Below are 109,205 nucleotides of genomic sequence, written 5' to 3'. Positions count from 1 at the left end.
ACGCGGAGAGTGGTGTCACGCTGACCTACCCCGACGACTTCAGCACCCATGTCACCACGCCCTCCGGCGCCAAGGTGTATCCGGCCGTCCCGCTGGCCAAAGACCCCGGCAACTGGACCGTGTTGGTCCTCCATGTCCGTGGGGAGAAGGAGTACGCGAGCATCTACTGCACCGGATTCCAGGCCCAGTAGGCGCACCGGGAACACAGGCCGGCGAATGGGCTGTCAGCATCCATGCCATAGGGCAGTGTTGAAGCATGCGTAAGTTCTGGATGGCGGGCGGGATCGCGGCTGGGCTGTGCGTCGGCTTCGTCGTGCTGCTCGTCGTCGGCACGTACTCGGCCGCCGCCAACATCGTCGGCGCGACAGGAGGCGGTCGTCCGGTCGCGCTCGCCAAGGGAGCGGTACCGGCCATCTACCAGCCCCTGGTGCAGAAGTGGGGCAATCTCTGCCCCGCGCTCAACCCGGCGCTGCTGGCGGCCCAGCTGTACCAGGAGAGCGGCTGGAAGCCGGATGCGAAGAGCCATGCCGATGCCCGTGGCATCGCGCAGTTCATCCCGGGCACCTGGGCCATCTACGGTGTGGACGGGGACGGTGACGGGGACCGGGACATCTGGGACCCGAACGACGCGATCCCGTCCGCCGCGACGTACGACTGCGCCCTCGCCAAGGACGTGAAGAACGTGCCCGGCGACCTCGTCAGCAATATGCTCGCCGCCTACAACGCCGGCCCCTACCGGGTCATCAAGGCGGGCGGGGTGCCCCCCATCAGCGAGACCCAGAACTACGTCAAGATCATCCGCAGCCTGGAGAAGAGCTTCGCCGCGCCCGTCGGCCGCGTGGCCCCCTCTCAGCAGGCCGCCGGGGCCATCTACTTCGCGCAGAAGCAGCTTGGCAAGCCCTACCTCTGGGGTGGTGAGGGCGGGGCCGAGGACGGTGGGCGGTTCGACTGCTCCGGGCTGACGCAGGCCGCGTACGAGACCGTCGGGATCACCCTGCCGCGGGTCGCCAACGACCAGTACAACGCCGGGCCGCACCCGAAGCGGGACGAACTGCTGCCCGGGGACCTGGTGTTCTTCTCCGACGATCTGAACAACTCGCGCGCCATCCGGCATGTCGGGCTCTATGTCGGTGGCGGATACATGATCAACGCGCCCTACACCGGAGCGGTGATCCGCTTCGACAAGATCGACACGCCCGACTACTTCGGTGCCACCCGCGTGACGAAGGACGGCGCGGAGGCACTGCCGAGCAACCAGAAGCCCGGCAACGCTCCGTAAGGCAAAGGCCCTGAGCTGCGACGATGAGTCACTCTTGGATAACGTTGGAGTGATCATTCGGTGGAGAGTGGAACGTACGCGCCAGAACGGGCGTTCCATGGGCGGGGGGTAGATCATCCGGCTGGTCGCCGGCTGATCGCCTGGGGGGTCTAAGGGGCGCACGCGGCGGCGCGTTCGCCCGGGGACCAAGCAAAGGGCAAGGGGCCGCATCAGCATGGCTGGACTCACGGCCGGTGGGCCGAACGTGGATGTAAGCCTGCTGTACGAAGTCAACGGATGGTCCCTGCGCGCCCCCGGCTGGGTCGACCGGACCGTCGGCTTCGTCGGTGAGTACGGCCTCCTGCTGGCCATAGTGCTGCTGATGCTGTGGTGCTGGCGAGGTGTCAGGCGGAGCGGCGGTGCGGTGGCGGTCGAAGGGTTCGCCGCACTCGTCTGGGCCCCGCTCGCGGCGGGCATCGCCCTCCTGGTCAACATCCCCCTGCGCGAGTTCGTCGGCCGGCCGAGGCCCTTCCGGTCGCACGACGGCCTGGAGGTGCTCGCGAGCGGGAAGACCGACTACTCCTTCGTGAGCGACCACGCGACGCTCGCCATGGCCCTCGGGGTCGGTCTGTTCATGGCCAACCGCAAGCTCGGTTTCTTCGGCATCGGCCTGGCCCTCCTGGAGGCCTTCCTCCGGGTCTACATGGGAGTGCACTACCCGACCGACGTGGTCGGCGGGCTCGCTCTCGGCACCGCCGTGGCACTGCTCTTCGCGCCGCTCGCCATGGCCCTGCTGACCCCGGTGGCGCGGGCGGTCGCCGGATCCCGCCGGGTGGGATGGCTCGTCCGGGCCAAGGGCGCGTGCGAGCCGGCCCGGCCGGTGGACCTGCCCCGGGCGTCGGCCAACCGGGAGAACGACCTCGCCGCCTGAGGCTCCGCCAGGGAAGCCGTCCGACCGCCCTGCTCTGCCCCAAAAAGTGCGTCAGGTGTCGTCCTGACTCCGGTCGTCCGAAGACGGCCCTCGGCGGTATCGGGCGCGCAGCCACAGAGCCGTGGCCGCGGCGGCCGCCGTCGTGGCGCCGATGGCCAGGGCGACGTCGGCCGGCCCGTCGGCGGTGCCTACGGGCTTCGCCCTGGCCGTGCCGGGGGCGACGGCCAGCACGAGGGCCAGCACGAGGGCGGCGACGAGAGCGAGGGCTGAGGCGGAGGGCGTCGTACGGCCTCCGCTTCGGGGCGGTAGCCGTCGGGGCGGGTGTCTTCGGGCCGGCATGCGTACAGCGGATCGGGTCCCGGACGCCCCGGCCAGCCGGGTGGGCCGAACCGGTGAAAGGAGAACGCGCCCCGCCCGGGAGCCCCGCCGTCAGGGGGCCCGCCGTCAGGAGTCCGGCGCCGACCCGGCCGCTGCGGCCGCGTGGTCGGCCGCGTCGGTACGGGCCTTGTCGCGGGAGCGGCGGGCCGGGCCGCGCCAGCCGCAGCTGCACTCGGCGAGGGCGAACGCGCCGCGTTCGTGGGTGTCCGTCAGATGGGATGGCTGCCGGTGGTGTACGGCGTCGGCAAGCGGAGTGGTCCGGTGCGCTCGGCTCTGCGATTCCACGCTCCCACGGTACGGCAATCGGGTGGCCTCCGGCCGTGACGGGTGCCCCGGGATCTCGTTAAGCGGAACGGGTGGGGGCCCGGGCGAACAGCGGTCATGCGTTGGGGGTTGGCAGGCGATGGTGGTGCACCGGCACAGGCGTGGTCCCCTCCTGACGACAGCGGCAGGGGTGGCCGTGGCGGCCCTGGCGGCGACCGGGTGCGGGGCGGAGACGAAGGCGGAGGCGTCCGTCCAGGCCGACGGTACGGCGGCGGTGCGCGGAGCCGCGGACGTCCTGGCGCGCGAGGGCAGTGCGCGGGCGCGTACGGCGATGGAGATGGCCACCGGCGGGACCCGGGTCACGATCCGCGGCGAGGGCGGGGTCGACTTCCGGAAGCAGACGGTACAGCTGCTGGTGATGCTGCCGGCGGACGTCACGGGGAAGCCGGGGCACCGGCCGATCACCGAACTGCTGACCCCGGGGGCCCTCTACATGAAGAACCGCGGCGCCGGGGTGCCGGACGACAAGTGGGTCCGGGTGGACACCACCACCCTCGCCGACGGGAACCTGGTCACCGGCGGCGCCACGGACCCCCTCGCCGCGGCCGAGCTGCTGCGCGCGGCGGACCAGGTGACGTACGTGGGGGAGACCGACCTGTCGGGCACCAGGGTGCGGCACTACCGCGGCGTCACGGACATCGGCCGGGCGGCGCGCAGCGCCTCCCCCCACGTACGGGGTGCGCTGGAGGCGGCGGCGAAAGGGTTCAGCAAGGACGCCGTTCCGTTCGACGCCTACCTGGACGAGGAGGGGCGGCTGCGCAAGGTCCGGCACCGGTTCAGCTACGTGAACGACGGGTTGAACAGCGGCACGATCGACGTGTCCTCGACGACGCTGCTGTACGGGTTCGGGACCCCGGTGACCGTGGTTCTGCCGGACAGCGCGGACATCTACGCGGGGAAGATCGCGGAGTAGCCGAAGGCGGGCCCGGCGGCCAGACGGGTTCTAGCCACGGGTGGTACCTGAAATGGTCCATCCGTGTCATGCGCGCCGGGTCGGGCCCTCCCTACGCTGAGAAGTCGATTCCGGCAGAGAGAGGTGACACGAGTGACTCCCGCGGGCGGTATGACGGTGCAGGACCACGTGGCGCTCGCCGAGATCGAGCTGTGCGGTGAGCTGATCATCGCGGCGTCGGCTGCACTGGAGGACCGGCTCAGTCAGGACCGGATCGACGAGGTGCTGCTCGGCCTGGGCGCCGCGTAGCGCGGCGCCGCCAGGGCCGACGGGTGGGGGTCGGAGTGTGTCGGGACCGGGCGGGCCGGGAAGACCGGGCAGGCCGGGAGGGTCGAGGCCGGGAGGGTCGGGCAGACCGGGTCGGCCTGGATCGGAACCGGGTGCCTCGGCGCCGGTATCAGGTGCGGAGGAGCCGGGCGATGGCCTTGGTGGCCTCCTCGACCTTGGCGTCGATCTCGTCGCCGCCCTTCACCGCGGCGTCCGCGACGCAGTGCCGCAGGTGCTCCTCCAGGAGCTGCAGCGCGAAGGACTGCAGGGCCTTCGTACTGGCCGACACCTGCGTGAGTATGTCGATGCAGTACACGTCCTCGTCCACGAGCCGCTGCAGGCCGCGGATCTGCCCCTCGATCCGGCGGAGCCGCTTGAGGTGCTCGTCCTTCTGGTGGTGGTAGCCGTGGTGGACGCCGGTGCCGGCGGGCCCGGCCGGGGCGTGGGCCGGGGACCCGTCCGTGGTCTGGGACGTGGTGTCGGCCGTGGTCTCGGCCGTGGTCGCGGTCTCGGTGGTCGTCATGCGTCCTCCCGTGTTCCGGAGCTCGGGGGGCATGCCGCGGGGGCATACCCCTCATGGGTATATGGTACCGGGCTTCTCCCGGCACGGCAGGGGCCCGTCGCCCCACTCTGCCTGATGGAGGAGACTGGGAAACCGCCAGAACCGCCGGTTAGCCGTGGCCCGACGATGCGCCTAGCATCAGCCTGACCGAATCCGATGCACCCCGAGGACCCCACGTGCGATTTCGTCTGACCCCCAGGGAGACGAGCTTCTACGACATGTTCGCCGCATCCGCGGACAACATCGTCACCGGCTCCAAGCTCCTGATGGAACTGCTCGGAGCGGACGCGTCCGCCCGGGCCGAGATCGCAGAACGGATGCGCGCGGCGGAGCACGCGGGAGACGACGCCACCCACGCGATCTTCCACCAGCTGAACTCCTCCTTCATCACGCCGTTCGACCGTGAGGACATCTACTCCCTCGCGTCCTCGCTCGACGACATCATGGACTTCATGGAGGAGGCCGTCGACCTGGTCGTCCTCTACAACATCGAAGAGCTCCCCAAGGGCGTCGAGCAGCAGATCGAGGTGCTGGCGCGGGCGGCCGAGCTGACCGCCGAGGCGATGCCGCACCTGCGGACGATGGACAACCTCACCGAGTACTGGATCGAGGTCAACCGTCTGGAGAACCAGGCCGACCAGATCCACCGCAAGCTGCTCGCGCACCTCTTCAACGGCAAGTACGACGCCATCGAGGTCCTCAAGCTCAAGCAGATCGTGGATGTGCTGGAGGAGGCGGCCGACGCGTTCGAGCACGTGGCCAACACGGTGGAGACCATCGCGGTCAAGGAGTCCTGACCACCGTGGACACCTTTGCACTGGTCGTGACCATCGGTGTCGCGCTCGGCTTCACCTATACCAACGGCTTCCACGACTCGGCGAACGCCATCGCCACCTCGGTCTCCACCCGGGCGCTGACCCCGCGGGCGGCCCTGGCCATGGCCGCCGTCATGAACCTCGCCGGAGCCTTCCTGGGCAGCGGGGTCGCCAAGACCGTCAGCGAGGGCCTGATCGAGACCCCGTCGGGCGACTCGGGCATGTGGATCCTGTTCGCCGCGCTGGTCGGCGCGATCGTCTGGAACATGATCACCTGGTACTTCGGGCTGCCGTCCTCCTCCTCGCACGCGCTGTTCGGCGGCATGGTGGGCGCGGCCCTGGCCGGCGGCACGGAGGTGCTGTGGGGCGGGGTGCTCGACAAGGTCATCATCCCGATGTTCGTCTCGCCGGTGGTCGGCCTGGTGGCCGGCTACCTGGTGATGGTCGTCATCATGTGGATGTTCCGCCGCAGCAACCCGCACAAGGCCAAGCGGGGCTTCCGGATCGCCCAGACGGTGTCGGCGGCGGGCATGGCCCTCGGACACGGCCTCCAGGACGCGCAGAAGACCATGGGCATCGTGGTGATGGCCCTGGTCATCGCCGACGTCCAGCAGGAGGGCGACCCGATCCCGGTCTGGGTCAAGATCGTCTGCGCGGTGATGCTCTCGCTCGGTACGTACGCGGGCGGCTGGCGCATCATGCGGACCCTCGGACGGAAGATCATCGAGCTGGACCCGCCGCAGGGGTTCGCGGCCGAGACCACCGGCGCCTCGATCATGTTCGGCTCGGCGTTCCTGTTCCACGCGCCGATCTCGACCACGCACGTGATCACCTCGGCGATCATGGGTGTCGGCGCGACGAAGCGGATCAATGCGGTCCGCTGGGGCGTGGCCAAGAACATCGTCCTTGGCTGGTTCATCACGATGCCGGCCGCGGCGCTGGTGGCCGCGCTGAGCTACTGGGTGGTCCACCTGGCGTTCGGCTGATCCCGGGCGACCCCGGCTGCCCCTGGGGCAGCCGGAGCCCCTGGTATGCGGGCGGAGCCCCGCCGGATCGAGGTGAGATCCGGCGGGGCTCCGTCGTGTCCGGGGGCCTTGCGCGGCTCAGCCCTGCATCGGCGGGTTGCCGCCGGCGCCGAAGCCCCAGCCGAGGTGGGCGCGGCCGGCCGGGCCGCCGAGGTCGGTCAGGCTGTGACTGGTGGAGCCGGTGCCGGTGACCCCGCCGGTGCCGGTGGGCAGCCTCCACACGCGGCCCTTGTAGGCGTCCTCGCCGTAGCCGCCGATGTAGACCTCGGCCTTGCCGTCCTTGTCGGTGTCGAGGACGGCGACGGCGGAGCCGAAGTGGTCGTCCTTCTCCGAGTTGCTCGGCACGCCGGCCGAGTCCTGGGTGATCAGCTTGGACCCGGCCGTGGTGACCCCGGCCGCGCTGCCGCGCAGCACGGTCACCGAGCCCGACCAGGTGGCCGCGGCGTCGGAGCCGGTCTCGTAGGTGGCGCCGATGACGATGTCCTCGTAGCCGTCCTGGTCGGTGTCGCCGACGGACAGGGCGGAGCCGAACCGGTCGCCCGTCTCGTTGACGCCCGGCACGCCCGGGCTGTCCTGGGTGTAGGTGGCCGGCTTCAGGGTCTTGCTGATCCCGGTGGCGCTGCCGTAGTAGACCCGGATCCGGCCGCCCTCCGTGTCGTTGTACGCGCCGCCGTCGCCGGTGACGAAGTCCTGGTAGCCGTCCTTGTTCAGGTCGCCGAAGGCGCTCGCCCCGCCGACCGAGACCTCGCCGGCCGGGGTGAGGCCGGAGGCCGAGCCCTTGAGGAGGAGGCCCTTGCCCCACTGGGCGACGATGACGTCGGCGATGCCGTCGCCGGTCATGTCCGACACCTGGATCAAGGACGAGGAATAGACGCCCAGCGCCCTGGTGTCGTGGAACTGCACGGCCGCGGGCTCGTTCGTGGCCGGGCTGAACGGCCCCTTGAGGACGGCGATGCCGTCGTACGCCACGGTGCGCCCGGCCGGGGCGACGATGTCGGCGATCCCGTCACCCGTGACGTCCCCGACGGCCAGCGGCTTGGGGAGGACGCGCACGCCGCCGGTGGTGAACGGTCCGTCGGTCAGCAGGCCGGTGTAGCGGCCGGTGAGGCCGTCCTTGCTGCCGCGCAGCACCAGCGTGCCGGAGGCGTGCAGGGCCTCGGGCCTGCCCTCCAGGCCGCCGTCGACCAGCAGGTCGTCGAACCCGTCGCCGTCCACGTCGCCCTGCCCGACCAGCACGCCGAACCGGCCGTTGGCGGTCGGCAGCCCGGGCACGCCGGGTGTGTCCTTGGTGAGGAGGAGGGGCTTCTGCAGGCCCGTCGGAGAGCCGTACTGTACGGCGACCAGGCCGGCCCGCTCCTTGCCCGCCACGGCGGCGGTCGGGGCGGCGGTGGCCAGGTCCGGGTAGCCGTCCCCGTTGAAGTCGGCGGTCCGGCCGGTCTCGGCAGCCTGTGCGGTCGTCGCGGTCGTCGCGGACGGGGTGGCCTTGGTGGCCGGCGTGGCCTTGGCGGGTGCCGCGGCGACCGGCACCGTGCCGATCACGGCGAGGGCCGCGGCGGTGCAGGCGGCGGTGGTCAGGCGTCGGGCGGTGCGCAACAGGGTCCCCCTCGGGATGTGGATGCGGTGATCCATGCGCACGGATGACCAGCGGCCCGGGTGCGGGGTTGTGCGGACGGCGCAGTGACGCGGGCCACGCGGGCCACGCGGACCCGCGCCCCCGACGGGCCGGACGGGCCGGACGGGTCCGGCCGGGGCGCGGGAAAAGGAGCGGGCCGGCTCCCCCCACCCAGGGGGAGCCGGCCCTTTTTCTTCCGCCTTGCGGTGGCACCGCCATGCAGCACCGCAGGACGAGCAGGGAGCCCGGTAGGGCTTATCCGAAGCGGCCCGAGATGTAGTCCTCGGTGGCCTGCATGGACGGGTTGGAGAAGATCCGCTCGGTGTCGTCGATCTCGATCAGCTTGCCGGGCTGGCCGACGGCCGCGAGGTTGAAGAACGCCGTGCGGTCCGAGACGCGGGCGGCCTGCTGCATGTTGTGCGTCACGATGACGATCGTGAAGCGCTCCTTCAGCTCGCCGATCAGGTCCTCGATCGCGAGGGTCGAGATCGGGTCCAGCGCCGAGCAGGGCTCGTCCATCAGCAGGACCTGCGGCTCGACCGCGATGGCGCGGGCGATGCACAGACGCTGCTGCTGGCCGCCGGAGAGGCCGGAACCGGGCTTGCCCAGGCGGTCCTTGACCTCGTTCCAGAGGTTCGCGCCCTTGAGGGAGCGCTCGACGACCTCTTCCAGCTGGGACTTCTTGTACTTGCCGTTGAGCCGGAGGCCCGCCGCCACGTTGTCGAAGATCGACATGGTGGGGAAGGGGTTCGGGCGCTGGAAGACCATGCCGACCGTGCGGCGGACCGCGACCGGGTCGACGCCGGCGCCGTACAGGTTCTCGTCGTCCAGGAGGACCTTGCCCTCGACGCGGCCGCCCGGGGTGACCTCGTGCATGCGGTTGAGGGTGCGGAGGAAGGTGGACTTGCCGCAGCCGGACGGGCCGATGAAGGCGGTCACGGAGCGGGGCTCGACGGTCATCGAGATGTCGTCGATGGCCTTGTGGCTGCCGTAGAAGGCGGAGAGACCGGAGACGTCGATGCGCTTGGCCATGGGGATCACTACTTCTTTCGTCGGCGCGGTCAGCGGCCGGTCTTCGGGGCCTTCCAGCGGGCGATGCCGCGGGCCACCAGGTTGAGGATCATGACGAAGGCGATCAGGACGAGCGCCGCGGCCCAGGCACGGTCGTAGGAGGCTTCACTACCGACCTTGTACTGCTCCCAGATGTAGAGGGGGAGCGACGACTGGGCGCCTTCGAAGGGGTTGCCGTTGATCAGCTGGGCACCGAAGACCAGCAGCATGATCGGCGCGGTCTCACCGGCGATACGGGCGACGGCCAGCATGACGCCGGTCGAGATGCCGCCGATCGCGGTGGGCAGGACCACCTTGAGGATCGTGCGCCACTTCGGCACACCGAGGGCGAGGGAGGCCTCGCGCAGCTCGTTCGGGACGAGCTTGAGCATCTCCTCGGTGGAGCGGACGACGACGGGCATCATCAGGATCGCCAGGGCCATCGCGCCGGCGAAGCCGGAGGGGCCGAAGCCGAGCATCAGGTTCCAGGTCGACAGGATGAACAGACCCGCGACGATGGAGGGGATGCCGGTCATGACGTCGACGAAGAAGGTCACGGCCTTGGCCAGCGTGCCCTTGCCGTACTCGACCAGGTAGACGGCGGTCAGCAGGCCGATCGGGGCGGCGATCAGGGTCGCCAGGGCGACCTGCTCGATGGTGCCGAGCAGCGCGTGGTAGACGCCGCCGCCCTCGTCGAAGGCGGTGATGCCGGCCATCGAGTGGCTGAGGAAGTAGCCGTCGAGGAGCTTGATGCCGCGGCTGATCGTGGTCCAGATCAGCGAGAGCAGCGGGATGACCGCGAGGACGAAGCAGACCCAGACGACCGAGGTCGCGACGCGGTCCGTGGCCTGGCGGCGGTTCTCGACCACCGCACTCAGCGTGTACGTGATCGCCACGAACAGGAGGGCGGCGATCAGGCCCCACTGGACCTTGCTGCTGAGACCGGCGACGACGCCGATGCCGACGCCCAGGGCGACCGAACCGGCGGCGATGCCGGCCGGGGCCCAGCGGGGCAGGCCGCCGCGGGTGAGGCTGTCGGAGGACTTGCGGGCCCGGGTGGGACGCGGGTCCTGAAGTGCGTGGCTCATCAGGCGTTCGCCCCCGAGAACTCCTTGCGGCGCGCGATGATGAAGCGGGCCGCGCCGTTGACCAGCAGGGTGAGCAGGAAGAGGACCAGACCGGACGCGATCAGCGCGTCCCGGCCGAACTCGTTGGCCTCGTCGAACTTCGCGGCGATGTTCTGCGCGAAGGTGCCGCCGCCCGGGTCGAGCACGTGCAGCGAGATCAGGAAGCTCGGGGAGAGGACGGTGGCCACGGCCATGGTCTCGCCGAGGGCGCGGCCGAGGCCGAGCATCGAGGCGGAGATGATGCCGGAGCGGCCGAAGGGCAGCACCGAGAGGCGGATGACCTCCCAGCGGGTCGCGCCGAGGGCCAGGGCGGCCTCCTCGTTCATGCGCGGGACCTGCAGGAAGACCTCGCGGCTGACGCTGGTCACGATCGGCAGGATCATGATCGCGAGCAGGATGCCGACGGTGAAGAGCGAGCGGGCGACGCCGACCTGGGTCTTGTCGAAGACGTAGGTCCAGCCGAAGAACTCGTCCAGCCAGAGGTTCAGGCCGTTCAGCTGCGGCACCAGGAAGAGCGCGCCCCAGATGCCGTAGATGATCGACGGCACGGCGGCCAGCAGGTCGACCACGTAGGCGAGGGGCGAGGCCAGCTTGCGCGGCGCGTAGTGCGAGATGAAGAGCGCGATGCCGACGGCGATCGGGACCGCGATGACCATCGCGATGATCGAGCTGACGACCGTGCCGAAGAGCAGGACGGCGATGCCGAAGACGGGGGGAGTCGCCGACGCGTTCCAGTCGAAGGTGGTGAGGAAGTTGCCCTCGTTCTTCGACAGCGCGATCGACGCTCGGTAGGTGAGGAAGACGGCGATCGACGCCATGATCGCCAGCAGCAGGATGCCGGAGCCCTTGGAGAGCCCCGAGAAGATCTTGTCACCGGCCTTGCCGGTGGACCTCGACTGCTTGCTGACAGATGGCGGAGCCGGGTCTATCTGGGTGGGTGTGGTGGAAGCCATGTTCTTTCCGGTCTGTGTGGGGGGCGAGCCCCCTGGCGGCGGTGCACCGGATCCCCTGGGTGGAGGGGAGGGCCCGGATGCCGGCCCGCTCAGGACGGTGAGCGGACCGGCAGCTGGGTCGTGTCGATTAGCCGAGCGAGGCGACGACCTCGCGGACCTTGGCGTTGATCTCGGCCGGGATCGGCGCGTAGCCCTTCTCGGAGAGGACCTTCTGGCCCGCCTCGGAGGAGGTGTAGGTGAGGAAGGACTTCACGGTCGGCAGGGTCGCCGCCTTGTTGCCCTTGTCGCAGACGATCTCGTAGGTCACCAGGACGATCGGGTAGGCACCCTCGGCCTTGGTGGCGTAGTCGAGCTTCAGCGCCAGGTCGGAGCCGGTGCCGGCGATCTTGGCGGCGGCGATGGCCTTGGAGGCGTTGTCGGCGGTCGCGGCGACCGGGGCGGCGGCACCGGTGTTCACGTCGACGGTCTTGATGCCCTGCGCCGAGGCGTAGGAGAGCTCGAAGTAGCCGATCGCGCCCGAGTTCTGCTTGACCTGGGCGGCGACGCCGGAGGAGCCGGAGGCGGCCTGGCCACCCGGGGCCGGCCACTTCTTCGCGGCCTCGTACGGCCAGGCGTCGGCGGCGGTGGCCTTCAGGTACTTGCCGAGGTTCTCGGTGGTGCCGGAGTCCTCGGAGCGGTGGAAGGCCTGGATGGCGAGGTCGGGGAGCTCAACGCCGGGGTTGAGCTTCTTGATGGCCTCGTCGTTCCACTTCTTGATCTTGTCGTTGAAGATGTTCGCGATGGTGGCCGCGTCCAGGTTCAGCTTCTCCACGCCCGGGACGTTGAAGCCGAGCGCGATCGGGCCGCCGACCATCGGCAGGTTGATGCCCTGACCGCCGGTGCAGATCTTCTTGGACTCCTCGACGGCTTCCGGCTTCAGCGCGGAGTCGGAGCCGGCGAAGCCGACGGTGCCCTGGTTGAAGGCCACGATGCCCTCACCGGAGGAAGAGGACTTGTAGTTGACCTCGACGCCCTTGCAGGCCGCCATGTAGTTCTTGATCCAGATGTCCACGGCGTTCTTCTGGGCCGAGGAGCCCGAGGCGAGGAGCTTGCCGGTGGCGCCGTCGCACTTGATGTCGCCGGTGGCGGCCGGGGCGGAGCTGCCCGAGCCGTTCGTCTTGGTGTTGTCGTCCGAGCCGCACGCCGTGAGGACCAGGGCGCCCGACACGACCAGCGCCCCGAGGGCAGAGGCACGAAGCATGTTCTTGCGCTGAAGCTTCACTTTTTTGGGGTGTTCCTTCCAGGAGCCGCCGGCCGCTTTCTGTATCGGGGCGGCGTGCGAGAGGAGTACATCGGTTGGCGCCCGGGGAGGTCCGCACTTCGCGGCCGGCTCTCACCGTGCACAGCCGAAATTAGGCAGGACAGGTGAAGCGGCCGACGGTCGTAAATGAACGAACGGTGAACCATGGCGAACGGCATGGTGCGTATCGGCGCTGGTATGCGTGGACGTCGGCGCCCGTTTCCCTGGCCGTTACCTTTTCGTGATGCGGCCTGGGCGGGCCGGGGCACGGGGCGGCACGGGGCCGCCGCACAGCCCGCACATGGCCGGATTTCGCCGGTCGGGACCCCCGTGCCCCCTGCGACCGGGCACACCGGAACCGCCACGAACCCGGCCGCCACGCGGGCGGACAGGTCTCGGGGACGGCTCCTCACCGGACCGGCCCCGACTCAACCGTCCCACCGCACAGGCCACTTGGCCACCGGTCCGGCCGGCCCTGCCGGCACGGCCGGCATGGCCGCCCCGGCCGGGAAGGGCCCGCACGGCCCCGGGGCGGCTCCCGGCCCGGGCCCGGCCCGGGAGCCGCTGGGCGTTTGCCCGGAGCGAGCCGGCCCGAAACCCGGGCCGGCCGCTCACACGCCCGCCGGTCTCGCCGCGTGCGCCCATATCTGCTGGAAGTCGAAGCGGGCCGCTTCCACCTCGTGCCGCTGGTCGGCGTGCAGCACACCCAGCACGTACGCCGTCGCCGGAGCGATCCGCGGCGTCCGGGCCGCCGTCGCCGAGGCCGCGGCCGCCTCCGCCGCGTCCCGGTGCCGGTCCAGCGCCCCGCCGGCCGCCGCCAGCCTGGTCACGTCCGCGCCCAGCGCCTCCTGCGCGTACCGGTGCGTGCGCAGCAGCCGGCGTACGTCGTGCCAGGGCGAGTCCTGATGGCCGTCGTCGATCAGGGCGTCCGCGTTGTACGGGCGGGCCGCCCGGATCAGGGGCAGCGCGGACACGGCGGTGTCCAGCCGGGACTCCGCCAGCGCCGCCAGCGGCACCAGTACGTCTCCCGTGCGGCCCGCCGCGGCGACCGTGTCCAGCGGCACCTCCGAGGCCAGCACCGCCACGGCGTCGGCCACCGCGTGGAACCGGGACGAGCCCAGCGCCTGCAGCGTCGCCGAGTGCGCCCGGGTCCGGGCCAGGGTCAGCTGGCGTTCCAGCAGGGCGCCGGCCCTCGCCGAGCCCACCGTGAGCGAGCCCGCCGTGCCCCCGAACGCCCCCGGACCCGCCTGCCCGCGCCCGGCGGCCGCCGCACCGCGCGGCGCCGGCAGGCCGCCCTGGGCCTGGCCGGCACCCGGCGCCCCCGACAGCCGGTGCAGCGCACCGAGCAGCCGGGCCAGCCGGTCCGCGTACGCGTGCTCGTCCGCCAGCGTGGACGAAAGCCAGACCAGCTCCGTACGCAGGCCGTCCGCCCACGCGGACTCGCAGACCGTCCGGAACGTGCCCAGCGACCCGCTGATCCGGCGCGCCGCACCCCGCAGGGTGCGGGCTGCTTCCGTCCCGTCCGTGGCGTCCGCCGTCCGCTCCTCGTGCAGGCGCAGGCCGCGCAGGAACGCGGTGGCCTGGGAGCGGAGGTACGCGCCGAGCACCTCCCCGGCGGTCGTCGCGGTCAGGTCATGGTTTTGCTGAGCCACGCCGGCGCCTCCGGGCGTCTATGAGCATCTCCTGTACGTGCCGCAGCGGCTGGCCCTCCGGGTCGGTGCTGTGCCGGGTCCATTCGCCGTCCGGCCCCAGGTGCCAGGAGGAGGTGGCGTCGGACATCCCGGTCTCCAGCATCCGGTCCAGGGCAGCCCGGTGGGCCGGGTCGGCGACCCGGACCAGCGCCTCGATGCGGCGGTCGAGGTTGCGGTGCATCATGTCGGCGCTGCCGATCCACACCTCGGGTTCGCCGCCGTTGCCGAAGGCGAAGATCCGGGAGTGCTCCAGGAAGCGGCCGAGCACGGACCGGACCCGGATGTTCTCCGAGAGGCCGGTGACCCCGGGGCGGATGGCACAGATGCCGCGCACCCAGACCTCCACCGGCACCCCGGCCTGGGAGGCCCGGTACAGCGAGTCGATCAGTGCCTCGTCGACGATCGAGTTGACCTTGATGCGGACGTAGGCGGGGCGGCCGGCCCGGTGGTGGGCCACTTCCTTGTCGATCCGGGAGATCAGCCCGTCGCGCAGCGAGCGCGGGGCGACCAGCAGCCGCCGGTAGGTCTCGCGGCGCGAGTATCCCGACAGCCGGTTGAACAGGTCCGACAGATCCGCACCCACCTGCGGATCGGCGGTCAGCAGCCCGAGGTCCTCGTAGAGCCGGGCGGTCTTCGGGTGGTAGTTGCCCGTGCCCACGTGGCTGTAACGCCGCAGCGTCTCGCCCTCCTGCCGCACCACCAGCGACAGCTTGCAGTGCGTCTTCAGCCCTACGAGTCCGTACACCACGTGGCAGCCGGACTCCTCCAGCTTCCGCGCCCACTTGATGTTGGCCTGCTCGTCGAACCGGGCCTTGATCTCGACCAGCACCAGCACCTGCTTGCCGGACTCGGCGGCGTCGATCAGCGCGTCGACGATCGGCGAGTCACCGGAGGTCCGGTACAGGGTCTGCTTGATGGCGAGCACGTCCGGGTCGGCCGCGGCCTGCTCCAGGAACGCCTGCACCGACGTGGAGAAACTGTCGTACGGGTGGTGCAGCAGCACGTCCCGCTCACGCAGCGCGGCGAAGATGTCGGGCGCCGAGGCGGACTCGACCTCGGCGAGGTCCCGGTGCGTCCCCGCGATGTACTTCGGGTACTTCAGCTCCGGCCGGTCCAGCGAGGCGATCCCGAAGAGCCCCGTGAGATCCAGCGGCCCGGGCAGCGGGTACACCTCGGAGGCGGAGATCTTCAGCTCCTGCACCAGCAGGTCCAGCACACCGGGGTCGATGGACTCCTCGACCTCCAGCCGCACCGGCGGCCCGAACCGGCGCCGCATGAGCTCCTTCTCCAGCGCCTGCAGGAGGTTCTCGGCGTCGTCCTCCTCGACCTCCAGGTCCTCGTTCCGGGTCACCCGGAACATGTGGTGCGCCAGCACCTCCATGCCCGGGAAGAGCTCCTCCAGGTGCGCGGCGATGACGTCCTCCAGCGGGACGTAGCGCTGCGGGGACGCCTCGAGGAAGCGGGACAGGAGCGGCGGGACCTTGACCCGGGCGAAGTGCCGGTGCCCGCTGACCGGGTTCCGGACGACCACCGCGAGGTTCAGCGACAGTCCGGAGATGTACGGGAACGGGTGCGCGGGGTCGACCGCCAGCGGGGTCAGGACCGGGAAGATCTGGTTCCGGAACAGCGTGAACAGCCGCGCCTGCTCCTTCTCCGTCAGGTCGGGCCACCGGATCAGGTGGACGCCCTCGTCGGCCAGCGCCGGGGAGACGTCGTGCTGGAAGCACGCCGCGTGCCGGGCCATGAGCTCACGGGAGCGGGTCCAGATCAGATCCAGCACCTCGCGGGGCTGCAGACCGGAGGCCGAACGGGTGGCCACACCCGTGGCGATACGGCGCTTGAGCCCGGCCACCCGGACCATGAAGAACTCGTCCAGGTTGCTGGCGAAAATCGCGAGGAAGTTAGCCCGTTCGAGGAGCGGGGTGGCCGGATCCTCGGCGAGTTCGAGCACCCGCTCGTTGAAGGCGAGCCAGCTGCGCTCCCGGTCGAGGAACCGGTTGGCGGGCAGCTCGCCCCCGTCCTTGTCCTCGTAGGCGTCGAGATCGGCATCGAGCTCGTGCTCGATGTCGGAGCGATCGACGTCGGGCCGGTGCGCGGATATCGAGCCCAGGCGTGCGAGGCGGGCGGCGGTGTCCAGTGGGTGCGGGTGGGCTTGCTCCGGGGCCTGGTCCCGGCCCTGGGACTTGTCCTGCTTCTGCTTCTTCTGCTGCCGCTGGGTGGCACGCTCCGGCTCGGCGTCGGCGAGCCCGGCGCTGAGCTCGGTCTGGGGGAGCTGTGCGGGAACCTCGGTGGGGCGGGCGCTGGGCTGGTGGCTCATGACTCCATTCTTCCGCGCACGCGGGAGGACAGGCGCGTCGGAGGCATCGGCGATCAGTCGAAGGTCCGGCTGCATAAGGGGGAGCGTCGCAAGCGCGTCTTAATGCCCGGTTAATAACTAATGGCTTCCTGGATGCCAGCCCATAGCGCCGACGCTGTACGTTCCTCCGGGCCCGGCCGGCTGCGTCCGGCAGGCGCGGGCTCCGCGCTCGCCGTGCTCCTCCGCTGGGCTGCCACCCTCCTACCCGTCCACGGCATCGGCATGCCGACCCGCCTGCGGCGGTTCGGGCCGGAGCCGTGGCGATCGTGGGCGCCCCATGCCCCGGCCCCCGGCGGCCCGCATTCGCTGAGAGACAGGAGCGCGTAGCGATCTGGTGCGCGTGGGCCGAGCCGGCTTGCGTAGATCTGATCGACTTCACCGCTGCCTCCGCCCGGATGGGCGGCTGGCCGAGCGGCAGCCGCTGCTCGTGCCCGCCGAAGCCGGTGACGACTGGCCCTTGGGTCCCTCCATGCCATTCCCCCGGGGGCCGCCCGACAGTCCTTGTCGTTCCGGGACGGACGTCGGGGTCAAGGGTGGCCCGAAGGGCCATCGCCGGAGGCGACGCGACCGAAGGGAGCGCCCTTGAGGCCGGCGGCCGGCACGGAATGACACTGGGACTGACGGGCAGCCCCCGGGCGCCTCGCTCCCGCCCAGCCGAAGTGGGCTGCGAGCCCAGCGGGGCGTTTCCCCACCCCGCCCTCCCCCAGACTCCGTCCGGGGGGACCCCCATCCCGAAACCGGGGCTCCGCCCCGGACCCCGCCGGGGCTGTGCCCCGCCCCGTTTGGGGCGCTGCCCCCGTGTGTCGGCCTGCGGGTCGGCGGTGGCTGGTCGCGCAGTTCCCCGCGCCCCTGATGGGGCGCTCCAGTCCGGCACCCGCCACCCGCCACCCACCACCCGCCACCCACCACCCAGAACCCGTCAGCTCTCCGTCCGGTACATCAGGTCGACCTCGTGCGTGGAGAAGCCCAGTCCCTCGTAGACCGCCAGGGCCGCAGGGTTGTCCGCGTCCACGTAGAGCATCGCCGTCGGGAGGCCCGCGGCGGCGAGGTGGCGGAGGCCGACGGCGGTCAGGGCCTTGCCGAGGCCGCCGCCCTGGGCGCTGGGGAGGACGCCGAGCACGTACACCTCGCCCAGCTGCTCCGCCTCGTGGATCTTCGTCCAGTGGAAGCCGACCAGGGCGCCCTCGCGCTCCGCCAGGAAGAACCCCTTCGGGTCGAACCACGGCTGGGCCATGCGGTCGTCCAGGTCGCGCTGGGTCAGGGAGCCCTGCTCCGGGTGGTGGGCGAAGGCCGCCGCGTTGGCCGCGAGCCAGGCCTCGTCGTCCGAGCCCGGGACGAAGGTGCGGATCGTCACACCCTCCGGCAGCGCGGGGGAGGGGAGCTCCGGCGCGTCCGGGCCGAGCGGGCGGCGCAGTTGGCGGAGTTCGCGGAAGAGGGTGAGTCCGAGCACCTGGGCGAGGTGGCGGGCGGCGGACTTGCCGCCGTGTGCCCACACCCGGATCCGCTTGCCGGTCTCGGCCAGCAGGGCCGAGCCGAGGGCCCGGCCGTGGCCGCGGCCGCGCAGCGCGGGGTGCACGACGAGTTCCGCCGCGGGCGCCTCCACCGGGTCGGTGTCCTCGAGTTGGGCGTAACCGGCCAGGCGCCCGCTCTCGGTCAACAGGAGGTGCTTGATGCCGGGGCGCGGGCCGCCGCGGAGCTGGAGCCGGCCCTGTTCCGAGACTGCGGACGTGCCGTCCGTCCGGGCCGCCTCCTCCAGCAGGCCGAGTACCGCTTCGACCTGCTCCTCCGTCAGTTCCTCGCACGTCAGAATCTGCCGTCCCGGCTCAACGGCCGCTGCTGCGTCAGTCATGCGACGAGCCTACGGCCGTGACCTCGTGCCCGGGTGCCGTCACCGGCGAGGGTCGCTCGTCATCGGGTGGGCCGGATCGGGTTGGCCGGCCGGGCCCCCGCCCCATCCCGCCCCATCGCGCCTCACTCCCCCGCACCCCCCGCACCCCCCCCGCACCCCCCGCACCCCCCCCGCACCCCGCCCAACCCACCCCAGGCCGAAAAGAATGCGCCGAATTGGCCTGGAATGAGGTGGACGTGAGGATCGATCTACTCACGCGTAACCACCTCGCAACCCGCTACCCCCTGTCGCGCTACGCGCGTTGACCATAGTCTTCGGGCACCTCCATACCGTTCGCTGTCCGCAAAGGGGAACTGATGTCAGCGACACCACAACGGCACCGCCGAGCCCGCCGGTTGACCCTCGCCGCTCTCGCCGCCACGGCGGGTGCCGGCGCGCTGGTCGCCGCCGCCCTGCCGGCCGGCGCCGCCAGTGGTGGCGGTCAGGGCACCAGCGACCGCACCGTCGACGTGCAGCTGCTGTCCTTCAACGACCTCCACGGCACCCTGGAGCCGCCTCAGGGCTCCTCCGGCACCGTGACCGAGCTCCAGGCCGACGGAACCACCAAGGCGATACCCGCCGGTGGCGTCGAGTACCTGGCCACCAGCCTGCGCGAGGCGCGCAAGGACAAGCCGTACAGCATCACCGCCGCCGCCGGTGACATGATCGGCGGCAGCCCGATGCTGTCCGGTCTGTTCCACGACGAGCCGGCCATCGAGGCCATGAACAAGATGGGGCTCGACGTCACCAGCGTCGGCAACCACGAGTTCGACGAGGGCCGCACCGAGCTGCGCCGCATGCAGTACGGCGGCTGCCACCCCACCGAGGGCTGCTTCGAGTACGGCAAGACCTTCGAGGGCGCCGACTTCCCGTACCTCGCCGCCAACGTGACGGACGAGAAGACCAAGCGTCCGATGCTCTCGCCCACCTTCGTGTGGAAGAAGGACGGCGTCAAGATCGGCTTCATCGGCGTGACCCTGGAGGGCACTCCGGACGTCGTCACCGCCGAGGGCGTCAAGGGCCTGAAGTTCGGCGACGAGGTCGAGACGATCAACAAGTACGCCGCCGAGCTGAACAAGCAGGGCGTGAAGTCGATCGTCGCGCTCATCCACGAGGGCGGCCTGCCCGCCTCCGGCGCCTACAACTACGACTGCAACGTGCCGGGCGCCGGTGCCGGAATCTCCGGTGCCATCGTCGACATCGCGAAGAACGTCGACCCGAAGGTCGACGCCCTCGTGACCGGTCACACGCACCAGGCCTACGCCTGCAACATCCCGGACCCGGCCGGCAACCCGCGGACCGTGACCTCGGCGGCCTCCCTCGGCCGGCTGTTCACCGAGACCACGCTGACCTACGACCGCGCGACCAAGGACATCGTCCGGACCGCCGTGAAGTCGCCGGCCGCGGCCAACCACGTGGTGCACCGCAACCAGCCCAAGGCCGCGGACATGACCGACCTGATCGCGCGCTGGAACGCGCTGGCCGCGCCGATCGCCAACCGCCCGCAGGGCCACATCTCGGCCGACATCCAGGGCCGCGGTTCCTCGGCGCACGAGAAGCCGCTCGGTGACCTGATCGCCGACGCGCAGCTCGAGGCGCTGGCCCCGGCCGACAAGGGCGGCGCGCAGCTCGCCATCATGAACCCGGGCGGCATCCGCGCGGACCTGGCCTACAAGGCGGCCGGGGACGAGGGCGACGGCGTGGTGACCTACGGCGAGGCCTTCACGGTGCAGCCGTTCACCAACATGATGAACGTGGTGGACCTGACCGGTGCCCAGCTGATCACGGCGCTGCAGCAGCAGGTGACCGGTCCGGTGAACGGCCCGAACCCGAAGATCCTGCAGGTTTCGAAGGGCTTCACCTACACCCTCGACCTGACCAAGACCGGTGCCGACCGCATCGTCGTGGACTCGGTCAGGCTGAACGGCCAGGCGATCGACCCGGCGAAGACCTACCGCGTCGCGATGAACGAGTTCCTCGCGGGTGGCGGTGACGGCTTCACCGTCCTGAAGGAGCACAAGAACAAGCTGGTGGGCGTGTCCGACCTGGACGTCTTCAACGCCTACCTGGGCAAGCACTCCTCGCCGACGACCCCGATCGCGCCGCCGGCGGCCGACCGGATCACCGTCATCAAGTAGTACCGGTTCCCTGGAGGGGGCGGTGGGCCGTTTCGACGGCCTGCCGCCCCCTCCTGCATGCCCGCGGACCGGACCGTCCCCCGTCCGCTCCGGCCCGCGGCCCCTCAGAGGCGGCCGAGGAAGTCCGACACCGCCGAGGCCAGGCCCGCCGGGTCCTCGACCGGCACGACGTGGCCGGTGTCCAGGCCGGCGTACGAGGTGTGGGGGCGCGCAGCCACCATCGCGTCGGCGAGCTCCTGAGGAAGCACCTCGCTCTTGCGGCCGTGCACGAGCAGGGCCGGGCAGGTGCTCGCGAGCCAGACCGGGAGGCTGTCGCCGCGTGCGGCCTCCACCGTGGTCACGGTGTCCTGCGGGTGGAACGGCAGCCGCCAGCCGGCTCCCCCGGGCAGCGGGCGGAGCGCCGGGGCGACCACGGGCCCCAGCGGGCCGCAGGCGGCGATGAGCTCCTCGCGGGTGGGCGCGGTGTAGGGGAACGCGCCGACGAAGGCGTACGGGTTGGGCACGTCGTGCGGGAACACCACGCCGGCGTCGACGTTCACCAGCGCGCTCACCAGTCCGGGGTGCTCGGCTGCCAGGTACACGGCGTTGAGGCCGCCCAGGGAGTGGCCGACCACCGGGAGCGGGCCCAGGCCGAGGTGCCCGAGCAGGGCCACCAGGTCGGAGACGTAGTCCGCACGGTCGTACGAGGCGGCGCGGTCGGACTCGCCGTGGCCGCGCTGGTCGGGGGCGATGACCCGCCACTCGCTGCCGAGCCGGGCCGCCAGGTCGGCCCAGATCAGGGCCTCGGAGAGGCCCCCGTGGACGGCGAGCAGCGGGCGCCCGGGCCCGCCGAAGTCCAGGTAGGACAGGGTCCGGTCGCCGATGGTGAACGAGTGGCGGAGGGCCTCGTCCATGGCTGCGGCGATGGCGGCGTCGGCGACGGACGAATCGGTGCTGGTCATGGTGGTCTCCCCTCGTTGTCCCGGCGGGCCTTGCGTCCCGGCCGGGGCGGTCGTGATCACCGTAAGGCGAATTTGCTCGCTTGCGCAAGACTTTCGTATAGCTCATTCGATCTATACGAGCGTATACTCCTGTCGGGCTTCGGCATACGATCCGGGACATGGGAAATCGTGAGGACCTCCTCTCCGGCGCGCGCCGCTGCCTGGAGGAGAAGGGCTATCTGCGCACCACCGTCCGCGACATCGCCGCCGCGGCCGGAGTGAGCAGTGCGGCCATCGGCTACCACTTCGGGTCCCGCGAGGTGCTGCTGAACCAGGCCCTGTTCGCCGCGCTCGACGAGTGGGGTGCCGAGATCGGCAGCCTGTCCGGTGCCGGGGAGACGGCCGAGGAGCGGTACGTCGACGTCTGGACCCGGAAGGTCCGCTCCTTCTCGGAGCAGCGGTGGCTGTGGACGGCTTCGGTGGAGGCGTTCGTCCACGCGCAGACCTCGCCGGAGCTGCTGGCGATCCTCGCGGCCGGGCAGCGGGCCAGCCGTCGGCAGATCGCCGCGCAGCTGCGGAAAGTGCCGGAGGCGGAGGTGGCCGAGGGGGATCTGCGGGGCCTGGCGTCGGTGCAGATGGCGGTCATGACCGGGGTCATGACCCAGTGGCTGACCGATCCCGGCGAGGCCCCGGACGGGCGGGACATCGTGGCCGGACTGCGCGCCCTGGCCGACCTGCTGGAGGCGCCGGACAAGTGACTGCCGATGGGTGGTCAGATCTGACCTGTACACGTCATACTCCGGCTGACGTGATGCGACGCGGCGCGACGTGCGTGCCACGACGTGCCGGCGCGCGCCGCCACGCCGTGCGACGCGCTGCCGTGCGCTGCGACGCGTGGCAGCCGGCGAAGGGGCGGGCAGGGGCATGGCACTGGACAGGCGCACGTTTCTGGTCGGCGCGACGGCGGCGGGAGCCGCCGCGGGGCTCGGGGTCGCGGCGGCCGCCCCCACCGCAGCGAGGACCCTCGGCACCCAGGACTGGATGGCCGGGCTGGCCGACTCCACCGCCCTCCAGCGGATGACCATTCCCGGTACGCACGACTCCGGCGCCCGCTACGGCGGGCTCTACGTCGCCTGCCAGAACATCACGGTCGCGCAGCAGCTGGACGCCGGGATCCGCTTCCTGGACGTGCGCTGCCGGGTCACCGGCGGATCCTTCGCGATCCACCACGCGTCCTTCTACCAGAACCTCATGTTCGGCGACGTGCTCGTCGCCTGCCGGAACTTCCTCGCCGCACACCCCTCCGAGACCGTCCTCATGCGGGTCAAGCAGGAGTACTCGGGCGAGAGCGACGCCACCTTCCGCGCGGTCTTCGACGACTACCTGGACAACCGCGGCTGGCGCCCGCTGTTCCGCATCGACTCCGTGCTGCCGGCCCTCGGGCAGGCCCGCGGCAGGGTGGTCCTGCTCGCCGACAACGGCGGCCTGCCCGGCATCCGCTACGGCGACACCACCCACTTCGACATCCAGGACGACTGGAACGCGGAGCCCTTCGCCAAGCGCGGCAAGATCGAGGACCACTTCCGCAAGGCCGTTTCCCAGCCGGGCAAGCTGTTCGTCAACCACGTCTCCACGGCCGCCTACATGCCCCCGCGGTGGAACGCCGACCGCCTCAACCCGCAGATCCACTCCTTCGTCACGGGCGCCGAGATGGCCGGCCGTACGGGCCTCGGGGTCGTTCCCATGGACTTCCCCAACACCCGCGGCGGCTTCATCGAGTCACTGATCGCCCACAACTGACGGGGTCCCCGGCGGCGGCGTCGGCGCGCCCGGCACCCGGAGCACGGCCTCCGTGCCCGGGCCGCCGTCGGCCGGGGCCCGCAGTTCCGCCGTACCGCCCGCCCGCTGCACCGTACGGGCGACGATCGACAGGCCCAGGCCGCTGCCGGGCAGCGCGCGGGCCGACGGCGACCGCCAGAACCGGTCGAACACGTGCGGAAGTTCTTCGGCGGGCACGCCCGGCCCGTGGTCCCGTACGGTCAGCTCGCCGGCCCGCAGCGCCACCTCGACGGAGCCGCCCGACGGGCTGAACTTCACCGCGTTGTCCAGCACGTTCATCACGGCCCGCTCCAGCGCCGCCGCCTCGCCGCGTACGTACCAGGGCCGGATGTCGGAGCCGAAGGACAGCTCCGGGCCGCGCAGCCGGGCCCGGGACAGCGCCGTCCCGGCGATCTCGTGCAGCGGCACCACCTGCAGCGGGCCGGGCATGGCCGCGTCCGGCCGGGACAGCTCCTGCAGATCACCGATCAGCGAGGCCAGCTCGGTCATCTGTGCCTTGACCGAATCCAGCAGCTCCCTGCGGTCCTCGGCCGGAATGGCCCGGCCGGTCCGCTCGCTCCGCACCAGCAGCTCGATGTTCGTCCGGAGCGAGGTCAGCGGGGTGCGCAGCTCGTGCCCGGCGTCCGCGATGAGCTGCGCCTGCCGGTCCCTGGACGAGGCGAGGGCGGCGGTCATCGAGTTGAAGGAGCGCGACAGCCGGGCGATCTCGTCCTCGCCCTCGTCGGGGATGCGGACGGTCAGGTCCTCGGTCCGGGCGATGTGCTCGACGGCCTCGGCCAGCCGGTCCACCGGGGCCAGCCCGGCCCGCGCGACGACCAGGCCGGCCGCCCCCGCCCCGACCACGCCGATCCCGCCGACCAGCAGCAGCACCCAGGCCAGGGTGGAGAGCGGCCGGTCTATGTCGGCCAGCGGCTTGGCGATGGAGATCGCGAAGTGCGGATTGGTGCCCGACGGGATCGTGTACACGCGCATCGCGGTGCCGTCACTCGTCGTCGCGTCGTGCAGGACGGCCGCCCCGCCGGCCGCGACCACCCGGTCGGCGGTGCTGACCGGGAGGGTGGTCAGGCCGGCCACCCAGCAGTGGTCGCCGTCGGCGGTGACGATCTGCACCGTCGCGTTCAGGCTCCCGGCGAGCTGCTGGTTGGGCTGAGGCCGGGGCTGCGCCCGCGGGGTGGCGCAGCCGTCGCGCAGCGCGCGGACCACCTGGGAGTTGGGGTTGGTCTCCTGGAGTGAGGTGTCGAGCTGGTCGCGCAGCTGGGCCCGGACCATGAACCAGCAGACGGCGGCCACCGCTGCGACGGCTGCGGCCACGGCCACGGCCACCAGCAGGGCGAGCCGGGAGCGGAGCGGAAGGGCGCGGAACCGGGCGACGGGGCTCGCCGACTGCCTTGCCGACTGCCTCGCCGACGGGCTCGCCGAGGGGCTCGCCGACGGGTGAGCCGAGGTCACTCGGGCCCGCCGTTCTCGCCCGCGCGCAGGACGTAGCCGACGCCGCGCACGGTGTGCACCAGGCGGGGCTCCCCGGCGGCCTCGGTCTTCCGGCGCAGGTACATCACGTACACGTCGAGGGAGTTGGAACTGGGCTCGAAGTCGAAGCCCCAGACGGTCTTGAGGATCTGCTCGCGGGTGAGGACCTGGCGCGGGTGCGCGAGGAACATCTCCAGCAGGGTGAACTCGGTGCGGGTCAGCTCCACCGGGCGGCCGGCCCGGGTGACCTCGCGGGTGGTCAGGTCCATCCGGAGGTCGCCGAAGGTGAGTACGTCCTCGGGGGCGCGGTCCGGTCCGGCGATCGCGGCGGCGTAGGCGCTGCGGCGCAGCAGGGCGCGGACCCGGGCGAACAGCTCGTCCAGCTCGAAGGGCTTGACCAGGTAGTCGTCGGCACCGGCGTCGAGGCCGGTGACGCGGTCGCCGACGGTGTCGCGGGCGGTGAGCATCAGGATCGGGGTGAGGGAGCCGGCCGCGCGCAGGCGGCGGGCCGCGGTCAGGCCGTCCATGCGGGGCATCTGGATGTCGAGCACGATCAGGCCCGGCTCGTACGCGGCGACCTTGTCGAGGGCGTCGAGGCCGTCGACGGCGGTCTCGGTGCCGTAGCCCTCGAAGGCGAGGCTGCGGCGGAGGGCCTCGCGGACGGCGGGCTCGTCGTCGACGATGAGGACGCGGTCGCCTGCGGCGGTCATGACTGGGCCCCCCTGGGGTGCGGATCGGTCTTCGTGCGGCTGCGGCCGGTCGGTGCCGCCGCCATCCAGCGTGCCATGAGCTGCGGCGTGGCTCGGCCGGTCGGGTGCGGCCGCCCCCCTCGGCGGGGCTTCGCCCCGGCCCTGCCCGGGGCGCTGAGCGGAGCTGGGCTCCGGGCACCCTGCGGGGCTACGGCGGAGCAGCGCTCCTCGGCAGGGCCCCGCCCGTGGGAGCGGGCTCCGGTGGGGCGGGGGTGTGGCCGCTGAGCGGGGTGTTCCGGTGTGCCCACCCGTTCCGCCCTGCGGAACGCCTGCCCACACCGCGGGCGGAGCGCCTGCCCACACCGGGGCGGAAGGCCTGCCCACACCGGGGCGGGGTTCAGAAGGTGGTGCCGAAGGCGTCGGTGTCGGAATCCGAGTTGTCGGAGGTTTCGTTGGTGCCCTTGCGGAGGGATGCGAGGTCGGCCTTGATCGTGTTGACCGGGATGGCGAAGCCGAGGCCCACGCTGCCGGCCTTGGAGCTGTCGCTCGCCGGCGAGTAGATCGCCGACGGCATGCCCACGATCTCCCCGTTCATGTTGACCAGCGCGCCGCCCGAGTTGCCGGGGTTGAGGGACGCGTCCGTCTGGATCGCCTTGTACGAGGTCGTGTTCGCCCCCGTGTCGCCGTTGAACTGCTGACCGTCGAAGGAGAACGGCCAGCCGTCATCGCCCCGCGGCCGCTGCCGCTGCTGCGGGGTCTCCGACTTCGGCACGTTCACCTCGCGGTTGAGCGCCGAGACGATCCCGCTGGTCACGGTGCCGGTGAGCCGGTCCGGGGAGCCGATCGCGACGACCTGCTCGCCGACCTTCAGGCCGTCCGAGTTGCCGAGCTTCGCCGGCCGGAGCCCCTTGGCGCCCTGCAGCTTGATCAGCGCGAGGTCCTTGTCGGGGTCGGTGCCGACGATCTTCGCCGGGTACTTCTTCCCGTCGCTCATCGTGACCTGGATCTCGCTCGCGCCGCTGATCACGTGGTTGTTGGTGACGATCTCGCCGTCCTCCGTGATCACCACGCCGGAGCCGGTGCCCTGCCCGCCGCCGCTGCGGGTGTCGATCCGTACGACCGACGGGCTGACCGCCTCCGCGACCCCCGCGACCGTGCCCACCGAGGACTGGGCGATCGGGCTGCCGGAGAAGACCCCGCCCGAGCCGGGCGAGCCGCCCAGCAGGTGCTGTACGGCGGTGGCGGTGCCGCCGCCCACCACCGCCGCGGCCAGCGCGACCGCGACGAGCAGCGCGACCGGCCGCTTGGCGCGGGCGGCGTGGCCCGCCTGGGCGGGAGCCGCGGTGTGCGGGGCGGCCGGGACGGTCTCGCCCGGGATGACCGGAGGGAAGGGAGCGGCCGGAGGCCGGTGCGCCTCGTACCAGCCGGGCGCGGCCGGCGGCGGCTGGTACGGATCGTGGGCGGGCGGGGGCGGGTACGCCCCGGCCTGTGCCTCCGCCGCGTCGGCGAAGTACCTGCCGCCGAACGGCGCGGCCTGGGACGGGCTGTTCTCCTGCGGATACTCGCCTTCGCGGCGGTGGCTCTCGGTCATGGTGACGACTCTGTCCGCCGTTCATGAGAGGTTCCTGAGTGCGGGCTGAGAAGCCCGACAGAAGGTTGTGGCCCCGTATGAGTGCGCTGCTCAGCGGAACGCGGCCGCGTTGTGTGCCGCCCACAGGGCGAACGGCCGGGCCGGACGCCCCAGCACCCGCTCGACGTCGGCGCTCACCCGCCGTTCCGCCGCCGAGGGCTCGCCCAGGACGTCGAGCGTGCCGTCGGCCACCGGCGCCGGCATGAACGCCAGCAGGTGCTCCCGGGCCTGCTCCCGGCTCAGCTCGGTGAAGCGCACCTCCTCGCCGATCGCCGCGCCGATGGCCCGGGCCTGCTCCCGCGGGGTGATCGTTTCCGGGCCGGTGAGTTCGTACGTACGGCCGGCATGGCGTGCCCGGTCGCGCAGTACGGCGGCCGCGACCTCGGCGATGTCCTGCGGGTCGACGACCGGGAGGCCGGTGTCGCCGAACGGTGCGGCGACCGTACGCCCCGTCCGTACCGGCTCCGCCCACGCGTGGGCGTTGGACGCGAAGCCTCCGGGGCGCAGCACGGTCCAGTCGAGCCCGGACCCCCGTACGGCGGCCTCGAAGGCCCGCAGATGGGCGTGCGAGGGCGCGCCCGGCCGGGTGCCGGTGACCTGGGAGGACTGCAGGACGACGTGCCGTACGCCGGCGGCCCCGGCGGTGTCGAGGAGGGCCTGCGGGTCGAGTCCCTCACCGCCGCCGGCGATCAGCAGGTAGAGGGCGTCGGCGCCCTGCAGCACCGGCCGCAGGCTGTCGGGCGAGGCGAGGTCGGCGGCCCGGTGGCGTACGTCGTCGGCGGCGTGCCGGGACACGCCGACCACCTCCTCGCCGCCGGCGGCGAGCGCCTCGACCAGCGGGCGTCCGACGTTCCCGGTGGCACCGGTGATCACGATCATGACTGTCTCCGTTCGACTCGGTCGGTCTGACGTGATCAACACTCGACGGTGAACTGGCCATCTTCTGGCCACTTTTCCGGGAGGATCGTTCGCATGCGAGCGGATCGGCTGATGGCGGCCCTGTTGTTCCTGCAGACGCGCGGACGCGTGACGGTGGCCGAGGTGGCGGCGGAGCTGGAGGTCTCCGAGCGGACCGCCCGCCGCGACCTGGAGGCCCTGGCCGCGGCGGGCGTGCCGGTCTACGCGACCCGGGGGCGGGGCGGCGGCTGGGCCCTCGTCGGGGGCGCCCGCACCGACCTGACCGGCCTGACCGAACCCGAGATCCGGGCGTTGTTCCTGGTCACCGGCCCCTGGTCGGACTCGCCCGAGCTGCGTACGGCATTGCGCAAGCTGGTCCGGGCGCTGCCGGCGCCGCTGCGGTCGGGCGCGGAGGCGGCGTCCCGGGCCCGGGCGGGCGACAGCACGGACTGGTCGGGAGCCGACGCGGTCCCGGCGGCCGGACCCGCTCCGGCCGCGGCGGAGGCGCTGGAGCGTGCGGTGGTGGACGGCGTGCGGGTCCGGCTCGGTTACGCGAGCCCCGGCCGGCCGGTCCGGGTCCGTACGGTGCACCCGCTGGGCCTGGTCACCAAGGCGGGCGCCCGCTACCTGGTGGCGAAGGACTCCAACGGTCCGGACCTGCGCATGTACCGGCTGGACCGGGTCGCCTCGGCGGAGCCGACCGGGGAACCGGTGGACCGCCCCGACGGCTTCGACCTCACCGCGGCCTGGCGGGAGCTGGCGGGCCGGATGGAGGAGCGGCTGGCCGCGGCCACGATCCGCATACGCGCGGACCCTGACGCGGAGGGCCTGCTGCGGCGCCTCTTCGGCAACCGCCTGCGGGTCCTGGGGACCGGCCCGGAAGGCCTGTCCGCCGAGCTGGACGGCCCGTCGCCGGAGGTGGTGGCCGCGCAGCTCGCCGGCCTGGGCTCCCGGGTCGAAGTCCTGGCTCCACAGTCGGCCCGTGCCCACCTGGCCCGCCTCGCGTCAGAGCTGACCCGTCTGTACGGGCCTTCCGAACCGGACCCCGGACGGTCCGAGGCGGAGCACGAGCGGAGGGGGACGGGGGTGGAGGCTGGGGGTGTCCGGGACACTCAAGCGTGATTTGTGGCGCGCCCCCCGCTCGGCAGCCGGACCCGGCTCAGCGCGCCGTAAATCATGCCGTCCCGGACACCCCCAGCCGGAGCCCCCGGCCCCCGGCCGACCGGTCCGCCGGGTCCGATGGGTCCGCCGGGGCAAAGCGGGGCAGCGTGCGCTCGGCTGAGCAGGGGAGCGGTGCTCGGGCTGGGCCGGGCAGGGAGCGGGGCTTCGGCGGGGCGGGGGTACGGCCGCTGAGCTGGGCGTTCCGGTGTGCCCACCCGTTCCGCCCTGCGGAACGCCTGCCCGCACCGGGGGCGGAGCGCCTGCCCACACCGGGGGCCGAGCGTGTGCCCGCACCGGGGGCGGAGCGCCTGCCCACACCGGGCGCCGAGCGCCTGCCCGCACCGGGGGCGGAGCGTGTGCCCACGTCTGGGCGGACTTGCCCGTTGCGGGCCCCGAGGGCGGAGCCCGCAGGGGCAACGCGGAGCCCGCAGGGGCTATGCGCAGCCGCAGCTGCGGCGGATGACCAGGGCCGAAGGGAACTGCTTCAGGCGCTCGCGGCGGGAGCCGGCCACCCGGAGGGCGTCGTCCAGCACCAGGTCCACCGCCGCCCGGGCCATCGCCGGCCGGTCCGAGGCGATCGTGGTCAGCGGCGGATCGGTGAGCGCCGCCTCCTTCACGTCGTCGAAGCCGGCCACCGCGAGTTCGCCCGGCACGTCGATCCGCAGCTCGCGCGCGGCCCGCAGCACGCCGATCGCCTGGTCGTCCGTGGCGCAGAAGATCGCCGTCGGGCGGTCGGGCCGGGCCAGCACCTCCAGGGCGACCCGGTAGGCGTCGTACCGGTTGTACGGGGCCTCGATCAGCCGGCCCTCGACCGACCGCCCGGACTCCACCATGGCCCGCCGCCAGCCCTCGACGTGGTCGGCGACCGGGTCGCCGACCGAGGGAGTGTTCTCGATGCCGCCTATGCAGGCCACGTACTCGTGCCCGTGTTCCAGCAGGTGGCGCGTGGCGAGCTGGGCGCCCCCGATGTCGTCGGTGACGACCGCGACGTCGTCGATCGCCTCGGGGCGCTCGTGCAGCAGCACGACCCGCGCGTCCCACGCCTCGATCTCGCTGGCGGCCTGCTCGCTCATGCCCTGGCTGACCAGGATCAGGCCGGAGACCCTCATCCCGAGGAAGGCCCGCAGGTAGTGGACCTCGCGCTCGGTCCGGTAGTCGGAGTTGCCGACCAGCACCATCTTTCCGCGCTCGGCGGCGGCCTGCTCGACCGCGTGCGCCATCTCCGCGAAGAAGGGCTGCCGGGCGTCCGGGACGATCATGCCTATGAGGTCGGTGCGCCGCGAGGCCATCGCCTGGGCTACCCGGTCCGGCCGGTACCCCAGTTCCTTGATCGCAGCGAGGACACGCTCGCGCGTGGCCGGGGCGACCGGCCTGGGTCCGTTGTTGATGACGTACGAAACGACGGCGGTCGAAGTACCCGCCAGTCGTGCTACGTCATCCCGCGTCACCTTGGCCACGCGCGAAGTCTACGCGGGGTGACCTACCTCTGGGCAGGCCGTCCTGCGGACTGGACCCCCACCGGGGCGTCCAGATCGTCGTCCGCCATCCGGGGGACGGCGCTCGAAGCCTTCGCCGAGGCGGACTTCCGCGCTTCCTCGGCCGCGCGTTCGACCTTCTCGGGCGACGAGACGAAACGGTAGCCGACGTTCCGCACGGTGCCGATCAGGGACTCGTGCTCGGGGCCGAGCTTCGCGCGCAGCCGCCGTACGTGGACGTCCACCGTCCGGGTGCCGCCGAAGTAGTCGTAGCCCCAGACCTCCTGCAGCAGCTGGGCCCGCGTGAACACCCGGCCGGGGTGCTGCGCGAGGTACTTCAGCAGCTCGAACTCCTTGAAGGTCAGGTCCAGCACCCGGCCCTTCAGCTTCGCCGAGTACGTGGCCTCGTCGACCGACAGGTCGCCGTTGCGGATCTCCATCGGGGAGTCGTCCGAGCCGAGCTGCTGCCGGCCCGTGGCCAGCCGCAGCCGCGCCTCCACCTCGGCGGGGCCCGCGGTGTCGAGGAGCACGTCGTCGATGCCCCAGTCGGCGGTGACGGCCGCCAGGCCGCCCTCGGTCACGACCAGGATCAGCGGGCACCCGGGGCCGGTGGAGCGGAGGAGCTGGCAGAGGGAGCGGACCTGCGGCAGGTCACGCCGGCCGTCGATGAGGATCACGTCGGCGCCCGGGGTGTCGACCAGGGCCGGCCCCTCGGCGGGCGCCACCCGGACGCTGTGCAGCAGCAGGCCGAGGGCGGGCAGCACCTCGGTGGACGGCTGCAGTGCGTTCGTCAGCAGCAGAAGGGAGCTCATCGCGCCGACCCCCTCGCCCGGGTGATCGCACGTTCGTGCAGGAATGGCTGGCCCATCACGTCGGTTCCTCCTCGGTCCCGTCGAGGACGTGCTCTTGCTCTTGCTCTGTACGGCTGCGGTCCCCGCGCCCTGAGGCCCGCATGGATTCCACTGTTCGCACTGTGTTCAACGTGCAGAAAGCACAAAAGGACCCGGGGGGCTACGTTGCCCGGATCCTCTTCCTGCCCAGAATAGCCCGCCGGGCCTTCTCCGGCCGAGGGCGTTGGGGCCACCAGTTCTGTGGTCCGCACCACCCCGAGGGGCCCCGCCGGGGGCTTCCGGCGCTGCTCGCGACCGGTTTCACCGGTTCGGCGGCCCCCCGCCCGGGAGTGCCGGAGCGCGTCGGCGCACGGGGGGCGCGTGGAGGCACAGCCTGGCCGACGGCGCGAGGCGTCATCATGGAGCCGACGGCACGGGGCCGACGAGAGGAGTCGCAGTGGCAGCGGGAACCATCCGCTACTGGGCGGCGGCGAAGGCCGCGGCCGGGACGGCGGAGGAGCCGTACGCGGCACGGACACTGGCCGAGGCGCTCGACGCCGTGCGCGCCGCGCACCCAGGGGAGCTGTCCCAGGTGCTGCGGCGCTGCTCGTTCCTGGTGGACGGGCACCAGGTGGGCAAGCGCGGCCATGACGAGGTCCTGCTGACCGAGGGCGGCACCGTCGAGGTCCTCCCGCCGTTCGCGGGCGGGTGACCGGCCCGCCATGAGCAGTCCCGATCAGCAGCACCCCGAGCAGTACGGCCACCCGCAGCAGCCGGGGCACCCTCAGCACCCGCAGCAGCCGGGGCACCCTCAGCACCCGCAGCAGCCGCAGGAGCCGGGGCACCAGCCGCCGCAGGAGCAGCAGTACCCGCAGGAGCAGCCCTACCCGCAGGGTCAGCAGTACCCGCAGGAACAGCACCCGCTGCCGCAGGACCCGTACGCCACCCAGACCTGGCAGAGCCAGACCTGGGACACCATGTACCAGCCGGCGCTGGGCGCCCTGCCCGGCCAGGGCCAGGCCCCGGCCCCCGAGCAGGCACAGCCGCTGGCGGCCCCGGACAGCTGGTTCCGGGACGAGCCGGCGGGCGGTCAGCCCGCCGGTCAGCCCGTCGGCGGGCCGGTACCGCAGCCCGACCCGTGGTCCGCCCAGCCGTACCGGTCGCAGGCCGCCGGACCGGGCGAGACCCCGCCACAGCAGGCCCCGCAGCAGTCCGTGGCCCCCGAGAGCTGGTTCCGGGACCCGGCGCCAGGTGACGCACCGGCCCAGGTGCCGCAGCAGTCCCAGGCTCCCGGCGGCGACCCGGCCGCGTACGCCGACCCGTACCAGGGCGCGGGGACGGCGCCCGCCCCGGGCCAGGCGCCGTACGGAGCGCCCTACGAGGACCCCTACGCGGTGCCGGGCGGGACGCAGGGTGCGGCCGCCGCGGAGACCGCCTACCTGCCGCCCTACCGGGAGGAGCAGGCCGATCCGGCGCAGCAGTCCGCGGCCCCCGTGGCCCCGGAGGGCTGGTTCCGGGATCCGGCGCCCGCCGCCCAGGCCGCCGATCCCGCCGCGGCCCAGACCGCGTACCTGCCTCCGGTGCAGGCCGACCCCGCAGCCGTGCCGCCGCAGGCCGCGACCCCGGCCGCGGCGGAGACCGCGTACCTGCCGCCGTACCTGGGGGCACCTCCCGGGCCGCAAGGCCCAGGGGGAGAGCCGCAGGGCGGGCCCCTGCAGGAGACCGGGCACACGGCCCGCGACGCCGCGGAGACGGCGTACCTCCCGCCGTACCCGGGCACCGGCACCGCCACGGGCGCGGACCAGGGCACGGGTGCGGGCGCGGCCATGGGTGCCGAGGCAGCCGCCCAGACGGCGTACCTGCCGCCCTACCCGACGTACGACACCCCCGATCCGGTCGCCGAGCCGGGCGCAGCGGCAGCGGCAGCGGCCGCGAGCACTGCCGGCACTGGCACGGGCGGAATCGGCATGGCAGCCGGAGCGGGCGCCGCGGCCGTTGCCGGGCACGCCGCCGATCCGGTCGCCGAGCCGGCCGCCGCCGAGGCCTACTCCACGCCCACCCTCGCCGGCACCACGCGCCCCACCCGGGACCCGAGCCAGGCGCGTGCCGAGGGCCGGTCGCCGATCATCGACCCCGGACCGCAGTCCGCGCTGCTCACCGCCGTGCTCGGGGTGTTGCTCGCAGCCGCCGCCGTGATCGGGGACCTGGCGCTGGTGGTGCCGCTGGTGCTGCTGCAGGGCCTCACGGCCGCGGGCTGGTTCCGGCTCAACGGCATGTGGCCCGCCCGGCAGGGCATCGCCCTCGCCTTCGCCGGCGCGGTCGCCGCCGACATCGCGGTGCTCGCCGTGGACGGGTCCCACGGCCCCGGTGCCGTCATCGGCACCCTGGGCGCCTGGGTGCTGCTCACGCTGGTGCTTCAGCTGCGCAGCCACGCCGACCCGGACGAGCGGATGTACGGCCTGATGGCTTCGGTGGCCTCCGCCGCCCTGGCGATCGTCTGCGCCGGCTTCCTGGCGGCGGACTCCGCCGCGGTGACCACCGGCGCGGCGGCGGTCGCGGTGACCGTGTTCACCCGCGCCCTGCCGCTGCCGCCCGCCCCGTCGGTCGGGGTCTCGCTGGCCGCCGCGGCCGGTGCGGGCCTGGCCGTGGGTGGTCTGACCTCGATCGGTGCCGGCGGCGCCCTGGTCGGTCTGGCCGCCGGGGTGTGCGCGCTGATCGGTTTGCGGGTGGCTGCATACGACTACCCCTCGAAGTTCGTCCACATGACTGCGGGGGTTGCCCTGCCGCTGGCCGCTGCCGCCCCTGCGGTGTACCTGATGGGGCGCGTGGTCAACTAGCCACCCGTACGTAAATGATCACGAGGGGGAACGGATGGACACGGCGACACCGGCAGGAAAGGCTCCGGGATCGGGCTCGGGATCGGCGTCGGGATCGGGTACGGGCGCTGCCCCGGGACCGATACCCGGGACCGGCCACGGGTTCGGTGCCGACGGCGGTGTCGGAAGCGTCGGCGGCAGCGGGGCGGGGAAGCCGGGGCGTGGCCTGCGGGTCGCGCGCGCCCTGGTGATCGCCGGGCTGGTGCTCGGCGGCCTGTTCGTGGCGGCCGACCGGCTGGCCGTGGGGTACGCGGAGGACCGGATCGCCGAGAAGATCCGCTCCTCCGGCCACGGCGGGGCCGACGGCACCGAGGTGGAGATCGACGGCTTCCCGTTCCTGACCCAGGCGATGAGCCACCGGCTGGACCGGGTCGAGGTCCGCCTCAAGGGCGTGCAGACCACCACCTCCGACGGCCACCGGATGCGCATCTCGCAGCTCGACACCCGCTTCCACGACGTGAAGCTGTCCGGCGACTACTCCGGCGGCACCGCGAACCGTGCCGACGGCACGGCGCGCGTGACGTACGAGGACCTGACCAAGGCGTCGAAGAGCGGGGCCACGGTCGCCTACGGCGGGTCGCCGGGCAAGGTGAAGGTGACCGCGGGGGTGAGCCTGCTGGGCCGGACGATCACGCGTAGCGTGATCTCCACCATCACCCTGGTCGACGGGGACACGGTCCGGGTGCGTGCCGATGAGGTGCCGGGGGAGGGGATTCCCGGGATCGAGGAGATGATCCGGGAGAAGACCGACTTCGACCGTGAGCTGGAGGGGCTCCCGGCCGGCCTGACCCTCTCGTCCCTGACCTCGGACAAGGACGGCCTGGCCCTCACCCTGACCGGCTCCCGGGTCTCCCTCACCTCCTCCTGACCTGCGTCTGCGCGGCCGCGCCGCAGTGTGGGCAGGCGTGCCGCGTCGCCACCTGCCCACACCTCGGTGGAGGCGCCGCCCACACCTTTCGCGGAGCCGCGCCCAGACCTTCGGCGGAGGCGCGCCCGCGCCTCGGCGGAGTCGCGCCCGCCCGGGACGGGTAGGGCTGCGGGAGGGGTCGGTTTCGGCCGCCGCAGGCGATCGTGGCCGCATAGTGAGACGCCCCGGTCCGATCCGTAGAAGCCCGGCCCCCGCGACCCGCTCCGGACCCCGCCCCCGCCTGCCGCGACCCGCTTCCGATCCCGACATGCGGACAATCCTGTCTCGACATATGACACGCCGGTGACAGTGCGGGCGGTTCGTCCCTACGATCCATGCCCATGAAGCGAATGCAGGCGGACCTCACGAAGCGGCGGGCAGTAGACCTGTGTCGCGTCGCCGCCATGCTCTGTCGCTGACCGAGCGCGACGCACACCGTCGCTCCCGACGCCGTACGACGGCCCCTTTCCCGCGTGCCCGCCGCCGCCTCCCCTCCCTACGCCTCCCCGCGCAGGAGCACCCGAGCGCACCCGGAGCCACGCACCACACGCAGCACCCGCAGTACCCGCAGGACACTGCACAGCCCCGCCGAACACTGCCCCGGAGGAGAACACCATGAGCCGCAGCGACGTCCTCGTCGACGCCGACTGGGTCGAGGCCCACCTGGACGACCCGAAGGTCGTCATCGTGGAGGTGGACGAGGACACGTCCGCCTACGACAAGAACCACATCCGCAACGCCGTCCGGATCGACTGGAAGCAGGACCTCCAGGACCCGGTGCGCCGCGACTTCGTGGACCAGGAGGGCTTCGAGAAGCTCCTCTCCGCCAAGGGCATCTCCAACGACGACACCGTCGTCCTCTACGGCGGCAACAACAACTGGTTCGCCTCCTACGCGTACTGGTACTTCAAGCTCTACGGCCACCAGGACGTCAAGCTCCTCGACGGCGGCCGCAAGAAGTGGGAGCTGGACTCCCGCGACCTGGTCGACGGCGCGGACGTCCCGCAGCGCGCGGCCACCGAGTACAAGGCCCAGGCCCAGGACACCTCCATCCGCGCCTTCCGCGACGACGTCGTGGCCGCGATCGGTGCCCAGAACCTGGTCGACGTCCGTTCCCCCGACGAGTTCAGCGGCAAGCTGCTCGCCCCGGCCCACCTCCCGCAGGAGCAGTCGCAGCGCCCCGGCCACGTGCCGAGCGCCCGCAACATCCCGTGGTCGAAGAACGCCAACGACGACGGCACCTTCAAGTCGGACGAGGAGCTCACCGCCCTCTACGAGCAGGAGCAGGTCGACCTCTCGAAGGACACCATCGCCTACTGCCGCATCGGTGAGCGCTCCGCGCTGACCTGGTTCGTGCTGCACGAGCTGCTGGGCCAGGAGAACGTCAAGAACTACGACGGCTCGTGGACCGAGTACGGCTCCCTCGTCGGCGTGCCGATCGAGCTCGGCGCCAACAAGTAATCACCGGGCAAGCGCGACCCGACGTAATACCTCTCCAGGACAGGACAGAGAACATGTGTGGAGCTCAGATCGGCGGACCCGACCTCTCGACGCTCAAGCCGGGCGAGACGGCCATCCAGGGCCAGGTCACCAAGAACGGCGAGCCGGTGACCGGCTACGTCCGACTGCTGGACTCGACCGGTGAGTTCACCGCTGAGGTCCCGACCTCGGCCACCGGCCAGTTCCGCTTCTACGCCGCGACGGGCAGCTGGACCCTCCGGGCGCTGGTCCCGGGCGGCCAGGCGGACCGCGCCGTGGTCGTCGCCGAGGCCGGCGGCGTGACGGACGTCGCGATCGCCGTCTGACCGGCGGCGCCGTCTGACGGACGGCACACAGAACGGCCGGAGGGCCGCACCCCAGGGGGTTGGACGCCACTGGACCGGGGTGCGGCCCTTCGCGCCGTCTTCTGAGCCCCTGCCCCTCCCTGCCGCTCTACGCTGGACACATGTACGCCCGACGCCGACGCGTGTACTTCCTGCTCATGGGCGGATGCCTCTTCCTCTTCGTCTCCGCCTGGGCCTTCGTGCGGCTGTGGTCGGTGGAGGCGGCCGTGGCCCTGTGCGTGGTGGCGATGGTCATCCCGCCGGTCGCGGCGGTCGTCGCGAACCGGCGCGGGCCGGACGACCGCTGGTGGGACGACCCCTCGGGCGATCCGCAGTCCGACGAGTGGTGGGACGAGCTGGACGGGAAACCGCGGCGCCGCGGGGATGCCGAACCGTGACCCGGGCGGATACAACCGCCTCCCCCCGGCAGAGGTCATGGGTGTGCACGGGTGAGGACACCCGTGGCTCACCGCCCCAGGGGGGATTCTTTGGAACAGCAGCACCCGGTCGACCTCGAACACCCGCCGGAACCGGATATTCCGGAGGCCGCCGCCGAGGCCGACGCCGACGCCGAGGCTCGGGCTGCCGAGGCCCAGGCTGCCGAGGCGGCTCCGGCGCGGCCCCGCCGCCGGGTCGCGCGTACGGCCGCCCTGATCGCGGCGGCAGCCGTCCTCGGCGTCGTGGCGGGCACGGTCACCGGGTACGCCGTCCAGATCGACCGCGAGCCGACCCCGCTGCCCCCGCTGGCCCAGCAGACCCTCGCCACCCCGAAGCCGGCCGCGGCCGAGGACTCGACCACCGCCGGAACGATCAACGCCAACCGGGGGCGCATCGGCAGCGACGACCTGAAGGCGGCCCTCCTGCCGGCCCCGGCCGACGCCGGGGACAAGTGGTCCGGCTGGGAATCCGTCGACATGTACGCGTCCGACGTCTTCGCGGACCCGGCCCACATGGTCGGGGAGCTGACGGAAGGCGGCCTCCGCCGGATCGCGACGAGCACCTGGAGCGGCGGCGACAAGGCCGTTGAGGTCCGGCTGCTCCAGTTCTCCGACCGGGAGGGCGCCGAGGACTTCCGGCGCGAGCAGTCCGGCTACATGTCCGACGACACCTACGCCGGCAACGAGGGCGTGGAGCTGCCGGGGATCCCCGGCGAGATCGGCCGGGTGTGGGTCTACGAGTCCGGCGGTGAGGCGCGGGCGGTCGTCCGGCGCGGAGACGTCGTCCTCGACCTCTCCTCCTACGTCCGGGACGGCAAGCCCTCCCGGACCACCGTCATCGACCTGGCCCGTCGACAGCTGGAGCGGCTGTGAACAACAAGACCATCGTGCGGCTCTCCGGCGGCGCCGCCGCGGTCGCCGTGCTCGTGTGCACGGGCGTCGTCGCGGCCGACGCGGTCGCCGACGCCGACCGTACGAGCCCCACCCGCTACTGGACGCCGGCGGACAGCCCCGAAGCGGTGGGCTCCGACACGCCCGAACCGCCGGACGCGGTGCCGCCGCACCCGCTGGCCGCCAAGCTGCTCCCGTTCACCGCCGCCTGGCGTCCCGGGCCCGACCTCGACGGCAAGGGCAACGACTTCTTCCAGACGGGGGACCAGGCGGTCGAACAGCTCAAGGAGAAGCGGAAGGGGCTGTCCACCACCCGCCGGGAGGAACGCGACCGGCAGCTGGCCGAGCTCAAGCTCAAGGGCGTCGCCAGCCGCACCTACACCGACGGGCAGGGGCTGGGATCGGTCGTCGAGACCCATGTCACCCAGGCCGACCCGAAGGCCCTCGCCCGGCTCGCCGAGATCGTCAGGGAGCGGCTGGAAGCCACCGGCGAGAAGGGCCGCACGGCGCCGACGGTCGAGGGCTGGCCGGAGGCCAAGTGCGCCGTGAGCAGCCTGCCGTCGGAGAACGACACGAAGATCGACGTCGTGGAGTGCGTGGCCGTCGAGAGCGAGCACCTGGTCTACCTCCGGGCCTTCGGGGGCACCTACTGGCATCCCGCGCGGTCCGTCCCGCTCTTCAAGGACCAGCTGAACCACCTGAAGTCCCCAGGGGAGTCCGCGTGACCGAGCCGACCACGCCACCACCCGCCGACCCCGCGGCCGCCGGGCCGACGCCCGAGCCGGCCCCCGGCGAGGCCCCCGCGCCGTCGGTTGCACCGGTCGCCGACCTGGCGGTCGGGCCGTCGGCTGCGCCCGTGCCCGATTCCGCCGCCGAGTCGACTCCCGAGCCCGCGGCCGCGCCCGCGCCCGTGCCCGCGCCCGAGCCCGAGCCCGCATCGGCGTCCGAGCCCGCGTCTGCCGCCGGGCCGGCAGGCCCGTACACGGCCGGCCCGCGGCCCCGCCGCCGTCTGCTCGCCGCAGGCCTCCGCTGGGCCGCGGCCGTGCTCGTGTTCGCCGCCGTCGGCACCGCCGTCGCGTACGGGATCACCGAACGCGAGCGGACCGACCTCCCCGGCCTGCGCACCGAGGCCGACGGCCGCTGGACGTACCCGGAGATCCGCCGTCCCGAGCTCCCGAAGGGCGCACCGCTGCCGTTCGCCAAGGACAACCTGGACGGCATCCACTACGCGGCCCTCCAGCAGCTGCTGCTGCCCGCCCCCGCGGGATCGGCGCCCGACCCGGCGCTGAAGACGGAGAAGGACGGCACCGTCTCCCAGGACGCCTTCCTCCGCGAGTACGCCGCCGACCACCGCGAACTGCTGAAGCAGGGCTTCCGGGACGAGGGGCTGCGGCAGATCGCCGGCCGCGGCTGGACCATGCCCGACGGCACCCGTACCCGCGTCTACCTGCTGCGCTTCCAGTCCTCCTCGTTCGTGGACACCTTCCGCGGCTGCACCACCTACGGTCTCGTCCCGGACGGCAAGCCGCTCCTCCTCGGCGACGAGCAGTGGACGGTCACCAAGGCCGGGGAGGGCAAGCGGAAGGGGTACGCGGTGGCGGCCGGGGACGGCCGTACGACGCTCAAGGTGTTCCAGGAGAAGCAGCCGTACGGCGAGGAGGCCATGCGGGCCGGCTGCATCCAGTCCGGCGACATCCAGGCCGTGCTCCTCCAGACCCGCAAGGGTGCCGAGCCCGCCGCCGTCCCGTTCCACCAGACGGTGATCCTCCAGAACCAGCTGCTGGGCTGACCGCCACACGGCGTACGGCCTACCTCACAGAGTGGGCCGGTCCCCGGGCCAGTAGGCTTGTGGACCGGCCCACCGCGCCACCCGAACCGAACCCCTCATCGAGGAGCACCCCGTGCTTGAGGCAGTCTTCACCTCCCTGCTGGTCCTGGTCTGCGTCGGCGTCCTCGCCTTCACCGTGCTGGCCGTCGCGAAGCTCTACCAGGGCCAGCGCTGACCCCTCGGTCCACCCATCCCTCCCACAGATCGCCTGAGCTGAGCAGCCACCCATGATCCAGATCCCGTCCGACCTGAACCCGGGCCTCGTCCCCCTCGCCTTCCTCCTCGGTACCTGGGAGGGCGCGGGCGTCTTCGACTTCCCCGGTGAGGAGAAGTGCAACTTCGGCCAGGAAGTCGTCTTCAGCCACGACGGCCGGGACTTCCTGGAGTTCACCTCGCACACCTGGGTGCTCGACACCGAGGGCAACAAGGTCCGCCCGCTGGAGTCGGAGTCCGGCTACTGGCGCATCGACAAGGACCGCAAGATCGAGATCGTCATGGTCCGCGACGCCGGTGTCGTCGAGGTCTGGTACGGCGAGCTCGCCGAGGGCAAGCCGCAGATCGACATCATCACCGACGCGGTCGCCCGTACCGCCGCCTCCGGCCCGTACAGCGGCGGCAAGCGCCTCTACGGCTACGTGAAGAGCGACCTCATGTGGGTCGGCGAGAAGGCCACGCCCGAGGTCGAGCTCCGCCCCTACATGTCCGCGCAGCTGAAGAAGGTCGTCACCCCCGAGGAGGTCGCGGAGATGGCGCGCAACCTTCCGGACATGCCGGACGACGGCATCGCCTTCTTCCGCTGATCCCCGGCGACCGGGACCGGCCAAGGGGATCGCGGGCCCTCCGCGATCCCCGCCCCGCCCTTACACTGGGCGGGTGGCGAGCACCGACTGGAAGAGTGACCTGCGGCAGCGCGGCTACCGGCTGACCCCTCAGCGCCAGCTTGTGCTGGAAGCCGTCGACACGCTGGAGCACGCCACCCCGGACGAGATCCTCGCTGAGGTGCGCAAGACCGCCTCCGGCGTCAACATCTCCACCGTCTACCGGACGCTGGAGCTCCTGGAGGAGCTCAAGCTGGTCTCGCACGCCCATCTGGGCCACGGTGCGCCGACCTACCACCTCGCCGACCGGCACCACCACATCCACCTGGTGTGCCGCGACTGCGGTGACGTCATCGAGGCCGACCAGCACGTCGCCGACGAGTTCATCGCCAAGCTCCGCACCACCTTCGGCTTCGAGACCGACATGAAGCACTTCGCGATCTTCGGCCGCTGCCGGAAGGACGCCGCCGCGCACCGCGAGGACTCCGCCGCGCACCGCGAGGACTCCGCCGCGCACCGCGAGGACTCCGCCGCGCACCGCGAGGACTCCGCCGGGCACCGCGAGGAACCTGCTCCGTAGACCAGTCGTAGGCTTGCCCTATGACCAGCCCTTTGCTTGATCTGCCCGGCGCCGTGGCGGCCGAAGGCCGTGACGAAGGAGTCGCCGCCCACTACGGCGAGCTGTACGGCGAGCAGCGTGCCCTCGCCGACGGCCGCGGCTTCGTCGACCTCTCGCACCGCGGTGTCATCGCCGTCACCGGACCGGAACGGCTGAGCTGGCTGCACCTGCTGCTCACCCAGCACGTCACCGAACTGCCGCCCGGGCAGGCCACCGAGGCGCTGATCCTCTCCGCGAACGGGCACATCGAGCACGCCCTCTACCTCGTCGACGACGGGGAGACGGTCTGGGCGCACGTGGAGCCCGGCACCCAGGAGGAGCTGATCGCCTACCTGGAGTCGATGAAGTTCTTCTACCGGGTGGACGTCGCCGACCGCACCGCCGACTTCGCCGTGGTGCACCTGCCGGCCGGGTCCATCGCCGAGGTCGACAAGGAGCTCGTCGTCCGGGAGACCCCGGCCGGCCGGGACGTCTTCCTGCCGCGCGAGCGGCTGGAGGAGTTCGCCGCCGCGCACGGTCCCGCCGCCGGACTCCTCGCCTACGAGGCACTGCGCGTGGAGGCGCACCGGCCGCGGCTCGGCCTGGAGACCGACCACCGGACCATCCCGCACGAGCTCGGCTGGATCGGAACCGCCGTGCACCTGCAGAAGGGCTGCTACCGGGGTCAGGAGACGGTCGCCCGCGTCCACAACCTGGGGAAGCCGCCGCGCCGTCTGGTGTTCCTGCACCTGGACGGCTCCGAGGTGCTGCTGCCGGCGCACGGTACGCCCGTACGGCTGGCCGCCGACGGGCCCGAGGGCCGCCAGCTGGGCTTCGTCACCACCTCGGCACGGCACCACGAGCTCGGGCCGATCGCGCTCGCGCTGGTCAAGCGGAACGTGCCGGTGGACGCCGAGCTGCTCGCCGGCACCACGGCCGCCGCGCAGGAGGTGATCGTGGCCCCGTAGGGCCACGCCTCAGCTCTCCGGCCTCGGATCTCCGGCCTCAGATCTCCAGGAGCACCGTGAACGGGCCGTGGTTCGTCAGCGAGACCCGCATGTCCGCGCCGAACCTGCCCGTCTCCACGGTCGCGCCCAGCTCGCGCAGCCGCGCGACCACCTCGTCGACCAGCGGCTCCGCCACCGGGCCCGGCGCGGCCGCGTTCCAGGTGGGCCGTCGGCCCTTGCGGGCGTCCCCGTAGAGCGTGAACTGGGAGATCACCAGCAGTGGCGCGCCGTTGTCACTGCAGGACTTCTCGCCCTCCAGGATCCGCAGCGACCACAGCTTCCGCGCCAGCTGAGCGGCCTTCTCCGGGGTGTCCTCGTGGGTCACCCCGACCAGCACGCACAAACCCTCGCCGACGATCTCGCCCACGGTCTCACCGGCGACCACGACGCTCGCGCCGTCCACCCTCTGCACCACTGCTCGCATACCACCTGTGTATCAGGCGTGCACCCGTCCGGGGCCGATCGGGTGGACTGAGCCTGCACCGGCACCTCCCTCAGTGGCACGATGCACGAAGGCGGTGCGCCATGCACCGGTCGAGGGGACGGACACGTTCGTATGAATACTTCTGGTACCTCTGCAGCCGCGGCTTCCGTGTCGGCGGTACGCCCGCCCGCGCAGCGCAACGCGGACCCACAGCCCCCCGCGCAGGGACCCGGCGTGCACGGGCTGGGCCTGCCCGAGCTGCGCGCGCTGCGCCGGGACTCCCAGCGGGACGAGGCCGACCTCAGCTACATCCGCAGGCTCCTGCAGGGCCGCATCGACATCCTCCGGGCCGAACTGGCCCGGCGCACCGACCCGGAGGCCCCGGTGGTCGTCGTCGACCGGCTCTCCGAGATCCTCGCCGACGCCCCCTCCAGCCGCAGTGCCTCCGCCCGCCACGTCACCCTGGGCACCCCGCACAGCGAGGAGTTCCGGCTGCTGGCGGCGGAGATGCTGGCCGACGTGGAGCTGTCCGACCTGGGTGCGCGGACCGACGGCGAACTGCACGACGCGATGGGCCGGCTGGTCGGGTACGAGCAGCAGGTCTCGCGGCGCCGGCAGCAGCTGCAGCGCACGGCGGACGACTGCAGTGCGGAGATCACCCGGCGCTACCGGGAGGGTGAGGCGCAGGTCGACGACCTGCTGACGTGACCGTCCCCGGCGGCCGGCCCCGAGGCCTCCGGCGGCCGGCGCCGAGGTCCCCGGCCGTACGGATCCGAGGTCCTCGGCCGTACGGATCCGGCCACGCATAATTGGCGCGACCCGTCGGGCGGTCGGCGTCTAGCGTGGGCCGAATGACCGCTGACATCCGTCCTGTCGCAGAATCAGAATTCGCCGAGTGGCTGCGCACGGTGCAGACCGCTTTCCTGGAATCGCCCGTCGTGACGGACGGGGACCTCGCCCAGCGCCTCAAGTACACCGATCTCGGCCGCACCGTCGGAGCCTTCGACCCGGACGGCGGCCGCTGCGTCGGTACCTTCCGGACCTTCGCGCAGAACCTGTCGGTGCCGGGCGGCGAGGTGCTCCCGTCCGCCGCCGTCACCAACGTGACCGTGCTGCCCACGCACCGCCGCCGGGGCCTGCTGACCCGGATGATGGCCGCCGGGCTGGCCGAGGCCAAGGAACGCGGAGACGCCTTCGCGACCCTGATCGCCGCCGAGTACCCGATCTACGGCCGCTACGGGTTCGGCCCCGCCACCTCCCTGGTGGAGTGGGAGATCGACGTCCCGCGCACCGGCCTCGACCCGCGCTGGTCGACACCCGGGGACGGCGGCCGGATCGACCTGGTGGACACGGCCGAGGCCGCGCGGGTGGGCCCGGAACTGCACGAGCGGCTCCGGCGGACGACGGCCGGAACGGTCAGCCGCGACGAGCGCTTCTGGAACCTGGCCCTCGGTGTGGAGGACCTGGACCTCCGGCCCTACAAGCAGCAGTACTTCGTCGTGTACCGGTCGGCGGAGGGCGAGGTCCAGGGCATGGCCCGGTACCGCTCGGACGGCCAGTGGACGGACGCGAAGATCCCGCTGAACACGGTCCAGGTGGGCGACCTGCTCGCGGTCACCCCGGCCGCCGAGCGGGCCCTGTGGCACTACCTGTGCTCGATCGACTGGGTGATGAAGGTCCGCACCGGCTACCGGGCCCCGGACGACCTCCTCCCGCTGCTGCTGCCCGACCCGCGGTCCGCCCGCACGGTGACCGCCGCCGACCAGCTGTGGCTGCGCGTGCTGGACGTCGTACGGTGCCTGGAGGCGCGGACGTACGCGGCGCCGGGGGAGCTCGTGCTGGAGGTGCGGGACCCGGGCGGCCTGGCGGGCGGCCGGTACCTGCTGGACGCAGAGGCACGCAGCTGCGTCCGTACGGACGGCGTTCCCGACCTGCTCCTCGGCGTCGACGCACTCGGCAGCCTGTACCTGGGCGACGAGTCGGCGACGCGGCTGGCGGCGCTCGGCCGGGTGACGGAGGTGTGGCCGGGGGCCGCCGCCCTCGCCGACGCGATGTTCCGGACACCGCGCCGCCCGTGGTGCCCGGACATCTTCTGAGCGTGCGGGACGGAACGAGGAGAGTGGGGAAAGACGGAGTGGACGACGCCTGGGTGGTGGACGCCCTGCGGACGGCGGGCTGTGTGTTCGCCGAGGAGGAGGCCGGACTGCTGCACGCGGCGGCCGCGGAGGGCGGCGACCTGCGGGCGCTGGTGGCCCGCAGGGCCGGGGGCGAACCGCTGGAACACGTGGTGGGCTGGGCGGAGTTCCGCGGGCTGCGGATGGCCGTCGGCGAAGGCGCGTTCGTGCCGCGCCGCCGCACCGAGTTCCTGGTCGAGGAGGCGGCCGCGCTGGCCCGGAAGGGCGCGGTGGTGGTCGACCTGTGCTGCGGGGTCGGCGCGGTGGGCGCGGCGGTGGCGGACGCCGTGCCGGGCGTGGACCTGCACGTCGCGGACATCGACCCGCTCGCGCTCGGCTACGCCCGCCGGAACGTCGCCCCGTACGGCGGCCACGTCCACGAGGGCGACCTGTACGCGGCCCTGCCGGCGGAGCTGCACGGCCGGATCGGGCTGCTGGTGGTCAACGCCCCGTACGTGCCGACGGGTTCCATCCCGCTCCTCCCGCCGGAGGCCCGGGACCACGAGCCGGTGACCGCCCTGGACGGCGGCCCGGACGGGCTGTCGGTGCAGCACCGCGTCGCCGCGGAGGCAGCGGCCTGGCTGGCACCCGGCGGCCACCTGCTGATCGAGACCAGCGCCCGCCAGTCCCCGGACACCGCCTCGGCGATGACCACGGCGGGTCTGTCGGTGCGCGCGTCGTCGTCGGAGGAATGGTCGGCGACGGTGGTGATCGGCACGGCCCCGCGCTAGGCGGAGACGGCGGGGCCGGCTGGGAGGGCCGGGATCCCGGGGATGCCCAGCACCGAGAGGAAGGCCGTCGCCGCGGGCGGGCGGCCGGCGAGGCTCCAGATGACGTGCTCGACGCGGGTCGGGGCGTCGGTGACCTCGATGCCGGTCACGCCGCCGAGCCGGGGCACGCAGGCGGCGGGGAGCAGCGCGACGGCGAGGCCCTCACCGACGATCCGCGCCATCAGGGAGTCCGCGGTGTTCACCTCGAAGGCCACGTCGCGGGTGAGGCCGGCGGCGGCGAAGGCCTGTTCGGACTGGAGCCGTCCGGCGGTTCCGGCCGGCAGGTCCACGAACACCTCGGCGGACAGCCTGCGCAGGTCGACCGCCGGCTCGGCGGTGAGCGGATGGTCCGGTGCGACCACCGCGACGAGGCGGTCCCGGGCGAGCTCGCGGCCGGCCACGCCGTGGGGCCGAGAGGTGGTGGGCAGCCCGAGGAACGCCACGTCCACGGCCCCCTGCCGGACCTGCTCGGCCAGTTCATCGCTCGCGCCCACCCGCAGGCCGACGCGCACCTGCGGGTGGCGCCGGCGGAACTCGCGCAGCGCCCCCGGCACGTCGGCCGCGGTGACGGTGGGGATCAGGCCCACGGACAGCCGCCCGCGGACCTCGCCGACCGCTGCGGCGACCTCGGCGGCCGCCCGTTCCGCTGCCTCCACGGCCTGGCGGGCGGCGGGCAGGAAGGCCGCGCCGGCCGGGGTCAGCCGCACCCGGCGGCTGGTGCGTTCGAAGAGCTTCGCCCCGAGTTCCCGCTCCAGACGGGCGATCTGGTGGCTGAGGGCGGACTGGACGACCAGGCAGCGTTCGGCGGCCCGGGTGAAGCTGTTCGTCTCGGCGACGGCGAGGACGTAGCGCATCTGCTGGAGCTCCATCGGTCCATCTTCCATCTTCGATCGCGATCGATGCGCTGACAAACATGTGTTGGACTCATCGATCGCGTCCGACCGAGACTCCGGACATGCCTCCGAACGCACCTCCGAACACGCCTGCGCAGACAACGAGTCCCGCGGCGCGGCAGACGCGCGGCACGTCCGTCGCGGCGCTGACGGCGCTGACGGCACTCGCCCCCCTGTCCTGGGGCACGTTCTACGTCGTCACCACCGAGCTCCTCCCGCCCGGACACCCGCTGTTCGCCGGACTGCTGCGGGCGCTGCCCGCCGGACTGATCGCGCTGGCGGTCGGCCGGACGCTGCCGCGCGGAGCGTGGTGGGGCAGGGCCGCGGTACTGGGGGTCCTCAACATCGGCCTCACCTTCCCGCTGCTGGCCGTCGCGGCCGAACGCCTGCCGGGCGGCGTCGCCGCCACCCTCGCGGCCTCCCAGCCGCTCGTCGTCGCCGTCCTCGCCGTGGCGGTCCTCCGCGAGCGCCGGTCCGCGTGGCGGCTGGGCTGGGGCGCGGCGGGCATGGCCGGCGTCGGCCTGGTCGTGATCGGCCCGGACGCCGCGCTCGACGCCGTCGGGGTCGTGGCGGGCCTGGGGAGCGCGGCCTCGATGGCGCTCGGCGTGACGCTGACCAAACGCTGGGGGCGCCCCGCCGGAGCCGGTCCCACCGCCTTCGCCGGCTGGCAACTCACCGCTGGGGGCCTGTTCCTGACACCGCTCACCCTGCTCGCCGAGGGCCCGCCCCCCTCCGTCGACGGGCCCGCCGCCCTCGGCTACCTCTGGCTGGGCCTGGTCGGCGGTCTGCTCGCCTTCGTCCTGTGGTTCCGCGGCGTCACCGCCCTGCCCGTCACCGGCGCCGCGGTGCTCGTCCTGCTCTCGCCGCTGGTCGCGGCGGCCCTCGGCGCCGCCCTCCTCGGCCAGACCCTCGGCCCGCTCCAACTCGCCGGCTTCGCCCTGGCCCTGGCCGCCATCGCCGCCGGCCAACTCCCCGCCCCGGCCCGCTCCCGGGACTGAGCCGCGGCACGGGTCGGAGTCGTCCCTACGCGTACTCGGCGCGGGGCCCGGCCAGCTGCTCGGCCACGACGGTCAGCCAGGCACTCGCCGTGTACGGGGCCGGAGGGTCGACCTCCATGCCCAGCTCGGCCACGCCGAGCGCGTAGTCGACCTCCTCCAGCCCGAGGGCGAGCAGCTCGCGCAGCTCGCCGACGAGCCGGGCGACGAGGGTCGGGTGTGCCGTCCCGGCGTAGTCGCGAACGGCCGCGTCATGGTCCTCGAACTCGTCGGGCATGTCCTGCGAGAACCAGCCCCCGAGGAACTGTCCGAGCTCGGGGAAGCGCGCGTGCCACTCCCAGTGCGTCTCCGGCAGCGCGGCGGGCGGCGGGACCCGCCCCTCCTCGATGCTGAGCTTGATGTGATCGGCGAGCAGGACCAGCCAGTCCTGGATCTCCGCCTCGGGCAGGCCGATGTCCGGCACCGGGTAGTACTCGCCGAGCCGCAGCCGGAGCCGGCCGGGCGGGTTCTGGGCGTACGTGCGGAGCTGCTGCTCGGCGACGGAGAGGGCCCAGGGGCGGGTGTGCCAGGTGTGGCGGAGGTAGGCGGTCAGGGCGGGGCCCGGCCGCTCGTCGGTGTCCTCGGCGGCGGACTGTCCGGCGTACGCGCTGATCACCTGGTCGAGCTCGCCGTAGCGCCGGTCGAACTCCAGGGGCTTCATGGACATGAGGAGTCGTCTCGCCTCTACACGTAGATGGGGAAGGTGCCGTGCACGACGAACCCGAGCGGGCTGGCCGGCTCGCGCCGCAGCACCACCCGCGCGGCCCGCACGTCCACGGCCCCGCGCCCGGCGAGCGCCATGGCCTGGATCAGCACGCGCCCGACCGGCTCCTCCCGGGAGGGCCAGGAGGCCTCGATGGTGAGCCGGGGCCGGGTGCCCTGGGCGAGCCAGCGGTGGATGGCCTGCTCATTGCGGGTGACGACCTGCTGGGCGGCCCACTGGGCGGTCTCCCGGTCGGGGTAGGTGGCGGATCTGGTGAGCACGTGGGGTTCCTCGGTCGGGCTGGTCGGCGGGTCGGATCAGGTGTTCTGGAAGTTCCAGAGGAGGGCGACTTCCCCGTCGTTCACGGCGATCAGCCCGGCGTCCCAGTCGGACCGGCTGAAGGAGTCGTAGGCCACGGAGGACCACTTGTAGAAGTCCGGAGGGTCGCCATTCGGGTCGATGTTGGTGTAGAAGCGGGTGCCCTCCGGGAAGCGCGAGAGGATCACGTCCGCCCGCCGCTCCTTCTCGGGCAGGTGCTCCTCCCAGCCCGGCCACCGGGTGAGGTCCGAGGCCGCTGCCGATCCGAGCCGCACGAGCAGCGACCGCACCGAGTGCCGGGGCACCTCCCGCACCCGCTCCCGGAAGCGTTCCGCGTCCGCGGGCGTGGCGGGGGTCTCCAGCCACGGGAACAGCGGATCGTCCCGGCGCTCCTCCTCGCCCTCGTAGGGGTCGATGGACTCCCAGCCCCGCGGGTCCCGGGTTTCCAGGCGCATGATCGCCCCGACGTCGAGCCACCACTCCTCGTGCTCGCGCGGAGCGACGGCGACGAAGGTGCAGATCCACTCGTACAGCTTGAGCGCGTCAGACCAGGTCTTGTCGGCCAGTTCGGTCAAAGTCGTTCCTCCTGTTCACAGAGACTCGAACGTCCAGAACAGGGCGACCTCGGTGTCGTTGACGGCGATCAGGCCGGCGTCCCAGAGGTCCTGGCTGAACTGGTGCATGCCGGCGACCGGCTGCTCGTAGAAGTCGGGGTGGTCGCCCGTCCAGCCGATGTTGGAGTAGAAGCGTGTGCCGTCCGGGAAGCGCCGCAGGATGTCCGCGGCCCGCCGTTCCATCCCCGGCCGACGCTCCTCCCAACGCCAGGTCTTCGAGACGTCCATGCCGACGATGCCGAGCAGCACGAGCAGGGAGGACACCGAGGGCCTCGGGAGCTCCCGGACCATGCCGCGGAAGCGTTCCACGTCCGCCGCCGAGGCGGGCGGCTCGATCCACGGGTACGGGGGCGCGGGACGCTCCAGTCCGATCTCGTCCTCGTACGGGTCGAGCGCACGCCAGCCCCGCGGGTCCCGGGCCGTGCCGCGGAGGAGCGCGGCCGCGTCGAGCCACCACTCGGTGTGCGAGCGGGCCGTGACCCCGACGAACGCGTTGCGGGCATCGAACAGTTCGAGCGCGTTCGCCCAGGAATCCGCGTTGAGGCGGGCCTCTTCCATCATTCGCTCCATTATTCAGGCGACGAGGTCAGGATGACGAAGGGCGGATTGAGGTTCGGGTCGTACTTGAGCCTGGTGGTCACGCCGTACACATCGTGCACCGGGCCCGCGTTGTAGTCGTCCACCGCCTTCGAGCTCCGGCCGGTCACCGTCTGGTGCCCGAGCGGACCCTCGTTCGGTACGGAGGGCACGCTGAAGGGCTTCGACGGCGGCTGCGGCGGCGGGTTCTTCAGCCAGTCCTGGATCTCCTGGGTGTTTGCGCGGATGCAGTACTGGGTGTACTTCTGGGCCGACTCCAAGTCGGCGAAGGTCGACGTGGCGAGCAGCTTCAGCTTGCCCGACCCCTTCGTTTCGTCGTAATGCCGCTGGAGCAGCTGCTCGTCCGTCTTGCCCACGTGCTTGTCGAGCGTGTGCCCCTCCAGGAGCCCCTCGTTCGTCGCCAGGTCGAGCGAGTACATGTAGGGGAAGGGGCTCTCCCCGCCCCGCTGCCAGCTGTGCTCCTTCTTGAACTCGTTGAGCGAGCGTGCGCCGAAGCCCTGGGCGCGGGCGCTTTCCGCCTGGTAGGTCGGCGCGCTCTTGATCGCGAGGTCCAGCTCGTCGCCGAGGGCTTTGAGCTTCTTCGCGGCCTCGGTGAACTCCGTGTGGTAGGTCTCGACGACCGCGTCCACACCTTCCTTGTCCATGTGAGTCCGGAAGGAGAGCACGATCCGGCCGACGATCCCGCCGACGGCCATCTTGGTCAGGTTCTTGAAACTCAGGTCGCCGAGTTCCCTGGCCGTGGCCTTCGCGGCGTTGATGCCGGCCTGTTCGGTGAACTTGGTCGTTTTCTCGCCGATGTCGGAGACGTGCTCCAGGATGGTCGCGACCTCGTCTGCCGTCTTCTTCAGGACCTCGATGATGGGGCGTCGGCGGTCGGGAGAGAGGTCCTTGGAGGTCCGCCATTCACGGCCGCCGGTCTGGGTCTTCTCGCCGTCCGGCCCGCGCTGCTTTCCCCACGCCGTGGTGCCCCAGATCGTCTGGCCGAAGGCGCGCATGGCGGCCTGCCACTCGCCCTTGTCGCTCGGGTCGGTGATGCCGGCGATGGCGGCGTTGAACTCGTCCGAGGACTTCACGGCCTCGGTGCCCGCCTTCCGCCAGGCCTTGGCCATGTCCCGGGTCTCGTCCTCCTTGATGCCCGGGGTGATCTCGTGGACCTTGCCGAGACGAAGGCCGTGCTCGATGGCGGGGCGGATGATGTCCGCGAGGAAGTCGGGGAACTCACCGATCACGCCGGATATCCACCAGGAGTCGACGTCCTCGCCAGTGCCCGACCACTTGATCGGGTTCACGGGGCCGTACGGCGGCTGCTTGTTGATGACCACCGGCTCCGGCTGCCGCTTCGGCTCCGGACCTTTGCGGCCGCTTGCCTCCCAGTCGGCGAGGACGTAGTGGTTGGCGGTGAGGGTCAGCCCGACGGCGGCGCCGCCGATGCTCACCACGCCGCGGCCCCAGCACTCCAGGAACTTCGCCGCGATCTTCTGGTACTCGTCGGCGAAGGCGTCGGCGCCCCGGCCGGTTCCGGCGGACTGGTTGTACTTGTTCAGTACGTCGACCAGGGCGACGGCCCGCTCGTCGTGCTTGAACTGGCCTTCCTTGACCAGGCCCGAGGCGTGGTAGACGTGCACCGGCTGGACGTCGAAGCCCCCGTTCGCCGAGGGAGGCGGTGGCGTACCCATCAGGCGGCCCCCCAGCCCCGCAGCACCGTCCGGTGCGTGGACGCGTAGGTCATGTGGCCGTTCACCACGATGTCGTGCAGCCACGCCTGGGTGGCCTGGAGGTCCTGCGCGGACCGGTCCCACTTGTCCAGCTGGTCGACGAAGGCCTGGCGGGCCTCGCCGTCCCAGGTCAGGACGACCTTCTCGACGCGCCCGTAGAGCAGGTCCAGCTGCTCGTTGAGCGTCTTGAGGATCGCTTCGAGGTCTCCGGCCATGCCCTGCAGGGTCGCGAAGTCGACTGATATGTGGTCGTCACCGGACGACATGAATCCCCCTCGTGCGGTCGTGCGGTCGTTCAGAGATCGGCGATGCGGCTGCGTGCTGCCGGCTGCGCGGTGTTCCCGGTGTTCGGTGTGGACAGGGCGTCGGTCTCCGCCTGGATGTCCGTGTAGGACTGGACGCGCCGGAACTGCTCCAGGGTTTCGAGGTCCTGCGCCGAGAACCCGTCCTTGCTCAGCCGGATCGCCTTGGCCAGCAGCTTCATCGTTTCCCGGATGTGGACGGCGTCCTCCGCCGCCGCGCGGTGCCTGGCCCGGTACGCCTGGGAGGCGGGGCCCTGCCAGCGGGCTTCGATGCGGTCGACGATCTCGTCCATGCGCAGGAGCTGCTTCTTCAGGACTTCCTGCATCGTGTCCAGGTCGCCGGCGAGCGTCTTGAGCTTGTCGCCGTCGACCGTGAGGTCCGCCGCGGCCGCTCCGTTCGTACCGCCTGAACTCGCAGCCTCAGGACCGGCGTTCATGTGTTCCCTCCCCGCAGCGGGCCATCGTCCGGTGATCGCCGTGCCGACGCTAGCAAACGTGTACGACAGGACGCGTGGGAGATGGTGCAAGCAGTGCGCTTGCAAAAGTTAGCGGGGTGGGGGAGGATTCGGGATATGGCATCCCTCAATGTCGGGAATCTCGGCGAGTACCTGCGCGAGCAGCGCAGGCAGGCGCAGCTTTCGCTGCGTCAGCTCGCCGACGCGGCCGGGGTGTCGAATCCGTATCTCAGCCAGATCGAGCGCGGACTGCGGAAGCCGAGCGCGGAGATCCTGCAGCAGCTGGCCAAGGCCCTGAGGATCTCGGCGGAAACGCTGTACGTACAGGCCGGGATCCTCGACGAGCGGGACCGGGACGAGGTCGAGACGCGTGCCGTGATCCTGGCGGATCCGTCCATCAACGAGCGGCAGAAGCAGGTACTGCTGCAGATCTACGAGTCGTTCCGCAAGGAGAACGCGGCCGACGAGAGCGAGCGGCACGAAGAGATGCCGCCCACGAACTGAATCGCGATCCCGGAGGATCAGAAGCATGGCCATCGTCGATGACCTGAAGAAGACCCTGACCGACCCGACGCCCCTCTACTTCGCCGCCGGTACGGCCGACCTGGCCGTGCAGCAGGCCAGGAAGGTGCCGGGACTGATCGAACAGCTGCGGGTCGAGGCCCCGGCCCGCATCGACGCGGTGCGGAACACCGACCCCAAGGCCGTGCAGGAGCGGGCCAAGGAGGACCTGGAGGCGGTCGCCGCCAAGGTCGTCGAGGTGGTCGGCGTGCTCGGGTCGATCGACCCGGCGAAGCTCGACGCCAAGAAGCTCGGCGAGACCGCCCAGGACCTGGCGCTGCGCGGGGTCGGGGTGGCCGCCGAGTACGCGGTGCGCGCGAAGGAGACGTACGACCGGGTCGCCGAGCACGGCGAGCAGGCCGTCCGTACCTGGCGGGGCGAGGTGGCCGAGGAGATCGTCGTGGTCGCCGCGGCCGTGGAGCCCGAGCCCGCCGCCGAGGCCGCCGAGCCCGCCGCGGCCGAGTCGGACGGGGAGAAGACGGCGAAGAAGGGCGCGGCGCGCAAGCCCGCCGCTAAGAAGACGGCCGCGGCCGCCGAGGGCGCCGAGGCCTGAGCGGCCGGGGGAGCCGGCGGGGCCGGGAGGCCCCGCCCGGCGCGCGAGGGGCGGGCACCTTTCCGGGTGGCCCGCCCGTTCCCTCTGTAGCGTGGAGGGGAAAGAGGTCAGAGCCGGGATCGTCCGATGTGGTGAGGCGGTAGAGGGGCATGTTGATTCAGGGGTTCAATTCCTTCGTCGGGCTGCTCGGGCTCGCCATGCTGGTGCTGGCCGTCGTCGCCTTCGTGTTCGCGCTGCTGGCCCGGGAGGACGCCTACCGCGCGGCCGACAAGCAGACGAAGACGTTCTGGCTCGTGATCCTCGGCATCACGATCCTGGTGGACTGGTTCCTGGCGAGCATGCTCTTCCTGCAGATCGCGGGGCTCATCGCGTCGATCGTGTTCATGGTCGACGTGAAGCCGGCGCTCAAGAAGGTGTCCGGCGGCGGCCGGCGCGGCAGCAGCAGCGACGGGCCGTACGGGCCCTACAACGGCAACCGGTAGGCGGGCCGGAGCGCGCCGGGCGGGTCGGTCGCGCCGGCCGGGGCGCGCCCGGCGGGTCGCGCCGGCTCAGCCGGCCGTGCGGCCCAGCATGACCACCGCGACGTCGTCCGTCAGCTCGCCGCCGTTCAGCCGGCGGGCCTCGGTGACGGCCGCCTCCAGCAGCCCCTCGCCGTGCAGGCCGCGCTCCAGGTGCCGGTTGATCATCTCGACCATCCCGTCCTGTCCGAGCCGCTCCCGGCCGGTGCCGATGCGGCCCTCGATCAGCCCGTCGGTGTAGAGCATCAGGCTCCAGGCACCGCCCAGCTCCACCTGCCGGCGGGGCCAGCGGGCGCCCGGCAGCAGGCCCAGGGCCGGGCCGCTGTTCTCGTACGGGAGCAGCCGCGCGGGCCGGTCCTGCCCGGCGATCAGCAGCGGTGCGGGGTGGCCCGCCAGACAGAGACCGGCGCGGCGGCCGTCCGGGGAGATGTCGACGGTGCAGAGCGTCGCGAAGATCTCCTCGCAGGGCCGCTCGACCTCCAGCACCTCCTGGAGGGTGGACAGCAGCTCGTCCCCGCACAGGCCGGCCAGGGTCAGGGCGCGCCAGGCGATGCGCAGCTCCACGCCGAGGGCGGCCTCGTCCGGGCCGTGACCGCAGACGTCGCCGATCATCGCGTGGACCGTGCCGTCCGGGGTGCGTACGGCGTCGTAGAAGTCCCCGCCCAGCAGGGCCCGGCTGCGGCCGGGCCGGTACCGGGCGGCGAACCGCAGCGAAGAGCCCTCCAGCAGCGGGGTGGGGAGCAGACCGCGTTCCAGGCGGGCGTTCTCCTGGGCGCGCAGCCGGGACTCGGCGAGCTTGTACTGGGCGATGTCGGCCCGTTTGCGCTCCACCGCGTAGCGGATGGCGCGGCTCAGCAGGCGGCCGTCCAGCTCGTCGCGGAAGAGGAAGTCCTGGGCGCCGACCCGGACCGCCTCGGCGGCCCGTTCGGCGTCCGCCTCGGCGGTCAGCACGAGCACGGCGTGGCGCGGGGCGAGGCGGAGCACCTCGCGGAGCGCGGCCAGCTCGTCGGTGTCGGCCTCCACGACGGTGCCGGTGGCGCCGCCGGTGCCGGAGCCCGGGCCGGACCCGTTGCCCGCCGCGCTGCCCGTTCCGTTCCCCGTACCGGCCGCCGCGGGTATGGCGCCCAGGCCGGGCACGCCGGGCACGCCGGCTGAGGTGCGCGCCGCGTGGCCGGCCGCACCGCCGTGGCCGCCGTGTACGGCGCGGCCGCTGCCCGGCAGGCTGAGGTCGAGCAGGATGCAGTGCACGTCGTGGGTGAGCAGCCGGGCCGCCTCGGTGAGGTTGCGGGCGGTACGGATCCGGATGCGCTGGCCGTCGGTGTCGAGGATCTCCGGGACGGTGAGCCCGTCCGACGGGTCGTCCTGGATCACCAGGAGGGTCATCGTCTGAGGCTGGATCTGCGGAGGCGGGCCGGGCCGACCGCTCTCCGCGGCCGGGATGTCCCTCTGCCGCGGGACGGGTACGGTCATTTTTTCGGTCCTTCCGTCCCCCCTGCGCTGGCTGCGTGCCGACCCTAGCGGCAGGGGGCGCACGGACGGAATGGCAGCGGCGGCGCACGCCCCCGGCATATGCCCTCATCGCGTGCGAAGTCCCAGGTCAGGGGATGAGATACATCACCCGGTCAGGGCGCCCTCGTCTCGGCCTTCGGAACGTCCGGCGCCCCCCTTCCGGAGCACTGGGTGTCCGCCCGGCCACCGCTGCGTCACCGACGGCCCCGCGGCCGGTCCCGGATGCCCGTCGCCCGGATGCCCGTCGCCCGGCCGCCCGTCGCCCGGACACCCGTCTCCCGGCCGCGCTACGCCTCCGGGCGGACCACCGCCTTGATCGGCATCGAGCCCGCGCCCGCCATGGTGACCTTCCGGCCCGGTCGCGGGGCGTGCACCATCGCGCCGTCCCCCACGTACATCGCCACATGGCTCGCGTCGTCGAAGTAGATGATCAGGTCGCCCGGCCGCATCTCCTTGAGCGGCACCTTCTTCAGCAGCCGCAGCTGCTCCTGCGAGGTCCGGGGGATGCCCTTGCCGGCCGCCAGCCACGCCTGGGAGGTCAGTCCCGAGCAGTCGAACCCGTTCGGCCCCTCGGCGCCCCACACGTACGGCTTGCCGATCTGCGCGGTGGCGAACTGGACGGCCTTCTTGCCCGCCTCGGTGGCCGTGCCCTTGACGTCCTTCAGCGCGCCCGAGTTCAGCCACGCCTTCTGCGCCTCGTACTGGGCCTCCTGCTCCAGCTGCAGCAGCCGGGCCTTCTCCTCGGCCTCCAGCTTGCTCTCCAGCTCCTCCGCGGCCTTGATCTTCTTCTCGACCTCGTTCTTCGCGGCCTCCTGCTTGAGGCGGTTGGCCTCCAGCTCCTGCCAGTGCGCCGTCGCGTCCTTGGCGTACTGCTCCAAGTCGGCCTGCGTCTTGTTCAGTTCGGTGAGGGTGTCGGCCGTGGCCTTCTCGCCCTGGCGCAGCCGGTCGGCACCGTCCAGGAAGCGGGTGGGGTCCTCGCTCATCGCCAGCTGCGCGGCGGGCGGCAGCCCGCCCGACCGGTACTGGGCGCGGGCGGCCGCGCCCGCCCGGTTCTTCAGGACGGTGATCCGGTCCTGGCCGGCGGCGATCTGCTTGGCGAGCGCCACGATCTGGTCGGACTGCCGCTTGGAGTCGGCGACCGCCTGGTTGTACGCGTCCGTGGCCGTCCCGGCCTGGCGGTAGAGGTCCTCGATCTCCTTGCGGACCTGCTCCAGGCTCTTCTCGGGCCGGTTCTGGGCGGACGGCGGTTCCGGCGCGGCGTACGCGGTGCCCGCGAGCCCGGGTGCGCCGAGTACGGCCATGGCGCACAACAGTGTGAGCGTCACTCCACCGCGTCGTCGGTTCATGGTCGCGTCCCCCCGGAACACCGGCAGATCCTGGGCGCGTGTGGGCGCATCAGATCTGACTATCCATCAGTAACTTTGCACTTTCCACGGGATGGTGCCACGGCTGGGGAAATTCCGACACCCCTGTGCACGGCGCTCCGATCATGCTCACATGACCCCGCGGATCCGCCCGCGGCGGGGCAGCCCCTGGCCGCAATCGGCCCACCGATGACCCGATTTCACCCCGCCGGGCGCAACGCGTCCCACCGCACGGTCAGTTCCCCCTGCCGCCACCGCCGCGGCCCGTCCACCACCGGCCAGTCCCCGGCCAGCGCCCGCGCCGTACGGATCCAGCGCTGCCGGGCACCGTACGAGGCGTAGGGCGCGGCCGCCGCCCACGCCCGGTCGAAGTCCCGCAGGAAGGCGTGCACCGGCTCACCCGGCACATTGCGGTGGATCAGCGCCTTCGGCAGCCGCTCCGCCAGATCCGAGGGGCGCTCCAGGGAGCCCAGCCGGGTCGCGAAGGTCACCGTGCGCGCCCCCTCGGGCCCCAACGCCACCCACACGTGACGCCGCCCGATCTCGTCGCAGGTCCCCTCCACCAGCAGCCCGCCCGGCGCCAGCCGCCCGCACAGCCGCGCCCACACCTCGGCCACCTGCTCCTCGTCGTACTGGCGCAGCACGTTCGCCGCCCGGATCAGCGCCGGACGCTCCCCGCGCTCCAGCGGCACCTCGAACCCGCCGTGCCGGAAGCTCAGGCCCTCACGCTCGTACGGCCTGGCACCCGCCACCCGGGCCGGCTCGATCTCGATGCCCACCACCCGCACCCGCGGATCGGCCGTCCGCAGCCGCTCCAGCAGCTCCACCGCGGTCCAGGGCGCCGCCCCGTACCCCAGGTCGACGGCGACCGGTGCCGCGTCCGAGCGGCGCAGCGCGGGCCCGTGCACCGCCGCGATCCAGCGGTCCATCCGGCGCAGCCGGTTCGGATTGGTGGTCCCGCGGGTCACCGTGCCCACGGGGCGGCTCGGCGGAGGCGTGCGCGGGGTCATGCACCGAGAGTAAGCGGAACGGCCCTGGCGGCTAAAAATCCGGCAAACCCGCTGGACGGACCGGGCGGCCACGGAATGCCGGGCACCGGTGTGTGGTTTGCATCCCTTGAAGGGCGCGCCCCGTGCTCTTCGCGGGCCGGTGTCCCCGCACCCGCCCGCCGCCGCATGCCCCGCACGACCTGCCCGACCTGCCCGACCGAGAGAGGACTGCTCCTTGAGCCAGTACGTGTCCCGGCGAGGCGGCAGGCGCGCCGCCGGCCGCCTGACCCGCCACGACGTGCCCCGGTTCCGGCTGCCCGAGTTCGGCCAGCACCGCAAGCCGCGCCGGGTGGCCATGCTCAGCGTGCACACCTCCCCGCTGCACCAGCCGGGCACCGGCGATGCCGGCGGCATGAACGTCTACATCGTCGAGCTGGCCAAGCGGCTCGCCGCCATCAACATCGAGGTCGAGATCTTCACCCGGGCCACCGAGGGCGGCCTGCCGCCCGCCGTGGAGCTCGCCCCGGGCGTCCTGGTCCGGCACGTGGACGCGGGCCCGTACGAGGGCCTGGCCAAGGAGGAGCTGCCCGCCCAGCTCTGCGCCTTCACGCACGGCGTGATGCAGGCCTGGGCCGGCCACCGGCCCGGCCACTACGACCTCGTGCACTCCCACTACTGGCTCTCCGGGCACGTCGGCTGGCTCGCCGCCGAACGCTGGGGCGTCCCCCTGGTGCACGCCATGCACACCATGGCCAAGGTCAAGAACGCGGCGCTGGCCGAGGGCGACACCCCGGAGCCGGCCGCCCGGGTCATCGGCGAGACGCAGATCGTGGCCGCCGCCGACCGGCTGATCGCGAACACCTCCGAAGAGGCCGAGGAACTGGTCCGCCACTACGACGCCGACCCCGCAAAGGTCGCGGTGGTCCACCCCGGCGTGAACCTGGAACGCTTCACCGTCGGCGACGGCCGGGCCGCCGCCCGCGCCCGCCTCGGCCTGCCGCAGGACGCGCTGATCCCGCTGTTCGCCGGCCGCATCCAGCCCCTCAAGGCCCCCGACATCCTGCTTCGCGCGGTCGCCGTGCTCGTCGACCGCGACCCCGGCCTGCGGTCCCGGCTCTTCGTCCCCGTCGTCGGCGGCCCCAGCGGCAGCGGCCTCGCCAAGCCGGAAGGGCTGCAGAAGCTCGCCGCCCGGCTGGGCATCGCGGACCTGGTGCACTTCCACCCGCCGGTCGCCCAGGACCGGCTGGCGGACTGGTTCCGGGCGGCATCGGTGCTGGTCATGCCCTCGTACAACGAGTCCTTCGGCCTCGTCGCGATCGAGGCCCAGGCCACCGGCACACCGGTGCTCGCCGCCGAGGTCGGAGGCCTGCCGGTCGCCGTCAACGACGGTGTGACGGGCCTCCTCGTACCCGGCCACGACCCGGCCGCGTACGCGGCCGAACTGCGGCGCTTCGCGGACGACCCGGCGCTGACGGAGCGCATGGGCGGCGAGGCGGCACGGCACGCCCGGTTCTTCGGCTGGGACACGGCGGCGAGCGGCACGGCCGACGTCTACACGGCGGCCATGCATGATCACCGCCGTCGCGTACGCTCCCACCATGGCTGATCACGCGGCGATCATCGAGAGCACCCTGGCCGACGCCGGACTGGAGTGGGAGTCCCCCGAACCCGGTTCCTACGTCGTCAAGCTGCCCGGCACCCGCAAGCTGTCCACCACCTGCTCGCTGCTCGTCGGCCGGCACTCGCTGTCGGTCAACGCGTTCGTCATCCGCCATCCGGACGAGAACGACGCCGCCGTCCACCGCTGGCTGCTGGAACGCAACCTGAAGCTGTACGGCGGCCTGGCCTACGCGGTGGACAGCCTCGGCGACGTCTACCTGTCGGGCCGGCTGCCGCTGTCGGTGATCAACCCCGAGGAGCTGGACCGGCTCCTCGGCTCGGTCCTCGAAGCGGCCGACGGCGCGTTCAACACGCTGCTGGAGCTCGGCTTCGCCAGTGCCATCCGCCGCGAGTACGAGTGGCGGGTCTCGCGCGGAGAGTCCACGTACAACCTGGACGCGTTCCGCCACCTCACCCGGCCGCAGGGCGGGCCGGAGAAGCCGATCGGCTGACGCGGCACCGCCGGCGGGGGTGTCGCCCCGCCGGAAGCCGTCCGAGGCCCGCACGGTGGCGGAATGAACGGGCTGAACGGGCTGAGCGCGCTGAGCGGGCTGAGCGGGCTGTACGGGCCGAACGCGCTGAGCGGGCTGGGCGGGACCACGGCTGACGCACTCATGTACGCCTGGTTCGCCCTGGCCCTCCTCTCCACCGGCTACGTCGCGTACGACGCGTACACCAAGAACCCCGAACTCACGGTGATGAAGTGGGGCTGGGTGCTGGTGACCCTCTACATCGGCCCGATCGGTGCCGCGCTCTACGTGCTCTCCTGCAAGGAGCCGCGGCCCGGGACCCACGAACGGTTCACGGCACCGCTGTGGAAGCAGTCCTTCGGCTCCACCATCCACTGCGTGGCCGGCGACGCCACCGGCATCATGGTGGCGGCCGTCGCCGCCTCGCTGATCGGCCTCGCCCCGTGGGCCGACGCGCTGCTGGAGTACGCCGTGGGCTTCGGCTTCGGGCTGCTGGTCTTCCAGGCCCTGTTCATGCGGGACATGCTCGGCGGCAGCTACGTCCGGGCCGTCCGGTCGACGGTGTTCGCGGAGTGGCTGTCGATGAACTGCGTGATGGGCGCGATGGTGGCGGTGAACGTGATCATCCGCAGCCATGTCCCGGGCGCGCGGGACGTCGCGGACGTGCGCTTCTGGGCGACCTTCTCGCTGGCGGTCCTGGCCGGTCTGGCCTTCGCCTATCCGGTCAACGTCTGGCTGGTGGCGAACCACCTCAAGCACGGGATGGGCACGGTACGGGCGCTCGGCGAGGGCGGCGAACCACTCCCGCCGCCCGCCCCGGCGGCTCCGGCCCACGCCGGCATGGCCATGGGGGAGACCGAAGTGACCACGGAACAGAAGACAGCCATGGCCACCCTCACGGTCCTCTTCCTCGCCGCCGGAGTCCTCCTGGCCGCCCTCTTCGGCCACCTCACCTGACCCCGCCCCCCGCGCCGTGTGGGCAGGCGTGCCGCAGGGCGATGGGGGTGCCCCCTGCTCGAGCGAAGTCGAGAGCTTGGGGGAGGGTGGGCACACGGCACGACGGCCCGCGCCGGCCGCGCAGCGTGTACCCCCGCCCCGACCCCGCTCCGGGATCGGCCCCCGCGAAGGCGGAGCTCCGCTCCAGGTCAGCGCGGCTCAGCCCGCCGAAGCCTCGGCCGTCTCCGCCCGGGCGGCGCCCGACCCCGCCGAGGCCGGCTCCACCCGGGCCGCACCGGCCGCAGAGGTGGTGGACTCGCGGGGCAAGCCCCGCATGAGCAGCCAGTACCCGACCGCGGCCCCCGTCCCCAGCACCCCGGTCGCCCCCCACAGCCACCCCGCGCCGTAAGAGTCGATCACGTATCCCGCCATCAGCGGCGCGACCAGCGCCGCCACCGACCAGGACATCGAGTACACGCCCTGGTAGCGCCCCCGCCCGTGCACCGGCGACAGCCGGACGACCAGGCTCATCTGGGTCGGGGAGTTCACGATCTCCGCCAGTGTCCACACGCACACCGTCAGCGCGTACACCCCGATCGACCCGGCGAACGCCGTCATCGCGAAGCCGTAGCCGGCCAGCAGCGCCGAGACCACCAGCAGCCGCTGCGGGTCCCGGTGCTCGATGAAGCGGGTGACCGGGATCTGGAGCACCACGATCAGCACCCCGTTCACCGCGATGACCAGCCCGTAGTCCCCCGGCGAGAACCCCGCCGCGCCCATCGCCACCGGCAGGCCCACCGACCCCTGCGTGAAGATCAGCGAGATCAGGAAGGACAGCCCGACCACACCCATGAACCGCCGGTCCCGCAGGACCGTCCCCAGCCCGGTCTCCGGCTCCGCCGCGGCCGCGCCCGTCCGTTCCGGCCGGGACTCCGGCAGCTTGACGTAGACCAGCACCGCACAGACCAGGGTGAGCGCCGCCTCGCCGAGGAAGCCGGCCAGGTAGCTGTACTCCGCGATGACCCCGGCCGCCACGGCGCTGACCGCGAAGCCCAGGTTGATCGCCCAGTAGTTCAGCGCGAAGGCCCGGACCCGGTCCTCCGGCCGCACGATGTCGGCCATCATCGCCTGCACCGCCGGGCGCGAGGCGTTCGAGGTGATACCCACCAGCAGCGCGACCGCCGCGATCGCCGCCGGATGCTCCATGAACCCGAGCAGGGCCACCGAGAAGGCCGTCGACGCCTGCGCCGCGAGCATCGTCGGCCGGCGGCCCAGGCGGTCGGTCAGCACCCCGGCGGCGAGCGTGGAGACCACCCCGCCCAGGCCGTGCAGGGCGGCGACGAGTCCCGCGAAGGAGGCCGAGTAGCCCCGCTGCTGCGTGAGGTACAGGGCCATGAAGGTCGCGACGAAGGCCCCGAGGCGGTTCACCAGAGTGCTCGCCCAGAGCCACCAGAACGCGCGTGGCAGCCCGGACACGCTCTCGCGCGCGGCTCTTCTCAGCGTGGCGACGGACATCAGGAATCCCCCCGGCGGCAGGTGGCGCATGCGGCGATGTAAGAGGTGGCAGGTCGCCCGGCACGTTACGTTCGAGGGGTTCTCCAGCGCCACTGGATTGACGCCTCGTGTCAATCGACCCGGCACCGGCGGAGGTTCGCCAAAGGCCCCGGCGCAGGCCGGACCGGCCCTCGCGGAGGCGCGCGACGCGCCACCCGGCGTCCATTAGGCTCGTACGCATGGCCGACGCACCGTACAAGCTGATCCTCCTCCGCCACGGCGAGAGCGAGTGGAACGCGAAGAACCTGTTCACCGGCTGGGTGGACGTCAATCTCAACGAGAAGGGCGAGAAGGAGGCGGTCCGCGGCGGTGAGCTGCTCAAGGACGCCGGCCTGCTGCCCGACGTGGTCCACACGTCGCTCCAGAAGCGCGCGATCCGCACCTCCCAGCTCGCCCTGGAGGCCGCCGACCGCCACTGGATCCCGGTCCACCGCTCCTGGCGTCTGAACGAGCGCCACTACGGTGCGCTCCAGGGCAAGGACAAGGCCCAGACCCTCGCCGAGTTCGGCGAGGAGCAGTTCATGCTGTGGCGCCGCTCCTACGACACCCCGCCGCCGGCCCTCGCGGACGGCTCGGAGTTCTCGCAGTCCGAGGACCCGCGCTACGCGTCGATCCCGCCGGAGCTGCGCCCGAAGACGGAGTGCCTGAAGGACGTCGTCGTCCGCATGCTCCCGTACTGGTACGACGCCATCGTCCCGGACCTGCTGGCCGGCCGCACCGTGCTGGTCGCCGCGCACGGCAACTCGCTGCGCGCCCTGGTCAAGCACCTCGACGGCATCTCCGACGCCGACATCGCGGGCCTGAACATCCCCACCGGCATCCCGCTCTCCTACGAGCTGGACGCCGACTTCAAGCCCCTGAACCCGGGCGGCACCTACCTCGACCCGGAGGCCGCCGCGGCCGCCATCGAGGCCGTCAAGAACCAGGGCAAGAAGTAGCATCTGCTTCGATCAGGCCCCCTGCCCGCGCTTTTCCCGCGGGCAGGGGGCCTGACTCGTGTCCGGGGCCGCATCGCGGATGGGGGGCGCGGTTGTCAAGCCACGACATCCAGGGGCAAGACGCGACCGTGCCCGCCGGGGCTTACTCGATGCATGGGATCACGCAGAAGGGTGACCCCCTCCCCACCCCCTCACGGAGGAGAACTCCCATGCCCCGCACCTCCCGCACGCTGCGCCTCGCGCTGCTCACCGCCTCGACCTCGCTGACGGTGGGAGGCGTACTGCTCCCCACCGCCGCGTTCGCCGCCCCGGCGGCACCGCACGCGGCCACCGCCCCGGCCGCCGCCGCCAACGACGAAGACGGGTTCGGCTCCCTCACGGTCTTCGGAGAGGAGGACCAGAGCCCTCAGGACGAGAGCCCTCAGGACGAGGCTCCTCAGGACGAGAGCCCTCAGGACGAGGCTCCTCAGGACGAGGCTCCCCAGGACCCGAGCCCGTCGGAGGAGACGGCCCCCGACGACGGCATCGTCCCGGAGTCGTACTGCAACGACCCGATGGCGGCCCCGGGCCTGTGCGTCGACGGCAAGCCCCTGCCCAAGGGCGACGGCACCGTGGTGGTTCCCCAGGCACCGCCGGACTCCGGCATCGTCCCGGACTCGTACTGCAACGACCCGATGGCGGCCCCGGGCCTGTGCGTCAACGGCAAGCCCCTGCCCAAGGGCGACGGCAGTGTCAAGGTCCCCCAGGGCACCTTGATACCGAGCCCGACCGGCAGCTCCACCGCCGAACTCGCGGTGTGACCGCCTGACCTGCCGCGCCGGGCCGCGGCACACGTACACGACGCGGCTCCCGGAGGCCGCCGCGGCCGTCATCGAGGCCGTCAAGAACCAGGGCAAGAAGTAATCTCCAAGCTGATCATGGCCCCTGCCTGCGCTTTCTCCGCAGGCAGGGGCCATGATGCTTTGCCGGGGCCCCGTCTCTGGGCCGTCAGGCTGCGGCCGGGGGCTGCTCCGGGACCCGGTCGGTGTCCGTCGGGCGGGCGGGGCGCACGTCCCGGTCGCGGCAGGGCTTTCGGTCGCCGTGCTGTCTGACGTAGCGTCCGGCGGATGGTCGTACTTACGTGTGTGCTGATCTTTTTCGGGTTCATGGCGCTGTCGTCCGCCGTCGTGCTCGTCTCGCCGATCGTGAAGCGGGGGCGGGACGGGTTGCAGGGGATGGCGGAGCTGGTGGACACGGGCGTGGAGGCCGAGGGGCGGCTGGTGCGGCTGGACCCGGTCGGGGGTGGTGGCAAGCGGCGGGCCAGGGCCCGCTACGAGTTCGTCGGGCCGGCCGGGGAAACGGCCGTGCTGGAGTGGGTCGTTGACGTGGTCCCCGACATGGAGATCGGTCGTTCGTACCCGATCGTCCGCCATCCCCAGTACGTGAGCCGGGCCCAGCCCGGGACGTCGGCGGACCTGGCCGAGGAGCACCGGCGCGGGGCGAAGTTCGTGCAGGGCCTGAAGCGCTTCCGGCTCGGCCTCGTCGCCTTCGGCCTCCTGCTCATCGCGACGGCCGCCGTCCTGATCGCGACGACGGAGGCGTAGCCGGCGACCTCGCCGGGGCCGACGGACCCGTGAAGGCTCGCCCCGAGGTCCCGCCGTCCGGCGATCCGTGCGGCCCCGGGCACGCGGCGCATCACGGTCGACCTCGACTGACTTCTCCTCGTACGAGCCCCCTGCCTGCGTTTTCTCCGCAGGCAGGGGGCTTTTCCGCTTCTTGTGGACCCTGTCAAGCCACGTCTTCCAGTGGCGTGACGGGGGCGGTGGTGATCACGCCTACTGGAGCCATGACCCGATAAGGATCCAGCGGTCTCTCCCCTCCGCTGGACGACACCTCCAGGGAGTTCTGATGACCCACGCCTTCCACACCCAGGACATCGCCCGTTCCAGGCGGCGGACCTCGCGCCTCACGCTCCTCTTCGGTTCGGCCGTCGTGATCTCCGGAGCCATCGCGCTGCCGGCGTCCGCGGCAACCGCGTCCCCGGCCCAGTCCTCTGTCACCGCCGTCCGCGCCGACGACCCCAACCGCCTCCCCGGGAGCAGCAATTGCAAGCCCGGCTACGTCTGGCGCGACAGCTTCGACGGTGACGGCCTCTGCGTCACCCCCGCCGAGCGGGACGCGGCACATGCCCAGAACCCGAACCGGCAGCCCGGGAGCAACTACTGCAAGCCGGGTTACGTCTGGCGGGACGGTTTCGATGGTGACGGCAAGTGCGTGACGCCGGCCGAGCGGGACGAGGCGCACGCCCAGAACCCGAACCGGCAGCCCGGGAGCAACTACTGCAAGCCGGGTTACGTCTGGCGGGACGGTTTCGATGGTGACGGCAAGTGCGTCACGCCGGCCGAACGGGACGAGGCGCACGCCCAGAACCCGAACCGGCAGCCCGGGAGCAACTACTGCAAGCCGGGTTACGTCTGGCGCGACAGCTTCGACGGCGACGGCCTCTGCGTCACGCCGGCCGAACGCGACGAGGCCAAGACCGGCACCCCGAAGGGCCAGCTGATCGACGACGGGCCGGAGCTCACCGGCATCCCGGGCCTCTGACCCCGCCCTAGCGGGAGGCCCAGGACCCCGGCCCCCGCTCCCCGCACCTGCCCCCGTCCCGCCGGCACACCGGCGCGGGCGGGGGCCAAGTTTGCTCGCGCCCACGCTCGCCCGTCCGTGCCGATAATCCGTGGGCAGGACCGACGGGCGTTGTTACCGTGCGCGGATGAGTCTGCGTCTTGAGAAGATCACGCCCGCCAACGTGGAAGCGGGCATGGGTATCCGGATACGGCCCGAGCAGGAGAAGAACGTCGAACCCGTCGCGCACTCGCTCGCCGAGGCGTACGCGTGGGGCGAGACCGCCTGGCCGCGGCTGATCGTCGACGGGGACGACACGGTCGGGTTCCTGATGGCCTTCCTCGACATCCAGTGGAATCCGGAGAAGGACCCCGAGGACCGCCGCAGCGGACTGTGGCGGCTGAACATCGACGCCGGCGCGCAGGGACGCGGGTACGGGCGCTACGCCGTGCAGGAGGTGGCCGCGGAGATCCGGCGGCGCGGCGGGAACCGGCTGTTCACGACCTGGGAGTCCGGCGAGGACGGCCCCGGGGAGTTCTATCTGAAGCTCGGCTTCCGGCTCACCGGCGAGACCAGCGGAGGCCAGACCGTCGGCGTGCTCGACCTCGATGCCTGAGGACGGCGCCGGGCAGCTCGACGCCGAGGACTACGCGTCCGTCCTCGCGGCCGCCGCGGCGGCCGGCCCGGCGTACTCCGGACTGAACGAGGCCCTGGCCCGCTGGCGGCTGGTGGTCGTCGACATCGAGGCCGGCTTCGACCTGGAGTTCGCCTGGGAGTACGGCCACGAGCTGCGCTGCCGGGACTGGCTGCGCGCCGCCTGGCCGCTGCTCACCGAGCGCGTGCGGGCCCTGCGGCAGCCGGAGCTGGACCGGTGGGACGACCGGTTCTTCGCCGCCACCCTGCCCATGACCGTGGACGACGCCGGCATGGGCGGGCGCGGCGGTGCCTGGTGGCACCGCCGGTTCCCGGCGCGCTGCCTGCGGGGGGAAGGGCAGGAACTGCCCGCGCACTGGTCCCCGCCGCCCGTCGTCGAGACGTACTGACCAGGGCCCCGTCCGGGATCGGACGGGGCCCTGGCAGTGTGCGCGGTCGTGCGTGCGCGTGAGCGCGTGTGCGTGCGTGCGCGTACGGCGGTGCGGCGTTCAGCCGCCGCACTGGCACGGGGCGCCGGACTGACAGCCGCAGCCGCACCCCGAGCCGCAGCCGCAGGCCGCGAGCAGGGGGAGCCGGATCACGTCCGGCTGCTGCTTCGGCGGCTGCTCGTGCTCGGGGGTGATGGGGACGGGGGAATCGGGCATGGATCCTCCTCAGGCGTACGTACGAGTACTGCCTTTCGCCTCATTCATGCCCGGCACGGGCGGCGCGTCAACGGCGCACGGTGGCAGAGCCCCCTGGCTCACACGCCCTCGACCACCGTCGGCGGCTGCAGCTCGTCGGCGTGCTCGCCGGTCACCAGGTAGACCACGCGCTTGGCCACCGACACCGCGTGGTCCGCGAACCGCTCGTAGTAGCGGCCCAGCAGGGTCACGTCCACCGCGGTCTCGATGCCGTGCTTCCAGCGGTCGTCCATCAGGTGCTGGAACAGCGTCCGGTGCAGCTGGTCCATCTCGTCGTCGTCCGTCTCCAGCTGCATGGCGAGGTCGACGTCCTTGGTGATGATCACTTCGGCGGCCTTCGCCATCAGGCGCTGCGCCAGCTGGCCCATCTCCAGGATGGTCGCGTGCAGGTCGCGCGGGACCGCCGTCTCAGGGAAGCGCAGCCGGGCCAGCTTCGCCACGTGCTGGGCCAGGTCGCCGGAGCGCTCCAGGTCGGCGCTCATCCGGAGCGAGGTGACCACGATGCGGAGGTCCGTGGCGACCGGCTGCTGGCGGGCCAGCAGCGCGATGGCGCGGGCCTCGAGGTCGTGCTGCAGGTCGTCGATCTTCTGGTCGGCGGCGATGACGCTCTCGGCGAGCTTGAGGTCGGCGTCGAGCATGGAGGTCGTGGCCCGCCCGATCGCGGAACCGACCAGCCGGGCCATCTCGACCAGGCCGTCTCCGATCGAGTCCAGTTCCTCGTGGTACGCGTCCCGCATGGGTGTTCCCTCTCTTACGTCAGCCGGGGAGCCGGGGGGATCCGTTCGGTTCCGGCCCCCACGCTCTCACGGTGCGGGGTCTACGCGTCGGACTCCGGCACCACAAGTGAATCAACCCCGTCGCCACGGTGAACTCTGGGCGACGACTGTTCGAGGCGCCACCCGAACGGCTGTGGAACTGTCGTCGTGCCTGCTTAACCTGGATGCATGGACGTGAACGCGGCGGTCGCCGCAGTGGCTGCGATCGCCGGGTTGCTCACCGGCGTGATCGCCATGCTGGCGTTCCGCTGGAGCGAGCGCGACCAGGCACGCCCCACCCGGAGTGCCATGCGCCCGGACATCAACGCGGTGCTTCCGCCGGGTGTGGACACGGTGCTCTCCGTGCTCCGCTCCTCGGCCGTCGTCCTCGACGAGGGTGACGCCGTCGTCAAGGCGAGTTCCGCCGCGTACGCCCTCGGGCTGGTCCGCGGCGGCAAGCTGGCGGTGGAGCCGATGCTCCACATGGCCCGCGACACCCGCCGGGACGGGGAGATACGCCAGGTCGAGCTGGACCTGCCCCGGCGCGGCACCGGCCGCGGCGAGGCGCTGGCGGTGTCCGCGCGGGTCGCCCCGCTCGGCTCCCGGCTGGTCCTGCTGCTCGTCGAGGACCTGACCGAGGCGCGGCGGATCGAGGCGGTCCGACGGGACTTCGTCGCGAACGTGTCCCATGAGCTGAAGACGCCCGTCGGGGCGCTCTCGCTGCTCTCGGAGGCCGTCATGGACGCCTCCGACGACCCCGAGGCGGTCATGCGCTTCGCGGGCCGCATGCAGATCGAGGCGACCCGGCTGACCAACCTGGTGCAGGAGCTCATCGACCTCTCGCGGGTGCAGAACGACGACCCGCTGGAGGACGCCGAGCCCGTCCGGGTGGACACCCTGGTGGCCGAGGCCATCGACCGCTGCCGTCACCCGGCGTCCGCCAAGCAGATCACCATGGCCGCCGGCGGCACCGCCGACCTGCGCGTCTGGGGGCACCGCGGCCAGCTCGCGGCGGCCCTGGGCAACCTGGTGGAGAACGCCGTCAACTACAGTCCGGCCCGCACCAGGGTCGGCATAGCCGGGCGCCGCGTCTCCGCGCCCGGTGGAGACTTCATCGAGATCGCCGTGACCGACCAGGGCATCGGCATCCCGGAGAAGGACCGCGAGCGCATCTTCGAGCGGTTCTACCGGGTCGACCCGGCCCGCTCCCGGGCGACCGGGGGCACCGGCCTCGGCCTCGCGATCGTCAAGCACGTGGCCGCCTCGCACGGCGGGGAGGTCACGGTGTGGAGCTCCGAGGGCCAGGGCTCCACCTTCACCCTCAGACTTCCGGAGGCCGCCACCGCCCGGACATCCGTGCCCGACCGAGAACCAGCCACCACCCCTGCCCCGGAGGTCCTTCCGTGACCCGAGTGCTTGTCGTCGAGGATGAGGAATCCTTCAGCGACGCCCTGTCCTACATGCTCCGCAAGGAGGGCTTCGAGGTCGCCATCGCCGCGACCGGGCCCGACGGCCTGGACGAGTTCGAGCGCAACGGCGCCGACCTCGTACTCCTCGACCTGATGCTGCCCGGCCTGCCCGGCACCGAGGTCTGCCGGCAACTGCGCGGACGCTCCAACGTGCCCGTGATCATGGTGACCGCCAAGGACAGCGAGATCGACAAGGTCGTCGGGCTGGAGATAGGAGCCGACGACTACGTCACCAAGCCCTTCTCCTCGCGGGAGCTGGTCGCCCGCATCCGCGCGGTCCTGCGCCGCCGCGGTGAGCCGGAGGAGGTCACCCCGGCGGCCCTGGAGGCCGGCCCGGTCCGGATGGACGTCGACCGCCACGTGGTGACGGTCGCCGGCGCGAAGGTCGACCTGCCGCTGAAGGAGTTCGACCTGCTGGAGATGCTGCTCCGCAACGCGGGCCGGGTCCTGACCCGCATGCAGCTGATCGACCGGGTCTGGGGCGCGGACTACGTCGGCGACACCAAGACCCTGGACGTCCACGTGAAGCGCCTCCGCGCCAAGATCGAGCCCGACCCGGGTGCGCCGCGCTACCTGGTCACGGTCCGTGGCCTGGGCTACAAGTTCGAGCCGTAGGCCGCAGGCCGGCGGCCCGGTCCGGCTCCGCCGGACGGATCCGGTGACGGCATGACGGAGGGCCCCACCCGGGTGAATCGGGTGGGGCCCTCCGTCATGCGTGTGTCAGTGGCCGGCGGCGTGCGAGGCCGAACCCGAAGGGGTGGCGCCGGCGGCCGGGGAGCCGGAGACGCCGCCGGACGGCTTGCCCGAGGGCGAGCCCGAGGTGTTGGCGGCCGGGGTGGCGCCGGGGGTGCCCGACGGGGAGCCGGAGGGGGAGCCCGACGGAGAACCGGACGGGGAGCCCGACGGGGAGCCCGACGGAGAACCGGACGGGGAGCCCGACGGCGCGGCGGCGGCCGGGGCCTCGCTCGGGCCGAACTCCTCGTAGTAGCCGGTGGCCGGGACGACGAAGGCCTCCAGCGCGACGTCACCGGTGCTGCTCAGCTGGAAGACGACGGCCTGGGCGTCGCCGTCCTTCACGGCCTCGTCGCCGCCCTGGATCACGGCGGAGGCGTTGCCCTCGCCGCCGAGGACGACGGAGCCGCCGGCCGGCACGCTGATCTTGCCGCTGCCCGTGGCGGGCTTCAGCGCCACCTTGCCCTCGCCACCCGGGAGGGTGATCCCGTCGAGGGTCTGCTCCTTGGTGCCGGAGTTGAAGATGGTGGCCGACACGACGGCCGGACCCTTGCCCTTCTTGTTCTCCTCGGCGCCCGTGATGACCAGGGCGTTCTGGATCATGATGTCGCCCTTGGTGACCGACGCGTTGTCCGGCTTGATCTGGAGCGTCTGCGCGTCGTTGCCCGCACCGCATGCGGCGAGCGATCCGATCGAGAGAACGATGGCGGCGGCGGCGAGGGCGCCGCGTCGAAGGCTGCGGCTCACGGCGGCGGCAACTCCTTGGACGTACGGACGGAGGGTCGGTGAGCGGCGAGGTAAAGCCGCCCTAAGGGTGTGTCAGCGCGCTTAGGTTACCGAGCCCCCGCCCCGCCCCCGCACCCGACCCTCCGGGGTGGGGCCCGGGGTGCCGGACCCGGCGCACGATCTTGTATTCGGAGTGGGCCGGTGTCCGCTCTCCGGTCCGCCTTCTGTCCGCTCTTCGGTCTGCCTTGCGTCCGCTCTCCGGTCCCCTTCTTCGGGGTGCTGTTCCGGCCGTGCCCGGATATCGTCCGTGATCAATTTCCGGATTCCGCGAGGGGCCCGCGGTCGATCAATTCGGGATTGGGCCGGAACCCGCTCCGAGAGGGTGTCCGCCAGTCGAACGGAGTAGTTCGGTTTCGCGCCTTCGAAACCGGCAAAACGGGACGTACATCACACAGTCGGGGTCCCCCGTCAGGTGTAACGTGGCCGTTTCGGCTTGCCCCCGCAGCGCCTCCGACCTGCGAATACCCCCTTCCGGAAGCCTTCCGCAGCACGTCCCCGCCGCTGTTGTCAAGCCCCGAGATAGGCCCTGACCTGCGAAAACGCCATTCATAACAGTCCGTTCTCGTGTTACCCTGGATAGCCACGGAAGGGGTACCTGTCACATGACGTTCAAGGTTGGCGACACCGTGGTCTATCCCCATCACGGGGCCGCGCTGATCGAGGCCATCGAAACTCGCCAGATCAAAGGCGTGGACAAGACCTACTTGGTGCTCAAGGTCGCCCAGGGCGACCTGACGGTTCGTGTGCCTGCGGACAATGCGGAGTTCGTCGGCGTTCGAGATGTAGTCGGACAGGACGGGCTGGACCGGGTCTTCGAGGTGCTGCGCGCACCGTACGCCGAGGAGCCGACGAACTGGTCTCGTCGCTACAAGGCAAACCTGGAGAAGCTCGCGTCCGGCGATGTCATCAAGGTCGCCGAAGTGGTGCGCGACCTGTGGCGTCGTGAGCGCGAGCGCGGACTGTCCGCGGGCGAGAAGCGCATGCTCGCCAAGGCGCGTCAGATCCTGGTGAGCGAGCTCGCGCTCGCCGAGAACACCAACGAGGACAAGGCCGAGGCCCTCCTCGACGAGGTCCTCGCGTCCTGACGCGAACAGCACGGACCGCTTGACACAGTGTGCCGCGGTGCCCGATGACGGCGCCTCTCGTTTTTCGAGAGCGCCCGTTGCCGGGCGCTGCGGCATGTCTGGCTCCGCACACGCACAGCACACGCGTGAACGCGCAGCAGCACACACAGCCACGCACCACGCGCACACCCGCACGCATACACACACCCACGCACGCATACGCCTACACACACGTACACGCACGTACACACACGTCTGGCTACACCTTGCACCTTTGGCGTGCCGGGTCCGGGCAGCCGGCTCGACCGGTCGTCACGGAAGGGGCGAGGGCATCGCACCCGGCACGCTTCAGGCCATACCCATGTCGGCCGAAGCCACAAACCTGGCCGCCGACCGATGTCTTGCCCGGAGCAACCGATGTCTGACGATTCGCGCCCCGCGCCCCCCGCGCGGGCCCACCGCACCGCCGCCGTCATCCCCGCCGCGGGCCGCGGCGTCCGGCTGGGCCCCGGTGCGCCCAAAGCCCTCCGCTCGCTCGGCGGCACGCCGATGCTGATCCACGCCGTCCGCGCGATGGCCCGCTCGCGTGCCGTCTCCCTCGTGGTCGTCGTCGCCCCGCCGGACGGCGCCGGCGAGGTCCGGAACCTGCTCGACGAGCACGCCCTGCCCGACCGCACGGACATCCTGGTCGTCCCCGGCGGCGACACCCGGCAGGACTCCGTCCGCGCCGGCCTCGACGCCCTCCCGGACGACATCACCGCGGTCCTCATCCACGACGCCGCCCGCCCCCTGGTCCCGGTCGACACCGTGGACACCGTCGTCGAGGCCGTCCGCGACGGCGCGCCCGCCGTGGTGCCCGCCATGCCGCTCTCCGACACCGTCAAGGAGGTCGAGCCGGGCGGGCCCGGCGAGGCCGAGCCCGTCGTCGCCACCCCCGAGCGGTCCCGGCTGCGCGCCGTCCAGACCCCGCAGGGCTTCGACCGGGCGACCCTGGTCCGGGCGCACGAGACCATCGCCGTCAACGGCGAGGGCGCCACCGACGACGCCGGAATGGTGGAAAGGCTCGGCGTACCCGTGGTGCTGGTGCCGGGCCACGAGGAGGCCTTCAAGGTCACCCGCCCGCTGGACCTCGTCCTCGCCGAGGCCGTACTCGCCCGCAGGAGGGCCACCGATGCCTACTGACCCCACCGCCCCGCTGCTGCCGCTCGTCGGCATCGGCACCGACGTGCACGCCTTCGAGAAGGGCCGCGAACTCTGGTGCGCCGGCCTCCTCTGGGAGGGCGAGGAGTACGGACTGGCCGGGCACTCCGACGGTGACGTCGCCGCCCACGCCGCCTGCGACGCCCTCTTCTCCGCCGCCGGCCTCGGCGACCTCGGCGCCCACTTCGGCACCGACCGCCCCGAGTGGTCCGGCGCCTCCGGGGTCACCCTGCTCGCCGAGGCGGCCCGTATCGTCCGCGCCGCCGGATTCGAGATCGGGAACGTCGCCGTGCAGGTCATCGGCGTACGGCCGAAGATCGGCAAGCGGCGCGACGAGGCACAGAAGGCGCTCGCCGCCGCAGCGGGCGCGCCCGTCGCGGTCTCCGGCACCACCACCGACGGCCTCGGCCTCACCGGCCGCGCCGAGGGCCTGGCAGCCATCGCCACCGCCCTGGTGTACCGCACGGACCGGGACTGAGAACGCCCGCCGGCCGGTCCGCCCCGGCACGGCACACCGACCGGCGCGCCGCCCCGCGTCCCCAAGGGGTCGCGGGGCACTGGCTTCCGGGCACTACCCTGGATGCCGTGACTATTCGCCTGTACGACACCAGCGCCCGGCAGATCCGCGACTTCACCCCGCTCGTGCCGGGCTGTGTCTCGATCTACCTCTGCGGTGCGACCGTGCAGGCCGCCCCGCACATCGGGCACATCCGCTCCGGCCTGAACTTCGACATCATGCGCCGCTGGTTCGAGTACCGCGGCTACGACGTGACGTTCATCCGGAACGTCACGGACATCGACGACAAGATCATCACCAAGTCCGGCGAGCAGGGCCGCCCCTGGTGGTCCATCGGCTACGAGAACGAGCGCGCCTTCAACGACGGCTACGCCGCCCTCGGTTGCGAGCCGCCCACCTACGAGCCGCGCGCGACCGGCCACGTCACCGAGATGGTCGAGATGATGCGCGGCCTGATCGAGCGCGGCCACGCGTACGAGGCGGACGGCAACGTCTACTTCGACGTGCGCTCGTACCCGGACTACCTCAAGCTCTCCAACCAGGAGCTGGACAACCTGCTCCAGCCGTCCGGCGAGGGCGAGACCGGCAAGCGCGACCCGCGGGACTTCGCCATGTGGAAGTCCGCCAAGCCCGGCGAGCCCTCCTGGGAGACCCCGTGGGGCCGCGGCCGGCCCGGCTGGCACCTGGAGTGCTCGGCCATGGCCCACAAGTACCTGGGCGCCGCCTTCGACATCCACGGCGGCGGGCTCGACCTGATCTTCCCGCACCACGAGAACGAGATCGCCCAGGCCAAGGCCTTCGGTGACGACTTCGCCTCCTACTGGGTGCACAACGCCTGGGTCACCATGTCCGGCGAGAAGATGTCCAAGTCCCTGGGCAACTCGGTGCTGGTCTCCGAGATGGTCAAGACCTGGCGCCCGATCGTCCTCCGCTACTACCTCGGCACCCCGCACTACCGGTCGATGATCGAGTACAGCGAAGAGGCACTGCGCGAGGCCGAGTCGGCGTTCGCCCGCATCGAGGGCTTCGTCCAGCGCGTCTGCGAAATGGCGGGGAAGACCGTCGCCCCCGCCGCCGAGGTGCCGCTCGCGTTCGCCGAGGCCATGGACGACGACCTCGGCGTCCCGCAGGCGCTCGCCATCGTCCACACCACGGTCCGCCAGGGCAACAGCGCCCTGGCCGCCGACGACAAGGACGGGGCCATCGCCCGGCTGTCCGAGGTCCGCGCCATGCTGGGCGTCCTCGGCCTGGACCCGCTCGACCCGCACTGGGCCGGCGAGGCCGACCGGGGCGAGGACCTCCACGGGGTCGTGGACAGCCTGGTCCGCCTGGTCCTGGAGCAGCGCGAGTCCGCCCGGGCCCGCAAGGACTGGGGCACCGCCGACGCCATCCGCGACCAGCTGCAGCAGTCCGGGCTGGTCATCGAGGACAGCCCGACCGGGCCCCGCTGGACGCTCGGCCAGCGCTGAGCCCCGGGCAGACGGGTTTGGTGGCCGCCCGGCGCTCCGGGCGGCACACTTTTCATACGTACGTATTGCATTGCCGACGAAACAGGTAGAGGTCATGGCCGGGAACAGCCAGCGCAGGAACCGCCGCACGTCCAACAAGAAGGGCGCGACGGTCGGCAGCGGTGGCCAGCGGCGCAAGGGCCTGGAGGGCAAGGGCCCCACGCCCAAGGCCGAGGACCGCAAGGGCCACAAGGCCTTCCGCATTTCCAACGCCAAGGCCCGGCAGGCGGCCAAGCGGCGTCCCGCGCCGCGCCGCGGCGGCCCCAAGGGCACCAGCGAGATGGTCGTCGGCCGCAACCCGGTCTTCGAGGCCCTGCGCGACGGGGTGCCCGCCACCACGCTCTACGTCCAGCAGTTCATCGACAACGACGAGCGGGTCCGCGAGGCCCTCGCGCTCGCCCAGGCCCGCGGCAACATCAACCTGATGGAGGCCCCGCGGCCCGAGCTCGACCGGATGACCGGCGGCCTCAACCACCAGGGCCTCGTCCTGCAGGTCCCGCCGTACGAGTACGCGCACCCGGAGGACCTCACCGCCGAGGCGTACGACGAGGGCGAGGACCCGCTGATCGTCGCCCTGGACGGCGTCACCGACCCGCGCAACCTCGGCGCGATCGTCCGCTCCGTCTCCGCCTTCGGCGGCCACGGCGTGGTCATCCCCGAGCGGCGCGCGGCCGGCATGACCGCGGGCGCGTGGAAGACCTCGGCGGGCACGGCGGCCCGTACGCCGGTCGCTCGCGTCACCAACCTGACCCGGGCCCTCCAGGAGTACAAGAAGGCCGGCATCACCGTGGTCGGCCTCGCCGCCGAGGGCGAGCACGAGCTCCAGGACCTCGAGGCGCTCGGCGGCCCGGTCGTGATCGTCGTCGGCTCCGAGGGGAAGGGGCTGGGCCGGCTGGTCGGCGAGACCTGCGACTTCCTGGTGCGCATCCCGATGCCGGGCGGCGCGGAGTCCCTCAACGCGGGCGTCGCGGCCGGCGTGGTCCTCTACGAAGCGGCCCGCCGCCGCGCGTAACCCCCCGGACCGTGCCCCGCCCCCCTCCACGGAGGAGGGGCGGGGGCCGGTCAGGTGGCGGATTGAGGGGTGTGCCGCGGGTGTGGCGCACGGGCGTCCCGCGGCACCGGCCGTGGCCGAAATGTGGGGCCTTGACGGGTCTCGGACAGATCCGTGCTGTCAAGGCAGTGTCCTAAACATTGATCACTCGGTTAGATGAGTGTGGACACAAGAACGCCCCGGTTCGACGACCAGCCCGCGCTGAGCATGGTCAAGGTGCCGTGCGACCCCGCACAGGTCATCGTCAACCACGCCAGCTTCCGCGTGCGGCTCGCACCGAGCCCGAGCGCGCGTCCCAAGTCCGGTTCCCTTCCCGGCGGCCCGGCCCGCGTTCCCGCGCTCAGCGCGGCCGTCGCCGCCGCAGGCGCGGGACGGCGGCCACGCCGTGCGCCCGTGGTGTGGAGTGGCAAGGCCGGGCCCGGCGGCGACGCCGCCGCCGCCACCGGCGGCCTGCTCCAGGCCGTACGCGAAGCAGGCCGCGGCCACGACGAGTTCGACGGCGGAGCCACCCAGGTCATCCCCCGCGTCGACCTCGACCGGGACCTCGCCGAGGACACCCTGCCCACCCCCACCGTCATCGGCCAGCGGAGCTACGACGAGACCCGCCCCCTGGCCGCCGTACGCGACCTGTCGCACCGGCCCGGCCCGGGCTACGACGGCCCGGGCTACGACGGCCCCGGCTACGACGGCCCCGACGAGCCCCTCGCCGAGATCCGCCGCCCGCAGGGCGAAGGCCGCCCGGGCAACGCCTCCTACTACCCCGACCGCCGGATGAACCTCGGCGTCGTACTGCTCCCGCTGCGCGTCTTCCTCGGGTTCATCTCCATCTACGCCGGCATGGGGAAGCTCTGCGATCCCGTCTACTTCGACGGCGGCGAGCGCGGCTCCATGGTGACCTGGCTGCACACCCTGCACCCCTGGGCCCTCGCCGAGCCGCTCCGCGACTTCGCGCTCTCGCACCCGGTCGGCGCCGGCCTCACCGTCGCCTTCTTCCAGGTCATCGTCGGCGTGCTGACGGTCTTCGGGCTGTGGCAGCGGTTCGCCGCCTGCTTCGGGGCGCTGCTGTCGGCCGCGCTGCTGATGACCGTGAGCTGGAAGACCGTCCCCGCCTACGACGCCCCCGACATCATCTACCTGGCCGCCTGGAGCCCCCTCGTCATCGCCGGCGCCCCGGTCTACTCGCTGGACGCCCGTATCTCCGGCGAGGCATGGCGGACCCTCGGCCCGCGCTCCGAGATCTGGCAGCTGCGCCGCCGGGTGCTGCGCCGCGGGGCCGTCGTGGCCTCCGTGGTCGTCGGCCTGACGCTGCTCGTCGGTTCGCTGCTCGGCAGCGCCGTCCGCTCCAGCACGGTGGTCACCGTCCCCGGTCCGGGCGAGGCCCCGAGCAACTACCTGCCCGGTTCCCCGCTCCCGCAGGAGCCCGGGAAGTCCCGCACCCCGGCCCGGCAGGCACCCACCCGCAACAGCCCCTCGGCGAAGCCCTCGCAGCCCGCCAAGTCCGGCCGCACCACGCCGGGCGCCGGCTCCACGGCCACCACGGGTACCGGCGGCTCCGCCTCTTCCGGATCGCCGTCGGCGACCCGGGGAGCCACCGGCAAGCAGACCCCGCGGTCGCAGAGCCCCCGCCAGACGACCACCCAGCAGCGGCCGTCCTCCTCGTCCTCCGGCAGCGGCGGCACCGGCACCAGCGGCAGCGGCTCGGACGCGCCCACGACCCGGAAGCCCGGCCTGGTGGGCAGCCTCCTCGGCTGACCACGACGACGGAGGAGGGGCCCGGCGCGCACCGCGCACCGGGCCCCTCCTCCGTTCTTCCGCTCTCGCGTTCAGGAGCCGCTCTGGGCCGCCAGTTCCTTCGCGGCCTCGGTCAGATCCTTCGCCGTGTCGATGGCCCGCCAGTAGGCCCCCTGGGGGAGCGGGAAGCCCGCCAGGCGCCGTTCCCGGGCCAGGTGCGGGAAGGTGGTCCGCTCGTGGTCACCGAAGTCCGGCAGCAGCGAGGCGAATTCGCCGGAGAAGACGTACACGCCCGCATTGATGAGGTACGGCGACGGCGGGGCCTCGATGAAGTCGAGGATCTGCCCGAACTCGTTGGTCTCCACCACGCCCCACGGGATGCGCGGCCGGGCCAGCGCCAGCGTGGCGGTCGCCCCCCGCTCGGTGTGGAACTCCGCCATCTCCCGCAGGGAGAAACGCGTCCAGATGTCCCCGTTCGTGGCGTACCACGCCTCGCCGGGGTGCGGCAGCCGGGCGGCCGCGAACTTCAGGCCGCCACCCCGGCCCAGCGGCTCCTTCTCGACCACGGTCGTCACCCGCAGCGGCAGGTCGGCCTGGTCCAGCCACTCCTGGAGCACCTCGGCGAGATGGCCGCAGGACACCACGGCGTCGGTGACCCCCTCGGACGCCAGCCAGGCCAGCTGGTGCCCGATGATCGGCACACCGGTGCCGGGGATCTCGACCATGGGCTTCGGCCGGTCGTCCGTATACGGGCGCAGCCGCGAACCCTGGCCGCCCGCCAGGACGACGGCCTGGCGGGGCGTGGCCGGGTACGCGGCCGCGGAGCGGGTGGCACCGGAGGCGGCGCCGGCGGGAGCGTCGGAAGGTTCCGTCATGACGGAAGCCTATGCAGGGCCGGCCGCCCCGGGGGCGCCGTGCCCCGAAACCGCCCCCAGGAGGGACGGGGGCCCGGACCGACGGCCGGGAACGGGGTCTAGCCGATGGAGGCGACGCCCGCCGCGTACGACGTGTCGCACACGGGGCGGGCGTACGACTGGGCCTTCGTCGGCCCGTACTTCTCGACCGCCGCCCGGCCCAGCGCACGCGCGATGCCCACGCAGTGGTCGGCCAGCGAAGGCCGCTTGTCGACCGCCTGCTGGAGGTGGGTCAGGACCTCACCCGGCTGCGCACCCTGCTGCAGCTCCCCGAGGAGCTTGTCGCGCAGCACGTCCTGCGCCGCGAGCGGCTTCGCGGGGACGGACACGTCCTCCGCGGAGGCGGTGAGGATCTGGGACGGGGAGTTGTCGGCCCAGGGAACCATCGTGACCGCGAGGGTCCCGGACAGGACCAGGACGACGGGCAGGACCAGGGCGAGGGAACGGCCGATACGGCGGGCGGTGTGGGTCACGAGGGCGAGAGTAGCGCTCGGTGAGGATTTGGCGACATTTAGTCACCCTGTCGAGGGATGGTTCGACGTGGCTTTTCGAATGTCGTGTTGACGCACACCGCTCGAAATGAACCGGTCTGCTGTGGAGTCCGACGACCTGTGCCCCCGGCGGACCGGTGCCGCAGGGCCTGCCGGTACGGCACGGGCCGCCTGGTTCGCAGGGGCCGGACGCGCCGGCAGTGGCGCGACGTACGCGTGAAACCCGGTCATGCCCGGCAGCGCCGGCAGGGAAACCCGTCGCCAGCCCCGCGCATGGGCCGGCACCGGGCTCCCGGCGGCCACCAGCACCGCCACCGGCCGGTGCAGGGCCACCGCACGCAGACCCCCGCCCGTGATGCCGTGGTCATGCCCGCCGACCTGCCGCGACGCACACCCCAGCCGGTACCCCACCCGGACCGCCTCGTACCCGCTCACCACGCACGGCGGCCGCAGCCCCTCCCCGCGCAGCTCGGCCGTCACCCGCGCGAACGCCGCACGCGTCTCCCGGCCGCGATCCACCGCAGCGTCCAGCACGGCGTACTGCACGGCGAGATGCCCCGCCGCCACCGCCACGACCAGCCCGCACCACACCCGGCCCCGCGCCGCCAGCGCCGTCACCCCCGCCGCCACCGGCAGCGCCAGCAGCGCGTACGCGGGCAGCAGGAAGCGCGGTGCCGCGTACCCGATCAGTACGACGTACGGCAGCGCCAGCACCCCTCCGGCCACCGCCGCCACGAGCAGCGCCTGCCGGACCGGCGCCGCACGCCGGACCGCCACCACCACGCCCGCCGCCACCGCCGGCGGCACCAGGAACCACCACAGCCCGGTCACCGGCCGCCACGAAGCCCCGCACGGGCGGCACAGCGTACGGCCGTTCTGCGCGCGCAACTGGTCCAGCAGCGCGGCGGGATGCCAGCCCAGCCCGCCCTGGATCTCGTCCGCCCGGCGCAGCCGCGCCGCCGTTCCCCCGTACCGCAGCTCCGCCTCCACCAGCCACTCCGCGACCCCGAGCAGCGCGCCGGCCGCCAGCGCCGCCAGCACCACGGGCCGCCGCCAGGACCGCACGAGCAAGGCCGGCCCGCCCAGCGCGAGCAGCAGCCAGAGCACGTCCGGCGGCCGCATCAGCGCGACCCCGCAGACGGCCGCCGCGAGCCCGGCGAGCAACCGCCCGGACGGCGGGCGCGGAGAGAGCACCGCCCGCAGGAAACACCCGACGGCGATCAGGCAGCCGTACGCCACCCACAGGTTCGGCATGGCCTGCGAGCCGTACAGCAGGGTGATCCACAGGCCGGCGAACAACGCCCCCGCCACGGTGAGCACACGGGCCGGCAGCAGCGGCCGCCACACGGCGAGGGAGAGGAAGAGGGCCGCCCCGGACAGGACGGACAGGTACACGCGCAGCACGACCGGGTCGTGCGGGTCCACACCGGGCAGGACGGCGGGCGCGACGAGGAGCACGATCCCGCGGGCCCGGGGCGCACTGAAGAAGGCGGCCGGCGCGTGCGGGTCGGCCTGGCTGACGTACACCGTCTCGTCCCACCCGAGCGCACTGCCGGGCACGACGAGGGCCAGCTGCAGGAGGGTGAAGACGGCGGCGACGGCGGCGGGACCGCGCAGCCGCCGGTCCCGGCCCGCGGCGGCGGGCCCGCCCGCGGTGACGGCGCGGGCGGGTGCCGCGGAGCGCGCGGTCGGGCCGGTGACCATGCCCCCACGCTGCGGTCACAGCGCGGGGACGGCCACCGGAGACGTCCGTACGGAGCTACCGGTCCAGAGCCGGAATCAGTCGGAGAGACGCTCGCCGGAGGAGGTCGAGAACACGTGGGTCTCGCCGCCGCGCGGCACGACGTGCAGCCTGGAGCCCTTCTCCGGCACCTGACGGCCGCCCACGCGGACGACCAGGTCCTGGCTCTTCCCGCCGACCTGCGCGGTGCCGTAGACATAGCCGTCGGCGCCGAGCTCCTCGACCACATTGACGGTGATCTCCAGGCCGCCCTCGTCGCTGATGTCGAAGTGCTCGGGGCGCACGCCGACGGTGACGGTGCGGTCGCCCGCGTCCGCGGCGGTGGACAGCGCCTCCCGCGACACCGGGATGACGGAGTCGCCGAACTTCACGCCGCCGTCGGTGATCGGCACCTCGACGAGGTTCATGGCGGGGGAGCCGATGAACCCGGCGACGAAGAGGTTCGCCGGGCGGTCGTACATGTTCCGCGGGGTGTCGACCTGCTGGAGCAGACCGTCCTTCAGGACCGCCACCCGGTCGCCCATGGTCATGGCCTCGACCTGGTCGTGCGTCACGTACACGGTGGTGATCGCGAGGTCCCGCTGCAGGGCGGCGATCTGCGTACGCGTGGACACGCGCAGCTTGGCGTCCAGGTTGGACAGCGGCTCGTCCATGAGGAAGACCTGCGGCTTGCGGACGATGGCACGGCCCATGGCCACGCGCTGCCGCTGACCGCCGGACAGCGCCTTCGGCTTCCGGTCGAGGTACTGGGTGAGGTCCAGCATCTTCGCGGCCTCTTCCACCTTCTGGCGGATGGTGGCCTTGTCCACGCCGGCGATCTTCAGGGCGAAGCCCATGTTGTCGGCGACGCTCATGTGCGGGTAGAGCGCGTAGTTCTGGAACACCATCGCGATGTCCCGGTCCTTGGGCGGCAGGTGGGTGACGTCGCGGTCGCCGATGCGGATCGCTCCGCCGTTGACGTCCTCGAGGCCGGCGAGCATCCGGAGCGAGGTCGACTTGCCACAGCCGGAGGGGCCGACGAGAACGAGGAACTCGCCGTCCTCGATCTGCAGGTCGAGCGCGTCGACGGCGGGCTTGTCGCCGCCGGGGTACAGCCGGGTCGCCTTGTCGAAGGTGACAGAAGCCATGGTGATGCATCCCTTCACCGGCAGGAACGTGCCGGACGATCCGAGTAAGGGAGTGATGTTGGTCTAGTCCATGACGGACTCCGGGTGACGCTACCCGGAGGCCCGCGTTCTGTCAGCACCCGGACGGCGACGACTTCTGTTGCGGCAGGAAGAGCACCCCACTTTTGACCGTCCCAGGACAGAGCAGTTGCCTTTTGACATGGGTTCCTGCTTCAGCGCCCACTGCCGCCAGGGGCAGCCCTGAGGGCCACTCCAGACGGTCTTACACGGGCTCCACAGGCATCACGGCCGACGGCCCGTCGGTCCGTACCGCACGCGGCTAGGCAGCCAGGTGAAGATCACCCAGTTCCGAAGCCCTGATCACACTCGGCGCCACCGAACCCGGCGGCGTGCGCATCGCCACCAGCCAGTACAGCCGCATTCCCTCGTCCCGCAGATTCACGGCGGCGTTCACGTCCCGGTCGTGCAGCACCCCGCACGCGGTGCACGTCCACTCCCGCACAGACACGTCAAGCCGCGGGCCCTTCGTATGGCATGCGGAACAACGCCTGGTCGAAGGGAAGAACCGGTCCACGATCACCAGCGTGCGCCCGTACCACTCGCACTTGTACTTCAGCTGCCGCAGCAGCTCACTCCACCCCGCATCCGCGATCGCCTGGCTCAGCTGGGCCTTGCGTCGTCTCCCCTTCCCCACCGCCGGACGCAACAGATTCCCGATCGGCAGGTCCTCCACCACGAGCATTTGGTTCTCGCGCACGAGGCGGGTCGTGAACTGATCCAACAGATCACGCCGGACATCACCGATCAACGCGTACAGGCGGGCGATCCGCTCCCGCACCTTCTCCCGGTTCTTCGAACCGCGCTCCTTCCGGTGCAGCTCACGCTGCAGCCCCGCCAGCTTCTTCTCGTACTTCCGCAGCAGACGCGGGTGCGCCAGCTTCTCCCCGTCGTCCAGGGTCACGAGCGACGCCAGTCCCAGATCCAGACCCACGGCCTTCGGCGACGTCCCACCGGGCAGGAACACCTCCGGCAGCCGCGCGATCCGCTCCTCGACCAGCACGGAGAGGAAGAACCGGCCTGCCCGGTCCCGCGTCACCGTCAACCGGACCGGGAGCTCACCCGCAGGCAGCGCCCGCGACCACCGCACGTCCAGTGGCGCGGACTGCTTCGCCAGCGACACGCGGGCGGTACCCGGTCGCTCAGGGTCCTCCACCCACCGGAACGCCGTCCGCACGTAGACGGCCGCATCCCGCGAGCGCCGCTTCGACTTCGGCTTCGGATACTTTCCCGAACCCTTGAAGAACCGCGAGAACGCGCCGTCCAGGTGCCGCAGTGCCTGCTGCAGCACCGGTGCCGACACCTCACGCAGCCACGAGGTCCTCGGAGATCGCTTCCAGCCGGTCAGCGCCCGGCAGGTCTCCGCGAACCCCACCGACACCCGGTACTGCTCCCAAGCCTTGACCCGGAGCCCGAGGCCCTCGTTGTAGACCCAGCGGCACGCGCCGAAGGTCTGGTTCAGCTGGGCCTCTTGCTCGGGCGTCGGGTAGAAGCGGAATCGGTAGACCCGATGGTGCGATTCCGTTGGCGACTTCGTGCTCTGGAGCGGGACGGCCTTCCGCCCCTGGTGTTTGACGCGATCCCCCACTCCCAACAGCTCGCGCTTGATGCGGCCGGCCTCCTCGACGGTGACCTGATCCATGTCGCCCCTCCGCCCCTCCGATCCGATCTTCAGAACGGCACATCAGTCCGTTCAACGAACTGGTGCTTGAGCGGTTACGGGTCGTGTCGGAACTTCGTGGTGGGGGGATTCGGGTGCTGTGTAGAGTGAGGGCGCTGCACCCGTGAGCGTCACGGGTGTCTGTCGTGCCGCCTTAGCTCAGTTGGTAGAGCAACGGCCTTGTAATCCGTAGGTCGTCGGTTCGATTCCGACAGGCGGCTCCATCCCAGGTCAGCGCCTCGCCGGCCGAGGAGATTCGAACGGACGGGAGGGCTCCGGGTGGTCACCCGGGGCCCTCTTCGTGTTTCCCTGTGCCATCGGCAGAGAAAAAAATTGAGCGGTATTTTTGTTCTGTCGACGTGCGCAGAGAGTCTGGGGGCCGGCATGCCGCGGACCGTCAAGCAGGACCGTGCCCTCCGGACGAGGGCGGCGCTCATCCAGGCGGGGGCCGAGGTGTTCGGCGAGGAGGGGTTCGCCGGGGCGAGTGTGACGCGGATCGCCGACCGGGCGGGGGTGACGCTCGGGGCGATGTACTTCCACTTCCCGTCCAAGGAGGCCCTGGCACGGGAGATCGTACGGTCGCAGCCGGAGCTCGTGAGTCCGCCGCTGCCCTCGGAGGGGCTGCAGCATGCCGTGGACCTCACGCTCACGTGGGCGTACCAGCTGCTGACGGACGCGCTGTTGTTCGCGGGGGCGCGGCTGTTGATGGAGCAGGACCGGTTCATCGGGCGTGAGGAGAGCACGCACCGGGTGTGGACGGGGGTCCTGGCGCGGGACTTCGAGCTGGCGGTGAAGCGGCGCGAGTTGCGGCGGTCGGTGGACGCCGGGGCGCTGGCGCGGCTGGTGGTCAACGCGTGCGCCGGTGCGCAGATGCACGCGCACCTGGAGACGGCGCGGGTGGACCTGCCGCAGCGGGTCGAGGAGATGTGGCGGCTGGTGCTGCCGGCGGTGGCGACCGCGCGGGTGATCGAGCGGCTGGAGTTCGGGGAGGAGCGGGGCCGCTGTGAGGGGGGTTCCGCCGGGTCGGTTCCGGCTAGCCCAGGAGCCGGTTCCTGACGGCGGTGAGGACTTCCGCGCGGCTGCGCGGGCCGTTGTCGGCTGCGATGAGGTGGTCGCCGATGCGCAGGGAGAAGGTGATCAGGCAGCGGGCTTCGACGTCGTCCTGGTCGGGGCAGAAGGCCCCGTAGAGCTCGCGCAGGTAGTCCATGCGCCGGTTGTCGGCCCGGCGGAGGCGGTGTGCGACGTCTTCGTCGCGCCGGGCCCAGTCGCGGATCGCGAGTTCGACCCCGGCGTCGGTCACGGGTGTGTCGGCCGAGCCGACGAAGTCGAAGAGGCGGCCGAGGCGCTCGCGGGCGTCGCCCCCGTCGTGCTCGATCCGCTCGATGACGTCCTCGGTGACTCCGCGTTCCCAGGTGTCGAGCATTTCCTCCAGCAGGGCGGCGCGGTTGCCGAAGTAGCCGTAGAAGCCGCCCTTGCTGACGCCGAGTGTCTGGGCGAGGACCTCGACGCGGACGGCCTCGGGTCCGCCGGCGGCGAGTGCCCGTAGGCCCTGCTCGATCCACTTGACCCGCGGTGTGCGGATCGCGCCCATGCCGCGTCTCCCCTCGTGTGTTCCGACCCGAAGTATACGGCGCCGTACAGTCGGGTCTATGCTTGATCTATACGCCACCGTATAGACAGGGGTCCGTCATGAGCGAGCTGCGTCTTCACCCGGCCGACCACACGTCCCGGCCCTGGCGGATCCACGAGATCGCCGGCGATTTCCGGCTCGAGGACGTGTGGGCGCTGCCGACGCCGGGAGGCCCGGACGACCTGCACCACCTGGTCCGGCAGATGGCGGACGGCAAGGAGGGTCCGGACGGGGGCAACCCCGTGGGCCGCTTCCTCTTCGCGGTGCGCTGGAAGCTCGGCGCGCTGCTCGGCTGGGACAGGCCGGACTCGGGCATAGGCGGTCGGGTGGCGACCCTGCGCGATCGGCTGCCGGAGGACCTGCGCGAGGGGCCGCGCGGGCCCGACCTCAGCTCGGTGCCCTTCACCTCCGTCTTCCAGACGCATGACGAATGGGCCGCCGAGTGCGCCAACAAGACCATGCACGGGGTGATGCACATCGGCTGGGTCCCCGACGGGAACGGTGGCTACCGGGGCCAGTTGGCCGTCCTGGTGAAGCCGAACGGCCGCCTCGGCTCGCTGTACATGCTCGGCATCAAGCCGTTCCGGTACCTGGGGGTGTACCCGGCCCTGATGCGTTCGATCGGCCGCGAGTGGCGAACGGGCGCGGCGGGCCGTACGGCGCGCTGACGTCGCAGGCCCTAGTGGCGGCCCGAGATGCGGTCGGCGATCCGGGCCAGGGGTGCGGTGGCCGCGGTCTGGTGCGTGGTCTCGCGGCGGTCGGCCTCGCGGTAGGCGGCGTAGAGGGCGTGTACGCCGAGCCAGCGGAGAGGTTCCGGTTCCCAGCGCCGGACCCGGTGGTTGACCCACGGGAGGGTGGTCAGGTCGGTGGGGCCGCCCTGGCCGGAGTCCTGCTGGACCAGGTCGCGGAGGGTGCGGGCGGCGAGGTTGGCGGTGGCGACGCCTGAGCCGACGTAGCCGCCGGCCCAGCCGAGCCCGGTGGTGCGGTCGAGGGTGACGGTGGCGCACCAGTCGCGGGGGACACCGAGCACTCCGGACCAGGCGTGGGTGATCTCCACGCCGGTGAGGTGGGGGAAGAAGGCGGTGAGGAGGTCGGTGAGGGCCGCGATGGTGGCGGGCTGGGTGCGGCCGTCGTTGTCGGTGCGGGAGCCGAAGCGGTAGGGGACGCCGCGGCCGCCGATGGCGATGCGGTCGTCGGCGGTGCGCTGGGCGTACATGTAGGCGTGGGCCATGTCGCCGAGGGTGGCGCGGTCGTTCCAGCCGATCCGTTCCCAGGTCTCCGGGGGGAGCGGGGCGGTGACGATCATGGAGGAGTTCATGGGGAGCCATGAGCGCTTCTGGCCCTTGAGGCCTGCGGTGAAGCCTTCGGTGCAGCGCAGGACGTAGGGGGCGCGGACGGTGCCGTACGGGGTGACGGCGCGTTTCGGGGCGATCTCGGTGACGGGTGTCGACTCGTGGATGGTGACGCCGAGGCGTTCGCAGGCGTCGGCGAGGCCGGTGACGAGTTTGGCGGGGTGGATGCGGGCGCCGTGGGGGGTCCAGGAGGAGCCGACGGCGTCGGCGATGTCGATGCGGGCGCGGGTCTCGGTGGCGCCGAGCAGGACTCGGTCGGTCTCGCCGAAGCCGACCTCGGCCTCGTGGAAGGCCTTGAGCCGGGTGAGCTGGGCGGGGGTGCGGGCCACTTCCAGTACGCCGCCGCGGTGGATGTCGGCGTCGATGGCCTCCTTGGCGGCGACGTCGATCACCTCGGTGACGGTGTCGTTCATGGCCTGCTGGAGGCGTTGGGCGGCGTCGCGGCCGTGGAGCGCGGCGTAGCGGTCGCGGCCGGCGATTCCGTTGTAGAGCCAGCCGCCGTTGCGGCCGGAGGCGCCGTATCCGCAGAACTTCCGTTCGAGGACGGTGATCCGGAGGAAGGGGGCGGCCTGCTTGAGGTAGTACGCCGTCCACAGGCCGGTGTAGCCGCCGCCGACGATGACGACGTCGGCGGTGGCGTCGGAGGTCAGCGGTGCGCGGGGCGGCGGGGTGCCGTGGGTCGCGTACCAGAAGGAGATGCCGCCGTTGATCGTCGCGCTCGCGCTGGTCATGGGGGAGTTGGTACACCGCGCTCCGTATGTGTGTCCAGGTCTGGGTCGGGTGTTCGGCTGGTCGGCCTCTCGCGGTGCGCGGCTTCGCCGGAAAGCGGATGAAACGGACCGCCTCATCCGGATAGCGTCGGATCATGGTGGAGATCCCTGCAGCTCTGGTCGAGTCACAGCTGGAATGGAACGGGGAGGCGGGCCGGGCCTTCATCGACGCGCTGCCCCGCCGCTCGGCGGAGTTCCTGGACCGGTGGCGGCTGCGCCGGTCGGGTCCGGCCATGCACGGAGTGGCCGCGCTGGTGCTGCCGGTGGACCGGGCGGACGGCACGCCGGCCGTGCTGAAACTGCAGGCGGTGGACGAGGAGACGGAAGGCGAGCCGGTCGCGCTGCGCGCCTGGGGCGGGCACGGCTGCGTACGGCTGCTGGAGCACGACCCGGAGACGGGGACGCTGCTGCTGGAGCGTCTCGACGAGAGCAGCCCGCTCTCGGAGGTGGCGCGGGCGGACCCGCGTCGGGCGGTGCGGGTGATCGCGGAGCTGCTGGCCCGCCTGACGGCCGTACCGGCGCCGGCGGGGATGCGGCGGCTGGGGGACATGGCCGCGGCCATGCTGGCGGCCGTACCGGAGGCGGCCGGCCGGCTGGCGGACGAGCGCGACCGGCGGCTGTTCCGGGACTGCGCGGCAGCTCTGGCCGAGGTGGCGGGGGAGCCCGGGGAGCGCCTGCTCCACTGGGACCTCCACTTCGACAACGTGCTGGCGGCCGGCCGCGAGCCGTGGCTGGCGATCGACCCGAAGCCGCTCGCCGGGGATCCGGGCTTCGAGCTGTGGCCGGCCCTGGGGAACCTGTTCGAAGCCGACGACGTGCTGTGGCGCTTCGACCTGATGACGGAGGTCATGGGACTGGACCGGGCCCGGGCGCGGTGCTGGACCCTGGGCCGCCTCGTCCAGAACGCGCTGTGGGACATCGAGGACGGCGAGGAAGCACTCGACCCGGACCAGCGGACGGCGGCCGAGCTCCTGCTGGGGCGCTGAGTGACGGCCTCCCGGCGGGGCGGGGTATCCACGGCGCCCTGCCGGCACGGCGGGCCGGGCCGACCGCCGGTCGGCCGCGGAACGGGCACGGGGCGGCGGCCGCCTAGGCTGCGCGCATGATCAGAACCGCGACCGAAGCCGACGTTCCCGCCATCCACGCCATGATCCGCGAGCTGGCGGAGTACGAGAGCGCCCTCCACGAGGTGCGCGCCGACGAGGATCAACTGCGCGAGGCGCTGTTCGGTGAACGGCCCGCGGCGTTCGCGCACCTCGCCCAGACCGACGCGGGCGAGGTGGTCGGCTACGCGATCTGGTTCCTGAGCTTCTCGACCTGGCGCGGGGTCCACGGCATCTACCTGGAGGACCTGTACGTGCGCCCGTCGGCGCGGGGCGGCGGTCACGGCAAGGCCCTGCTGGCGGAGCTGGCCCGGACCTGCGTGGAGCGCGGTTATCAGCGGCTGGAGTGGTCGGTGCTGAACTGGAACGCCCCCACGATCGCGTTCTACGAGTCGCTGGGCGCGCGTCCGCAGGACGAGTGGTCGGTGTACCGGCTGACCGACGCGCCGCTGGCCGCCCTGGGCACGGCCTGAGCCATGCCTGTCGGTGGCGTGGTCCAGCATGAGGGGATGGCACGGAAGACGAGATCGGCGGCCCGGCCGGCGAAAGCGAAGGAACCCAGCGTGCGGCTGCCGGAACTGGAGCCGTACACGAGCAACGGCCTGGAACGGGAGGGCGACTACGACGGGCTGGAGTTCGCGGGGCTGGAGCTGGACGGTCAGGACGGGACGGGGTCCCGGTTCCTGGACTGCCGCCTGACCGACTGCGCCCTGGACGAGGCCCGCCTGAGGAACGCCCGCTTCACGGACTGCGTCCTGGAACGGGTGCGCGGGGTGGGCACGGATCTGGCGGGGGCCGGCTTCCGGGACGTGGAGCTGACGGAGGCCCGGCTGGGCGGCATCCAGGCGCATGGGGCCGTGCTGGAGCGCGTCCTCGTACGCGGCGGGAAGATCGACTACCTGAACCTGCGGGCGGCCCGGCTGACGGACGTGGTCTTCGAGGGCGTGGTGCTGGCCGAGCCGGACTTCGGGGGCGCCGAACTGGAGCGCGTGGAGTTCCGCGACTGCGTGCTGCGCCGGGCGGACTTCTCGGGCGCGCGGCTGGCGGAGGTGGACCTGCGGGGCGCCGTCGAGCTGGACGTCGTACGCGGACTGGACCGACTGGCGGGAGCGGTGATCAGCCCGGCGCAGCTGCTGGACCTGGCACCGGCGCTGGCGGCGCAGCTGGGCATCCGGGTCGAGGCGGACCCGACGGGGTAGCTCCCGCCGGCCGGGGTCAGGCAGGCACCCGGGGGAACCGGGACTGCAGGCTCCAGACAGCCGGGTTGTCGCCGAGTCCTTCGTGCATGTCGATCAGATCGGCGATCAGGTCGTGCAGGAAGTCGCGGGCCTCACGGCGCAGCAAGGCGTGGTTGAAGGTCAGCGGGGCTTCCTCGGCGGGCATCCAGTCGGCCTCGATGTCCACCCACCCGAACCGACGCTCGAACAGCATGCGGTCCGTGGACTCGGTGAAGTCGAGCTCGGCGTACCGGCTGTTCGCCGAACGGCTCCCCCGGGGGTCTTGGTCGAGCTGCTCGACGATGTCACAGAGCGCCCAGGCGAAGTCCAGCACCGGCACCCATCCCCAGGCTGTGGACAGCTCCCGGTCCTGCTCGGTGTCGGCGAGGTAGACGTCCCCACAGAACAGGTCGTGACGCAGGGTACGGACGTCCGCGGTGCGGTAGTCGGTCTGCGGGGGGTCGGGGAAGCGGCGGGAGAGGGAGTAGCCGATGTCGAGCATGGCTCGATGGTGTCACGGCTGCCTTGCCGCTTCGCGGGTGCGGGCTGGGTTTCCGCGCTCCGCGCGGGGGGTTTCCCATCCGCCCACCCGTAGAGGGCATCACGGATGCCGGGCCACCGGTGGGTGGTTGCTCGCCGTCGGCGGCCGACTGTCCGGCGGCCGGTGGATCAGCCGGCCTGCCGGCCGCCGTGATCGCAAGAGCGCCCAGCGATCGCGAGAGCGCCCAGCGATCGTTGGCGGCCTATGTTCTGCCCCTGACGGGCCGCACCCGCCGACCGGCAGGAGCGCGTAGCGATCGGTGGCGGCCTATGTCCGGCCCCCGGCAGCCCGCACCCGCCGTCCGGGAGGAGCACGTAGCGATCGTGGGCGCCCCATGCCCCGGCTTCCGGCGGCCCGCACCCGCCATCCGACAGGAGCGCGTAGCGATCTGGTGCGCGTGGGCCGAGCTGGATTGCGTAGATCTGATCGACTTCGATTCCGCGTCCGCCCGGATGGGCGGCTGGCCGAGCGGAGCTGCGGCTCGTGCCCGCCAACGCCCCGGCCAAGGGAGCCTGGGTCCCTCCATGCCGTTCCCCCGGGGGCCGCCCGACAGTCCTTGTCGTTCCGGGACGGTCGTCGGGGTCAAGGGTGGCCCGAAGGGCCATCGCCGGAGGCGACGCGACAACGTCGCGCCCTTGACGCCGACGGCCGGCACGGAAGGACGATGAGGACTGACGGGCAGCCCCCGGGCACTCTCGCCCCCGACCCAGCGGAGCCTTGGCGTATCTCGGCCCTGCCCCGTCGCCCCCTACGGAAGAAGCCTCCGCTCCTTCGCCACCGCTACCGCGCCCGCGCGCGTGTCGACGCCGAGCTTGTCGTAGATGCGGCCCAGGTGGGTCTTGACCGTGGCCTCGCTGATGAACAGGGCGCGGGCGATCTCGCGGTTGCCGAGGCCGTGTGCGAGCTGGCCCAGGATGTCCAGCTCACGTTCCGTCAAGGTGGGGCGCGAGCCCCGCATGTGGGCCATCACGCGGCTCGCCACCGGCGGGGAGAGCGTCGTACGGCCCTCGGCGGCGGAGTGGATCGCGGCGAAGAGCTCTTCCGGGCGTTCCGCCTTGAGCAGGTACCCGGTCGCCCCCGCCCCGATGGCGCGGGTGATGTCGGCATCGGTGTCGTACGTGGTGAGGACCAGGACGTGCGGCGGCCGGGGCAGGGCGGTCAGCCGGCGGGTCGCCTCCACCCCGTCGATCCCCTCGCCGAGCTGGAGGTCCATCAGCACCACATCAGGGTGCAGTTTGGCGGCCAGCGCGACCGCCTCCTCGCCGCTGCCCGCCTCGCCCAGTACCTCGATGTCGGGTTCGCTGCCGAGCAGGGCGAGCAGTCCGGCCCGGACCACGACGTGGTCGTCGCAGAGCAGGATCGTGGTGGGCTTGCGTGAGGCGCTCATGAGGCGGGCTCCAGGGGCAGCGCGGCGGAGAGGACGGTCCCCTCGCCGGGGACGGACTCGACGGTGAGGGTGCCGCCCAGCTGACGCACCCGGGCGTGCATGGCGGGCAGTCCGTGGCCGCGGTCCCTGCGGTCCCTCCCCGCGGGCCGGGACTCGGTGAAGCCACGGCCGTCGTCGGCGACGTCCAGGACCACCTGGTCGCCCAGGAAACTCAGCGTGAGCGCGGCCGTGCGGGCGCCGGAGTGTTCCCTTACGTTCGCCAGCGCGCCCTGCGCGATGCGGAGCAGCGCGGACTGGGTGCGGTCGGGAAGCGGGACCGGGACCCCCTCCAGATGGAAGCGGACGGTGATGTCCGGGCCGGCGTCCAGCGCGCGGAGGGCATCGGGGAGCCCGGCGCCGTTGTCGAGCTCGGGCGGGGCCAGGTCGGCGACCAGCCGGCGGGCCGCGGCGAGGCCGCGGGCGGCGATCTCGTTGGCGGTGCGGACGTGGGCACGGGCGGTGCCGGGGTCGGCGTCCCAGGTGCGGTCGGCGGCCTGGAGCAGCATCTGCTGACTGGAGAGGTGCTGGGCCAGGGTGTCGTGGATCTCCATGGACAGCCGCTGCCGTTCGGCGAGGGTGCCTTCGCGGCGCTCGGTCGCGGCCAGCTCGCGCCGGGTCCGGATCAGGTCGTCGATGAGCGCCTGCTGATCGGCTGCCTGGCGCTCCATGTGGATGAAGACGGCGGCGGCGAGGGCGGCGACGGCCGGCGGGGCGAGCAGCAGGTTGGGGTCGAAGGGGCCGGTGGCCAGGCGCAGGTTCGCGGCCACGACCAAGGCGGTGAGCAGGCCGACGATGGCCACGGCGGCGCGGGGCGGGAGGGTGCGGAGGGCGGTGTAGAAGAGCGGGACGGCGCACCAGGCGAAGCTGGGGGCGAGGAGCACGAGGACGACCCAGACGGCGATGACGAGGCCCAGCCAGAGGAGGCGGCGGGGGGACGGGCGTGGAGCGGTCGCGCCGGCGGCGGGGGTGCTGGTGCTCGGGCTGGTGCCCGTACGGCCGAGGGCCGGGCCGAGGACGTAGAGCAGGGCCAGGGTGATGCTCAGCGCGATGACCCACGGGGTGCGGGGTTCGCCGGGGTGGCGGAGGAGGAAGCGGGTCACCGAGGCGGTGAGCAGGAGGAAGAAGGCGGTGTGCATGACCGCGGCGAGGGCGCGAGTACGGGTCCGGCTCGCGGCACTCCGGCTTGCGGCGCCTCGGCCGGCTGCGCGGCCGGTGGTGGGGCGCTGGCCTGCGGTCACGGGGGTCCTCTCGGGTCGGGTCGTACGTCCATCGTGCCGCGTAGCGGCCGGGTGGTGGCTTCGGGCTGGGTGGTGGCTTCGGGTCTGGGGATCTGGGTGCTGGGCTGGGCTGGGCCGGGCGGGGCCGGGCGGGGCCGGGCAGGGGCGGGTTTCGGGCGGCTTCGGGTCCGGGGGCCGGGGGCTCCGGCTGGGGGTGTCCGGGACGGCATGATTTACGGCGCGCTGAGCGGGGTTTGGCTGCTGGGCGGGGGGCGCGCCACACATCACGCTTGAGTGTCCCGGACACCCCCAGCCTCCACCCCCGTCCCCCTCCCGCCGGCTCCCGGCCGTCCTGCCTCGGTGTCGGCGGGCTGGCCGCCTCCCGTGTGGGCAGGCATCCGGCAGGGCGATGGGGACTGACACCGGTGGACCCGGGCCGGTGGACCCGGACTGGTGGACCCAGACCTGCGGCCCCGGACCGGTGGCCCCGGACCGGTGGACCCGGACCGGCGGCCCCGGACCGGCGGCCCCGGACCGGCGGACGGCGGCCCCGTACCGGCGGACGGAGGACAAGGGACGGCGGACGGCGGACGGCGGACAGGGGACGGTGGACAGGGACGGCGGATAGGGACGGCCGACAGGGGACGGTGCCCGGCCGCCCGATGCCGGAGTAGACCTCTGACCAGGAAACTCGGCCGGAGCCGGGCTGCGCATCAGCCGATCGGTTGACCCCGGGGTCAACCGGATCGGCGCGCGGGCCGAGCCGGTCCGGGGACGGGGCGGCGGCGGCTGCGGGACCAGCATGGGTGGTGCGGAAAGAGCCCGGCCGGCAGCGGCCGGCGAGTACCCGCAGCGCGACCCGCCCACACGCCTAGGAGCATCCGCATGAACACCCGTACCCGCGTCCTCACCGGTGCCGCCCTCGCCGTTGCGCTCGGTGCCGGCACCTTCGGTGCCGTCAGCGCCAGCGCCAGCGCCGCTCCCGCTGCCAAGCCCGCCGCGGTGGCCAAGAAGAGCGACAGTGAGAACTTCACCACCACCACGCACCTGACCATCGAGGCCGCGACGAAGGCCGCGCAGGCCGCCCTCAAGGCCGCGCAGAAGGAGAACCAGCGCGTCACCGTCGCCGTCGTCGACCGGAACGGCAACACGGTCGTCACGCTGCGCGGTGACGGCGCGGGCCCGCAGTCGTACGAGTCCGCCCAGCGCAAGGCGTTCACCGCCGTGTCCTGGAACGCCCCGACCTCGGTGCTCGTGGGCCGCCTCGCCCAGACCCCGAACCTGAAGGACATCCCCGGCACCCTCTTCCTCGGCGGCGGCGCCCCGGTCCAGCTGAACGGCGCCCCGATCGCCGGCATCGGTGTCGCCGGCGCCCCGAGCGGTGACCTGGACGAGAAGTACGCGAAGGCCGGTGTGGAGTCGCTCAACGGCTGACCGTTGTAACCGGGTTTGGGTTTTAAGATCGAGTGGTGGACAACCGCACGTTCTTCCGGGCCGCCGCCCCCGTCACCGCTGCTCTGCTCGCCCTCACCACGGCGTGCACGGGCAGTACGGTGCAGGGGCGGCCCGGTGCTGCCGGGGTGCGGGACCCCTTCTTCCCGAAGGCCGGCAACGGCGGGTACGACGTCCAGCACTACGACCTGGCGATCGACTACCGGCCCGATGAGGGCCGGATGTCCGGCACCGCCGTCATCACGGCCCGGGCCACGCAGGGGCTGAGCGCCTTCAACCTCGACCTGTCCGGGCTCGACGTGGAGGACGTGAAGGTCCAGGACGCCGCGGCCCGGTTCAACCGGACCGGCCAGGAGCTGACGGTCCGGCCTGCCGAGGAGCTGGAGAAGGGCGAGGTCTTCCGTACGGTCGTCACGTACTCGGGGAAGCCGAGGACGGTGAAGGACCCGGACGGGTCCGAGGAGGGCTGGATCCCGACCGAGGACGGGGCGGTGGCGGTCGGTGAGCCGGTCGGGTCGATGGCCTGGTTCCCGGGGAACCACCACCCGAGCGACAAGGCCACCTACGACATCGCGCTGACCGTGCCCAAGGGGTACGAGGCGGTGTCCAACGGGCGCCTGGAGTCCCGGACCGACAAGGGAACCGGAAAGAGCGACAAGAGCAACAACGCCGACGACAGCAACGACAGCAACGACAGCAACGACAGGACTGTCTTCCGGTGGCGGAGCTCTGAGCCGATGGCCAGCTATCTGGCGATCGCCGCCGTGGGGAAGTACCGGGTCTCTACCGGGGCAACGGCGTCCGGGATTCCCGTGTACAACGCCGTCGTGCCCGAGGAGGCCAAGGCGAGCGCCGAGGCGCTGGGCAGGATCCCGGAGATCGTGGACTGGGGGAGCCGGAGGTTCGGGTCCTATCCGTTCGCGGCCGCCGGGGCCGTCGTGGAGGCGCCGGACACCCTCGCGTACGCGCTGGAGACGCAGACCCGGCCGGTCTATCCCGGCGCGCCGACGGTGGACCTGGTGGTGCACGAGATGGCACACCAGTGGTTCGGGAACTCGGTGTCGCCGAAGTCCTGGAAGGACATGTGGCTCAACGAGGGCTTCGCGACGTACGCGGAGTGGCTGTGGTCGGAGGACCACGGCGGGCTCAGCGCGGAGGAGCGCTTCCAGGCCTTCCTGAAGGGCGACACACAGGTCGATCCAGCCGCGGACGCGGACTGGGCCGCCTTCCCGCCCGCCAACCCGCCGTCCGCGGAAGTGATTTCCGATGACCCCGTGTACTACCGCGGTGCGATGGTGCTGCACCGGATCCGGCAGGAGGTCGGGGACGAGAAGTTCTTCGCTCTCGTGCGGGGCTGGGCCGAAGAGCACCGGCACGGCAACGCCGACACGGCCGACTTCATCGCCTACACCGAGCGGCTGACCGGCAAGGACCTGGACAAGCAGGTGTGGCAGAACTGGCTGTACGGGGCCGACAAGCCCAAGGGGTGAGTCTCGGTCTCCCGACCACCCGCGGCCCGCGCTGCCGCACCCTCGCCCCCGCCCCCGCCCCCGCCCCCGCCCCAGAGTGGCGGAGGCCCCTCCCCGGACGGCTGGGAAGGGGATTCCGCCACTGTGCCCGGCAGGCGGATCAAGCGCCGATGCCGATCAGACGCCGAAGCGCCGAACGCCGATCAGGCGCCGAACACCGATCAGACGTTGACGCCGAAGTCCTGGGCGATGCCCGTAAGACCGGAGGCGTAACCCTGGCCGACCGCGCGGAACTTCCACTCGGCGCCGTTGCGGTAGAGCTCGCCGAAGACCATGGCGGTCTCCGTCGCGGCATCCTCGGAGAGGTCGTAGCGCGCGATCTCGGCGCCGCCGGCCTGGTTGAGCACGCGGATGTACGCGTTGCGCACCTGGCCGAAGTTCTGGCTGCGCGAGTCGGCGTCGTAGATGGAGACCGGGAAGACGATCTTGTCTACGTCGGGGGACAGGCCGGCCAGGTTGACGCTGATCGACTCGTCGTCGCCGGCGCCCTCGCCGGTCCGGTTGTCACCGGTGTGGACGATGGTCTGGTCCGGGGTGGACTTGTTGTTGAAGAAGACGAAGTGGCCGTCGGAGACGACCTTGCCCATCGCGTTCACCGCGATGGCCGACGCGTCCAGGTCGAAGTCCACGCCGGTCGTCGTACGGACGTCCCAGCCGAGGCCGACCGTGACCGCACTGAGGCCCGGTGCCTCCTTCGTGAGCGAGACGTTGCCGCCCTTGGACAGGCTTACCGCCATCGGATGTCCCTTTCCTCGAACCATGACCTCAGGACCGGCCTTGGGGCCGTGTGGTCAAGCTATCGCTGACTGTCATAACGCGGGGAGGGGGAGTCAAGGTTCCAGCCGGGGGAGTGTCGCTCGGAACATACGGCGAAATGGAGGTGACGGGGGCCGCGCGCGGGCGCGACCATGGGGGCATGCCTGGTCCCTATGTCATCCGCGGTTCGGTCGTGGTGCCCGAGGCCGAGCTCCGGTGGCGTTTCTCGCGTTCCTCGGGGCCCGGCGGGCAGCACGTGAACACCTCCGACTCAAAGGCGGAGCTGCTCTTCGACCTCGCCGCGACGTCCGGTCTCCCGGAGGTCTGGAAGGAGCGGGCGCTGGAGCGGCTGGCCCCGCGGCTGGTGGACGGTGTGCTCACCGTTCGCGCCTCGGAGCACCGCTCGCAGCTGCGCAACCGGGAGATGGCGCTGGTCCGTCTCGCCTCGCTGCTGGCCGAGGCCACCGCGCCGCCGCCGAAGCCGCGCCGGCCGACGAAGATCCCGCGCGGCATCAACGAGCGGCGTCTGCGGGAGAAGAAGGCGCGCGCCGAGACCAAGCGGGGCCGCACCGGCCGCGACTGGTAGCCGAACCGTTTCCCCAGCCCCAGCCCCAGCCCCAGCCCCAGCCCCAGCCGGAGCCGGAGCCGGACCGGAGCCCCAGCCGGAGCCGGCAAGCAGCGCTCCGCCGCCTACGCGCCCAGCTGCCGGTAGCGTCCCCGGAAGTAGGCCAGCGGCCCGGTCTCGCCCGGCGGTACGGACGCGCTCAGCACCCGCCCCACCACCAGCGTGTGGTCCCCGGCCGCGGTCCTGGACTCCGTACGGCACTCAAGGGTCGCCAGTGCGCCGCCGATCAGCGGGGCCCCGCTCACTTCCCCGCGTACGTACGGGAGATCGGCGAACAGCAGCCGGTCGCTGATCCGGCCCTTCATCGCGAACCGCCCCGCCACCTGCCGCTGATGCTCCGCCAGGACCGACACCGCCCACAGGGGCTGTTCGGCCAGCAGGTCGTCCATCCGGGAGCCCTCGCGCAGGCTCACCAGCACCAGCGGCGGATCCAGGGACACGGACATGAAGGCCGTGGCGGTCATGCCGACGTCCTCCCCGAAGGGCGGCTCCTGTGCGGTCACCAGCACCACACCCGCGGCCAGCCGTGACATGGCTGCGCGGAACTCGTCTTCGCTCACGCCTTCAGCATGAAGGGTCTCAGGTCTCGTGTTCGGCACGCCCCGAACGCTAGTCTCGGGCTCCCGTGCCCCGCATCGGGCCCCGGGCGGACCCGCGGGGAGACCAAGGTCGGAGCGGGGACCTAGGCCCCGGAACCCGTTCAGGCCGGTTCACGCCAGTTCAGTCCCGTTCAGGCCCGCCAAGACCCCTCAGGACCCCTCAGGACCCCTCAGGACCCCCCCAAGATCCCATCCAAACCCGTCGAGTCCGTCGTTTGCGGCAGAGAATGAGGGGGAGCGCTCCCAGCCATTCAGCGACCCGCTTTTCACACCATGTGACTTGAGTCACAGAGAGCAAGATTTGTTGACCCTGTGTACCTGCCGCACAGCTCACTGTGATTCAGTGGACGGGACACCGCAACGAAACGCCGATGACGAACCTGGAGTTGCTGTCGAGGTCTCGGGGAGAGCGAGCAATGGAGACCGAGTCGGAGCCGTACGTCCGCCTTGCGACCCTGCGGCAGCTCCATCAGGTGGTGGCCGAGCTCAACACGGCCAGGAGCCTGGCGGACACCCTGCAGACCGTCGTCGACGGCATCGTTGTCGGCCTCGGCTACGAACTCGCCTGTGTCAACCTCGTCCGCCCCGACGGTGATCTCGTCGTCGCCGCGTTCGCCGGGGACCCCTCCGCGGAAGCCCTGATCACCGGTCGCGTCGGCTCCCGCGCCTCCTGGGACCGCCGGCTCGCGATGGGCGAATCCTGGGACGGCCTGCGCTTCATCCCGCACACCGAGGGCTGGGTCCTGCTCGAGGACGACGTGCCGCAGTGGCACACCGACGGCCCCGAACCGCGCTTCCACGACGAGTGGCACCCCGAGGACCGGCTTTACGCGCCGATGTACGCCTCCGGAGGTGAACTGCTCGGGGTCATTTCGGTCGACAGGCCGCGCAACGGACGCCGCCCTGGCGCGTGGGGGCGCGAGGCCCTGCAGATGTACGCTTTCCAGGCCGCCATTGCGATCAGCAACGCCAGGCTCCGTGCGAACATGCAGCGCGCCCTGGTCCGGCTGGAGCGAGAGCAGCAGGCGCTCCGCGCCAGCGAGGAGTCCTTCCGGCAGGCGTTCGAGTACGCGCCGAGCGGCATGGCCATCGCCGAGATGGGCGGTGACCAGCACGGCCGGCTGCTGCGCACCAACGACGCGTTGTGCCGGCTGCTCGGCCGGCCCGCGTCCGTGCTGCGCCGCTACTCCTTCTCCGACCTGGTCCACCCCGAGGACATCGGGACCCTGCTGCGGACCTCCGCCGAGGGCGGGCGCGCCGAGCTCCGGCTGGGCCGCCGCGACGGCACGTACGTGTGGGTCTCGCTCCGCAACTCCGTCGTCGCCGACGCCGCCGACGGTCCGCGCTTCCTGCTGACCCACGTCGAGGACATCGAGGAGCGGAAGCGTCACGAGCTGCAGCTCGCCCACCGGGCCAGCCACGACTCGCTGACCGGCCTCCCCAACAGCGCGGAACTGCGCGCCCGGCTCGCGTCACGGCTGTGTCGCCGGCCACAGTCCGTGCGGGCCGGCGCCGTGGAGGCGCTGGACGCGGCCTACGAGGGACGTCCGGCCCGGTCCGACACCGGGGAGCACGGCTTCCAGCCCGACGGCTACCAGGGCGAGGGGTACCAGGGGAGCGGGTACCAGAACGGCGGGTACCAGAACGGCGGGTACCAGAGCGGGTACCAAGGCGGTGGGTACCCAGCGGACGCGTACCCGGCGGACGGGTACCGGAACGGCGGGTACCAAGGGGACGGCTTCCCTTCCGACGGGTACCAGGGCGAGGCGTACCAGGGCGACGGCTACCCCGACCCCTTCGAGTTCCCGACGACCCCGGCCCCGTCCCAGCTCCCGTCCCAGGCCCAGGCCCCGTCCTCGTCCCCGGCCCAGGACCCCGCGGCCGCTGGCCAGGGCGGCGGGCCCTACGACCACCACGTGCACGCCGTTGCACCGTCGGCCGACGCCGACGACGGCACCAAGGGCCTCGCCGTGCTCTTCTGCGACCTGGACGGCTTCAAATCGATCAACGACCGGTTCGGCCACCACACCGGGGACGCGGTGCTCATCGAGGTGGCGCGGCGGCTCACGACGTGCGTCAGGGACGGTGACACCGTCGCCCGGCTGGGTGGTGACGAATTCGTCGTCCTCGCCGACGGCCTGGGCGCCGCCGACGCCGCCGACCTCGCCGTCCGGCTGCGCAACGCGATCATCCCGCCGATCCGGGTGGACGGCCGTGCCGTGCGGGTGGGCGCCAGTTTCGGCATCGGCTGGGCCAGCTGCGGAATGTCGGCGGAGGAAGTGCTGCGCTCTGCCGACCAGCGCATGTACATCGAGAAAAGGTCGCGTTCCAAAGCACATCGAAGGGCCGGCTGAGTGCATCCGGAGCCCGTGGGCGCACGTGTTCGGGGTAGGCTCCCGTGGGTCGAAAGGAGTGACCCGCGATGACCACGCCCGCGAACAAGCCCGAGGACGAGGATCCGTTCGGCTACCTCTACGCGGACGGCCAGGCTGCCGGAGCCACCCCGCCGCAGGGCGGTGGGTACGGCTACCCCGGTCCGTCGGCCGGTGGTCAGGCCGGCCCGCAGCCGGGCGTGCCCCGGACCTCGTACAACCAGGTGCGCACGGTCGGCGAGCGGACGTACGGCGGCCAGCGCGGCAGCGTCCCGCCGCAGCCCCAGCCGCACTACGCCGCGCCCGAAGCCATCGCCGCCGGCGGCTACGGCGTCCCGCAGCAGCAGCCCCCGCAGCACCAGACGCAGACCATGGCCTCGCACGGCGGCGGCTCGCACGGAGGCTCGCACGGCGGCGGTTCCAGCCGGCGCGGCCTGCTGATCGCCGCCATCGCGGTGGTCGGTGCGGTGGCCATCGGCATCGGCGCGGCCCTGGCCTTCGGTGACCTGGGTGAGAAGGACGACAAGTCCGGCACGCAGACCACGGCCGGCACGGGCGGCCAGTCCCAGGCGCCCCAGCCGCAGAACAGCTCGGCGAGCCCCGAGGCCAGCCCCTCGGAGAAGCCCGCGTCCAAGCTGCCGAAGGGCGACGCGGGCGGCCCGGGCATGGCCATCTCCGGTGGTGCCAAGCTGGACGGAACGGTGCCTGGCGCCAAGTCCGAGAGCGGGCAGTACGTCGGCCAGTTCAACCAGGTCGGCGCGGCCGTGACCTGGACCCTGGACCTGCCCAAGGGCGGCAAGTACCGCTTCTACATCCGGTACGGCATTCCGGGCGAGGACGCCGACGGCACGCTGACGATCAACGGCAAGCCCAACTCGCTGCCGGTCCGGCTGCACAACTTCTCCAAGCAGCCGCAGGGCGACTGGGAGAAGGGCTGGCAGACCACCTGGGGTCAGGTGGATCTCAAGGAGGGCACCAACACCATCAAGCTGTCGTGCGAGGCGGGCAACAAGTGCAACGCCAACATCGACCAGTTCTGGCTGACCGGCATCAACGGCTGACCGGCTGACCGGCCGTCACCACCACCGACCCCCGTACCTGTTCGTAGGTGCGGGGGTCGAACTCTCCCGCCACCGGGGCCGTGACGGTCGCCGCCGACAGGGCCACCGCGCGGGCCAGGCGTTCCGGCCAGTCCAGGCGTTCCGCCAGGCCCGACAGCAGGCCCGCGACCGCCGAGTCGCCCGCGCCCGTGGGGTTCCCCGCCAGGGCGCGCGGCGGGGCCGCCTGCCAGATGCCCTCCGGGGTGGCCGCCAGCAGGCCGCCGGGGCCGAGCGAGGCGACCACCGCGTGGGCTCCGCGCCGCCGGGCCGCCAGGGCGGCCGGGAGCGGGTCCCGGGCGCCCGTCAGCTCCGCCAGCTCTGCGGTGTTCGGCTTGATCAGGTCCGGGCGGGCGGCCACGCCCCGGCGCAGCGCCTCGCCGCTGGTGTCCAGCAGCACCGGGACCCCGGCCGCGCGGGCCTGCCGGACCAGGGCCGCGTACGCGCCGACCGGGACGCCGGGCGGCAGGCTGCCGCACAGCGCGACCGCTGCGGCTCCCCGGAGCAGTTCGTCGTAGCGGGTGAGGAAGCCCGACCACTCGGCCGGGGAGATCAGCGGTCCGGGCTCGTTGAACTGGGTGGTGTCCCCGGACGCGGCGTCCACCACGGCCACCGTCCGCCGGGTGTTCCCGGCGCAGCCGACCAGTTCGTCCCGTACGCCGCCGTCCAGCGCGCCGCGCAGCGCCTCGCCGGCGGGCCCGCCGGCGAAGCCGGTGACCGTCACCTCGTGCCCCAGCGCCGCCAGGACGCGGGCCACGTTCACGCCCTTGCCGCCGGGCCGTTCGCGGACCTCGGAGACCCGGTGCGAGGAGTGCGGCGTCAGCCGCGGCACCCGGTACGTCAGGTCCAGTGCGGTGTTCAGCGTGACGGTCAGGATCATCGGCACCCCCCGGGCGGTCGGCTTCTCAGGGCTCGGTTCGCCCGGTGCCGGGATCATGCCAAACCGGGGAGCGGTCCGCCCACCCCCCTGTCCGGCCCCTTTCGCCGATGACCCGGTCAGCCGAGGGGGTCGGGAGCTGTTGGTGATTGACGGCGTTTGGACCTGTTGTGGCGCGTATGAGTGAGCCCTGGAGGTGAGAGGAACGGCAGTTCTTCCATCGAATGCGTGACCTGTGCGATAGGTGCTCGTTGGCACGGTGACGGGTTGTTAGGCGCCTGACAGGAGGTGTGTGACGATGAGCGGGCTGCGTGAGGCGGCGGCGCCGTTCGTTGTTCCCGGCCCTGCCGGTGCTGCGATCCGTACGCGGTTGAAGGAGCTGACCGGACGGGATGTGCAGGTCCTTGCTCTGGTCGGGGCGCATTTGGGGTCGCTGGCCTCCCGGGATCTGGCGGTGCGCTGCCGGGAGGGGCTGGAGCACTCCGCCCGGACGTGGGCGGCCCGCAAGCAGGCTTTGACCGGCGAGTCGTCCTCGCGTTGGGCGGGCAGCATCACCAGGGCCACGCATGATCAGTGGGCGCTGGCCCGCCGAGGGCAGCTCGCGCACATCCATAGCCTTGAGGCCGGGGTCCGCACCCTGGTGCACCGGCTGTCCCTGCCGTTGGGGGCGAAAGGGGCCAAGCGGGCCCCGAGCGGTTACCGCACCCGGCAGGAGTGGCACGCCAAGCAGCGCCGTCTGCACGTTCTCGAAGACCGGCTGGAGCAGGCGCGGGCCGACAGAAGCGGTTCAGGCAGCTGATCTCCGGCATGCCCACCGCACGCCTGCGCGCCCGCCTGACCTCCATGGCCGACCAGAGTGGCATCACAGTCATCGCCGTCGACCCGGCCTACACCTCCCGGTGGGGCGCCCAGCACTGGCAGAAGCCTCTGACCGGGAAGAACAGGAAGGCCACACGCCACGACGCGGCCGCCGTGGCGATCGGACGACGCGCCCAGGGACACCCGATCCGGCGACGGACGGCACCGCCCCGCCACCACCAGAGCGATGGTGTCGGGCATCGGACCGCCCAGGCCCGACCGGGCATCCCCGGGCGTGAGGGAACCCGCCCCCGCATCCCCGGACCGCGGACACGATCCGTGCGCGCCGGACGCGGCGCGAACGCGGGGGACCAGAACGCCCAACACCGTTCGGGGCGTTCGGCTGAGCACGAGCCCTGGCAACAGGACTCACTCCCACTCAGTCTCTAGAAACGGTTGACGATCCATTCGCCGCGGCGCATGACGCCCTTCAGGTCGAACCCGGCGTCCAGCACGACCAGGTCGGCGTACTTGCCCGGTTCCAGCGAGCCGACCTGGTCGTAGAGGCCGAGGAGCTTGGCCGGGTTCGCGGAGATCGCCTGGACCACCGATTCCACCGGCAGCCGGTCGATGGTGACGGACCGTTTGAAGGCGGTGTCCAGGGTGAGGGTGGAGCCGGCGATGGAGCCGCCCTCGACCAGGCGGGCCACTCCGTCCTTGACCTCGACCTCCAGCGGGCCGAGGTGGTAGGTGCCGTCGCCGAACCCGGCCGCGTCCATCGCGTCGGTGATCAGTGCGACCCGGTCCGCGCCGGCGTGGTGGAAGGCCAGCTCCAGGGCGGCCGGGTGCAGGTGGGTGCCGTCGTTGATGAGTTCGACGGTGACCCGCTCGTCCTCAAGGAGCGCCGCGATCGGGCCCGGCTCGCGGTGCGCGAGGCCCGGCATCGCGTTGTACAGGTGGGTGGCGACGGTGGCGCCGGCGTCGATGGCCTGCCGGGTCTGCTCGTACGTGGAGTCGGTGTGCCCGATGGCGGCGATCACGCCGTGTTCGGCGAGCAGTCGTACGGAGTCCAGGCCGCCGGGGAGTTCGGTGGCGAGGGTGACCATCCGGGCGGCTCCGTGCGCGGCGTCGACCAGCTTGCGGACCTCGGCCGGGTCGGGGTCGCGGAGCAGGGACTCCTTGTGGGCGCCCTTGCGGCAGGGGTTGATGAACGGTCCCTCGAAGTGGATGCCGGCGATGTCGCCCTGCTGGGTCAGTTCGGCCAGCAGGCCGGCCCGGCGGCCCAGTTCGTCCAGGTCGCCGGTGACGGTGGAGGCGATCAGGGTGGTGGTGCCGTGGGCGCGGTGGGTGTGGACGCCGCGGAGGACCTCCTCGGCGGTGCCGGAGGTGAAGGAGGCGCCGCCGCCGCCGTGGTTGTGCATGTCCACGAAGCCGGGGACGAGCCAGTGCCCGGAGAGGTCGACGACCGCGGCGCCCTCGGGTGCGCTGCCGGCGATCCGGTCGCCGGTGACGATGACCCGGCCGTTCGCGACGGTCCCGGTGGGGAGTACCACCCTGGCCCCGGAGAGAACGGTGCTGTGTGCGCTTCCGGACATCAGGCAGGTACCTCCGTGGCGAGTAGGTCCCAGGCGAGCAGCCCTGCGCCCAGGCATCCGGCGGTGTCCCCGAGGGCCGCCGGCACGATGTGGGGGAGCCGCTGGAACGTCACGCGCTCCTTGACGGCCGTCCGTAGCGGTGTGAACAAGGTTTCCCCGGCCTCGGCGAGCCCGCCACCGATGATCAGCGTGCGCGGGTCCAGCAGGGTGAGGGCGGTGACCAGGCCGTCGGCGAGGGCGTCGACGGCGGTCTGCCAGACCCGTGCGGCCGCCGGGTCGCCGGAGGCGACGGCCTCCGCGCAGTCCGCGGCGTCGGCGCCGGGGGTGCCGGAGGCAGCCTCCCAGGCCCGGGAGACGGCGGCGGCGGAGGCCAGGGTCTCCAGGCAGCCGCGCTGCCCGCAGCCGCACTCCGGGCCGCCGGGGCGGACCACGATGTGGCCGATCTCGCCGGCGTACCCGTGGGCGCCGGCCTCGATGCGGCCGTCGATGCCGATGGCGCCGGCGATGCCCGTGCCGAGCGGCACGAAGAGGAAGCGGTCGGCGCCCCGGCCGGCCCCGATCCGGCCTTCGGCGAGGCCGCCCGTGCGCACGTCGTGGCCGAGGGCGACCGGGATGCCGGCCGCTCCGCCGAGGCGTTCGCTGATCAGATCGCGCATGGGGACGTCGCGCCAGCCGAGGTTGGCGGCGTACACGGCGATGCCGCGGTCGGCGTCGACGATGCCGGGGACGGCGACGCCGGCCGCCGAGGCGGGCGTGCCGAACCGCTCGGCGCCCAGGGCGCGCAGTTCGGCGGCGAAGCCGAGGATCGACTCGACGACGGCGTCGGGGCCCCTGTCGCGGCCGGTCGCGCGGCGCGCCTGGTGCAGCAGGGAGCCGTCCTCGGCGACGAGGGCGGCCTTCATCCCGGTGCCGCCCACATCGAGGGCGATGACGTGTTTCACGGGTTTCACGTCGGACAGTCTCGCGCGCCGGAAGGCGAAAGGTCTAGTCCATTGGGCGGGTTTGTTGACTGGCCATACAAAAGGACGGCTCCGGTTGTGGATGAACGGCCGAAGTGGTGTAGACCTTAAGCGCATCGTACGGACAAGCTGGGGTGGATCGAGAGCTGTGCAGGGCCGTTACCGAAAGGCGGCAGCGGCGGCTGCCGCGCTGTGCCTGACCATGACGCTGACGGCGGGCTGTGGAGCCCTCGGCTCCAGCGGGGACAACGAGGTGACCCTCCGGGTCGTGGCGGCCGACTACGGAGACAGTCCGCAGAATTCCTCCGCCGCCTACTGGAAGAACCTCGCCGCGGACTTCGAGAAGGCCAATCCGGGCGTCAAGGTCGAGGTCTCCGTCTACTCCTGGTCGGAGGTCGACGCCAAGGTCGCCGAGATGGTCGAGGCCGGGAAGGCGCCGGACATCGCGCAGATCGGCGCCTACGCCGACTACGCGGCGGACGGGAAGCTGTACCGGGCTGACGAGCTGCTCTCGGTCCGCACCGAGGCGGACTTCCTCGGGCCGCTCGCCGACGCCGGCATGGTCGACAAGGTCCAGTACGGCCTGCCGTTCGTGGCCAGCACGCGGCTGCTGTTCTACAACCGGACGCTCTTCGCCGACGCGGGCATCATCGGCAGGGGCGGCAAGGTGGACGGGACCGGCGGCGGGGCCGGCGGGGCCGAGTGGAAGCCGAAGACCTGGGCGGACCTGGAGGCGGCGGCGAAGAAGCTGAAGGCGAAGGGCGTCAAGACGCCCTTCGCGCTGCCGCTCGGCCGTGAGGAGGCCCAGGCCGAGACCATGCTGTGGCTGCTCGCCGGCGGAGGCGGCTACACCGACACCGAGGAGCGCTACGCCATCGACTCCCCGGCCAACGTCCGCACCTTCGAATGGCTCCGCGACAAGCTCTACGGGCAGGGCCTGACCGGCCCGGTCGAACCCGCCAAGCTGGACCGGCAGGCCGCGTTCGACGCCTTCGCCGGAGGCGAGGCCGGGATGCTCAACGGGCACCCCGCCCTGATGAAGCAGGCCGAGGCCAAGGGCGTGGAGTACGGCATGGTGCCGATGCCCACGGTGGACGGGGAACCGCACTCCACCATGGGCGTCGCGGACTGGGTGATGGCCTTCCGCAACGGCCACCGCAAGGAGGCCGGCAAGTTCCTGGACCACCTCTTCACGCCGGAGAACGTCAACCGGTTCACCGGCACCTACGGCCTCCTGCCCGCCACCACCAGTGGCTACCGCGCGATGGAACGCGGCACCGGCGGCAACAGCCAGCGGCTGCGCACCTTCCTGCCCGCGCTGCCCACGGCCCGTCTCTACCCGGTGAACAAGAAGTCCTGGGCGGCGGTGAGCGAGGACGTCAAGCAGCGCATCGGCGAGGCCCTGCGCCCCGCCCCCGCCTCACCGGCCAAGACCCTGGAGGACCTCGCGGCCAAGGCCCACGCGGCGGACGGCGGACGCTGACCGGCGGACGCTGACCGGCGGCCGTGGCGGGCTGTCGGTGAGGCCGTCGGCAGGGCTGTCGGCAGGGCCGTCCGGGTGTCGGTGCCCGGCGATATGTTGGACGGTATGACCACCGACGACCGCCAGCCACTCTCGGAGCGCGAAGCCGCCGTGCTCGCGTACGAGGGCCGCAGCTGGCCCGGTCCGGGTGCGAAGGAACGGGCGATACGCGAAGGCCTCGGCATGACCCCGGTCCGGTACTACCAGCTGCTGAACGCCCTCATGGACGACCCGCGCGCCCTGGCGCACGCCCCGGGCACGGTCAACCGCCTCCGCCGCATCCGCGACGCCCGCCGCGCCCGCCGCTGAGGCCGGCGGGGCCGGGTGGGGCCGGAGTGGGGCCGGGCTGGTGCCGGGGTCCGGCGGTCCGGCGGAACCCTGGGCGGGGCCAACATCACACCGGTAGGGTCGTGGGCATGGGGAGCAGCCATCCGCACGACCTGCCGATGCCCGTCACCGCCGCCGGACGCGAGGGCCTGGAGGCCCTGCTCCGCGCACCCCGCCGTTCCGTGGTCGCGCTCGACTTCGACGGCACCCTCGCCGACATCGTTCCCGACCCCGACCAGGCCCGTGCCCACCCCGGTGCCGTACCCGCGCTGTCCGAGCTCGCGCCGAAGGTCGCCTCGGTCGCGGTGATCACCGGCCGCCCGGCCGGGGTCGCCGTCCGCTACGGGGGCTTCGCCGGGGCGCCAGGCCTGGAACACCTCGTGGTGCTCGGCCACTACGGCGCGGAACGCTGGGACGCGGTCAGCGGCAGCGTGCAGGCCCCCGCCGAGCACCCCGGTGTGGCCGCGGTCCGGGCGGAGCTGCCGGGATACCTGGACTCCATCGGGGCCTGGCAGGGCACCTGGATTGAGGAGAAGGGCCGGGCCCTGGCGGTCCACACCCGCCGCACCGAGGATCCGGCCGCGGCGTTCGCGGCCCTCCGCGAACCGCTCGCCGAGCTCGCGCAGAAGCACGGGCTGATGGTCGAGCCCGGCCGCGCCGTCCTGGAACTCCGCCCGCCGGGCACGGACAAGGGTGTCGCCCTGACCGAGTACCTCGCGGAGGTCGACGCGGAGGCCGTGGTCTACGCGGGGGACGACCTGGGCGACCTCGCCGCGTACGCCGCGGTGGAGAAGCGGCGTACGGACGGCCGCCCGGGCCTCCTGGTCTGCAGCGGCTCGGCGGAGGTCCCCGAACTGGCCGCCCGCGCGGACCTCATCCTGGGCGGGCCCGGCGAGGTGGTCGTCTTCCTGTCGGCCTTGGCCAACGCCATGGCCTGACGGCTCTGCGGAG

The 109,205-nt window shown here is 72.3% G+C and carries 110 protein-coding genes, 1 tRNA gene and 1 pseudogene (1 of these 112 cut by a window edge); 63 read left to right on the top strand and 49 right to left on the bottom strand.

Annotated elements, in window-relative coordinates; genetic code table 11:
* The 3 genes from ACGFQ9_RS12740 to ACGFQ9_RS12730 all read left to right on the top strand — a co-directional run.
* Positions 1 to 191: the 3' portion of a serine/threonine-protein kinase gene (locus ACGFQ9_RS12740; protein WP_393573739.1), read on the top strand. It extends 1,582 nt beyond the left edge of the window; the window shows 191 of its 1,773 coding nt (coding positions 1,583–1,773); the start codon falls outside the window, past its left edge; the stop codon is at positions 189 to 191.
* Between the two features lie 65 nt (positions 192 to 256).
* Complete coding sequence (locus tag ACGFQ9_RS12735) at positions 257 to 1,279, top strand: NlpC/P60 family protein (protein ID WP_393573738.1); 1,023 nt, start codon at positions 257 to 259, stop codon at positions 1,277 to 1,279.
* A gap of 214 nt (positions 1,280 to 1,493) precedes the next feature.
* Complete coding sequence (locus ACGFQ9_RS12730) at positions 1,494 to 2,189, top strand: phosphatase PAP2 family protein (protein ID WP_393573737.1); 696 nt, start codon at positions 1,494 to 1,496, stop codon at positions 2,187 to 2,189.
* A 51-nt stretch (positions 2,190 to 2,240) separates the two neighbouring features.
* Here ACGFQ9_RS12730 and ACGFQ9_RS12725 read toward each other — a convergent pair whose 3' ends face one another.
* Both ACGFQ9_RS12725 and ACGFQ9_RS12720 read right to left on the bottom strand, forming a co-directional pair.
* On the bottom strand, positions 2,241 to 2,528 hold the full coding sequence (locus tag ACGFQ9_RS12725) for a hypothetical protein (protein ID WP_393573736.1): 288 nt from the start codon (positions 2,526 to 2,528) through the stop codon (positions 2,241 to 2,243).
* A 105-nt stretch (positions 2,529 to 2,633) separates the two neighbouring features.
* Positions 2,634 to 2,852: a hypothetical protein gene (locus ACGFQ9_RS12720; protein WP_393573735.1), complete on the bottom strand. Its 219-nt coding sequence runs from the start codon at positions 2,850 to 2,852 to the stop codon at positions 2,634 to 2,636.
* A gap of 118 nt (positions 2,853 to 2,970) precedes the next feature.
* Between ACGFQ9_RS12720 and ACGFQ9_RS12715 the strand changes: the two genes are divergently transcribed.
* Both ACGFQ9_RS12715 and ACGFQ9_RS12710 read left to right on the top strand, forming a co-directional pair.
* Positions 2,971 to 3,804: a hypothetical protein gene (locus ACGFQ9_RS12715; RefSeq protein ID WP_393573734.1), complete on the top strand. Its 834-nt coding sequence runs from the start codon at positions 2,971 to 2,973 to the stop codon at positions 3,802 to 3,804.
* A gap of 132 nt (positions 3,805 to 3,936) precedes the next feature.
* A complete protein-coding gene (locus tag ACGFQ9_RS12710) occupies positions 3,937 to 4,092 on the top strand; it encodes a hypothetical protein (protein WP_393573780.1) in 156 nt (51 codons plus the stop codon).
* Between the two features lie 148 nt (positions 4,093 to 4,240).
* On the opposite strand, the gene ACGFQ9_RS12705 is transcribed toward ACGFQ9_RS12710, so the two are convergent.
* Positions 4,241 to 4,633 carry a metal-sensitive transcriptional regulator gene (locus ACGFQ9_RS12705; protein WP_393573733.1) on the bottom strand — a complete coding sequence of 131 codons (393 nt, stop codon included), beginning with the start codon at positions 4,631 to 4,633 and terminating at the stop codon, positions 4,241 to 4,243.
* Between the two features lie 215 nt (positions 4,634 to 4,848).
* On the opposite strand from ACGFQ9_RS12705, the gene ACGFQ9_RS12700 reads away from it, so the two are divergent.
* Positions 4,849 to 5,469: a DUF47 domain-containing protein gene (locus tag ACGFQ9_RS12700; RefSeq protein WP_029382179.1), complete on the top strand. Its 621-nt coding sequence runs from the start codon at positions 4,849 to 4,851 to the stop codon at positions 5,467 to 5,469.
* 5 nt (positions 5,470 to 5,474) lie between these two features.
* Positions 5,475 to 6,473: an anion permease gene (locus tag ACGFQ9_RS12695; protein ID WP_393573732.1), complete on the top strand. Its 999-nt coding sequence runs from the start codon at positions 5,475 to 5,477 to the stop codon at positions 6,471 to 6,473.
* 117 nt (positions 6,474 to 6,590) lie between these two features.
* On the opposite strand, the gene ACGFQ9_RS12690 is transcribed toward ACGFQ9_RS12695, so the two are convergent.
* The 8 genes from ACGFQ9_RS12690 to mshD all read right to left on the bottom strand — a co-directional run bounded on the left by ACGFQ9_RS12690 (position 6,591) and on the right by mshD (position 18,429).
* Positions 6,591 to 8,105, bottom strand: a complete 1,515-nt coding sequence (locus tag ACGFQ9_RS12690; protein WP_393573731.1) for an FG-GAP and VCBS repeat-containing protein — start codon at positions 8,103 to 8,105, stop codon at positions 6,591 to 6,593.
* A 274-nt stretch (positions 8,106 to 8,379) separates the two neighbouring features.
* Positions 8,380 to 9,156 (bottom strand): phosphate ABC transporter ATP-binding protein PstB, encoded by a 777-nt coding sequence (gene pstB / locus ACGFQ9_RS12685; protein ID WP_393573730.1) that lies wholly within the window; start codon positions 9,154 to 9,156, stop codon positions 8,380 to 8,382.
* Between the two features lie 29 nt (positions 9,157 to 9,185).
* Positions 9,186 to 10,262 carry a phosphate ABC transporter permease PstA gene (gene pstA / locus ACGFQ9_RS12680; RefSeq protein WP_393573729.1) on the bottom strand — a complete coding sequence of 359 codons (1,077 nt, stop codon included), beginning with the start codon at positions 10,260 to 10,262 and terminating at the stop codon, positions 9,186 to 9,188.
* Positions 10,262 to 11,254, bottom strand: a complete 993-nt coding sequence (pstC, locus tag ACGFQ9_RS12675; protein WP_393573728.1) for a phosphate ABC transporter permease subunit PstC — start codon at positions 11,252 to 11,254, stop codon at positions 10,262 to 10,264. The genes pstA and pstC overlap by 1 nt, the downstream gene beginning before the upstream one ends.
* 127 nt (positions 11,255 to 11,381) lie before the next feature.
* A complete protein-coding gene (gene pstS / locus ACGFQ9_RS12670) occupies positions 11,382 to 12,515 on the bottom strand; it encodes a phosphate ABC transporter substrate-binding protein PstS (RefSeq protein WP_393573727.1) in 1,134 nt (377 codons plus the stop codon).
* Positions 12,516 to 13,144: 629 nt separating this feature from the next.
* Complete coding sequence (locus tag ACGFQ9_RS12665; RefSeq protein ID WP_393573726.1) at positions 13,145 to 14,185, bottom strand: CHAD domain-containing protein; 1,041 nt, start codon at positions 14,183 to 14,185, stop codon at positions 13,145 to 13,147.
* Complete coding sequence (locus ACGFQ9_RS12660) at positions 14,166 to 16,541, bottom strand: RNA degradosome polyphosphate kinase (protein ID WP_393573725.1); 2,376 nt, start codon at positions 16,539 to 16,541, stop codon at positions 14,166 to 14,168. The genes ACGFQ9_RS12665 and ACGFQ9_RS12660 overlap by 20 nt, the downstream gene beginning before the upstream one ends.
* Positions 16,542 to 17,499: 958 nt before the next feature.
* On the bottom strand, positions 17,500 to 18,429 hold the full coding sequence (gene mshD, locus ACGFQ9_RS12655) for a mycothiol synthase (RefSeq protein WP_393573724.1): 930 nt from the start codon (positions 18,427 to 18,429) through the stop codon (positions 17,500 to 17,502).
* Between the two features lie 356 nt (positions 18,430 to 18,785).
* Here mshD and ACGFQ9_RS12650 point away from each other — a divergent pair, with 356 nt between their 5' ends.
* Positions 18,786 to 20,606, top strand: a complete 1,821-nt coding sequence (locus ACGFQ9_RS12650) for a bifunctional metallophosphatase/5'-nucleotidase (protein ID WP_393573723.1) — start codon at positions 18,786 to 18,788, stop codon at positions 20,604 to 20,606.
* A 104-nt stretch (positions 20,607 to 20,710) separates the two neighbouring features.
* Here the strand turns inward: ACGFQ9_RS12650 and ACGFQ9_RS12645 are convergent, their stop codons facing one another.
* Positions 20,711 to 21,547, bottom strand: coding sequence for an alpha/beta fold hydrolase (locus ACGFQ9_RS12645; RefSeq protein ID WP_393573722.1), 837 nt, complete (start codon positions 21,545 to 21,547; stop codon positions 20,711 to 20,713).
* 158 nt (positions 21,548 to 21,705) lie between these two features.
* On the opposite strand from ACGFQ9_RS12645, the gene ACGFQ9_RS12640 reads away from it, so the two are divergent.
* Both ACGFQ9_RS12640 and ACGFQ9_RS12635 read left to right on the top strand, forming a co-directional pair.
* The gene (locus ACGFQ9_RS12640; protein ID WP_393573721.1) at positions 21,706 to 22,284 is read left to right on the top strand and encodes a TetR/AcrR family transcriptional regulator; all 579 of its coding nucleotides are present in this window, start codon (positions 21,706 to 21,708) and stop codon (positions 22,282 to 22,284) included.
* A gap of 166 nt (positions 22,285 to 22,450) precedes the next feature.
* The gene (locus tag ACGFQ9_RS12635) at positions 22,451 to 23,326 is read left to right on the top strand and encodes a phosphatidylinositol-specific phospholipase C (RefSeq protein ID WP_393573720.1); all 876 of its coding nucleotides are present in this window, start codon (positions 22,451 to 22,453) and stop codon (positions 23,324 to 23,326) included.
* Here ACGFQ9_RS12635 and ACGFQ9_RS12630 read toward each other — a convergent pair.
* The 4 genes from ACGFQ9_RS12630 to ACGFQ9_RS12615 all read right to left on the bottom strand — a co-directional run bounded on the left by ACGFQ9_RS12630 (position 23,306) and on the right by ACGFQ9_RS12615 (position 28,030).
* Positions 23,306 to 24,814, bottom strand: a complete 1,509-nt coding sequence (locus ACGFQ9_RS12630) for a sensor histidine kinase (protein ID WP_393573719.1) — start codon at positions 24,812 to 24,814, stop codon at positions 23,306 to 23,308. The two genes, ACGFQ9_RS12635 and ACGFQ9_RS12630, sit on opposite strands and share 21 nt — an antisense overlap.
* On the bottom strand, positions 24,811 to 25,542 hold the full coding sequence (locus ACGFQ9_RS12625) for a response regulator transcription factor (protein WP_393573718.1): 732 nt from the start codon (positions 25,540 to 25,542) through the stop codon (positions 24,811 to 24,813). Before ACGFQ9_RS12625 ends, ACGFQ9_RS12630 begins: the two co-directional genes overlap by 4 nt.
* A gap of 376 nt (positions 25,543 to 25,918) precedes the next feature.
* On the bottom strand, positions 25,919 to 27,112 hold the full coding sequence (locus ACGFQ9_RS12620; protein WP_393573717.1) for a S1C family serine protease: 1,194 nt from the start codon (positions 27,110 to 27,112) through the stop codon (positions 25,919 to 25,921).
* Between the two features lie 90 nt (positions 27,113 to 27,202).
* Positions 27,203 to 28,030 (bottom strand): NAD(P)H-binding protein, encoded by an 828-nt coding sequence (locus tag ACGFQ9_RS12615; RefSeq protein ID WP_393573716.1) that lies wholly within the window; start codon positions 28,028 to 28,030, stop codon positions 27,203 to 27,205.
* 93 nt (positions 28,031 to 28,123) lie between these two features.
* Here ACGFQ9_RS12615 and ACGFQ9_RS12610 point away from each other — a divergent pair, with 93 nt between their 5' ends.
* Positions 28,124 to 29,170, top strand: a complete 1,047-nt coding sequence (locus tag ACGFQ9_RS12610; protein ID WP_393573715.1) for a helix-turn-helix transcriptional regulator — start codon at positions 28,124 to 28,126, stop codon at positions 29,168 to 29,170.
* Positions 29,171 to 29,643: 473 nt separating this feature from the next.
* On the opposite strand, the gene ACGFQ9_RS12605 is transcribed toward ACGFQ9_RS12610, so the two are convergent.
* On the bottom strand, positions 29,644 to 30,666 hold the full coding sequence (locus ACGFQ9_RS12605) for a LacI family DNA-binding transcriptional regulator (protein ID WP_393573714.1): 1,023 nt from the start codon (positions 30,664 to 30,666) through the stop codon (positions 29,644 to 29,646).
* 23 nt (positions 30,667 to 30,689) lie between these two features.
* Positions 30,690 to 31,496 carry a winged-helix domain-containing protein gene (locus ACGFQ9_RS12600; RefSeq protein WP_393573713.1) on the bottom strand — a complete coding sequence of 269 codons (807 nt, stop codon included), beginning with the start codon at positions 31,494 to 31,496 and terminating at the stop codon, positions 30,690 to 30,692.
* A gap of 475 nt (positions 31,497 to 31,971) precedes the next feature.
* Here ACGFQ9_RS12600 and ACGFQ9_RS12595 point away from each other — a divergent pair, with 475 nt between their 5' ends.
* The 13 genes from ACGFQ9_RS12595 (at position 31,972) to ACGFQ9_RS12535 (ending at position 42,660) form a co-directional block, all read left to right on the top strand.
* On the top strand, positions 31,972 to 32,226 hold the full coding sequence (locus ACGFQ9_RS12595; RefSeq protein WP_393573712.1) for a MoaD/ThiS family protein: 255 nt from the start codon (positions 31,972 to 31,974) through the stop codon (positions 32,224 to 32,226).
* Between the two features lie 10 nt (positions 32,227 to 32,236).
* On the top strand, positions 32,237 to 34,351 hold the full coding sequence (locus ACGFQ9_RS12590; RefSeq protein WP_393573711.1) for a hypothetical protein: 2,115 nt from the start codon (positions 32,237 to 32,239) through the stop codon (positions 34,349 to 34,351).
* 205 nt (positions 34,352 to 34,556) lie between these two features.
* The gene (locus ACGFQ9_RS12585) at positions 34,557 to 35,258 is read left to right on the top strand and encodes a DUF2993 domain-containing protein (protein WP_393573777.1); all 702 of its coding nucleotides are present in this window, start codon (positions 34,557 to 34,559) and stop codon (positions 35,256 to 35,258) included.
* 374 nt (positions 35,259 to 35,632) lie between these two features.
* On the top strand, positions 35,633 to 35,716 hold the full coding sequence (locus tag ACGFQ9_RS12580) for a putative leader peptide (protein WP_389475332.1): 84 nt from the start codon (positions 35,633 to 35,635) through the stop codon (positions 35,714 to 35,716).
* 196 nt (positions 35,717 to 35,912) lie between these two features.
* Positions 35,913 to 36,758: a sulfurtransferase gene (locus ACGFQ9_RS12575; RefSeq protein ID WP_393573710.1), complete on the top strand. Its 846-nt coding sequence runs from the start codon at positions 35,913 to 35,915 to the stop codon at positions 36,756 to 36,758.
* A 53-nt stretch (positions 36,759 to 36,811) separates the two neighbouring features.
* On the top strand, positions 36,812 to 37,102 hold the full coding sequence (locus ACGFQ9_RS12570; RefSeq protein WP_365113359.1) for a DUF1416 domain-containing protein: 291 nt from the start codon (positions 36,812 to 36,814) through the stop codon (positions 37,100 to 37,102).
* 140 nt (positions 37,103 to 37,242) lie between these two features.
* Positions 37,243 to 37,518 (top strand): DUF3099 domain-containing protein, encoded by a 276-nt coding sequence (locus ACGFQ9_RS12565; RefSeq protein WP_393573709.1) that lies wholly within the window; start codon positions 37,243 to 37,245, stop codon positions 37,516 to 37,518.
* Positions 37,519 to 37,608: 90 nt separating this feature from the next.
* Positions 37,609 to 38,430 carry a hypothetical protein gene (locus tag ACGFQ9_RS12560; RefSeq protein WP_393573708.1) on the top strand — a complete coding sequence of 274 codons (822 nt, stop codon included), beginning with the start codon at positions 37,609 to 37,611 and terminating at the stop codon, positions 38,428 to 38,430.
* Entirely contained in the window at positions 38,427 to 39,173 is a 747-nt protein-coding gene (locus ACGFQ9_RS12555) for a hypothetical protein (RefSeq protein ID WP_393573707.1), read from the top strand. The genes ACGFQ9_RS12560 and ACGFQ9_RS12555 overlap by 4 nt, the downstream gene beginning before the upstream one ends.
* A complete protein-coding gene (locus ACGFQ9_RS12550; protein WP_393573706.1) occupies positions 39,170 to 40,237 on the top strand; it encodes a hypothetical protein in 1,068 nt (355 codons plus the stop codon). Before ACGFQ9_RS12555 ends, ACGFQ9_RS12550 begins: the two co-directional genes overlap by 4 nt.
* A gap of 266 nt (positions 40,238 to 40,503) precedes the next feature.
* A complete protein-coding gene (locus ACGFQ9_RS12545; protein WP_393573705.1) occupies positions 40,504 to 41,076 on the top strand; it encodes an FABP family protein in 573 nt (190 codons plus the stop codon).
* Positions 41,077 to 41,149: 73 nt separating this feature from the next.
* Positions 41,150 to 41,674: a Fur family transcriptional regulator gene (locus ACGFQ9_RS12540; protein WP_393573704.1), complete on the top strand. Its 525-nt coding sequence runs from the start codon at positions 41,150 to 41,152 to the stop codon at positions 41,672 to 41,674.
* Positions 41,675 to 41,694: 20 nt separating this feature from the next.
* Positions 41,695 to 42,660, top strand: coding sequence for a YgfZ/GcvT domain-containing protein (locus ACGFQ9_RS12535; RefSeq protein WP_393573703.1), 966 nt, complete (start codon positions 41,695 to 41,697; stop codon positions 42,658 to 42,660).
* Positions 42,661 to 42,697: 37 nt separating this feature from the next.
* Here the strand turns inward: ACGFQ9_RS12535 and dtd are convergent, their stop codons facing one another.
* Complete coding sequence (gene dtd / locus ACGFQ9_RS12530) at positions 42,698 to 43,123, bottom strand: D-aminoacyl-tRNA deacylase (protein ID WP_393573702.1); 426 nt, start codon at positions 43,121 to 43,123, stop codon at positions 42,698 to 42,700.
* A 132-nt stretch (positions 43,124 to 43,255) separates the two neighbouring features.
* On the opposite strand from dtd, the gene ACGFQ9_RS12525 reads away from it, so the two are divergent.
* From ACGFQ9_RS12525 to ACGFQ9_RS12515, 3 genes are all read left to right on the top strand, one after another.
* Positions 43,256 to 43,831 (top strand): AmfC protein, encoded by a 576-nt coding sequence (locus ACGFQ9_RS12525; protein WP_393573701.1) that lies wholly within the window; start codon positions 43,256 to 43,258, stop codon positions 43,829 to 43,831.
* A 143-nt stretch (positions 43,832 to 43,974) separates the two neighbouring features.
* Positions 43,975 to 45,219 (top strand): GNAT family N-acetyltransferase, encoded by a 1,245-nt coding sequence (locus ACGFQ9_RS12520; RefSeq protein ID WP_393573700.1) that lies wholly within the window; start codon positions 43,975 to 43,977, stop codon positions 45,217 to 45,219.
* A gap of 23 nt (positions 45,220 to 45,242) precedes the next feature.
* Positions 45,243 to 46,028, top strand: a complete 786-nt coding sequence (locus ACGFQ9_RS12515) for a putative protein N(5)-glutamine methyltransferase (protein WP_393573699.1) — start codon at positions 45,243 to 45,245, stop codon at positions 46,026 to 46,028.
* On the opposite strand, the gene ACGFQ9_RS12510 is transcribed toward ACGFQ9_RS12515, so the two are convergent.
* On the bottom strand, positions 46,025 to 46,936 hold the full coding sequence (locus tag ACGFQ9_RS12510) for a LysR family transcriptional regulator (RefSeq protein WP_393573698.1): 912 nt from the start codon (positions 46,934 to 46,936) through the stop codon (positions 46,025 to 46,027). The genes ACGFQ9_RS12515 and ACGFQ9_RS12510 overlap by 4 nt on opposite strands.
* A gap of 86 nt (positions 46,937 to 47,022) precedes the next feature.
* Here ACGFQ9_RS12510 and ACGFQ9_RS12505 point away from each other — a divergent pair, with 86 nt between their 5' ends.
* Positions 47,023 to 47,958, top strand: coding sequence for an EamA family transporter (locus tag ACGFQ9_RS12505; protein WP_393573697.1), 936 nt, complete (start codon positions 47,023 to 47,025; stop codon positions 47,956 to 47,958).
* Positions 47,959 to 47,983: 25 nt separating this feature from the next.
* On the opposite strand, the gene ACGFQ9_RS12500 is transcribed toward ACGFQ9_RS12505, so the two are convergent.
* Genes ACGFQ9_RS12500 through ACGFQ9_RS12470 form a run of 7 tightly spaced genes read right to left on the bottom strand, consistent with a single transcriptional unit; the run spans position 47,984 to position 52,680 of the window.
* Complete coding sequence (locus ACGFQ9_RS12500) at positions 47,984 to 48,661, bottom strand: contact-dependent growth inhibition system immunity protein (RefSeq protein WP_393573696.1); 678 nt, start codon at positions 48,659 to 48,661, stop codon at positions 47,984 to 47,986.
* A 17-nt stretch (positions 48,662 to 48,678) separates the two neighbouring features.
* Positions 48,679 to 48,978 (bottom strand): RNase A-like domain-containing protein, encoded by a 300-nt coding sequence (locus ACGFQ9_RS12495; protein WP_393573695.1) that lies wholly within the window; start codon positions 48,976 to 48,978, stop codon positions 48,679 to 48,681.
* Positions 48,979 to 49,014: 36 nt separating this feature from the next.
* Positions 49,015 to 49,590, bottom strand: a complete 576-nt coding sequence (locus ACGFQ9_RS12490; protein WP_393573694.1) for a hypothetical protein — start codon at positions 49,588 to 49,590, stop codon at positions 49,015 to 49,017.
* Positions 49,591 to 49,605: 15 nt separating this feature from the next.
* On the bottom strand, positions 49,606 to 50,190 hold the full coding sequence (locus tag ACGFQ9_RS12485) for a hypothetical protein (protein ID WP_393573693.1): 585 nt from the start codon (positions 50,188 to 50,190) through the stop codon (positions 49,606 to 49,608).
* Between the two features lie 8 nt (positions 50,191 to 50,198).
* Positions 50,199 to 51,902 (bottom strand): RNase A-like domain-containing protein, encoded by a 1,704-nt coding sequence (locus ACGFQ9_RS12480; protein WP_393573692.1) that lies wholly within the window; start codon positions 51,900 to 51,902, stop codon positions 50,199 to 50,201.
* Positions 51,902 to 52,207, bottom strand: a complete 306-nt coding sequence (locus ACGFQ9_RS12475) for a WXG100 family type VII secretion target (protein ID WP_393573691.1) — start codon at positions 52,205 to 52,207, stop codon at positions 51,902 to 51,904. Before ACGFQ9_RS12475 ends, ACGFQ9_RS12480 begins: the two co-directional genes overlap by 1 nt.
* Before the next feature lie 29 nt (positions 52,208 to 52,236).
* Positions 52,237 to 52,680, bottom strand: a complete 444-nt coding sequence (locus ACGFQ9_RS12470; protein ID WP_393573690.1) for a WXG100 family type VII secretion target — start codon at positions 52,678 to 52,680, stop codon at positions 52,237 to 52,239.
* Positions 52,681 to 52,815: 135 nt separating this feature from the next.
* On the opposite strand from ACGFQ9_RS12470, the gene ACGFQ9_RS12465 reads away from it, so the two are divergent.
* The 3 genes from ACGFQ9_RS12465 (at position 52,816) to ACGFQ9_RS12455 (ending at position 54,294) form a co-directional block, all read left to right on the top strand.
* Positions 52,816 to 53,202: a helix-turn-helix domain-containing protein gene (locus tag ACGFQ9_RS12465; RefSeq protein WP_393573689.1), complete on the top strand. Its 387-nt coding sequence runs from the start codon at positions 52,816 to 52,818 to the stop codon at positions 53,200 to 53,202.
* Positions 53,203 to 53,227: 25 nt separating this feature from the next.
* Positions 53,228 to 53,812 (top strand): hypothetical protein, encoded by a 585-nt coding sequence (locus ACGFQ9_RS12460; protein ID WP_393573688.1) that lies wholly within the window; start codon positions 53,228 to 53,230, stop codon positions 53,810 to 53,812.
* Positions 53,813 to 53,961: 149 nt separating this feature from the next.
* Positions 53,962 to 54,294: a DUF2516 family protein gene (locus tag ACGFQ9_RS12455; protein ID WP_393573687.1), complete on the top strand. Its 333-nt coding sequence runs from the start codon at positions 53,962 to 53,964 to the stop codon at positions 54,292 to 54,294.
* A 66-nt stretch (positions 54,295 to 54,360) separates the two neighbouring features.
* Here ACGFQ9_RS12455 and ACGFQ9_RS12450 read toward each other — a convergent pair whose 3' ends face one another.
* The 3 genes from ACGFQ9_RS12450 to ACGFQ9_RS12440 all read right to left on the bottom strand — a co-directional run bounded on the left by ACGFQ9_RS12450 (position 54,361) and on the right by ACGFQ9_RS12440 (position 58,213).
* Positions 54,361 to 55,800, bottom strand: coding sequence for a PP2C family protein-serine/threonine phosphatase (locus ACGFQ9_RS12450; protein ID WP_393573686.1), 1,440 nt, complete (start codon positions 55,798 to 55,800; stop codon positions 54,361 to 54,363).
* 326 nt (positions 55,801 to 56,126) lie between these two features.
* Complete coding sequence (locus ACGFQ9_RS12445) at positions 56,127 to 57,185, bottom strand: NlpC/P60 family protein (RefSeq protein ID WP_393573685.1); 1,059 nt, start codon at positions 57,183 to 57,185, stop codon at positions 56,127 to 56,129.
* 218 nt (positions 57,186 to 57,403) lie between these two features.
* Positions 57,404 to 58,213: a class I SAM-dependent methyltransferase gene (locus tag ACGFQ9_RS12440; RefSeq protein WP_393573684.1), complete on the bottom strand. Its 810-nt coding sequence runs from the start codon at positions 58,211 to 58,213 to the stop codon at positions 57,404 to 57,406.
* A gap of 214 nt (positions 58,214 to 58,427) precedes the next feature.
* On the opposite strand from ACGFQ9_RS12440, the gene mshA reads away from it, so the two are divergent.
* The 3 genes from mshA (at position 58,428) to ACGFQ9_RS12425 (ending at position 61,278) form a co-directional block, all read left to right on the top strand.
* Entirely contained in the window at positions 58,428 to 59,798 is a 1,371-nt protein-coding gene (mshA, locus tag ACGFQ9_RS12435) for a D-inositol-3-phosphate glycosyltransferase (RefSeq protein ID WP_393573683.1), read from the top strand.
* Positions 59,791 to 60,303: a YbjN domain-containing protein gene (locus ACGFQ9_RS12430; RefSeq protein WP_393573682.1), complete on the top strand. Its 513-nt coding sequence runs from the start codon at positions 59,791 to 59,793 to the stop codon at positions 60,301 to 60,303. The genes mshA and ACGFQ9_RS12430 overlap by 8 nt, the downstream gene beginning before the upstream one ends.
* Positions 60,304 to 60,366: 63 nt before the next feature.
* On the top strand, positions 60,367 to 61,278 hold the full coding sequence (locus ACGFQ9_RS12425) for a DUF4396 domain-containing protein (RefSeq protein ID WP_393573681.1): 912 nt from the start codon (positions 60,367 to 60,369) through the stop codon (positions 61,276 to 61,278).
* Between the two features lie 198 nt (positions 61,279 to 61,476).
* Here the strand turns inward: ACGFQ9_RS12425 and ACGFQ9_RS12420 are convergent, their stop codons facing one another.
* The gene (locus tag ACGFQ9_RS12420) at positions 61,477 to 62,772 is read right to left on the bottom strand and encodes an MDR family MFS transporter (protein ID WP_393573776.1); all 1,296 of its coding nucleotides are present in this window, start codon (positions 62,770 to 62,772) and stop codon (positions 61,477 to 61,479) included.
* Between the two features lie 218 nt (positions 62,773 to 62,990).
* Here ACGFQ9_RS12420 and ACGFQ9_RS12415 point away from each other — a divergent pair, with 218 nt between their 5' ends.
* The 6 genes from ACGFQ9_RS12415 to ACGFQ9_RS12390 all read left to right on the top strand — a co-directional run bounded on the left by ACGFQ9_RS12415 (position 62,991) and on the right by ACGFQ9_RS12390 (position 67,393).
* The gene (locus ACGFQ9_RS12415; RefSeq protein ID WP_393573680.1) at positions 62,991 to 63,749 is read left to right on the top strand and encodes a phosphoglyceromutase; all 759 of its coding nucleotides are present in this window, start codon (positions 62,991 to 62,993) and stop codon (positions 63,747 to 63,749) included.
* 209 nt (positions 63,750 to 63,958) lie between these two features.
* Positions 63,959 to 64,549: a hypothetical protein gene (locus tag ACGFQ9_RS12410; protein WP_393573679.1), complete on the top strand. Its 591-nt coding sequence runs from the start codon at positions 63,959 to 63,961 to the stop codon at positions 64,547 to 64,549.
* 324 nt (positions 64,550 to 64,873) lie between these two features.
* Positions 64,874 to 65,332: a hypothetical protein gene (locus tag ACGFQ9_RS12405; RefSeq protein WP_393573678.1), complete on the top strand. Its 459-nt coding sequence runs from the start codon at positions 64,874 to 64,876 to the stop codon at positions 65,330 to 65,332.
* 304 nt (positions 65,333 to 65,636) lie between these two features.
* Positions 65,637 to 66,332, top strand: a complete 696-nt coding sequence (locus ACGFQ9_RS12400) for a hypothetical protein (RefSeq protein ID WP_393573677.1) — start codon at positions 65,637 to 65,639, stop codon at positions 66,330 to 66,332.
* Positions 66,333 to 66,498: 166 nt separating this feature from the next.
* On the top strand, positions 66,499 to 66,966 hold the full coding sequence (locus tag ACGFQ9_RS12395; protein WP_393573676.1) for a GNAT family N-acetyltransferase: 468 nt from the start codon (positions 66,499 to 66,501) through the stop codon (positions 66,964 to 66,966).
* The gene (locus ACGFQ9_RS12390) at positions 66,959 to 67,393 is read left to right on the top strand and encodes a hypothetical protein (RefSeq protein WP_393573675.1); all 435 of its coding nucleotides are present in this window, start codon (positions 66,959 to 66,961) and stop codon (positions 67,391 to 67,393) included. The genes ACGFQ9_RS12395 and ACGFQ9_RS12390 overlap by 8 nt, the downstream gene beginning before the upstream one ends.
* A gap of 99 nt (positions 67,394 to 67,492) precedes the next feature.
* On the opposite strand, the gene ACGFQ9_RS12385 is transcribed toward ACGFQ9_RS12390, so the two are convergent.
* Positions 67,493 to 67,648 carry a hypothetical protein gene (locus tag ACGFQ9_RS12385; protein WP_393573674.1) on the bottom strand — a complete coding sequence of 52 codons (156 nt, stop codon included), beginning with the start codon at positions 67,646 to 67,648 and terminating at the stop codon, positions 67,493 to 67,495.
* A 98-nt stretch (positions 67,649 to 67,746) separates the two neighbouring features.
* Positions 67,747 to 68,424: a phosphate signaling complex protein PhoU gene (gene phoU, locus ACGFQ9_RS12380; RefSeq protein ID WP_393573673.1), complete on the bottom strand. Its 678-nt coding sequence runs from the start codon at positions 68,422 to 68,424 to the stop codon at positions 67,747 to 67,749.
* Positions 68,425 to 68,631: 207 nt separating this feature from the next.
* Between phoU and ACGFQ9_RS12375 the strand changes: the two genes are divergently transcribed.
* Both ACGFQ9_RS12375 and ACGFQ9_RS12370 read left to right on the top strand, forming a co-directional pair.
* Positions 68,632 to 69,849, top strand: a complete 1,218-nt coding sequence (locus ACGFQ9_RS12375) for a sensor histidine kinase (RefSeq protein WP_393573672.1) — start codon at positions 68,632 to 68,634, stop codon at positions 69,847 to 69,849.
* Positions 69,846 to 70,526 (top strand): response regulator transcription factor, encoded by a 681-nt coding sequence (locus tag ACGFQ9_RS12370; protein WP_007265514.1) that lies wholly within the window; start codon positions 69,846 to 69,848, stop codon positions 70,524 to 70,526. Before ACGFQ9_RS12375 ends, ACGFQ9_RS12370 begins: the two co-directional genes overlap by 4 nt.
* Positions 70,527 to 70,631: 105 nt before the next feature.
* Here ACGFQ9_RS12370 and ACGFQ9_RS12365 read toward each other — a convergent pair whose 3' ends face one another.
* The gene (locus ACGFQ9_RS12365) at positions 70,632 to 71,390 is read right to left on the bottom strand and encodes a DUF461 domain-containing protein (protein ID WP_393573671.1); all 759 of its coding nucleotides are present in this window, start codon (positions 71,388 to 71,390) and stop codon (positions 70,632 to 70,634) included.
* A 641-nt stretch (positions 71,391 to 72,031) separates the two neighbouring features.
* Here ACGFQ9_RS12365 and ACGFQ9_RS12360 point away from each other — a divergent pair.
* From ACGFQ9_RS12360 to ACGFQ9_RS12335, 6 genes are all read left to right on the top strand, one after another.
* Positions 72,032 to 72,514, top strand: coding sequence for a CarD family transcriptional regulator (locus ACGFQ9_RS12360; RefSeq protein WP_003953493.1), 483 nt, complete (start codon positions 72,032 to 72,034; stop codon positions 72,512 to 72,514).
* 396 nt (positions 72,515 to 72,910) lie between these two features.
* The gene (gene ispD, locus ACGFQ9_RS12355) at positions 72,911 to 73,675 is read left to right on the top strand and encodes a 2-C-methyl-D-erythritol 4-phosphate cytidylyltransferase (RefSeq protein ID WP_393573670.1); all 765 of its coding nucleotides are present in this window, start codon (positions 72,911 to 72,913) and stop codon (positions 73,673 to 73,675) included.
* Positions 73,665 to 74,171, top strand: a complete 507-nt coding sequence (gene ispF / locus ACGFQ9_RS12350) for a 2-C-methyl-D-erythritol 2,4-cyclodiphosphate synthase (protein WP_393573669.1) — start codon at positions 73,665 to 73,667, stop codon at positions 74,169 to 74,171. Before ispD ends, ispF begins: the two co-directional genes overlap by 11 nt.
* Positions 74,172 to 74,278: 107 nt before the next feature.
* Positions 74,279 to 75,679, top strand: a complete 1,401-nt coding sequence (gene cysS, locus ACGFQ9_RS12345; protein WP_393573668.1) for a cysteine--tRNA ligase — start codon at positions 74,279 to 74,281, stop codon at positions 75,677 to 75,679.
* Between the two features lie 94 nt (positions 75,680 to 75,773).
* Positions 75,774 to 76,730 (top strand): 23S rRNA (guanosine(2251)-2'-O)-methyltransferase RlmB, encoded by a 957-nt coding sequence (gene rlmB, locus ACGFQ9_RS12340; protein ID WP_393573667.1) that lies wholly within the window; start codon positions 75,774 to 75,776, stop codon positions 76,728 to 76,730.
* Positions 76,731 to 76,925: 195 nt separating this feature from the next.
* Entirely contained in the window at positions 76,926 to 78,521 is a 1,596-nt protein-coding gene (locus tag ACGFQ9_RS12335; protein ID WP_393573666.1) for a DoxX family protein, read from the top strand.
* 71 nt (positions 78,522 to 78,592) lie between these two features.
* Here ACGFQ9_RS12335 and ACGFQ9_RS12330 read toward each other — a convergent pair whose 3' ends face one another.
* The 5 genes from ACGFQ9_RS12330 to ACGFQ9_RS12310 all read right to left on the bottom strand — a co-directional run bounded on the left by ACGFQ9_RS12330 (position 78,593) and on the right by ACGFQ9_RS12310 (position 84,472).
* On the bottom strand, positions 78,593 to 79,375 hold the full coding sequence (locus ACGFQ9_RS12330; RefSeq protein WP_393573665.1) for an NDP-sugar synthase: 783 nt from the start codon (positions 79,373 to 79,375) through the stop codon (positions 78,593 to 78,595).
* A 98-nt stretch (positions 79,376 to 79,473) separates the two neighbouring features.
* Positions 79,474 to 79,887: a hypothetical protein gene (locus tag ACGFQ9_RS12325; RefSeq protein ID WP_393573664.1), complete on the bottom strand. Its 414-nt coding sequence runs from the start codon at positions 79,885 to 79,887 to the stop codon at positions 79,474 to 79,476.
* Between the two features lie 42 nt (positions 79,888 to 79,929).
* Positions 79,930 to 81,609, bottom strand: coding sequence for a hypothetical protein (locus ACGFQ9_RS12320; protein WP_393573663.1), 1,680 nt, complete (start codon positions 81,607 to 81,609; stop codon positions 79,930 to 79,932).
* Positions 81,610 to 81,684: 75 nt separating this feature from the next.
* Positions 81,685 to 82,773 (bottom strand): ABC transporter ATP-binding protein, encoded by a 1,089-nt coding sequence (locus ACGFQ9_RS12315; protein WP_393573662.1) that lies wholly within the window; start codon positions 82,771 to 82,773, stop codon positions 81,685 to 81,687.
* 319 nt (positions 82,774 to 83,092) lie between these two features.
* Entirely contained in the window at positions 83,093 to 84,472 is a 1,380-nt protein-coding gene (locus tag ACGFQ9_RS12310; protein ID WP_393573661.1) for an RNA-guided endonuclease InsQ/TnpB family protein, read from the bottom strand.
* 166 nt (positions 84,473 to 84,638) lie between these two features.
* Between ACGFQ9_RS12310 and ACGFQ9_RS12305 the strand changes: the two genes are divergently transcribed.
* Together ACGFQ9_RS12305 and ACGFQ9_RS12300 are read left to right on the top strand one after the other, a co-directional pair.
* Positions 84,639 to 84,714: transfer RNA gene (locus ACGFQ9_RS12305), tRNA-Thr, on the top strand.
* A 160-nt stretch (positions 84,715 to 84,874) separates the two neighbouring features.
* Positions 84,875 to 85,546 carry a ScbR family autoregulator-binding transcription factor gene (locus tag ACGFQ9_RS12300; RefSeq protein ID WP_393573660.1) on the top strand — a complete coding sequence of 224 codons (672 nt, stop codon included), beginning with the start codon at positions 84,875 to 84,877 and terminating at the stop codon, positions 85,544 to 85,546.
* On the opposite strand, the gene ACGFQ9_RS12295 is transcribed toward ACGFQ9_RS12300, so the two are convergent.
* A complete protein-coding gene (locus ACGFQ9_RS12295) occupies positions 85,524 to 86,081 on the bottom strand; it encodes a TetR/AcrR family transcriptional regulator (RefSeq protein ID WP_393573659.1) in 558 nt (185 codons plus the stop codon). The genes ACGFQ9_RS12300 and ACGFQ9_RS12295 overlap by 23 nt on opposite strands.
* Positions 86,082 to 86,179: 98 nt before the next feature.
* Between ACGFQ9_RS12295 and ACGFQ9_RS12290 the strand changes: the two genes are divergently transcribed.
* Positions 86,180 to 86,788, top strand: coding sequence for a DUF2867 domain-containing protein (locus ACGFQ9_RS12290; RefSeq protein WP_393573658.1), 609 nt, complete (start codon positions 86,180 to 86,182; stop codon positions 86,786 to 86,788).
* An 11-nt stretch (positions 86,789 to 86,799) separates the two neighbouring features.
* Here the strand turns inward: ACGFQ9_RS12290 and ACGFQ9_RS12285 are convergent, their stop codons facing one another.
* Positions 86,800 to 88,203, bottom strand: a complete 1,404-nt coding sequence (locus ACGFQ9_RS12285) for an NAD(P)/FAD-dependent oxidoreductase (RefSeq protein WP_393573657.1) — start codon at positions 88,201 to 88,203, stop codon at positions 86,800 to 86,802.
* 134 nt (positions 88,204 to 88,337) lie between these two features.
* Here ACGFQ9_RS12285 and ACGFQ9_RS12280 point away from each other — a divergent pair, with 134 nt between their 5' ends.
* From ACGFQ9_RS12280 to ACGFQ9_RS12270, 3 genes are all read left to right on the top strand, one after another.
* Positions 88,338 to 89,228 carry an aminoglycoside phosphotransferase family protein gene (locus ACGFQ9_RS12280; RefSeq protein ID WP_393573656.1) on the top strand — a complete coding sequence of 297 codons (891 nt, stop codon included), beginning with the start codon at positions 88,338 to 88,340 and terminating at the stop codon, positions 89,226 to 89,228.
* A gap of 116 nt (positions 89,229 to 89,344) precedes the next feature.
* Entirely contained in the window at positions 89,345 to 89,818 is a 474-nt protein-coding gene (locus ACGFQ9_RS12275) for a GNAT family N-acetyltransferase (protein ID WP_393573655.1), read from the top strand.
* Positions 89,819 to 89,854: 36 nt separating this feature from the next.
* Complete coding sequence (locus ACGFQ9_RS12270) at positions 89,855 to 90,544, top strand: pentapeptide repeat-containing protein (protein ID WP_393573654.1); 690 nt, start codon at positions 89,855 to 89,857, stop codon at positions 90,542 to 90,544.
* A 16-nt stretch (positions 90,545 to 90,560) separates the two neighbouring features.
* On the opposite strand, the gene ACGFQ9_RS12265 is transcribed toward ACGFQ9_RS12270, so the two are convergent.
* The 3 genes from ACGFQ9_RS12265 to ACGFQ9_RS12255 all read right to left on the bottom strand — a co-directional run bounded on the left by ACGFQ9_RS12265 (position 90,561) and on the right by ACGFQ9_RS12255 (position 93,767).
* Entirely contained in the window at positions 90,561 to 91,064 is a 504-nt protein-coding gene (locus ACGFQ9_RS12265) for a hypothetical protein (RefSeq protein ID WP_393573653.1), read from the bottom strand.
* A gap of 787 nt (positions 91,065 to 91,851) precedes the next feature.
* On the bottom strand, positions 91,852 to 92,490 hold the full coding sequence (locus ACGFQ9_RS12260; protein ID WP_393573652.1) for a response regulator: 639 nt from the start codon (positions 92,488 to 92,490) through the stop codon (positions 91,852 to 91,854).
* Entirely contained in the window at positions 92,487 to 93,767 is a 1,281-nt protein-coding gene (locus tag ACGFQ9_RS12255) for a sensor histidine kinase (RefSeq protein WP_393573651.1), read from the bottom strand. The genes ACGFQ9_RS12260 and ACGFQ9_RS12255 overlap by 4 nt, the downstream gene beginning before the upstream one ends.
* A gap of 864 nt (positions 93,768 to 94,631) precedes the next feature.
* Between ACGFQ9_RS12255 and ACGFQ9_RS12250 the strand changes: the two genes are divergently transcribed.
* Positions 94,632 to 95,180 carry a heme-binding protein gene (locus ACGFQ9_RS12250; RefSeq protein WP_393573650.1) on the top strand — a complete coding sequence of 183 codons (549 nt, stop codon included), beginning with the start codon at positions 94,632 to 94,634 and terminating at the stop codon, positions 95,178 to 95,180.
* A gap of 35 nt (positions 95,181 to 95,215) precedes the next feature.
* Entirely contained in the window at positions 95,216 to 96,688 is a 1,473-nt protein-coding gene (locus ACGFQ9_RS12245) for a M1 family metallopeptidase (protein WP_393573649.1), read from the top strand.
* A 200-nt stretch (positions 96,689 to 96,888) separates the two neighbouring features.
* Here the strand turns inward: ACGFQ9_RS12245 and ACGFQ9_RS12240 are convergent, their stop codons facing one another.
* The gene (locus ACGFQ9_RS12240; protein WP_393573648.1) at positions 96,889 to 97,464 is read right to left on the bottom strand and encodes a TerD family protein; all 576 of its coding nucleotides are present in this window, start codon (positions 97,462 to 97,464) and stop codon (positions 96,889 to 96,891) included.
* 179 nt (positions 97,465 to 97,643) lie between these two features.
* Between ACGFQ9_RS12240 and arfB the strand changes: the two genes are divergently transcribed.
* Positions 97,644 to 98,069, top strand: coding sequence for an alternative ribosome rescue aminoacyl-tRNA hydrolase ArfB (gene arfB / locus ACGFQ9_RS12235; RefSeq protein ID WP_393573647.1), 426 nt, complete (start codon positions 97,644 to 97,646; stop codon positions 98,067 to 98,069).
* A gap of 104 nt (positions 98,070 to 98,173) precedes the next feature.
* Here arfB and ACGFQ9_RS12230 read toward each other — a convergent pair whose 3' ends face one another.
* The gene (locus ACGFQ9_RS12230) at positions 98,174 to 98,707 is read right to left on the bottom strand and encodes a flavin reductase family protein (protein ID WP_393573646.1); all 534 of its coding nucleotides are present in this window, start codon (positions 98,705 to 98,707) and stop codon (positions 98,174 to 98,176) included.
* A gap of 416 nt (positions 98,708 to 99,123) precedes the next feature.
* Between ACGFQ9_RS12230 and cdgB the strand changes: the two genes are divergently transcribed.
* Entirely contained in the window at positions 99,124 to 101,061 is a 1,938-nt protein-coding gene (cdgB, locus tag ACGFQ9_RS12225) for a diguanylate cyclase CdgB (RefSeq protein WP_393573645.1), read from the top strand.
* A gap of 68 nt (positions 101,062 to 101,129) precedes the next feature.
* The gene (locus ACGFQ9_RS12220) at positions 101,130 to 102,140 is read left to right on the top strand and encodes a carbohydrate-binding protein (RefSeq protein WP_393573644.1); all 1,011 of its coding nucleotides are present in this window, start codon (positions 101,130 to 101,132) and stop codon (positions 102,138 to 102,140) included.
* Here the strand turns inward: ACGFQ9_RS12220 and ACGFQ9_RS12215 are convergent.
* On the bottom strand, positions 102,130 to 103,056 hold the full coding sequence (locus ACGFQ9_RS12215) for a 1-phosphofructokinase family hexose kinase (RefSeq protein WP_393573643.1): 927 nt from the start codon (positions 103,054 to 103,056) through the stop codon (positions 102,130 to 102,132). The two genes, ACGFQ9_RS12220 and ACGFQ9_RS12215, sit on opposite strands and share 11 nt — an antisense overlap.
* Before the next feature lie 295 nt (positions 103,057 to 103,351).
* On the opposite strand from ACGFQ9_RS12215, the pseudogene ACGFQ9_RS12210 reads away from it, so the two are divergent.
* Positions 103,352 to 104,301: pseudogene (locus ACGFQ9_RS12210) on the top strand (hypothetical protein).
* On the opposite strand, the gene nagA reads toward ACGFQ9_RS12210, so the two are convergent.
* Both nagA and ACGFQ9_RS12200 read right to left on the bottom strand, forming a co-directional pair.
* Positions 104,298 to 105,446, bottom strand: coding sequence for an N-acetylglucosamine-6-phosphate deacetylase (nagA, locus tag ACGFQ9_RS12205; protein WP_393573642.1), 1,149 nt, complete (start codon positions 105,444 to 105,446; stop codon positions 104,298 to 104,300). The pseudogene ACGFQ9_RS12210 and the gene nagA sit on opposite strands and share 4 nt — an antisense overlap.
* The gene (locus tag ACGFQ9_RS12200; protein WP_393573775.1) at positions 105,446 to 106,387 is read right to left on the bottom strand and encodes an ROK family protein; all 942 of its coding nucleotides are present in this window, start codon (positions 106,385 to 106,387) and stop codon (positions 105,446 to 105,448) included. Before ACGFQ9_RS12200 ends, nagA begins: the two co-directional genes overlap by 1 nt.
* Before the next feature lie 220 nt (positions 106,388 to 106,607).
* Here ACGFQ9_RS12200 and ACGFQ9_RS12195 point away from each other — a divergent pair, with 220 nt between their 5' ends.
* The 3 genes from ACGFQ9_RS12195 (at position 106,608) to otsB (ending at position 109,192) form a co-directional block, all read left to right on the top strand.
* A complete protein-coding gene (locus ACGFQ9_RS12195; RefSeq protein ID WP_393573774.1) occupies positions 106,608 to 107,888 on the top strand; it encodes an extracellular solute-binding protein in 1,281 nt (426 codons plus the stop codon).
* 105 nt (positions 107,889 to 107,993) lie between these two features.
* On the top strand, positions 107,994 to 108,236 hold the full coding sequence (locus tag ACGFQ9_RS12190) for a DUF3263 domain-containing protein (RefSeq protein ID WP_393573641.1): 243 nt from the start codon (positions 107,994 to 107,996) through the stop codon (positions 108,234 to 108,236).
* A 107-nt stretch (positions 108,237 to 108,343) separates the two neighbouring features.
* Positions 108,344 to 109,192, top strand: a complete 849-nt coding sequence (otsB, locus tag ACGFQ9_RS12185) for a trehalose-phosphatase (RefSeq protein WP_393573640.1) — start codon at positions 108,344 to 108,346, stop codon at positions 109,190 to 109,192.
* The last annotated feature ends 13 nt before the right edge of the window (positions 109,193 to 109,205 follow it).

The organism is Streptomyces sp. NPDC048603 (assembly GCF_043199475.1).
GTDB lineage: Bacteria > Actinomycetota > Actinomycetes > Streptomycetales > Streptomycetaceae > Streptomyces.
The sequence above is the reverse complement of the archived record's forward strand: the minus strand, read 5'-3'. Positions and strand labels throughout refer to the sequence as shown.

Excerpts from the sequence above, each read along its gene's own strand:
- ACGFQ9_RS12735 (WP_393573738.1), top strand. The coding sequence starts at position 257 with ATGCGTAAGTTCTGGATGGCGGGCGGGATCGCGGCTGGGCTGTGCGTC.
- ACGFQ9_RS12730 (WP_393573737.1), top strand. The coding sequence starts at position 1,494 with ATGGCTGGACTCACGGCCGGTGGGCCGAACGTGGATGTAAGCCTGCTG.
- ACGFQ9_RS12725 (WP_393573736.1), bottom strand. The coding sequence starts at position 2,528 with ATGCCGGCCCGAAGACACCCGCCCCGACGGCTACCGCCCCGAAGCGGA.
- ACGFQ9_RS12715 (WP_393573734.1), top strand. The coding sequence starts at position 2,971 with ATGGTGGTGCACCGGCACAGGCGTGGTCCCCTCCTGACGACAGCGGCA.
- ACGFQ9_RS12705 (WP_393573733.1), bottom strand. The coding sequence starts at position 4,633 with ATGACGACCACCGAGACCGCGACCACGGCCGAGACCACGGCCGACACC.
- pstB (WP_393573730.1), bottom strand. The coding sequence starts at position 9,156 with ATGGCCAAGCGCATCGACGTCTCCGGTCTCTCCGCCTTCTACGGCAGC.
- pstA (WP_393573729.1), bottom strand. The coding sequence starts at position 10,262 with ATGAGCCACGCACTTCAGGACCCGCGTCCCACCCGGGCCCGCAAGTCC.
- pstC (WP_393573728.1), bottom strand. The coding sequence starts at position 11,254 with ATGGCTTCCACCACACCCACCCAGATAGACCCGGCTCCGCCATCTGTC.
- ACGFQ9_RS12660 (WP_393573725.1), bottom strand. The coding sequence starts at position 16,541 with ATGAGCCACCAGCCCAGCGCCCGCCCCACCGAGGTTCCCGCACAGCTC.
- mshD (WP_393573724.1), bottom strand. The coding sequence starts at position 18,429 with ATGACTGACGCAGCAGCGGCCGTTGAGCCGGGACGGCAGATTCTGACG.
- ACGFQ9_RS12650 (WP_393573723.1), top strand. The coding sequence starts at position 18,786 with ATGTCAGCGACACCACAACGGCACCGCCGAGCCCGCCGGTTGACCCTC.
- ACGFQ9_RS12645 (WP_393573722.1), bottom strand. The coding sequence starts at position 21,547 with ATGACCAGCACCGATTCGTCCGTCGCCGACGCCGCCATCGCCGCAGCC.
- ACGFQ9_RS12640 (WP_393573721.1), top strand. The coding sequence starts at position 21,706 with ATGGGAAATCGTGAGGACCTCCTCTCCGGCGCGCGCCGCTGCCTGGAG.
- ACGFQ9_RS12635 (WP_393573720.1), top strand. The coding sequence starts at position 22,451 with ATGGCACTGGACAGGCGCACGTTTCTGGTCGGCGCGACGGCGGCGGGA.
- ACGFQ9_RS12625 (WP_393573718.1), bottom strand. The coding sequence starts at position 25,542 with ATGACCGCCGCAGGCGACCGCGTCCTCATCGTCGACGACGAGCCCGCC.
- ACGFQ9_RS12620 (WP_393573717.1), bottom strand. The coding sequence starts at position 27,112 with ATGACCGAGAGCCACCGCCGCGAAGGCGAGTATCCGCAGGAGAACAGC.
- ACGFQ9_RS12615 (WP_393573716.1), bottom strand. The coding sequence starts at position 28,030 with ATGATCGTGATCACCGGTGCCACCGGGAACGTCGGACGCCCGCTGGTC.
- ACGFQ9_RS12610 (WP_393573715.1), top strand. The coding sequence starts at position 28,124 with ATGCGAGCGGATCGGCTGATGGCGGCCCTGTTGTTCCTGCAGACGCGC.
- ACGFQ9_RS12600 (WP_393573713.1), bottom strand. The coding sequence starts at position 31,496 with ATGAGCTCCCTTCTGCTGCTGACGAACGCACTGCAGCCGTCCACCGAG.
- ACGFQ9_RS12590 (WP_393573711.1), top strand. The coding sequence starts at position 32,237 with ATGAGCAGTCCCGATCAGCAGCACCCCGAGCAGTACGGCCACCCGCAG.
- ACGFQ9_RS12580 (WP_389475332.1), top strand. The coding sequence starts at position 35,633 with ATGCCCATGAAGCGAATGCAGGCGGACCTCACGAAGCGGCGGGCAGTA.
- ACGFQ9_RS12575 (WP_393573710.1), top strand. The coding sequence starts at position 35,913 with ATGAGCCGCAGCGACGTCCTCGTCGACGCCGACTGGGTCGAGGCCCAC.
- ACGFQ9_RS12570 (WP_365113359.1), top strand. The coding sequence starts at position 36,812 with ATGTGTGGAGCTCAGATCGGCGGACCCGACCTCTCGACGCTCAAGCCG.
- ACGFQ9_RS12565 (WP_393573709.1), top strand. The coding sequence starts at position 37,243 with ATGTACGCCCGACGCCGACGCGTGTACTTCCTGCTCATGGGCGGATGC.
- ACGFQ9_RS12545 (WP_393573705.1), top strand. The coding sequence starts at position 40,504 with ATGATCCAGATCCCGTCCGACCTGAACCCGGGCCTCGTCCCCCTCGCC.
- ACGFQ9_RS12535 (WP_393573703.1), top strand. The coding sequence starts at position 41,695 with ATGACCAGCCCTTTGCTTGATCTGCCCGGCGCCGTGGCGGCCGAAGGC.
- dtd (WP_393573702.1), bottom strand. The coding sequence starts at position 43,123 with ATGCGAGCAGTGGTGCAGAGGGTGGACGGCGCGAGCGTCGTGGTCGCC.
- ACGFQ9_RS12525 (WP_393573701.1), top strand. The coding sequence starts at position 43,256 with ATGAATACTTCTGGTACCTCTGCAGCCGCGGCTTCCGTGTCGGCGGTA.
- ACGFQ9_RS12520 (WP_393573700.1), top strand. The coding sequence starts at position 43,975 with ATGACCGCTGACATCCGTCCTGTCGCAGAATCAGAATTCGCCGAGTGG.
- ACGFQ9_RS12510 (WP_393573698.1), bottom strand. The coding sequence starts at position 46,936 with ATGGAGCTCCAGCAGATGCGCTACGTCCTCGCCGTCGCCGAGACGAAC.
- ACGFQ9_RS12505 (WP_393573697.1), top strand. The coding sequence starts at position 47,023 with ATGCCTCCGAACGCACCTCCGAACACGCCTGCGCAGACAACGAGTCCC.
- ACGFQ9_RS12500 (WP_393573696.1), bottom strand. The coding sequence starts at position 48,661 with ATGTCCATGAAGCCCCTGGAGTTCGACCGGCGCTACGGCGAGCTCGAC.
- ACGFQ9_RS12485 (WP_393573693.1), bottom strand. The coding sequence starts at position 50,190 with ATGATGGAAGAGGCCCGCCTCAACGCGGATTCCTGGGCGAACGCGCTC.
- ACGFQ9_RS12480 (WP_393573692.1), bottom strand. The coding sequence starts at position 51,902 with ATGGGTACGCCACCGCCTCCCTCGGCGAACGGGGGCTTCGACGTCCAG.
- ACGFQ9_RS12475 (WP_393573691.1), bottom strand. The coding sequence starts at position 52,207 with ATGTCGTCCGGTGACGACCACATATCAGTCGACTTCGCGACCCTGCAG.
- ACGFQ9_RS12470 (WP_393573690.1), bottom strand. The coding sequence starts at position 52,680 with ATGAACGCCGGTCCTGAGGCTGCGAGTTCAGGCGGTACGAACGGAGCG.
- ACGFQ9_RS12465 (WP_393573689.1), top strand. The coding sequence starts at position 52,816 with ATGGCATCCCTCAATGTCGGGAATCTCGGCGAGTACCTGCGCGAGCAG.
- ACGFQ9_RS12460 (WP_393573688.1), top strand. The coding sequence starts at position 53,228 with ATGGCCATCGTCGATGACCTGAAGAAGACCCTGACCGACCCGACGCCC.
- ACGFQ9_RS12455 (WP_393573687.1), top strand. The coding sequence starts at position 53,962 with ATGTTGATTCAGGGGTTCAATTCCTTCGTCGGGCTGCTCGGGCTCGCC.
- ACGFQ9_RS12450 (WP_393573686.1), bottom strand. The coding sequence starts at position 55,800 with ATGACCGTACCCGTCCCGCGGCAGAGGGACATCCCGGCCGCGGAGAGC.
- ACGFQ9_RS12445 (WP_393573685.1), bottom strand. The coding sequence starts at position 57,185 with ATGAACCGACGACGCGGTGGAGTGACGCTCACACTGTTGTGCGCCATG.
- ACGFQ9_RS12440 (WP_393573684.1), bottom strand. The coding sequence starts at position 58,213 with ATGACCCCGCGCACGCCTCCGCCGAGCCGCCCCGTGGGCACGGTGACC.
- ACGFQ9_RS12430 (WP_393573682.1), top strand. The coding sequence starts at position 59,791 with ATGGCTGATCACGCGGCGATCATCGAGAGCACCCTGGCCGACGCCGGA.
- ACGFQ9_RS12425 (WP_393573681.1), top strand. The coding sequence starts at position 60,367 with ATGAACGGGCTGAACGGGCTGAGCGCGCTGAGCGGGCTGAGCGGGCTG.
- ACGFQ9_RS12420 (WP_393573776.1), bottom strand. The coding sequence starts at position 62,772 with ATGTCCGTCGCCACGCTGAGAAGAGCCGCGCGCGAGAGCGTGTCCGGG.
- ACGFQ9_RS12415 (WP_393573680.1), top strand. The coding sequence starts at position 62,991 with ATGGCCGACGCACCGTACAAGCTGATCCTCCTCCGCCACGGCGAGAGC.
- ACGFQ9_RS12410 (WP_393573679.1), top strand. The coding sequence starts at position 63,959 with ATGCCCCGCACCTCCCGCACGCTGCGCCTCGCGCTGCTCACCGCCTCG.
- ACGFQ9_RS12400 (WP_393573677.1), top strand. The coding sequence starts at position 65,637 with ATGACCCACGCCTTCCACACCCAGGACATCGCCCGTTCCAGGCGGCGG.
- ACGFQ9_RS12395 (WP_393573676.1), top strand. The coding sequence starts at position 66,499 with ATGAGTCTGCGTCTTGAGAAGATCACGCCCGCCAACGTGGAAGCGGGC.
- ACGFQ9_RS12390 (WP_393573675.1), top strand. The coding sequence starts at position 66,959 with ATGCCTGAGGACGGCGCCGGGCAGCTCGACGCCGAGGACTACGCGTCC.
- ACGFQ9_RS12385 (WP_393573674.1), bottom strand. The coding sequence starts at position 67,648 with ATGCCCGATTCCCCCGTCCCCATCACCCCCGAGCACGAGCAGCCGCCG.
- phoU (WP_393573673.1), bottom strand. The coding sequence starts at position 68,424 with ATGCGGGACGCGTACCACGAGGAACTGGACTCGATCGGAGACGGCCTG.
- ACGFQ9_RS12375 (WP_393573672.1), top strand. The coding sequence starts at position 68,632 with ATGGACGTGAACGCGGCGGTCGCCGCAGTGGCTGCGATCGCCGGGTTG.
- ACGFQ9_RS12360 (WP_003953493.1), top strand. The coding sequence starts at position 72,032 with ATGACGTTCAAGGTTGGCGACACCGTGGTCTATCCCCATCACGGGGCC.
- ispD (WP_393573670.1), top strand. The coding sequence starts at position 72,911 with ATGTCTGACGATTCGCGCCCCGCGCCCCCCGCGCGGGCCCACCGCACC.
- ispF (WP_393573669.1), top strand. The coding sequence starts at position 73,665 with ATGCCTACTGACCCCACCGCCCCGCTGCTGCCGCTCGTCGGCATCGGC.
- rlmB (WP_393573667.1), top strand. The coding sequence starts at position 75,774 with ATGGCCGGGAACAGCCAGCGCAGGAACCGCCGCACGTCCAACAAGAAG.
- ACGFQ9_RS12335 (WP_393573666.1), top strand. The coding sequence starts at position 76,926 with ATGAGTGTGGACACAAGAACGCCCCGGTTCGACGACCAGCCCGCGCTG.
- ACGFQ9_RS12330 (WP_393573665.1), bottom strand. The coding sequence starts at position 79,375 with ATGACGGAACCTTCCGACGCTCCCGCCGGCGCCGCCTCCGGTGCCACC.
- ACGFQ9_RS12320 (WP_393573663.1), bottom strand. The coding sequence starts at position 81,609 with ATGGTCACCGGCCCGACCGCGCGCTCCGCGGCACCCGCCCGCGCCGTC.
- ACGFQ9_RS12315 (WP_393573662.1), bottom strand. The coding sequence starts at position 82,773 with ATGGCTTCTGTCACCTTCGACAAGGCGACCCGGCTGTACCCCGGCGGC.
- ACGFQ9_RS12310 (WP_393573661.1), bottom strand. The coding sequence starts at position 84,472 with ATGGATCAGGTCACCGTCGAGGAGGCCGGCCGCATCAAGCGCGAGCTG.
- ACGFQ9_RS12300 (WP_393573660.1), top strand. The coding sequence starts at position 84,875 with ATGCCGCGGACCGTCAAGCAGGACCGTGCCCTCCGGACGAGGGCGGCG.
- ACGFQ9_RS12295 (WP_393573659.1), bottom strand. The coding sequence starts at position 86,081 with ATGGGCGCGATCCGCACACCGCGGGTCAAGTGGATCGAGCAGGGCCTA.
- ACGFQ9_RS12290 (WP_393573658.1), top strand. The coding sequence starts at position 86,180 with ATGAGCGAGCTGCGTCTTCACCCGGCCGACCACACGTCCCGGCCCTGG.
- ACGFQ9_RS12285 (WP_393573657.1), bottom strand. The coding sequence starts at position 88,203 with ATGACCAGCGCGAGCGCGACGATCAACGGCGGCATCTCCTTCTGGTAC.
- ACGFQ9_RS12280 (WP_393573656.1), top strand. The coding sequence starts at position 88,338 with ATGGTGGAGATCCCTGCAGCTCTGGTCGAGTCACAGCTGGAATGGAAC.
- ACGFQ9_RS12275 (WP_393573655.1), top strand. The coding sequence starts at position 89,345 with ATGATCAGAACCGCGACCGAAGCCGACGTTCCCGCCATCCACGCCATG.
- ACGFQ9_RS12270 (WP_393573654.1), top strand. The coding sequence starts at position 89,855 with ATGGCACGGAAGACGAGATCGGCGGCCCGGCCGGCGAAAGCGAAGGAA.
- ACGFQ9_RS12265 (WP_393573653.1), bottom strand. The coding sequence starts at position 91,064 with ATGCTCGACATCGGCTACTCCCTCTCCCGCCGCTTCCCCGACCCCCCG.
- ACGFQ9_RS12260 (WP_393573652.1), bottom strand. The coding sequence starts at position 92,490 with ATGAGCGCCTCACGCAAGCCCACCACGATCCTGCTCTGCGACGACCAC.
- ACGFQ9_RS12250 (WP_393573650.1), top strand. The coding sequence starts at position 94,632 with ATGAACACCCGTACCCGCGTCCTCACCGGTGCCGCCCTCGCCGTTGCG.
- ACGFQ9_RS12240 (WP_393573648.1), bottom strand. The coding sequence starts at position 97,464 with ATGGCGGTAAGCCTGTCCAAGGGCGGCAACGTCTCGCTCACGAAGGAG.
- arfB (WP_393573647.1), top strand. The coding sequence starts at position 97,644 with ATGCCTGGTCCCTATGTCATCCGCGGTTCGGTCGTGGTGCCCGAGGCC.
- cdgB (WP_393573645.1), top strand. The coding sequence starts at position 99,124 with ATGGAGACCGAGTCGGAGCCGTACGTCCGCCTTGCGACCCTGCGGCAG.
- ACGFQ9_RS12220 (WP_393573644.1), top strand. The coding sequence starts at position 101,130 with ATGACCACGCCCGCGAACAAGCCCGAGGACGAGGATCCGTTCGGCTAC.
- ACGFQ9_RS12215 (WP_393573643.1), bottom strand. The coding sequence starts at position 103,056 with ATGATCCTGACCGTCACGCTGAACACCGCACTGGACCTGACGTACCGG.
- nagA (WP_393573642.1), bottom strand. The coding sequence starts at position 105,446 with ATGTCCGGAAGCGCACACAGCACCGTTCTCTCCGGGGCCAGGGTGGTA.
- ACGFQ9_RS12195 (WP_393573774.1), top strand. The coding sequence starts at position 106,608 with ATGACGCTGACGGCGGGCTGTGGAGCCCTCGGCTCCAGCGGGGACAAC.
- ACGFQ9_RS12190 (WP_393573641.1), top strand. The coding sequence starts at position 107,994 with ATGACCACCGACGACCGCCAGCCACTCTCGGAGCGCGAAGCCGCCGTG.
- otsB (WP_393573640.1), top strand. The coding sequence starts at position 108,344 with ATGGGGAGCAGCCATCCGCACGACCTGCCGATGCCCGTCACCGCCGCC.